The organism is Acidovorax sp. GW823-FHT01C06, from assembly GCF_058798375.1.
On the sequence record NZ_JBXAKN010000010.1, the window covers coordinates 54018 to 166595 of the forward strand.

General features: G+C 65.1%; 102 protein-coding genes and 2 pseudogenes (2 of these 104 running past the window's edge). 69 read left to right on the plus strand and 35 right to left on the minus strand.

What is annotated here, in order from left to right:
- From AC1RCS_RS19280 to AC1RCS_RS19290, 3 genes are all read left to right on the plus strand, one after another.
- Window positions 1–594, plus strand: partial view of an MFS transporter gene (locus tag AC1RCS_RS19280; protein ID WP_218340707.1) — the end only. It extends 690 nt beyond the left edge of the window; 594 of the gene's 1284 nt are visible here — the last part of the coding sequence; its start codon lies beyond the left edge, outside the window; it ends in the stop codon at window positions 592–594.
- A gap of 138 nt (window positions 595–732) precedes the next feature.
- On the plus strand, window positions 733–2319 hold the full coding sequence (locus tag AC1RCS_RS19285; RefSeq protein WP_492245606.1) for a DUF1800 domain-containing protein: 1587 nt from the start codon (window positions 733–735) through the stop codon (window positions 2317–2319).
- Window positions 2320–2329: 10 nt separating this feature from the next.
- Window positions 2330–3541 carry a DUF1501 domain-containing protein gene (locus tag AC1RCS_RS19290; protein WP_492245605.1) on the plus strand — a complete coding sequence of 404 codons (1212 nt, stop codon included), beginning with the start codon at window positions 2330–2332 and terminating at the stop codon, window positions 3539–3541.
- A gap of 191 nt (window positions 3542–3732) precedes the next feature.
- On the opposite strand, the gene AC1RCS_RS19295 is transcribed toward AC1RCS_RS19290, so the two are convergent.
- The gene (locus AC1RCS_RS19295; RefSeq protein ID WP_218293980.1) at window positions 3733–4650 is read right to left on the minus strand and encodes a DHH family phosphoesterase; all 918 of its coding nucleotides are present in this window, start codon (window positions 4648–4650) and stop codon (window positions 3733–3735) included.
- A gap of 156 nt (window positions 4651–4806) precedes the next feature.
- Here AC1RCS_RS19295 and AC1RCS_RS19300 point away from each other — a divergent pair, with 156 nt between their 5' ends.
- On the plus strand, window positions 4807–5274 hold the full coding sequence (locus tag AC1RCS_RS19300; RefSeq protein ID WP_218340705.1) for a tellurite resistance TerB family protein: 468 nt from the start codon (window positions 4807–4809) through the stop codon (window positions 5272–5274).
- A gap of 109 nt (window positions 5275–5383) precedes the next feature.
- Here the strand turns inward: AC1RCS_RS19300 and AC1RCS_RS19305 are convergent, their stop codons facing one another.
- Window positions 5384–5719: an ankyrin repeat domain-containing protein gene (locus AC1RCS_RS19305; RefSeq protein ID WP_218340704.1), complete on the minus strand. Its 336-nt coding sequence runs from the start codon at window positions 5717–5719 to the stop codon at window positions 5384–5386.
- A gap of 109 nt (window positions 5720–5828) precedes the next feature.
- On the opposite strand from AC1RCS_RS19305, the gene AC1RCS_RS19310 reads away from it, so the two are divergent.
- On the plus strand, window positions 5829–6611 hold the full coding sequence (locus tag AC1RCS_RS19310) for a pseudouridine synthase (protein WP_492245604.1): 783 nt from the start codon (window positions 5829–5831) through the stop codon (window positions 6609–6611).
- Between the two features lie 36 nt (window positions 6612–6647).
- Here the strand turns inward: AC1RCS_RS19310 and AC1RCS_RS19315 are convergent, their stop codons facing one another.
- Window positions 6648–7238 carry an NAD(P)H-dependent oxidoreductase gene (locus tag AC1RCS_RS19315; RefSeq protein ID WP_218293976.1) on the minus strand — a complete coding sequence of 197 codons (591 nt, stop codon included), beginning with the start codon at window positions 7236–7238 and terminating at the stop codon, window positions 6648–6650.
- A gap of 463 nt (window positions 7239–7701) precedes the next feature.
- On the opposite strand from AC1RCS_RS19315, the gene AC1RCS_RS19320 reads away from it, so the two are divergent.
- The 4 genes from AC1RCS_RS19320 (at window position 7702) to AC1RCS_RS19335 (ending at window position 10365) form a co-directional block, all read left to right on the plus strand.
- The gene (locus AC1RCS_RS19320) at window positions 7702–8214 is read left to right on the plus strand and encodes an MgtC/SapB family protein (RefSeq protein ID WP_218293975.1); all 513 of its coding nucleotides are present in this window, start codon (window positions 7702–7704) and stop codon (window positions 8212–8214) included.
- A 199-nt stretch (window positions 8215–8413) separates the two neighbouring features.
- Window positions 8414–9331, plus strand: coding sequence for a DMT family transporter (locus tag AC1RCS_RS19325; protein WP_218340702.1), 918 nt, complete (start codon window positions 8414–8416; stop codon window positions 9329–9331).
- A gap of 142 nt (window positions 9332–9473) precedes the next feature.
- The gene (locus AC1RCS_RS19330) at window positions 9474–9701 is read left to right on the plus strand and encodes a hypothetical protein (RefSeq protein ID WP_218293973.1); all 228 of its coding nucleotides are present in this window, start codon (window positions 9474–9476) and stop codon (window positions 9699–9701) included.
- Window positions 9702–9825: 124 nt separating this feature from the next.
- A complete protein-coding gene (locus tag AC1RCS_RS19335; protein ID WP_218293972.1) occupies window positions 9826–10365 on the plus strand; it encodes a DUF924 family protein in 540 nt (179 codons plus the stop codon).
- A gap of 33 nt (window positions 10366–10398) precedes the next feature.
- On the opposite strand, the gene AC1RCS_RS19340 is transcribed toward AC1RCS_RS19335, so the two are convergent.
- Window positions 10399–11340, minus strand: coding sequence for a M14 family metallopeptidase (locus tag AC1RCS_RS19340; protein ID WP_218293971.1), 942 nt, complete (start codon window positions 11338–11340; stop codon window positions 10399–10401).
- A 99-nt stretch (window positions 11341–11439) separates the two neighbouring features.
- On the opposite strand from AC1RCS_RS19340, the gene AC1RCS_RS19345 reads away from it, so the two are divergent.
- On the plus strand, window positions 11440–14580 hold the full coding sequence (locus AC1RCS_RS19345) for a WD40 repeat domain-containing protein (protein WP_492260952.1): 3141 nt from the start codon (window positions 11440–11442) through the stop codon (window positions 14578–14580).
- Window positions 14581–14617: 37 nt separating this feature from the next.
- Window positions 14618–14863, plus strand: a complete 246-nt coding sequence (locus AC1RCS_RS19350) for a hypothetical protein (protein WP_218340698.1) — start codon at window positions 14618–14620, stop codon at window positions 14861–14863.
- A 48-nt stretch (window positions 14864–14911) separates the two neighbouring features.
- Here AC1RCS_RS19350 and AC1RCS_RS19355 read toward each other — a convergent pair whose 3' ends face one another.
- From AC1RCS_RS19355 to soxR, 3 genes are all read right to left on the minus strand, one after another.
- The gene (locus tag AC1RCS_RS19355; protein ID WP_218293969.1) at window positions 14912–15472 is read right to left on the minus strand and encodes a GNAT family N-acetyltransferase; all 561 of its coding nucleotides are present in this window, start codon (window positions 15470–15472) and stop codon (window positions 14912–14914) included.
- A 305-nt stretch (window positions 15473–15777) separates the two neighbouring features.
- Complete coding sequence (locus AC1RCS_RS19360) at window positions 15778–16140, minus strand: VOC family protein (RefSeq protein WP_218293968.1); 363 nt, start codon at window positions 16138–16140, stop codon at window positions 15778–15780.
- A 223-nt stretch (window positions 16141–16363) separates the two neighbouring features.
- A complete protein-coding gene (soxR, locus tag AC1RCS_RS19365; protein ID WP_370627834.1) occupies window positions 16364–16825 on the minus strand; it encodes a redox-sensitive transcriptional activator SoxR in 462 nt (153 codons plus the stop codon).
- Between the two features lie 217 nt (window positions 16826–17042).
- Between soxR and AC1RCS_RS19370 the strand changes: the two genes are divergently transcribed.
- Together AC1RCS_RS19370 and AC1RCS_RS19375 are read left to right on the plus strand one after the other, a co-directional pair.
- The gene (locus tag AC1RCS_RS19370; RefSeq protein ID WP_218293967.1) at window positions 17043–17492 is read left to right on the plus strand and encodes a RidA family protein; all 450 of its coding nucleotides are present in this window, start codon (window positions 17043–17045) and stop codon (window positions 17490–17492) included.
- Window positions 17493–17578: 86 nt separating this feature from the next.
- Window positions 17579–17722 (plus strand): hypothetical protein, encoded by a 144-nt coding sequence (locus AC1RCS_RS19375; protein WP_218293966.1) that lies wholly within the window; start codon window positions 17579–17581, stop codon window positions 17720–17722.
- A 103-nt stretch (window positions 17723–17825) separates the two neighbouring features.
- Here the strand turns inward: AC1RCS_RS19375 and AC1RCS_RS19380 are convergent, their stop codons facing one another.
- Window positions 17826–20123: a putative bifunctional diguanylate cyclase/phosphodiesterase gene (locus tag AC1RCS_RS19380; RefSeq protein WP_492245602.1), complete on the minus strand. Its 2298-nt coding sequence runs from the start codon at window positions 20121–20123 to the stop codon at window positions 17826–17828.
- 122 nt (window positions 20124–20245) lie between these two features.
- On the minus strand, window positions 20246–21214 hold the full coding sequence (gene ylqF, locus AC1RCS_RS19385; RefSeq protein ID WP_492245601.1) for a ribosome biogenesis GTPase YlqF: 969 nt from the start codon (window positions 21212–21214) through the stop codon (window positions 20246–20248).
- 104 nt (window positions 21215–21318) lie between these two features.
- On the opposite strand from ylqF, the gene AC1RCS_RS19390 reads away from it, so the two are divergent.
- Both AC1RCS_RS19390 and AC1RCS_RS19395 read left to right on the plus strand, forming a co-directional pair.
- Entirely contained in the window at window positions 21319–21570 is a 252-nt protein-coding gene (locus tag AC1RCS_RS19390) for a hypothetical protein (protein ID WP_218340694.1), read from the plus strand.
- Window positions 21567–21797, plus strand: coding sequence for an oxidoreductase-like domain-containing protein (locus AC1RCS_RS19395; protein ID WP_370628433.1), 231 nt, complete (start codon window positions 21567–21569; stop codon window positions 21795–21797). The genes AC1RCS_RS19390 and AC1RCS_RS19395 overlap by 4 nt, the downstream gene beginning before the upstream one ends.
- A 189-nt stretch (window positions 21798–21986) precedes the next feature.
- On the opposite strand, the gene gshA is transcribed toward AC1RCS_RS19395, so the two are convergent.
- The 3 genes from gshA to AC1RCS_RS19410 all read right to left on the minus strand — a co-directional run bounded on the left by gshA (window position 21987) and on the right by AC1RCS_RS19410 (window position 25696).
- Entirely contained in the window at window positions 21987–23516 is a 1530-nt protein-coding gene (gene gshA / locus AC1RCS_RS19400) for a glutamate--cysteine ligase (RefSeq protein ID WP_492245600.1), read from the minus strand.
- A 71-nt stretch (window positions 23517–23587) separates the two neighbouring features.
- The gene (locus AC1RCS_RS19405) at window positions 23588–24496 is read right to left on the minus strand and encodes an SDR family NAD(P)-dependent oxidoreductase (protein WP_218293962.1); all 909 of its coding nucleotides are present in this window, start codon (window positions 24494–24496) and stop codon (window positions 23588–23590) included.
- Between the two features lie 291 nt (window positions 24497–24787).
- The gene (locus AC1RCS_RS19410; protein WP_492245599.1) at window positions 24788–25696 is read right to left on the minus strand and encodes an aminotransferase class IV; all 909 of its coding nucleotides are present in this window, start codon (window positions 25694–25696) and stop codon (window positions 24788–24790) included.
- 120 nt (window positions 25697–25816) lie between these two features.
- Here AC1RCS_RS19410 and AC1RCS_RS19415 point away from each other — a divergent pair, with 120 nt between their 5' ends.
- From AC1RCS_RS19415 to tolA, 11 genes are all read left to right on the plus strand, one after another.
- Entirely contained in the window at window positions 25817–26098 is a 282-nt protein-coding gene (locus tag AC1RCS_RS19415; protein ID WP_492245598.1) for a DUF427 domain-containing protein, read from the plus strand.
- Window positions 26099–26644: 546 nt separating this feature from the next.
- Complete coding sequence (locus AC1RCS_RS19420) at window positions 26645–27310, plus strand: DUF938 domain-containing protein (RefSeq protein ID WP_492245597.1); 666 nt, start codon at window positions 26645–26647, stop codon at window positions 27308–27310.
- Window positions 27307–27606, plus strand: coding sequence for a 2Fe-2S iron-sulfur cluster-binding protein (locus AC1RCS_RS19425; protein WP_218293958.1), 300 nt, complete (start codon window positions 27307–27309; stop codon window positions 27604–27606). Before AC1RCS_RS19420 ends, AC1RCS_RS19425 begins: the two co-directional genes overlap by 4 nt.
- Window positions 27607–27919: 313 nt before the next feature.
- The gene (gene ribBA / locus AC1RCS_RS19430; RefSeq protein WP_218293957.1) at window positions 27920–29041 is read left to right on the plus strand and encodes a bifunctional 3,4-dihydroxy-2-butanone-4-phosphate synthase/GTP cyclohydrolase II; all 1122 of its coding nucleotides are present in this window, start codon (window positions 27920–27922) and stop codon (window positions 29039–29041) included.
- A 5-nt stretch (window positions 29042–29046) separates the two neighbouring features.
- Window positions 29047–29511 carry a 6,7-dimethyl-8-ribityllumazine synthase gene (ribH, locus tag AC1RCS_RS19435; RefSeq protein WP_218340687.1) on the plus strand — a complete coding sequence of 155 codons (465 nt, stop codon included), beginning with the start codon at window positions 29047–29049 and terminating at the stop codon, window positions 29509–29511.
- Window positions 29508–30086: a transcription antitermination factor NusB gene (gene nusB / locus AC1RCS_RS19440; RefSeq protein ID WP_218293955.1), complete on the plus strand. Its 579-nt coding sequence runs from the start codon at window positions 29508–29510 to the stop codon at window positions 30084–30086. The genes ribH and nusB overlap by 4 nt, the downstream gene beginning before the upstream one ends.
- Window positions 30087–30188: 102 nt before the next feature.
- Window positions 30189–31373: a pyridoxal phosphate-dependent aminotransferase gene (locus tag AC1RCS_RS19445; protein ID WP_492245596.1), complete on the plus strand. Its 1185-nt coding sequence runs from the start codon at window positions 30189–30191 to the stop codon at window positions 31371–31373.
- Between the two features lie 4 nt (window positions 31374–31377).
- The gene (gene ybgC / locus AC1RCS_RS19450; protein ID WP_218340685.1) at window positions 31378–31797 is read left to right on the plus strand and encodes a tol-pal system-associated acyl-CoA thioesterase; all 420 of its coding nucleotides are present in this window, start codon (window positions 31378–31380) and stop codon (window positions 31795–31797) included.
- Entirely contained in the window at window positions 31794–32507 is a 714-nt protein-coding gene (tolQ, locus tag AC1RCS_RS19455) for a protein TolQ (RefSeq protein WP_218293952.1), read from the plus strand. Before ybgC ends, tolQ begins: the two co-directional genes overlap by 4 nt.
- Before the next feature lie 18 nt (window positions 32508–32525).
- Complete coding sequence (locus AC1RCS_RS19460) at window positions 32526–32954, plus strand: ExbD/TolR family protein (protein ID WP_056170151.1); 429 nt, start codon at window positions 32526–32528, stop codon at window positions 32952–32954.
- Window positions 32955–32985: 31 nt separating this feature from the next.
- Complete coding sequence (gene tolA, locus AC1RCS_RS19465) at window positions 32986–33951, plus strand: cell envelope integrity protein TolA (protein ID WP_492245595.1); 966 nt, start codon at window positions 32986–32988, stop codon at window positions 33949–33951.
- A 117-nt stretch (window positions 33952–34068) separates the two neighbouring features.
- Here tolA and AC1RCS_RS19470 read toward each other — a convergent pair whose 3' ends face one another.
- Window positions 34069–35409, minus strand: coding sequence for an MFS transporter (locus tag AC1RCS_RS19470; protein ID WP_218340683.1), 1341 nt, complete (start codon window positions 35407–35409; stop codon window positions 34069–34071).
- A 312-nt stretch (window positions 35410–35721) separates the two neighbouring features.
- On the opposite strand from AC1RCS_RS19470, the gene cyoA reads away from it, so the two are divergent.
- Genes cyoA through AC1RCS_RS19505 form a run of 7 tightly spaced genes read left to right on the plus strand, consistent with a single transcriptional unit; the run spans window position 35722 to window position 42593 of the window.
- Window positions 35722–36783, plus strand: coding sequence for a ubiquinol oxidase subunit II (gene cyoA, locus AC1RCS_RS19475; protein WP_369641930.1), 1062 nt, complete (start codon window positions 35722–35724; stop codon window positions 36781–36783).
- A gap of 58 nt (window positions 36784–36841) precedes the next feature.
- Window positions 36842–38848 carry a cytochrome o ubiquinol oxidase subunit I gene (gene cyoB / locus AC1RCS_RS19480; protein WP_492245594.1) on the plus strand — a complete coding sequence of 669 codons (2007 nt, stop codon included), beginning with the start codon at window positions 36842–36844 and terminating at the stop codon, window positions 38846–38848.
- Window positions 38841–39485, plus strand: coding sequence for a cytochrome o ubiquinol oxidase subunit III (gene cyoC / locus AC1RCS_RS19485; protein ID WP_218293947.1), 645 nt, complete (start codon window positions 38841–38843; stop codon window positions 39483–39485). Before cyoB ends, cyoC begins: the two co-directional genes overlap by 8 nt.
- 2 nt (window positions 39486–39487) lie before the next feature.
- Entirely contained in the window at window positions 39488–39907 is a 420-nt protein-coding gene (gene cyoD, locus AC1RCS_RS19490) for a cytochrome o ubiquinol oxidase subunit IV (protein WP_218293946.1), read from the plus strand.
- A 4-nt stretch (window positions 39908–39911) separates the two neighbouring features.
- Entirely contained in the window at window positions 39912–40727 is an 816-nt protein-coding gene (locus AC1RCS_RS19495; protein WP_492245593.1) for an SURF1 family protein, read from the plus strand.
- Complete coding sequence (locus AC1RCS_RS19500) at window positions 40708–42033, plus strand: ATP-binding protein (protein WP_369641928.1); 1326 nt, start codon at window positions 40708–40710, stop codon at window positions 42031–42033. Before AC1RCS_RS19495 ends, AC1RCS_RS19500 begins: the two co-directional genes overlap by 20 nt.
- Before the next feature lie 8 nt (window positions 42034–42041).
- Window positions 42042–42593 (plus strand): response regulator transcription factor, encoded by a 552-nt coding sequence (locus tag AC1RCS_RS19505; RefSeq protein ID WP_218293943.1) that lies wholly within the window; start codon window positions 42042–42044, stop codon window positions 42591–42593.
- Between the two features lie 27 nt (window positions 42594–42620).
- On the opposite strand, the gene AC1RCS_RS19510 is transcribed toward AC1RCS_RS19505, so the two are convergent.
- Window positions 42621–43415, minus strand: a complete 795-nt coding sequence (locus AC1RCS_RS19510) for a sulfite exporter TauE/SafE family protein (RefSeq protein ID WP_492245592.1) — start codon at window positions 43413–43415, stop codon at window positions 42621–42623.
- A 194-nt stretch (window positions 43416–43609) separates the two neighbouring features.
- On the opposite strand from AC1RCS_RS19510, the gene AC1RCS_RS19515 reads away from it, so the two are divergent.
- Window positions 43610–44500, plus strand: a complete 891-nt coding sequence (locus AC1RCS_RS19515; RefSeq protein WP_492245591.1) for a LysR family transcriptional regulator — start codon at window positions 43610–43612, stop codon at window positions 44498–44500.
- A gap of 125 nt (window positions 44501–44625) precedes the next feature.
- Here AC1RCS_RS19515 and AC1RCS_RS19520 read toward each other — a convergent pair whose 3' ends face one another.
- From AC1RCS_RS19520 to AC1RCS_RS19540, 5 genes are all read right to left on the minus strand, one after another.
- Window positions 44626–47217 (minus strand): ankyrin repeat domain-containing protein, encoded by a 2592-nt coding sequence (locus AC1RCS_RS19520; RefSeq protein ID WP_492245590.1) that lies wholly within the window; start codon window positions 47215–47217, stop codon window positions 44626–44628.
- A 191-nt stretch (window positions 47218–47408) separates the two neighbouring features.
- Window positions 47409–49994, minus strand: coding sequence for a bifunctional aconitate hydratase 2/2-methylisocitrate dehydratase (acnB, locus tag AC1RCS_RS19525; protein ID WP_492245589.1), 2586 nt, complete (start codon window positions 49992–49994; stop codon window positions 47409–47411).
- Between the two features lie 125 nt (window positions 49995–50119).
- The gene (locus AC1RCS_RS19530) at window positions 50120–50734 is read right to left on the minus strand and encodes a hypothetical protein (RefSeq protein ID WP_218293938.1); all 615 of its coding nucleotides are present in this window, start codon (window positions 50732–50734) and stop codon (window positions 50120–50122) included.
- A gap of 32 nt (window positions 50735–50766) precedes the next feature.
- Complete coding sequence (locus AC1RCS_RS19535; protein ID WP_492245588.1) at window positions 50767–51834, minus strand: HpcH/HpaI aldolase/citrate lyase family protein; 1068 nt, start codon at window positions 51832–51834, stop codon at window positions 50767–50769.
- Window positions 51835–51847: 13 nt separating this feature from the next.
- Window positions 51848–52834, minus strand: coding sequence for a malate dehydrogenase (locus AC1RCS_RS19540; protein ID WP_218293937.1), 987 nt, complete (start codon window positions 52832–52834; stop codon window positions 51848–51850).
- Window positions 52835–53048: 214 nt separating this feature from the next.
- Between AC1RCS_RS19540 and AC1RCS_RS19545 the strand changes: the two genes are divergently transcribed.
- The 9 genes from AC1RCS_RS19545 (at window position 53049) to AC1RCS_RS19585 (ending at window position 60191) form a co-directional block, all read left to right on the plus strand.
- The gene (locus tag AC1RCS_RS19545; RefSeq protein WP_218293936.1) at window positions 53049–53837 is read left to right on the plus strand and encodes a GntR family transcriptional regulator; all 789 of its coding nucleotides are present in this window, start codon (window positions 53049–53051) and stop codon (window positions 53835–53837) included.
- Window positions 53838–53971: 134 nt separating this feature from the next.
- Complete coding sequence (gene sdhC / locus AC1RCS_RS19550; RefSeq protein ID WP_218293935.1) at window positions 53972–54406, plus strand: succinate dehydrogenase, cytochrome b556 subunit; 435 nt, start codon at window positions 53972–53974, stop codon at window positions 54404–54406.
- Window positions 54407–54471: 65 nt separating this feature from the next.
- A complete protein-coding gene (gene sdhD, locus AC1RCS_RS19555; RefSeq protein ID WP_124515511.1) occupies window positions 54472–54837 on the plus strand; it encodes a succinate dehydrogenase, hydrophobic membrane anchor protein in 366 nt (121 codons plus the stop codon).
- Window positions 54838–54862: 25 nt separating this feature from the next.
- Window positions 54863–56671, plus strand: coding sequence for a succinate dehydrogenase flavoprotein subunit (gene sdhA / locus AC1RCS_RS19560; RefSeq protein WP_218293934.1), 1809 nt, complete (start codon window positions 54863–54865; stop codon window positions 56669–56671).
- Between the two features lie 25 nt (window positions 56672–56696).
- Complete coding sequence (locus AC1RCS_RS19565) at window positions 56697–57401, plus strand: succinate dehydrogenase iron-sulfur subunit (RefSeq protein ID WP_218293933.1); 705 nt, start codon at window positions 56697–56699, stop codon at window positions 57399–57401.
- Window positions 57402–57431: 30 nt separating this feature from the next.
- On the plus strand, window positions 57432–57761 hold the full coding sequence (locus AC1RCS_RS19570) for an FAD assembly factor SdhE (RefSeq protein WP_218293932.1): 330 nt from the start codon (window positions 57432–57434) through the stop codon (window positions 57759–57761).
- Between the two features lie 63 nt (window positions 57762–57824).
- Window positions 57825–59135, plus strand: coding sequence for a citrate synthase (locus AC1RCS_RS19575; protein WP_218293931.1), 1311 nt, complete (start codon window positions 57825–57827; stop codon window positions 59133–59135).
- Between the two features lie 251 nt (window positions 59136–59386).
- Window positions 59387–59848, plus strand: coding sequence for a MerR family transcriptional regulator (locus tag AC1RCS_RS19580; RefSeq protein ID WP_492245587.1), 462 nt, complete (start codon window positions 59387–59389; stop codon window positions 59846–59848).
- Complete coding sequence (locus tag AC1RCS_RS19585; protein WP_492245586.1) at window positions 59790–60191, plus strand: carboxymuconolactone decarboxylase family protein; 402 nt, start codon at window positions 59790–59792, stop codon at window positions 60189–60191. Before AC1RCS_RS19580 ends, AC1RCS_RS19585 begins: the two co-directional genes overlap by 59 nt.
- A 56-nt stretch (window positions 60192–60247) precedes the next feature.
- Here AC1RCS_RS19585 and AC1RCS_RS19590 read toward each other — a convergent pair whose 3' ends face one another.
- On the minus strand, window positions 60248–61258 hold the full coding sequence (locus AC1RCS_RS19590; protein WP_218293928.1) for a GlxA family transcriptional regulator: 1011 nt from the start codon (window positions 61256–61258) through the stop codon (window positions 60248–60250).
- 217 nt (window positions 61259–61475) lie between these two features.
- Between AC1RCS_RS19590 and AC1RCS_RS19595 the strand changes: the two genes are divergently transcribed.
- The 3 genes from AC1RCS_RS19595 (at window position 61476) to AC1RCS_RS19605 (ending at window position 65355) form a co-directional block, all read left to right on the plus strand.
- Entirely contained in the window at window positions 61476–62597 is a 1122-nt protein-coding gene (locus AC1RCS_RS19595) for an S-(hydroxymethyl)glutathione dehydrogenase/class III alcohol dehydrogenase (protein WP_492245585.1), read from the plus strand.
- A 90-nt stretch (window positions 62598–62687) separates the two neighbouring features.
- A complete protein-coding gene (fghA, locus tag AC1RCS_RS19600; RefSeq protein ID WP_369641922.1) occupies window positions 62688–63554 on the plus strand; it encodes an S-formylglutathione hydrolase in 867 nt (288 codons plus the stop codon).
- A 34-nt stretch (window positions 63555–63588) separates the two neighbouring features.
- Complete coding sequence (locus AC1RCS_RS19605) at window positions 63589–65355, plus strand: phosphoethanolamine transferase (protein WP_492245584.1); 1767 nt, start codon at window positions 63589–63591, stop codon at window positions 65353–65355.
- A 72-nt stretch (window positions 65356–65427) separates the two neighbouring features.
- Here the strand turns inward: AC1RCS_RS19605 and AC1RCS_RS19610 are convergent.
- Window positions 65428–66273 (minus strand): annotated as a pseudogene (locus AC1RCS_RS19610) (radical SAM protein); the annotation flags it as partial.
- A gap of 760 nt (window positions 66274–67033) precedes the next feature.
- Here AC1RCS_RS19610 and AC1RCS_RS19615 point away from each other — a divergent pair.
- From AC1RCS_RS19615 to AC1RCS_RS19640, 6 genes are all read left to right on the plus strand, one after another.
- Window positions 67034–68311, plus strand: coding sequence for a tyrosine-type recombinase/integrase (locus AC1RCS_RS19615; RefSeq protein WP_492245583.1), 1278 nt, complete (start codon window positions 67034–67036; stop codon window positions 68309–68311).
- Window positions 68308–70299, plus strand: coding sequence for a hypothetical protein (locus AC1RCS_RS19620; protein WP_492245582.1), 1992 nt, complete (start codon window positions 68308–68310; stop codon window positions 70297–70299). Before AC1RCS_RS19615 ends, AC1RCS_RS19620 begins: the two co-directional genes overlap by 4 nt.
- A gap of 5 nt (window positions 70300–70304) precedes the next feature.
- Complete coding sequence (locus AC1RCS_RS19625) at window positions 70305–72188, plus strand: hypothetical protein (RefSeq protein ID WP_492245581.1); 1884 nt, start codon at window positions 70305–70307, stop codon at window positions 72186–72188.
- Between the two features lie 3 nt (window positions 72189–72191).
- Window positions 72192–72626: a hypothetical protein gene (locus AC1RCS_RS19630; protein WP_492245580.1), complete on the plus strand. Its 435-nt coding sequence runs from the start codon at window positions 72192–72194 to the stop codon at window positions 72624–72626.
- A gap of 563 nt (window positions 72627–73189) precedes the next feature.
- Window positions 73190–74977 carry a hypothetical protein gene (locus tag AC1RCS_RS19635; protein ID WP_492245579.1) on the plus strand — a complete coding sequence of 596 codons (1788 nt, stop codon included), beginning with the start codon at window positions 73190–73192 and terminating at the stop codon, window positions 74975–74977.
- Window positions 74961–78578 carry an AAA family ATPase gene (locus tag AC1RCS_RS19640; protein WP_492245578.1) on the plus strand — a complete coding sequence of 1206 codons (3618 nt, stop codon included), beginning with the start codon at window positions 74961–74963 and terminating at the stop codon, window positions 78576–78578. Before AC1RCS_RS19635 ends, AC1RCS_RS19640 begins: the two co-directional genes overlap by 17 nt.
- Window positions 78579–78903: 325 nt before the next feature.
- Here the strand turns inward: AC1RCS_RS19640 and AC1RCS_RS19645 are convergent, their stop codons facing one another.
- Window positions 78904–79485 carry an HAD domain-containing protein gene (locus AC1RCS_RS19645; protein ID WP_492245577.1) on the minus strand — a complete coding sequence of 194 codons (582 nt, stop codon included), beginning with the start codon at window positions 79483–79485 and terminating at the stop codon, window positions 78904–78906.
- Between the two features lie 15 nt (window positions 79486–79500).
- Window positions 79501–80061, minus strand: coding sequence for a hypothetical protein (locus tag AC1RCS_RS19650; protein ID WP_492245576.1), 561 nt, complete (start codon window positions 80059–80061; stop codon window positions 79501–79503).
- Window positions 80062–80097: 36 nt separating this feature from the next.
- Between AC1RCS_RS19650 and AC1RCS_RS19655 the strand changes: the two genes are divergently transcribed.
- The 9 genes from AC1RCS_RS19655 to AC1RCS_RS19695 all read left to right on the plus strand — a co-directional run bounded on the left by AC1RCS_RS19655 (window position 80098) and on the right by AC1RCS_RS19695 (window position 92250).
- A complete protein-coding gene (locus AC1RCS_RS19655) occupies window positions 80098–80412 on the plus strand; it encodes a helix-turn-helix domain-containing protein (protein WP_372588199.1) in 315 nt (104 codons plus the stop codon).
- Window positions 80413–80750: 338 nt separating this feature from the next.
- Window positions 80751–81926 carry an ABC-three component system protein gene (locus AC1RCS_RS19660; protein ID WP_492245575.1) on the plus strand — a complete coding sequence of 392 codons (1176 nt, stop codon included), beginning with the start codon at window positions 80751–80753 and terminating at the stop codon, window positions 81924–81926.
- Window positions 81923–82432 carry a three component ABC system middle component gene (locus AC1RCS_RS19665; protein ID WP_492245574.1) on the plus strand — a complete coding sequence of 170 codons (510 nt, stop codon included), beginning with the start codon at window positions 81923–81925 and terminating at the stop codon, window positions 82430–82432. The genes AC1RCS_RS19660 and AC1RCS_RS19665 overlap by 4 nt, the downstream gene beginning before the upstream one ends.
- On the plus strand, window positions 82432–84399 hold the full coding sequence (locus AC1RCS_RS19670) for a DUF3732 domain-containing protein (protein WP_492245573.1): 1968 nt from the start codon (window positions 82432–82434) through the stop codon (window positions 84397–84399). Before AC1RCS_RS19665 ends, AC1RCS_RS19670 begins: the two co-directional genes overlap by 1 nt.
- Before the next feature lie 253 nt (window positions 84400–84652).
- The gene (locus tag AC1RCS_RS19675; protein ID WP_492245572.1) at window positions 84653–86110 is read left to right on the plus strand and encodes an AAA family ATPase; all 1458 of its coding nucleotides are present in this window, start codon (window positions 84653–84655) and stop codon (window positions 86108–86110) included.
- Window positions 86111–86121: 11 nt separating this feature from the next.
- Window positions 86122–86970 carry an HNH endonuclease gene (locus tag AC1RCS_RS19680; protein ID WP_492245571.1) on the plus strand — a complete coding sequence of 283 codons (849 nt, stop codon included), beginning with the start codon at window positions 86122–86124 and terminating at the stop codon, window positions 86968–86970.
- Window positions 86971–87211: 241 nt separating this feature from the next.
- Window positions 87212–88231, plus strand: a complete 1020-nt coding sequence (locus AC1RCS_RS19685) for a restriction endonuclease (protein ID WP_492245570.1) — start codon at window positions 87212–87214, stop codon at window positions 88229–88231.
- A gap of 606 nt (window positions 88232–88837) precedes the next feature.
- Window positions 88838–90676, plus strand: coding sequence for a hypothetical protein (locus AC1RCS_RS19690; protein WP_492245569.1), 1839 nt, complete (start codon window positions 88838–88840; stop codon window positions 90674–90676).
- Window positions 90673–92250 (plus strand): argonaute/piwi family protein, encoded by a 1578-nt coding sequence (locus AC1RCS_RS19695; protein ID WP_492245568.1) that lies wholly within the window; start codon window positions 90673–90675, stop codon window positions 92248–92250. Before AC1RCS_RS19690 ends, AC1RCS_RS19695 begins: the two co-directional genes overlap by 4 nt.
- 111 nt (window positions 92251–92361) lie before the next feature.
- Here AC1RCS_RS19695 and AC1RCS_RS19700 read toward each other — a convergent pair whose 3' ends face one another.
- The 3 genes and pseudogenes from AC1RCS_RS19700 to AC1RCS_RS19710 all read right to left on the minus strand — a co-directional run bounded on the left by AC1RCS_RS19700 (window position 92362) and on the right by AC1RCS_RS19710 (window position 94398).
- Entirely contained in the window at window positions 92362–92943 is a 582-nt protein-coding gene (locus AC1RCS_RS19700) for an alpha-ketoglutarate-dependent dioxygenase AlkB (protein ID WP_492245567.1), read from the minus strand.
- Between the two features lie 161 nt (window positions 92944–93104).
- Window positions 93105–93440 (minus strand): annotated as a pseudogene (locus tag AC1RCS_RS19705) (PA0069 family radical SAM protein); the annotation flags it as partial.
- Window positions 93441–93498: 58 nt separating this feature from the next.
- The gene (locus AC1RCS_RS19710; protein WP_218340667.1) at window positions 93499–94398 is read right to left on the minus strand and encodes a LysR family transcriptional regulator; all 900 of its coding nucleotides are present in this window, start codon (window positions 94396–94398) and stop codon (window positions 93499–93501) included.
- Window positions 94399–94490: 92 nt separating this feature from the next.
- On the opposite strand from AC1RCS_RS19710, the gene mdlC reads away from it, so the two are divergent.
- The 4 genes from mdlC (at window position 94491) to AC1RCS_RS19730 (ending at window position 98220) form a co-directional block, all read left to right on the plus strand.
- Window positions 94491–96113 carry a benzoylformate decarboxylase gene (gene mdlC / locus AC1RCS_RS19715; protein WP_492245566.1) on the plus strand — a complete coding sequence of 541 codons (1623 nt, stop codon included), beginning with the start codon at window positions 94491–94493 and terminating at the stop codon, window positions 96111–96113.
- A 95-nt stretch (window positions 96114–96208) separates the two neighbouring features.
- On the plus strand, window positions 96209–97210 hold the full coding sequence (locus AC1RCS_RS19720) for a Bug family tripartite tricarboxylate transporter substrate binding protein (RefSeq protein ID WP_218293921.1): 1002 nt from the start codon (window positions 96209–96211) through the stop codon (window positions 97208–97210).
- 142 nt (window positions 97211–97352) lie between these two features.
- Window positions 97353–97766 (plus strand): nucleoside diphosphate kinase regulator, encoded by a 414-nt coding sequence (gene rnk, locus AC1RCS_RS19725; RefSeq protein ID WP_218293920.1) that lies wholly within the window; start codon window positions 97353–97355, stop codon window positions 97764–97766.
- 73 nt (window positions 97767–97839) lie between these two features.
- Window positions 97840–98220, plus strand: a complete 381-nt coding sequence (locus AC1RCS_RS19730; protein ID WP_492245565.1) for a hypothetical protein — start codon at window positions 97840–97842, stop codon at window positions 98218–98220.
- A gap of 65 nt (window positions 98221–98285) precedes the next feature.
- On the opposite strand, the gene AC1RCS_RS19735 is transcribed toward AC1RCS_RS19730, so the two are convergent.
- Entirely contained in the window at window positions 98286–99404 is a 1119-nt protein-coding gene (locus AC1RCS_RS19735) for an acyltransferase family protein (RefSeq protein WP_492245564.1), read from the minus strand.
- Window positions 99405–99592: 188 nt separating this feature from the next.
- Between AC1RCS_RS19735 and AC1RCS_RS19740 the strand changes: the two genes are divergently transcribed.
- From AC1RCS_RS19740 to AC1RCS_RS19750, 3 genes are read left to right on the plus strand one after another with little or no spacing between them, the layout of a single operon-like run.
- Window positions 99593–100186 (plus strand): GbsR/MarR family transcriptional regulator, encoded by a 594-nt coding sequence (locus AC1RCS_RS19740; protein WP_218293917.1) that lies wholly within the window; start codon window positions 99593–99595, stop codon window positions 100184–100186.
- 4 nt (window positions 100187–100190) lie between these two features.
- Entirely contained in the window at window positions 100191–101558 is a 1368-nt protein-coding gene (locus AC1RCS_RS19745) for a cytochrome ubiquinol oxidase subunit I (protein ID WP_492245563.1), read from the plus strand.
- A 16-nt stretch (window positions 101559–101574) separates the two neighbouring features.
- Window positions 101575–102576: a cytochrome d ubiquinol oxidase subunit II gene (locus tag AC1RCS_RS19750; protein WP_370628452.1), complete on the plus strand. Its 1002-nt coding sequence runs from the start codon at window positions 101575–101577 to the stop codon at window positions 102574–102576.
- 94 nt (window positions 102577–102670) lie between these two features.
- Here the strand turns inward: AC1RCS_RS19750 and AC1RCS_RS19755 are convergent, their stop codons facing one another.
- The 8 genes from AC1RCS_RS19755 to AC1RCS_RS19790 form a co-directional block, all read right to left on the minus strand.
- Window positions 102671–103807: an ABC transporter substrate-binding protein gene (locus tag AC1RCS_RS19755; protein WP_218293914.1), complete on the minus strand. Its 1137-nt coding sequence runs from the start codon at window positions 103805–103807 to the stop codon at window positions 102671–102673.
- A gap of 210 nt (window positions 103808–104017) precedes the next feature.
- Entirely contained in the window at window positions 104018–104971 is a 954-nt protein-coding gene (locus tag AC1RCS_RS19760) for an NAD(P)H-dependent flavin oxidoreductase (RefSeq protein WP_218340662.1), read from the minus strand.
- A 137-nt stretch (window positions 104972–105108) separates the two neighbouring features.
- Window positions 105109–106899, minus strand: a complete 1791-nt coding sequence (locus AC1RCS_RS19765; RefSeq protein WP_492245562.1) for an acyl-CoA dehydrogenase — start codon at window positions 106897–106899, stop codon at window positions 105109–105111.
- A gap of 70 nt (window positions 106900–106969) precedes the next feature.
- A complete protein-coding gene (locus AC1RCS_RS19770; RefSeq protein WP_492245561.1) occupies window positions 106970–107902 on the minus strand; it encodes an electron transfer flavoprotein subunit alpha/FixB family protein in 933 nt (310 codons plus the stop codon).
- Window positions 107903–108652 (minus strand): electron transfer flavoprotein subunit beta/FixA family protein, encoded by a 750-nt coding sequence (locus AC1RCS_RS19775; protein ID WP_492245560.1) that lies wholly within the window; start codon window positions 108650–108652, stop codon window positions 107903–107905. It abuts the gene before it with no gap.
- Window positions 108653–108873: 221 nt separating this feature from the next.
- Entirely contained in the window at window positions 108874–110202 is a 1329-nt protein-coding gene (locus AC1RCS_RS19780) for a mechanosensitive ion channel family protein (RefSeq protein ID WP_218293909.1), read from the minus strand.
- Between the two features lie 11 nt (window positions 110203–110213).
- A complete protein-coding gene (locus tag AC1RCS_RS19785) occupies window positions 110214–111005 on the minus strand; it encodes an enoyl-CoA hydratase (RefSeq protein ID WP_492245559.1) in 792 nt (263 codons plus the stop codon).
- 140 nt (window positions 111006–111145) lie between these two features.
- The gene (locus AC1RCS_RS19790; protein ID WP_255591329.1) at window positions 111146–112051 is read right to left on the minus strand and encodes a histone deacetylase family protein; all 906 of its coding nucleotides are present in this window, start codon (window positions 112049–112051) and stop codon (window positions 111146–111148) included.
- A 108-nt stretch (window positions 112052–112159) separates the two neighbouring features.
- Between AC1RCS_RS19790 and AC1RCS_RS19795 the strand changes: the two genes are divergently transcribed.
- Window positions 112160–112578, plus strand: partial view of an AAA family ATPase gene (locus AC1RCS_RS19795; protein ID WP_218294447.1) — the beginning only. 502 nt of this gene lie beyond the right edge of the window; only the first 419 of its 921 coding nucleotides appear in the window; its start codon is at window positions 112160–112162; the stop codon falls past the right edge of the window.

The window sequence follows — 112578 nt, forward strand, 5'->3', positions numbered from 1 at the left end:
CTGGGCACCATTTCGCTGGACCTGTTCGCGGTGCTGCTGGGCGGCGTGGTGGCCCTGCTGCCCATCTATGCACAAGAGGTGCTGCACGTGGGCCCCGCGGGCCTGGGGGCGCTGCGCAGCGCCATGGCCGGGGGCGAGGTCGGCGCGGGGCTGTACCTGAGCATGCGCCCCTTCAACCGCCATGTGGGACGCACCATGTTCATCGCCGTGGCGGTGTTTGGCGCGGCCAACCTGGTGTTCGCGCTCTCCAGCTGGTTCTGGCTGTCGTTCGCGGCGCTGATGGTGGCCGGCGCGGCCGACATGGTGAGCGTGTACATCCGCGGCGCGCTGGTGCAGTTCTCCACGCCCGACACCATGCGCGGGCGGGTGAACGCGGTGAACATGCTGTTCATCGGCTCGTCCAACGAACTGGGCGAGTTCCGCGCCGGCACCAGCGCGTCGTGGCTGGGCGTGGTGCCGGCGGCCGTGGTGGGCGGCCTGTGCACGCTGGGCGTGGTGGGCGGCTGGATGCTGGCGTTCAAGACGCTGCGCACGGTGGACCGCTTCGAGGAAGCCGCGCAGGCCACCGGCGCTGCGCCCGCGGGCGCGCGGTAGCAGGCGGGCGGAAACCAATCGACACATCCTCCGGGCCGTTTGTGTCGCGCAGGTAAAACCCGCCGCACAGGCTTGCGCGGCGGTGCGGGGCGGCGCACCATGCGCCCACTTGCACCTGGCCTGCCGCCCAACCTCTTCATGACCTCGCCACCACGCCCCGCCCCCTTGCGCCGCCGCACCGTGCTCGCGGGCTTGCTGGGCGCGGCGGCCGGGACGCTCCCCGGCATGGCTTGCGCGACGGGGATGGAGGCATGGAGCACCGCCGACGAGCCCACCCTGGCCCGCCTGCTGGACCGCGTCACCTGGGGCTGCACCGCCCAGGGCGCGCAGGCGCTGGCCCCCCAGGGCGCGCAGGCCTGTCTGGCCGCCCAGCTACGCCCCCCGCCCGCCGCGCTGCCGCGCGAAGCCCAGGCCCGCATCGACGCGATGACCATCTCCCGCGTGCCCGCCGAGGCGCTGGCCCTGGAAATGGACGCACGCCACCGCGCCGCCAAGGCCCTGCCCACCGAAGACGCGCGCAAGGCCGCGCTCAAGGCCTGGCAGCAGGACATGCGCGCCCTGCAGCAGGAGGCGGCCGAGCGTTTCGTGCTGCGCGCGCTGTACACGCCCGCGCAGCTGCGCGAGAAGATGACCTGGTTCTGGATGAACCACTTCAACGTGTTCGCGGGCAAGGGCAGCCTGCGCGCGCTGGTGGGCGACTACGAGGAGCGTGCCGTGCGCCCCCATGCGCTGGGCCGCTTTCGCGACCTGCTGGGCGCCACCGCGCGCCACCCGGCCATGCTGCGCTACCTGGACAACGCGCAGAACGCAGCCGGCCGCATCAACGAAAACTATGCGCGCGAGCTGATGGAGCTGCACACGCTGGGCGTGGACGGCGGCTACAGCCAGCAGGACGTGCAGGAGCTGGCGCGCGTGCTGACCGGCGTGGGCGTATCGCTGCGCCCGCCCGGCGAAGAGCCGCCGCGCATGAAGCCCGCACTGCGCCGCCATTACGTGCGCCAGGGGCTGTTTGAGTTCAACCCCCAGCGCCACGACTGGGAGCCCAAGACGCTGCTGGGCCAGCCCTTGCGCGCCGAAGGCCTGGCCGAGGTGGACGAAGCGCTGGACCGCCTGGCCCGCGCTCCCGCGACCGCGCGCTTCGTCACGCGCAAGATCGCGCTCTTTCTGGTGGGCGACAACCCGCCGCCCGCGCTTTTGCAGACGCTGGCCCGCACCTTCGAACGCACCGATGGCGACATCGCCGCCGTGCTGGAAGCACTCTTCAACGCCCCCGGATTTCGCGCATCGCTGGGCCAGCGTTTCCGCGACCCGGTGCACTACGTGCTGGCCGCCCTGCGCCTGGCGCATGGCGACGCCGTGCTGCCCGGCGCGGAGCCCGCGCTCGCCTGGCTGCAGCGCCTGGCCGAGCCCCTGTACGGCCGCGCCACGCCCGACGGCTACCCGCTTGATGCGGCCGCGTGGTCGGGCTCCGGGCAGATGTCCACGCGTTTCGAGATCGCCCGGGCCATCGGCGCCGGGGCCGCCACGGCCCCCGCCCCGCGCGAGGACGGGATGGCCGGGCCAGCGGCACCGCAGCGCACACCACCGCCGCTGGCGCAAAGCGCCTACGTGCGCGCCCTGCAGCCCGCCTGGTCCACCGCCACGCGCAACGCGCTGGCCCAGGCGGCGTCGCCGCGCGAATGGAACCTGCTGTTCCTCGCATCACCCGAATTCATGCATGGATGAGGAGAACACCATGCAACGCAGACACCTTCTTCAGGCCCTGGGCGCCAGCGCGCTCGGCGTCGCCAGTGCAAGCGTTCTGGCCGCCCCGCGCGCTCAGGACGTGCGGTTTCTGCTCGTGTTCCTGCGCGGCGGCTACGACTGCGCCAGCCTGCTCGTGCCCACGGCCAGCAGCTACTACTACGAGACGCGGCCGAACATCGCCATCGCCCGCCCCGGACAGGACGGCGGCGCGCTGGCGCTCTCGCCCGACTGGGGACTGCACCCCGCGCTCGCGGATTCCATTCTGCCGCTGTACCAGAAAAGCCAGCTGGCCTTCGTGCCCTTCGCGGGCACCGACGACCTCTCGCGCAGCCACTTCGACACCCAGGACAGCATGGAACTGGGCCAGCCCGTGGACGGGCGGCGCGACTACCGCTCGGGCTTTCTGAACCGGCTGGTGGCCGAACTCGCCGCTCCGGCGGCCGGCGCAGCAGCCACGCCGCAGCCCATGGCCTTCACCAGCACCCTGCCCCTGGTGCTGCGCGGCGCGGTGGACGTGCCCAACACCCTGCTGAGCGCGGTCGCGGGCCGCAGCGGCGTGGACGCGCGGCAGGCCCAGCTCATCGAATCCATGTACCGGGGCACCCCGCTGGCCACGCCCGTGGCCGAGGGTTTTGCCACGCGCGAGGAAGTGGCCCGCACCATGCAGGGCGAGATGGAGGCCGCCAGCCGCAACGCGCTCAGCACCAAGGGCTTCGAGGGCACGGCCCGGCGCATGGCGCGGCTGATGCAGACGCGCTACCAGCTGGGTTTTGTGGACGTAGGCGGCTGGGACACCCATGTGGCCCAGGGCGCGGCCACGGGCGCACTGGCCAACCGCTTCGAGGAGCTGGGCCGGGGCCTGGCCGGCTTTGCCGACGAAATGGGCCCCGCATGGAAATCCACCGTGGTCGTGGTGGTGAGCGAGTTCGGCCGCACCTTCCGAGAAAACGGCAACCGGGGCACGGACCACGGCCACGGCACCGTGTTCTGGGTGCTGGGCGGTGGCGTGAATGGCGGGCGCATCGCGGGCGAGCAGCAGGCCCTGAGCGCCGCCACGCTGTTCCAGAACCGCGACTACCCGGTGCTCAACGACTACCGCAGCGTGCTAGGCGGGCTGTTCGCGCGGATGTACGGGCTGAACGCCGCCGCCGTGGCACGGGTGTTTCCGGGGGCAAAGGCGGCCGACTTGCGGCTGGCGTAGCCTCGGGGGTCAATGGCACTGGCCCGACGATGCCCCAGAGCTGCGCAGGGCGTTTGCACACGCCCGCCCTGGGCCGGGAGAGATCCGTGCAAGGGCCGCCCCGCCGCACTGGCTGCGTTTCCCTTCCCGCATCGCGGAGCATTCGAGAGAAGGGGGAAGGCGCGAAGCGACCCAGGGGCGTGGCCCCGGCCTCAGGCGTTGAAGGTGCCCGTCAGCAGCTCGGGCAGGCGCTCCACCTTCATCTTGAAACCGCAGGCCTGCGCATGGCCGCCCCCGCCCATGCTCTCGGCCAGCGCGATGCAGTCGAAATTGCGCTGCGCGCGCAGCCCTGCCTTCACGCCCTTGGCGCCCGCGCTCCACATCAGCGCGAAGGTCCCCGTCTTCGCCGACAGCATGTCGCCCACCAGGCTGTGGAACATGCCGGGGGCGTTCACCATCAGGCCCTCGATGCCGTTGAAGACCAGCGGCTGCGCGCCCTCGGCGATGTCGGCCGCGAGCTTGCGGTACTTTTCATCCATGGCCGCGCCCCGCGCCATGAACAGCGTGAGCTCTTGCGGCGTGAAGGATGCGATCTCGCGCCAGCGCTCGAAGGTCTGCGCCTCCATGTCGAGCGCCGACAGGAAGCCCGCGCTCTCGGCGAACTCCCACTTCCAGATGTCGCGGTCTTCCACGTACTGCAGCAGCGCCGGGACGGGTTCGTGCGGGTGGAAGAACTCCCACGCCAGGCGCGCGCCCGACTTGCCCATGTCGAAATGCACCACGCCGCAGCGGCAGGCAAAGCCCGTGAGCTTCTCGGCCGCGCTCTTGTGGTGGTCCAGCATCACCAGCTTGGCCGCGCGCTCGTCGATGGCGCGCAGCACCTCGGCCGAGAAGGAGAAATCAAGGATGTAGACCGCGCGGCCCGCGACGGGCGGCAGGTCGTCCACGGTGTTGACATCGCCATGGTCCAGCCCCACGTACTCGGCGCTGTCGCCGTAGTAGAGCCAGGCGGCCAGCGCGGCGCCAAAGCCGTCGGGGCAATAGCGCCCGTGGTACAGGACCAGGGGCGAGGGATCATTCTTGGCGGGGGCAACCAGCAGTTGCAGGGGGAGTATGGTTTTCTTCGTCATGGCCCCCAATTGTCGCCGGGGTGGTGGCGGGGGGCGAGCACTGTATCGCCACGGCGGCCGTCCGCCCGGCCGCACCAGGGCGGGGGAACCAAGACCGCCCGTGCGACCTCCATCCATCCATGCCTGCATGCCGCGGCCCCATCGAAAGCACCCTCCATGTTCCAGACACTCAAAGACCTGCTCGACAGCCTGATGCAACCCCCGGCAACCCCTTCCGCCCAGGAGCAGGCCCACGCCGTGCAACTGGCCGCTGCCGTGCTGCTGGTGGAGGTGGTGCGGTTCGACGCGGCCATGGATGCGGCCGAACGCACGGCCATGGTCACCGCCCTGCGCGGCAAGTTCGCGCTGGCCGACGATGAACTGGATCGCCTGCTGGAGCTGGCCGTCGACACCTCCCGCAGCGCCTACGACTACCAACGCTTCACGGGCAGCCTGAACGATCACTTCACACAGCCGCAGAAGGTGCAGCTGGTCGAGGCCATGTGGCAGGTGGCGTACGCCGACGCGCGCCTGGACGAGAACGAGATGCACACCATCAGCAAGGTGGCCGGCCTGCTGCATGTCACGCACGGCGAATACATCGCCGCCAAGATGCGGGCCAAGGAGTCTGCACGCCTTGCCTGAAGACCTTGGAAGGCCGCCAGCGGCGGGCCGACAGTCCTGGCATCCGGACGCGGCCGCCGCACGCGGATCGGCGGGCCCCTTCGCCGCCGCCGGCGGCTGACCGGCGCCGCTAGATGGGCAGCCAGCGCCACCAGAACGGCTTGCGCTCTTCCTTGCCGCCCCGGGCCCGCAGCAGCGGCACGAACTCGGTGCGCCCGTGGCGGCGCGCGGCCTCCAGCGGCGTCATGTCGTCGAAGTCGGACCTCAGCCCGGCGTCGGCGCCGTGGGCCAGCAGGTAGCGCGTGATCTCGGCATGCCCGTGGATCAGGCTGGCCACCAGGGGCGTGCACAGGATCTCGGGGTGCTGGTAGTTGGGGTTCACGCCCGCACCGATGTGGTAGCGCACCAGCGCCAGATCGCCGGCCACGGCGGCGGCGTACATGTCCTTCCAGTCTCCAGCCGACATACCACTGCATCCTTTGCATGAACGGGATCGGCGCAGTGTAGAGCGCGCGGCGTGCTGCACAATGCGCGCCTTCCCTACCCGGCCCGCGGCACAGGCCACTTTTCTTTCCATGCACCCTCCCCTGCACATCCTCTGGCGCGACGAGCACCTGGTGGCCGTCTACAAGCCGGCCGGCTGGCTGGTGCACCGCACGGGGCTCGATGCCGGCGAAACGCGCTTCGTGATGCAGGTGCTGCGCGACCAGCTGGGCCAGCATGTGTTCCCCGTGCACCGGCTCGACAAGGGCACCTGCGGCGTGCTGTTGATGGCGCTGCACAGCGATGCGGCGCGCGCGCTGTCGCAGGCTTTCGAGCAGCAGGCCACGCACAAGCGCTACCTGGCCATGGTGCGCGGCTGGGCGCCCGAGGCCGTCGCGGTGGACCACGCGCTCCGGCCCGACGACGCGCCGGCCGATACGGCCGTGCAGGAGGCGCACACGCGCTTTCGGCGCCTGGCGCGGCTCACGCTGCCCGAGGCCAGCGACCCCCGCTTCGCCGCCACGCGCGCCTCGCTGGTCGAGGCCGTGCCCACGACGGGCCGGCGCCACCAGATCCGCCGCCACCTCAAGCACCTGGCCCATCCGATCATCGGCGACGCCACGCACGGCAAGGGCCCGCTCAACCGCTGGTGGGCCGAGCGGCTGGGCCAGCAGCGGCTGTGGCTGCACGCCTGGCAGCTCACGGTGCCGCACCCGGCAACGGGCCTGGCCATGACGTTCGAAAGCGGGCTGCCATGGCCCGTGGCCCCGCAGGGCGGCGCGGGCCCCGCGCCGGGTACCGGGGACGGCGCGCAGGCCACGGGCCCCACGGCAGACTGGCAGCGCCTGCTGGCGCGGTTGCCGTGGCAGGACTGAGGGCCCCGCCTACCCCGCCTACCCCGCCTACCCCGCCTACCCCGCCTTGGCGCCGAGCGCCTGCATGCGCGCCGTCCACTTGGCCACGCCGTCCTCGCCCAACTGCTCCACGCTGCCCACCAGCGTTTCATGCACCGGCGCAATGCCCACGAAACCCAGGATGTTGCGCTCCAGCGACTTCACGCTGTGCGCGCGGAAATACCAGCGGTAGACCATCGCGGGCATGCCCATGGTCACCACCACCCGCGCGCTGCGGCCCGTGAGCCCCTTGCGGCCGAACGGGTTGCTGCCCTCGGTGGTGAACGCGAAGCCGGGCCGCGCCACCTGCTCCAGAAAACCCTTGAGCAGGGCCGGCATGTCGCCCAGCCACAGCGGAAAGAACAGCACGATGTGCCGGGCCCAGCTGATGTCGTCCTGGGCGGGCCTGAGCCTGGCGGGCAGCAGGCCCAGTTCCCACTCATGCTGGCTGCGCAGCAGCGCGAAGTCAATGGCGGCCACGTCGATCTGCCGCACCTCGTGGCCAGCGCCAGTGGCCCCCCGGGCATAGGCCTGCGCCAAGGCATGACACAGGTGCGGCGCGCTCGCGTCGGGATGTCCCTGGATCAGAACAATGCGCTGCGGGGTCATGGCGAACTCCTCACTGGGCCGCGCCTGCCCCGTGGCGGCGGCCCGGGCAAACGGTGGCGTGGGGGGCCCGGAGCAAATCGTGACACGCGCCACCCTTGCGTGCAAGCGGCCCGTGGCACAGGGACGGCGCCGGTTCCGGGCGGGGGTCCAAGGTCCGTTCATCGCCACGCCATTCACTACTATTTTCATAGCTATTGGCGCTTTTCCATCAAGCGCTTCATGGCACTTTCATCCTCATTTCAGTGGCTTCCACCATGGCGTGGCCAGGCGTCGCGTCGGCACCGTCCTACCCCCGGGCCCGCCCGCCGCTGGTAGGCACGGCCTGGCGCGGGCGGCACAGTCGTGAACCAGCACCATCGCTGCCGCACCACCTGCCTGCCCACCATGCCAACACTCCGCACCTCCAGCCACCGCCGCGCGGCGGCAAGCGCCCGTCCCGCCACCGGCCACCGGGGCACGCCCCATGGCTGACCTCTGGCAGGAGATCGCCGCCGCCGTGGCGTCCGAGTTTTCGGACGTCTCCGACGCCGCGCAGGCCACGCGCATCGTCGTGCGGCTGACGGTGGCCGCGGTGCTGGGCGGGCTGCTTGGATGGGAGCGCGAGCACGCGGGCAAGGCGGCCGGCGTGCGCACCCACATGCTGGTGGCCATGGGCGCCGCGCTCTTCGTGCTGGTCGCGCAGCAGGCCGGCATCGCGCCCGCGGACAACAGCCGGGTGCTGCAGGGCATCATCGCGGGCGTGGGCTTCCTGGGCGCGGGCACCATCCTCAAGGGCGACGCCGAAAACCAGGTCAGGGGCCTGACCACCGCCGCCGGCATCTGGCTCACGGCCGCCATCGGGGTCGCGGCGGGCCTGGGGCGGGAGACCACGGCCGTGCTCAGCACGCTGCTGGCGCTGCTGGTGCTGTGGGCCGTGCCGCTGGTGCACGACCGCATGGCGCGCGCCAGCACCCGGCCGCAGCACAAGCCGGACTGAGCGGGCGCAGCCCGGGCCAGCCATTTCCGGCACCGCGCGTGCGCTACACTTTTTGGCCCTCAGCCACCTGGGCCCGCGGCGCCACCAGCATGCCGTCGGCATCGCACATGCACACCCCACCCGCGCAGCCTTTTCCCCCGCCCTGCCGCAGCCCGGCGCCCGCACCTCGCGCGCGCCGCTCCCACCTGGCGGCCCGCCCATGACGCAGGCCGGCACCCCCCGCGCGCCCACGGCGGCGCACACGGCGGCCACGGGCAACCTGCGCGGCATCGTCGCCATGGTGGCGGCCGTAGGCTTTTTCTCCCTGATGGACGCACTGCTCAAGACCCTGTCGGCCAGCTACCCGGCCATGCAGGTGGCGGCGCTGCGCGGCTGGGCGGCGCTGCCGCTGGTGGCGCTGTATGTGCTGTGGCGCGGCGAGGCGGGCCGCCTGCTCCAGGTGCGCTGGCCCCTGCACCTGCTGCGCGGCGTGCTCAACGTGACCATGCTGGGCCTGTTCACCTATGCGCTCAAGGAACTGGGCCTGGCCGAGGCCTACACGCTGTTTTTCATCGCACCGCTGCTGATCACGGCGCTGTCGACCGTGGTGCTGCGCGAGAAGGTGCGCGCCGCGCACTGGGTGGCGATCGCGCTGGGCATGGTGGGCGTCGTCGTGGCCCTGCGGCCGAGCCAGGAGGCCTTCTTCACTCTGGGCGCGCTGGCCGTGCTGGGGGCGGCGTGCGGGTACGCCGTGTCGGCCATCACGGGCCGCGTGCTCAGCCGCACGGACTCCAGCGCCAGCCTGGTGTTCTGGACCACGGCCTTCCTGGCGCTGGGCGCGGGGGCGCTGGCCTGGCCCCGCTGGGTGGGTGTGGCGCAAGCGCACTGGCCGCTGGTGGCGGGCCTGGCGGTCACGGGCTTCCTGGGCCAGCTGGCGATCACCGAGGCGTTCCGGCACGGGCAGGCATCGGTGGTGGCGCCGTTTGAATACACGGCGCTGGCCTGGGGCATGGGCCTGGACTGGGTGCTGTGGCAAACCGTGCCGGGCTATTCCACGCTGCTGGGCGGCGCCATCATCATCGGCAGCGGGCTGTACCTGGTGCGGCAGGAACGCACGCAGGCCGTGCTGCCGCCCTGACACCGGGCACGAGGGGTCCGGGATGGGTGGATCTGGGCCATGGCCCGCGCCGATGCACGGCATGGTCTTACAGCGCGGCGGCGCGCTTGGCGGTCCAATGAAGCGACCAGTATTGCGGCGGCACCCCGCCAAAGGAGATCGCATGACACAGCACGCCACCATCGCAGGCCACGTTACCTACACCCCGGGTGACGGCGCACCGCTCACCATACCCAAGGGCCCCGTGGAAATCGAGCCCGCCAAGGACAGCACCACCCTGAGCTGGACGGCCGACAATGACGCCGTGGGTTCGGCCGCCATTCCCCGCGACCAGTTCAACCAGTACGTGCGGGATGGCAAGATCCGCCTGGACAAGGAAACAGGCAAGTAACCAAGCCATCGACTGCAAGGCACCCTCCCTGCCAGGCCTGCGGCGAACATGCGCGCATTGCATCCATAGCATCCCAGGCACCACGCTCCGGCGCCTGCTGCCCATTTCATCCAGAGAACGCCCCATGCAAGCCGAAGACGTCCTTCATTTCTGGTTCGAAGAACTCACGCCCGCGCAACACTTCGCCCAGGAAGATGCACTGGACGCCACCATCCGCGAACGCTTCGGCGCCACCTGGGAGGCCGCCCGCCTTTGCGAGCTGTGGACGTGGCGCAGCACGGCGCGCGGGCGCCTGGCGGAAATCCTGGTGCTCGATCAGTTTTCCCGCAACATCCACCGCGGCTCGCCCCTGGCGTTCGCACAGGACGCGCAGGCGCTGGCGCTCGCCCAGGAACTGGTGGCCGGCCGGCATGACCGGGACCTGCCCACCGCCCAGCGCGCCTTTGCGTACATGCCCTACATGCACAGCGAGTCGAGCACCATCCACGCGCAGGCGATGGCGCTGTTCGACCAGCCCGGCCTGGAAGACAACCTGCGGTTCGAGCTGCGCCACCGCGACATCATCGCGCGCTTTGGCCGGTATCCGCACCGCAACGCCGTGCTGGGGCGCGGCTCCACCGCGCAGGAAACCGCTTTTCTCGCGCAGCCCGGCTCATCGTTCTGAGCCGGCGGGGGCGCCCGAAAACCCTCAGGCCCCTCAGACCGCGAGAGGCCGCGTGAGGTACACCGCCTCGCGGCCCACGATAGGTTCGCGCGTGGGCATCAGCACCGTGCAGTCATCACAGAGCGCGCGGATCTCGTGCGGACCATCGGTGGCGATGAGTTCGTCCTTCGCGAACACCTCGAACCCCTGCACCGGCCGTGTGAACCGGAAACCGGGCGTACGCACCATGCAGGTCTCCAGCAGCTCGTAACGGCGCTGGGGACCGGGCACGGGCCGTCCCGCAGCTGCCTCGATCAGGCCGAAGTGCGCCAGGAAATCCAGTGCCACCGCCGTCGCCATGTCGGCCGCCGACTGCAGGAAATGCTGGCCGCACTCCACCACCAGCGCCACCCCCTGGCTGTCGGCCAGCCCATGGCGGCCGTGCTGGATGAGCGGCGTCCCCGACCCCAGCCCGCTGGGCATGACCAGGTGCACGGGCGGGCGTCCCAGGGCCAGCGCCACGTCCGCGTTGCGCGGGTAGGCCGGGTACACCCAGAAGGGCTCCACGTCCTGGCTGGTCGAATGGATGTCGAGGATGTGGTCCGCCGCGGCCACCACGGGGCGCAGGGCGCGCGCGCGCAGCAGCTCGGGGCTCTCGTCCGTGCCGTCGAGCTCGCCGGCCGACCAGATGCGGTTGAGGTTGTGCACGAGCTGGCGGCTTTCGAAGGGGCGCGCCTGGTCGAACGACTCGTACGCCGCCACGTTCGCGAAGCTGATGGTCAGGGTGCCGATGCGCGGGCGCACGCCCGTGTCCAGCAGGTGCGTGGCGGCGACCATGCCGCAAATCTCGTTGCCGTGCGTGAGCGCATTGATGAGCACATGGGGGCCGGGCTGGCCAGATTCGAAACGGTGCACGTAGTCGATGCCCACGTTGCCCTGGCGGTAGGCGGACAGGTCGCGCGGCAGCACTTCGAAGGCGGGGGGATTCTGTGTCATGGCGGTCCATTGATAAGACAACACATGATTGTCCGCGCAAAGCAGGAACCGTGCAGGGCGCGGTGTACGATGCCCGCCGGACGCCCCCCTCCCGCACCGATGCACATGCCCCCCGCCCGACTCTGTACGCTGGCCGATGTGGCCGACCGTCTGCCCGCCGACAGCTGGATCGCCGGGCGCCTGGCGCGGGACCCGGCCGCCCTGGCCGCCGAAACCGTGCTCTGCATCGCGGGCGACGTACAGCTGACCGCGCTGCACCTGGATGCGCCCCTGGCCAGCGGCAGCCCTCTGCGGACGCTGCTGCAGGGTGGCGGCGCGCACCCGGCCCATCCCGCCCTCGCGGGCCAGCCCTTTCTGGTCCTGATCGAGGGGTGCCTGCGGATCGACGGCGCGCTCACCTGCGACGGCACCGGGGGCGCCGCCCACCTGGCCGTGCTGGGCGATGCGAGCCTGCGCAACGCCGTGGTGGGTGGCCAGCGGCTGCATGTGCAGGGCGCGCTGCGGGTGGCCGACCTGCTCTGGGGCGACGGCCGCCATGGCGGCCTCACCGTGCGGGGCGGCCTGCAGGCCCGGGTGGCGCTGTTCACGGATGCCTATCCCGTGGACATCACCGGGCCCGAGCAGGTGGAGTTCCTCATGGACGAGGTGCGCGGCATACCGCACCGGGCGGAGTTCTCCAGCGAGATCGCGGGCATCGTGTTCCCGCCCGTGTTCCATGACGGCACGGACGATGGCGAGAACGGCATCGGCTGCATGCTCGACCGGCCCCGCGTGGTGGCCGCCGTGCGCGCGGGCGAAAGCGCCACGCGCGGCAGCGACGACATCCATGCCGCCCTGCCCCTGGAGGCGGGCCTGTTCGCCGATGAAGCGGTCAGCGTGCGCAACATCCTGGCCGCCACACACACGCCGGTGATCGGCCCCAAGGAGCACACGGCCACGGGATGGTTCCAGCAGACCGATTTTTCGCTGTGCCAGCGGCATGTGGACGCGGAGGGCGACCAGCGCGATGACAACGTGTTCATCACCGTGTGGAAGACCTGGGACTTCTACCTGTCGGTGTCGCAGGTGCCCGAGCGCCAGGGGCTGCTGGCACGCCTGGCCGCCGCCGTCCTGGGCCGCAAGGTGCCGACCACCGCGCAGCCCACGCTGGTGTACCGCGCCTACCGCGAAGGCGAGCCCGGCGAGTGGCTGCCCCTGGCCCCCGACACCGCCCCCGAGGCCTGGCGGGCCTGCACGCAGGCCTGGCGTGGCGTGCTGGACTACCTGCGCAAGGCCGTGGGCCAGCACCGCGCCCGCTACCCGCTGCACCAGCGCCTGGTGGCCGCGCTGACCGCAGAACGCATCGAGGACTTCACCAGCCTGCCCGTGTTCACCGAGCGCTACAACGACTGGTGGGACAGCGACCGCAACGGCCGGTGGGAAGGCAACGTGTGGGTGGGCGCGCGCCAGCCCTGCATGCACGGCGGCGAGCCCTGGGGCCGCGCCTTCAAGCTCAGCTGGGAAAACGGCGAAGACGCCCCCGGCGACGAAGAAGACAACGCCCACAGCGCCTACCAGATCAATGTGGAGCCCGCGCTGGACGGGCCCGCCGTGGTGGAGTTCACCTACGCACAGCGCCAGAGCGATGCCCGCGCCCCCTTGCCCCGCGGCGCGGCCGACCACATCGCGCGGCTGCTGCGCTTCGCGGGCGGGGTGGAGACCCGTGTGCGCGCGCGCCACGAACAGGAACAGGCCCGCCAGGCCGAGGCCCAGCGCATCGCGGCGGCCGTGCACCTGCTGGCCGCGCCGCCGCTGGCGCCTGATGCCCCCGATGCGGCGGTCTTCCCCGCCGAGCTGATGGCCCTGTCCGGCCAGTGGCAGGCCGACGGACAAGGCTATGTGGCCGCCATCCGCGCCCACCAGCGCGCCCTGGATGCGGCCGAGGCGCAGACAGGCCACGGCGGCAACCCGGCAGACGGCGACCGTGACGGCGAAGGCGAAGGCGATACCGAGGAAGACAGCCACCTGCCCTCCGACCCGCGCAAGGCGGCTGCCGCCACGGTGCTGCAACTGGCCCGCGTGGTCCACACCCACGCCGACGAGGACCTGGCCGACCGCTTTCGCGAGCGTTTTGCGTTTGCCCCCGATGCTTTTGTGCGGCGCGCCGCCGATGCGGGCAGCTTCATCGGCCCGGTGTTCGCGCTGGAGGACGGCCGCGTGCTGGCGCGCATCGGCGCGCCCTACGACGATGCCGCCCATTGGGTGGAACTGCAGGGCGTGAGGCGCACCCCCTTGCCCGCGCTGCACGGCCTGGGCCGCTCGCCCAACCGGCGCTGCTTTGCCCGGAGCGACGGCCAGCACATCACCACCCACGACGGATTCGACGGCCCGGTGATCGCCCGGTTTGCACTGCCCCAGGGCAACGAAGGGCTGCCGCCCCAGGTGCCGGTGTCGGCAGGCCCGCCGGGCCAGCGCTGCGACGAGCTGGTCCCCTTCAACGACGGCCAGCGCGTGCTGCTGCGCAACCCCACGGGCATCTACCTGCTGGCCAGCCAGGGCAGTCAGGGGAGCCCCGGCGTACAGCGCCTGCACCCCCAGACCTTCGACGAGGATGGCCCCTACACCTGGCCCAAGAACCAGCAGGAAGAATGGGTAGATGGCACAGAGGTCACGGTGCTGGCGCTCGACATGCTGCACATGGCCCTGTCGCCGGACGAGCGCCACATCGCGGTGGGCGACCAGGACAGCCAGCACATCCTGCTCGATGCACGGGGCAACGTGGTGGCCGAATACGAAACGCTGTCGTCCTACCCGCACCACGCCACCTTCTCGCACGATGGCACGCGCCTGTTCGCCAACTCGTGCCACCTGTACGGGGGCAGCACCCGCTCGGTCCCCCTCGGAGGGCCGCCGAAAGGGGCTGCGGGCGACGAAGACGCCCCGCCACTGGACGAACGCTGCCGCGTGTACGCCTCGGCCACCCTGCCCGGCATCGTGGTGCTGGGCGATGCCGACGGCTACCTGCACGCCCTCGGGGACGACGGCCGCCCGCTGTGGCGCCACCACATCGGCAGCACCATCAGCGCCATGGAGGCGTCGCCCGACGGCAGCACGCTGTGGGCGGCCAGCTACGGCGGCTATCTGGTGCAACTGGAGCGCCTGGAGACAGGCATGGACCCCTACTCCATCGGCACCTCGCCGTATGCGGAGACGCGGCGGTGGATATTCTGGCGTGGCGAGGCGGCGCCGTTATGCTGGTAGCCGATGTGGCAATAGCATGCGAGGCGCCGGGGGCACCATGATGAATGCGTTTGGCTTTCTGCTTGGGTACCTGGCTGCAACGCTGCTGCTGGCCGTTCTGGTCGTCGCGGGCCTTCTTGCCGCCGCGGCGGTGCTTCCGCGCGGCCATGCGGTCGCCGATCAATTGCGAGAGTTCGCCAGCCGAGTTCCTGGTCTTGCTGTCCGCAGCGTCCTGCTGCTCGACGGACTCCTCTTTGTGGCCGGGGTGGTGCTTCTCGCCGTCCTGACCTTCGTCCATTCTTGACCCCATCCTGGGACGACAGGGTGCTCAACCTCGGAGTTGACCGGCCTGTCAGGCCGCACCGCCGCTCCTCCAATCCCGCTTCAGAAGCGAGTGCAGCATCAGGTCATGATGGGACCCCGCCCAATACCCAACCTCTCTGAGGCGCCCTTCCTCCACAAAGCCAAGCCTTCCGAGCACGGCCAAGGAGGCTCGATTGTCGGGATGCACCTGTGCTTCTACACGGTTCAACTCCATCTCTCCGAATCCCCAAGCGAGAACCGAAGCCAATGCCTCTTTCATGTAGCCGCGTCCCTGGTGCAGCGGAGAGATTTCATAGCCCACCACGCACATTCGCCAGTTTCGGTTCCAGCGGAACAGGCCGCAAGTTCCAATCAGGCCGGGGACGCTTCTTAGCTGTATGCCCCAGCGGGTGCCGGACGCAGGTTCCTCACGCCATTTCGCAAACGTCTGGATCAGACTTCTCGCCCCGTCGATGTCTGTCAAGGGATCCGATCCAAACCACTTCATGTGCTGGGCGTCGCCATGAATGCTCAAAAGATCTTCAGCATCAGTGTCAACGATCTCCCGCAAAAGGAGATTCTGAGTCTCGAGCTCCGGGAAGTTGCTCATAGTGCGGTCTAACGTGATGTATCCCGCAAAACTTGCGGGATAGACTGCACCTTGCGGAATATTCTGGACACTGATTCCTCCTGGAAGTGGCTTGCAGATGGGGCTTGCGGTCAGTGCGCTGTTCAAAAGCACACATATCAAATTTCCGACAAGCCCGGCAGGCATCACCTCGGCAAACTATAGCTTGCCAGTAGGCAGGCGCCGGACACCTGGACAACGCGGTTTGGGCCGCAAGCCAGCGGGCAGTGAATCAACGCCAGCTTTGGGGTGGTTTCGTCCAGCGGCGGCCTCGGGCCCCAACTCGGTCAGTCGCGAAACTTGCGGCTTGAAACGCTGACCGAGTTCCCGTCTGGATCTTTTGTGTTGGCGAATGCGTAGCCGTTTGCTTGATGGATGGCCCCGAAGACAACGCCCGTTGCCTTGGCGGCCGCGACGAACTTTTGCACATCAGTCACCGCAAATGACATCTTGATGGCGGCGGAGCCAAGCCTAAGACTTTTGGCGGCCTGATGGATCAGTATCTCGGCGCCGCCGGCAATCGGGCGAAGTTCGATAAGTCCCTCACTGATTTCGCCACTTGTCTCGTAGCCAAAGTTCTCACTGTAAAACCGGGCGCTGCGATGCATGTCCTTCGCATAGATGATTACGGTGCTAAGTGCGATGGTCATGGAGATCAGATGCCTTGTGGAGTGCGCGGGAGTGTATCGAGCGTCCGCTCCTGGCCCCATTCTGCCCTCGCACCCCATCCGCCTGCAGCAATCACTGCATGACAGCCCCTTTTCCACCAACCTGCGGCAGCCACTGCCTTCGCGGCTTGTTGCTGACCACGGGCACAAGCGACGCCACCCGCTCACCACGCGCCGGCAGGCGCAGCAAATCACGCACCTGCGCTCAAAAATGCGGCCCGGGCCCTTCCTGCGCCAGCGTGTCGTGCGCATTGCGCAGCGGGCAGACCTTGAGCGACAGGCAGCCACAGCCAATGCAGCCGTCGAGCTGGTCGCGCAATGCCGTCAGCGTGCGGATGCGCTCGTCCAGGTCGTCGCGCCAGCGGGCCGACAGGCGGCGCCAGTCCGCCACCGTGGGAGTGCGTCCGGCGGGCAGGGCCTGCAAGGCATCGGCGATGGCGGCCAGGGGCACGCCCATGCGCTGCGCCACCTTGATCACCGCCACGCGGCGCAGCACGGAGCGCGGGTAGCGCCGCTGGTTGCCCGCATTGCGCACGCTGGCGATGAGCCCGCGCGACTCGTAGAAATGCAGCGCGGAGACGGCCAGGCCGCTGCGGCTGGCGACCTCGCCCACCGACAGCTCGGACTGTTCGTTCACCGGCACGTCGGGAACGGGGGCGCCCTGCACACCGGGGGCGAGGGGGACGATGGGGACGACGCGCTTGCCTGGCTTCACAACAACTCCTGCAGGGTTTTTCTCCACGGCATTTGACCTCAATTTAACTTGAGGTTTGATACTAGCCCATGAAACCGGAGAAGCCGCCGAGCCCACGGCGGCCGCCCTGGTTTCCCTGGCCATTCCACCTTTGGCTTCACTTCACCACCCACCTCTGGACTCCTGCACCATGCGCCCTGATTCCGCGACGACCCTGCGCCCCGCCACGGCCGCCTCCAAGCTCCGCTTCCTCAACCCGCCCGGCCTGTACGACCCGCGCGCCAACGGTTACACCCACGTGGTGGTGGCGCCTGCCCAGGCGCGCACCGTCTACGTGGCGGGCCAGGGCGGCGAAAACGCGGCGGGACAGCTTTCCGCCGACTTTGGCGAGCAGTTGCGGCAGGCGTTCACCAACCTGCGCATGGCACTGGTCGGGGCAGGAGCCAGCGTGCACGATGTGGCCAAGCTCACCGTGCTGGTCGTGGACCACACCGAACAGCGGCTGGCCCTGTTCAGCCAGGCGGTGCGCAGTCTGTGGCCCGACGGGGCGGCACCGGCCTGCACCCTGATCCCCGTGCCCCGGCTGGCGCTTGACGGCATGCTCATAGAAATCGAGGCCACGGCCGCCATGCCTGCATGAGCACCGCGAAGGTGGCCGCGAACGCACCCCGTTTGTGACGTACCATGCCGGCACGGTCCCATTCCGAGACCCTTACAGGAGGCCCCATGGCAAAAGGCGAACAACGCAGCAACAAGATGGCGAAGAAACCCAAGAAGGACACTTCGCTGCCCAAGGAAAGCGGCGGTTCTGACCGCCCCATGCCACCGGTGACCTCCGTCATTCCGCGTGGCAAGGAAAAGAACAAGTAACGCGGTGGCGCGCACGCGCCCACCACCTTCTTGCTATCACATCAATAGCTGCCAGCGCTTTGCCATCAAGCGCTGGCAGCTATTTTCATTTGAACCTTGCGTATCAGTTCTGGGTGGTCGGGGCGTCGGCCCGCGCCGTGCGGGCCAGCCAGTCGGTATCGGGCTCGGGGCGGCCGAACAGGTAGCCCTGGTACACGATGTCGGGCGCGCGCTGGCTCAGGAACTCGGCCTGGTCGCGGGTCTCCACGCCCTCGGCCACCACGCGCAGGCCGAAGTGGCGGGCCACCGCCAGGATGCCCTCCACCAGCACGCCATCGTCGGCATTGGTGGGCGCGTCGCGCACGAAGGAGCGGTCGATCTTGATCTCCTGGATGGGCAGGCGCTTGAGGTAGGCCAGCGACGAGTAGCCCGTGCCGAAGTCGTCCAGCGACATGTCCACCCCCAGCGCCGCGAGCTGCCCCATCTTGGCCACGGCGTCATCGAAGTCATCGATCACCAGGCCCTCGGTCACCTCCAGCGTCAACAGCCGCGGGTCGGCGCCCGTGGCCGCCAGCACCGCGCGCAGCTGCGGCACGAAACCCGCCTGCCGGAACTGCCGCGCGCTCAGGTTGACCGACAGCCGCAGGCGGCGCTCCTGGAACACCGGCCCCGCCAGCAGCGCGCAGGCGTGCGTGAGCACCCAGTTGCCCAGGCTCACGATGAGGTCCGATTCCTCGGCCACGGGGATGAAGACGCCTGGCGGCACCAGGCCGTCGCGCGGATGCTGCCAGCGCACCAGCACCTCGGCGCCGGTGAGCTGGCCCTGCACGTCCACCTGCGACTGCAGGTACAGGCGCAGCTCGTCCGCCCCGATGGCCTGGCGCAGCTCGCGCTCCACGCGAAAGCGCTGCTCGGCCGCCTCGCCCATGCCCTGCTCGAAGAAGGCCGCGCGCCCGCCGCCCGCCTGCTTGGCGCGGTGCAGCGCGGTGCCCGCGCGGCGCAGGGCGTCGTGCGCGACGTCGTTGGCGCTCTGCGGGTAGAGCGTGATGCCCACGCTGGCGCCCAGTTGCGCCTCCTCGGCATCGTTGTCCTGCAGGCGCAGCGGCCGCAGCAGCGCCGACTGCAGTTTTTCCGCGAAGGCCAGCGCATGCCGGCCCGCGAGCGAGGCGTCCGCGCCCAGGCCATGCAGCACCACGGCAAATTCATCGCCCGCCACGCGCACGAGCAGGCCCTGGGGGGGCAGGATCTCGGACAGGCGCAGCGCCACCGCGCACAGCAGGCGGTCGCCCATCTCGCTGCCGCGCGCATCGTTGAAGGTGGTGAAACGGTCCAGGTCGAGCAGCAGCAGCGCATGCTGGGTGCTGGGCGCCCGGCCCGGGCGCCCCTGCAGCGCGGACAGCCGCTCCACCAGCGTGAAGCGGTTGGGCAGGCTGGTGAGGCTGTCGAAGTGCGCCAGGCGGTGGATCTCCTGCGCCGCGTGCTTGCGCTCGGTGACATCCTGCTTGAGCTCCACGTAGTGGCTGATGTGCCCGTCGGGCTGGCGGATCGGCGCCACCACCACGGCCTCGGCGATCTCGGCACCGTCCTTGCGGCGGTTGAGCTGCTCGCCCGCCCAGTTCTCGCCGCGCGCCAGCGTGTCGCGCAGCCCCTGGCGCTGGGCGGGCGCCATGCCGTTGCTGGACACCAGCGCGGAGGGCTGGCCCAGCACTTCGCCGCGCGCATACCCGGTGCGCGCGAGGAAGGCGGCGTTGACGTATTCGACGCGCCCCTGCAGGTCGGTGATGACAATGCTCTCGGGGCTTTGCTCCACCGCGCGCTGCAGCTTGCGCAGCTCGGCATCGATGGTGGCCAGGTTCACGGCGGTGCGCTGTGCCTCCTGCACGCGGCGCAGATAGCTGCGGCGCGACAGCAGGGTGGCCGCCGCCGTGACCGCCAGGATTCCGCTCAGGTAGGCGACATAGGCCAGCCGGTTGCCGTAGCGCGCCGCGGGCAGCCAGCCCTGCAGGTCGGCCCAGACGAAGAACAGGAACAGCACGCCCGTGGCACCGGTCAGCACCAGGGTGGGCCGCGCGCCGAGGATCCAGCCGGCGAACACGATCAGCACGGGAAAGTTGAGCAGGTTGGGGCCCCGCAGGCCCCCGTTGGTCGCCGCCACGATGGCGACCACGCCCCAGACGCCCCAGATCAGCACCAGTGCCGCCTGGTGCCAGCGCCGCAGGCGCCCCAGCAGCACCGCCACGCCCCCCATCGCGCCCGCGCCCAGGTTGAGCAGCACGTGGGTCCACGACAGGGGCCGGTCCAGCAGCAGCAGGGCGGCGATGACGGTGCCCGTGACCATGACCGTCCAGGAGCCAGCCCGCACCAATTGCTCGGTGGTGGCATCGTCTCGTTCGGAAGGCGAGGAAGGGACAGCAGCGGGCATTGGTTTCAGGCGGTAACAGCCAGGCTGGCATGGTAACGCGATACCCCGCGGCCACCGAGCCTGCCGTGCGCGCCCACCGCCCGGGATGCCCTGGCCGGCGCCCGCGGCCCCGGGCGCGGGGCCTACTCGGCGTCGCCGGACGCCGGTTCGCGCACGCCCGAACCCTTGCCCTTGGCCTTGGCGCGCGCGTCCTTGCGGGCCTGGCGCCTGGCGTCCTCGGCCAGCCCGGCGGCCCGCCAGGCCTCGAACTCCTGCGGGGTTTCCAGCGTGATGCGGCCCAGGATCGCGGTGCGGAAATCGGTCATCACGATCTCGGCCGTCTTTTGCAGGTTCACGCGGCCGCCGCCCAGCATGGCGCCGCGCTTGCGGCCGATGGCCTCGAGCAGTTCGTCGTCCTGCATCGTGGCCATGGCGCCGGCTGGCAGGCCCAGCTTGTAGCGTGCCTCCAGCAGCGGGGCGTAGTGCTGCTGCAGGCGGCGCAGCAGCTCCAGCGCCACCAGTTCCTCGTCGTAGGCATTGCGGCCTACCGCGCCGCTGGCGGCCAGGTTGTAGCCGCTTTCGGGCACGATGATGCGCGGCCACAGCATGCCGGGCGTGTCCCACAGGTAGAAGTCGTCGGCCAGCGTGATGCGCTGCTCCAGCTTGGTGATGCCGGCCTCGTCGCCGGTCTTGGCCTGGCGCTTGTTGGAGAGGGTGTTGATCAGCGTGGACTTGCCCACGTTGGGCACGCCGCAGATGAGCACGCGCATGGGCTTGGCCATGCCGCCCCGGTTGGGCGACAGCAGGTGGCAGGCGTCGATGAGCTTGCGCGTGGGGGCCGGGTCGGACGCATCGAGCGGCAAGGCGCGCGTGTCGCTCTGGGCGTTGTACCAGTCCACCCACAAGGCCGTGCGTGCCGGGTCGGCCACGTCCTGCTTGTTGAGCACCTTGAGCGTGGGCTTGTGGCCCGTGATCTCGGCCAGCAGCGGGTTGGCGCTGGAGCCGGGCAGGCGCGCGTCCAGCACCTCGATCACCACGTCAATGTCCTTGATGCGTTCGGTGATGGCTTTGCGGGTCAGGTGCATGTGACCGGGGAACCACTGGATGGCCATGCGGGGGTACTTTCTTCTGTATTTGAATCAATCCAAGGGTGGCAAGGATAATCGCGGTCTCATCTTTTCATGATCTGGCGCGTTTTTGCGCCGCCCTGCCCACCATGCCGCTGCCCACTCCGTCGCCCTCCAAGCCCACCGCCAGCAAGGCCGACAAGGAAGTGCTGTTCAAGGGCGTGACCTGCGCCCTGATCGGCCTGGTCATCCTGCTGGCGCCCCATGTGGCGCGCTCCACCAGCGTGCGCGATCTCATGAGCCAGGCGGCCCTGGTGGGCTGGTTCGCGCTGGTGCTGGGCATCGCGTTCGTGGCGCAGTACGGCATGCGGCGCGCCCGGGCCGGGCGCCGCCCACGATGACATCGAACACCGCCACCATCCCGGCCCGCGCTGTGGACGGTGCCTCCGCGCAGCGGATGTTCCAGTGGCTGCAGCAGCGCGCCACGGACGCGGGCATCACCCTGCGCAACCCGCCTCCCGAGCCCACCACCTGCTGCGGGCGCGGCTGCAATGGCTGCGTGTGGGAGGGGTTTCTGGACGCCGCCGAGTACTGGCGGCAAGAGGCGCTGCTGCGGCTGGAGGGCTGAATTTCAAGCCAAATTGGCCTCTAGCGCTTGATGAATAAACGCTGGAAGCTATCAAATTCAGAGTACCGAACAACTCTGCCTTCTAGCAGACGTCGCCTAAAACTGGCGCTGCCCAAGGCCAGTGCCACCGTGGAACTGGCTCTGCCAGGCCACCGGTGGCGTCCCCCTTGGGGGAAGCGGCTCAGCCGCTCAGGGGGTCAATTCCTTCACCGACATGTACTGCTCGCGCCAGGCCTCGAACGGCAGCGTGTCCGCCGCCTCGATGGCCTTCTGCGCCGCGATCGACTCGTCGGCCATGGCCAGGTAGCGCGCCTGCTGCTCGGCCGTCCAGGGCAGGCCCAGCAAGGCGTCGCGCGCGGCGATGGACTGCTGGCGGGCAAAGGCTTCGAAGCTGTGGTGGTGCTCCTGCACGATGCTGTCGAGCACGCGGGCCGATGGCGTGCGCCCGGGAGCGGACATCAGCGCTCGGGCGTCGCGCAGCGCGGCGCTGTAATCCTGGGTGCCGTGGGTGGCGTCCAGCGCGGCGGCCAGGGGCTCGCACGCGGCCAGCACCTCGGCGCCCCATTCGATCAGGGGCATGCTCTGGCCGTTGCGCGAGAGCCGCAAGCCGGGCTCGCGGCCCCGCTCGGCCGTGAGGTGCTGGTTCTGCTTGAGTTCGGCGATCTCTTCGGGGGTGTCGGGCGGGCTGTCGGACAGCAGGCAGTGCAGCAAGAACACGTCCAGGAGCCGCATGGTGGGCGCCGTGATGCCCACGGGCACGAACGGGTCCAGGTCCATCAGGCGCACCTCGACGTATTCGACACCGCGTTCACGCAGCGCGTGCAGCGGGCGCTCGCCGGTGCGCACGGTGCGCTTGGGGCGGATGGTGCCGTAGAACTCGTTCTCGATCTGCAGCAGGCTGGTGCCCAGCTGGTTGTAGTCGCCACCCGGGTTGCGCACGCCCACGGTTTCGTAGGCCGGGTACGGCTTGGTGAGTGCTTCGTGCAGCGAGTTGGCGTAGCCCGTGAGGCCGTTGTAGCTCACGGCCAGCGTGGCCTGCGCGTCGCTCTGGTAACCCAGGCGCCCCATGCGCAGCGAGGTGGCGTGCGGCAGGTACAGCGCGCTGCCGCCCTCCATCTGCTGCAGGCGGTGTTCGCGCCCTTCCACGAAACACGGGCACAGCGCGGGCGAGGCGCCGAACAGGTACAGCAGCACGAAGGCATGGCGGCGGAAGTTGCGGATCAGCGAGAAATACTGCTCGCTGTCCACGCCCGGCAGCGACCAGTTGTAGTGGATGCCCGAGATGGTCTGCATGCGCCGGCCATAGCGGTGGCCCAGGCCCATGCGGTACACGCTCTTGGCGCGCCCGATGTTGGAGCCGCCGTAGCGCCCGATGGGAATGGTCTCGTCGGTGGGCAGGCCACAGGGCATGCTGGACGCCCACAGCAGCTCGCCGCCGCTGTTCTTCAGGGTGTGGTGCACGAACTGGTGCACCTCGGTCAGCTCATCCAGGCACTGCTGGACGCCCTTGTGGGCGCCGGTGATGAGTTCGAGCTGGGACTCGCTGTAGTCGGTGGTGATCAGGGGGTGCGTGAGGGCCGAGCCCAGCGCCAGCGGGTGCGGCGTGAGGGCCAGGCCATCGTGGGGCAGCACCCGCAGCCCCTCCTTTTCAATGCCGCGGCGAATCCCTCCCAGGGCCTGCGCCGGGTAGGCGGCCAGTCTCTCGTGCAATTTGCTCATATGTTTATACCGATCCGTCTTCTGTCGGCCCGGAACTTAGCACGGAGCAGGATTGCGCGTATGGACCTGGCTTAAACCCTCGCCGCCATGGCCTTGCTCACTTCATTGGTTCCCTGCGCCGCGCCACTTTGTGGTACTTGTTCGCCCGCGCGCCCCGTCGCTTCGGCCAGGCGGGCCGCCAGCTGCTCGGGAACGTCGGCGCCCAGCCCCAAGTGGATGCCCTGCGTGAGCGTGATGTGCGCGGCCTCGAACGTGCCCGCGCCCGCGCACAGGATGGTGCGCGTGGGCGCACTCTCGTGCGCCAGCACCAGCATGGCGGGCACCACGGCCTCGGGCTTCAGGGCGTCCAGCACCTCCTGGGGCATCAGGCCCTCGGTCATGCGCGTGGCGGCGGTAGGGGCCAGGGCGTTCACGTGGATGTGGTATTTGGCCCCCTCGATGGACAGGGTCTGCATCAGCCCCACCTGCGCCAGCTTGGCCGCGCCGTAGTTGGCCTGGCCGAAGTTGCCGTACAGGCCCGTGGACGACGTGGTCATCACGATGCGGCCGTACTGCTGGGCCACCATGTGCGGCCACACGGCCTTGCAGCAGTGGGCGGCGCCCATCAGGTGCACGTCCACCACCAGGCGGAAGTCGTCCATCTCCATCTTGGAAAACGACTTGTCGCGCAGGATGCCGGCGTTGTTCACCAGGATGTCCACCCGGCCCCAGGCGTCGATGGCCTGCTGCACCATGGCCTGCACGGCCGCGTAGTCGGTGACCGAGGCGCCGTTGGCGATCGCCTCGCCGCCGGCCGCGATGATCTCGTCGACCACGGCCTGCGCCGCGCCCACCGAACCACCCTTGCCGTCCACCGCGCCGCCCAGGTCATTGACCAGCACCTTGGCGCCCCGCGCCGCCAGGGCCAGTGCATGCTGGCGGCCCAGGCCGCCGCCCGCCCCCGTCACGATGGCCACGCGGCCCTTGAATTCGATGTCCATGCAAGGTTCTCCTGTTGTGTCTGTGAAAAAGTTGGCTGGCGCACGCGCGCCGCGCGTGGCACTGTAAGCCACGCGGCACGCGAGCATGGTTGCGCAGGCGACTCGGGGCCAGGGGCCCATGGCGCCCGCGCGCCACGCATGCCGCAGGCACGGCCCGGGCCGGCAGACGCCGCACCAGGGCCCGCGGGCGCCCCGGCGGCCTTGGCGTGCGTGCGCTGGCAGCGCCTCTCTTGCCGTGCACAGCGCGGGAAAAAAGGGGGAAGCAACGGCGCCGCTCAGGGGGTCGCCGCTTCATGCATAGCGCACGGGCTGGCTGTAGCGTGGATCGCGGTGCCAGTCCCAGTAGGTCCGCACCAGCTGGCGCACCACCGGCCCCACGGCGCCATCGCCCACCGGCCGCCCGTCCACCCGGGTGACAGGCAGCACGCCCCCGCCCGAGGTGGACAGGAACACCTCGTGCGCACCGCGCAGTTCGGCGGCCGGCAAGGCCCGCGCCTGCAGCGGCAGGCCCAGCGACGCCGCCATCTCGAGGACCGTGCGGCGCGTGATGCCTTCGAGCATGCCCTGGGCGGGCGTGGCGATGGAGCCCTGCGCATCCACGCAGAACACGTTGAAGCCAGGGCCTTCGACCACATGGCCTGCTCCGTCGGTGAGCACGACGGTGTCGCCCCCGGCGTCCAGCGCCCCCAGGAGCCCCATGGTGAGGTCGTTCCAGTGGTAGTTCTTGACGCGCGGGTCCACGCTGCTGGCGGGGATGCGCTGCACGTCGCTCACGATGAGGTTCAGGCCCCGCTCGCGCTGCGCCTCGTTGGCGATCCACACATAGGGCACGGCGAACGCGTAGAACTGGTTCACGGCCTGGCGCGGGTCGCGCGAACCCCAGGGCGGCTGGCCGCGCGTGACGATCATCTCCACATACGCATCGCGCAGGCCCGACAGGCGCACGCACTGCTCCAGCACCGCCGCGATCTCGGCGGGCGAGCGTCCCGGGTCGAGCCGCAGGCGCGCACAGCTGGCCAGGAACCGCTCCAGGTGCGCGTCGAGCCGGAAGAATGCGCCGTCCCAGACGGTGACCACGTCGTAGGTGGCGTCGGAGCGCAGAAACCCCCAGTCGGTCAGCGGAATTGCCGCGTCGCCAATGGGAACGTACTGGCCGCGCACGCAGGCGGCCCCCTGGGAATAATCGGGTAAGGTGCTCATGCCCGCATTCTGGCCAGCGCGGGCCGCCCCGCAAGGCCCGCGGGGCCATTGCTCGCACATTCATCGCGGTCACCGCTTGTCCGTCAAGCGCTGCGCGGCATTCAATTGAAAGGAATTACCATGAAAGCAGTCTGGAACGGCGTGGTCGTCGCCGAGAGCGACGACACCGTGGTGGTCGAAGGCAACCACTACTTTCCCGAAAGCGCGCTCAAGCGCGAGTTCTTCACCTTCAGCAACCACAAGACCACCTGCCACTGGAAGGGCCAGGCCAGCTACCTGTCGCTGCTGGTCAACGGCGAGATGAACACCGACGCCGCCTGGTTCTATGCCGATCCCAAGCCCGAGGCCGAAGAAATCCGGGGCCGCGTGGCGTTCTGGAAGGGCGTGAAGGTCACCGCCTGACCAGGAGGCCAGGGTTATCCCTGCCAGCGCTGGACAATCGTGTGGATAAGTTTTGGCAAGTCCTGTATGGCAGCGCCAAGTGCTTGATTCATAAGGCCAAGGCCTGCGACGCCTCTTTTTTAGGCAATCGATCCCGCGCTGGCTCCGGTTATCCCAGCCCGCATTGGACAATCATGTGGATAAGTTTGGAGAAGTCTTGTATGACATCCTTAAGTGGTTGATTTATAAGGAATATCCTTGCATTGCCCAAAAATGCGGCAACCAAGCCCAGGGATTCCGCGCACCGCGCCCAGCCCCTTGCCACCCCCCGGTCCGCCCCGGTTATCCCTGCCCGCACTGGACAATCATGTGGATAACCCTGGACAAGCCTTGTATGGCGGGGGTAAGTGCCTGATTTACAAGGAATATCCTTGCACCGCTTAAAAAACAGGCACTGCCCCGCCACGCGCCGGCTGCGATACAGTTCCCATCGGCGCCCCCTGTATAGCTACATTTTTAATAGCAACCAGCGCCCGCCAGTCCAGCGCGCATGAGCAAAATCATCCCATGTCCCACCCTCCGCTCCCGCACAGTCCCGCCGCCGAACGCAACCAGGGCCCCATCCTGGTGGTGCTGCAGTCCCTGCTGGCGCCGGAAGGCGCGGCACTGGAGATCGCCAGCGGCACGGGCCAGCACGCGGCGCACTTTGCCGCCGCCCTGCCCGGCTGGAGCTGGCAGCCCACCGACCTGCAGGGAACGCACTTCGGCGCCATCGCCGGCTGGGCCGCGCACACGGGCGCGCGCAACGTGCGCACACCCGTGGCGCTCGACGTGCTCCAGCCCGCCTGGCCCGCCGATGGCCCGGCGTTCAGCCAGCCGTTCGACCTGATCTACTGCGCCAACATGCTGCACATCGCGCCCTGGGCGTGCTGCGCGGGCCTGATGCGCGGGGCGGCCCGCCACCTGGCGCCAGGCGGCCTGCTGGCCACCTACGGCCCGTACCTGGAAGACGGCGTGCCCACCGCCGCGGGCAACCTGGCGTTTGACGCCAGCCTGCGCGCCCAGGATGCCACCTGGGGCATCCGCCGCATCGACGACGTGGCCGCCGTGGCGGCCGGGGCCGGGCTGCGGCTGGCGGCCCGCCATGCGATGCCCGCCAACAACCTCCTGCTGGTGTGGACACGCGCCACCCCCGCCCCCGACGCCCACCCCGACACCACACACCACCCATGAGCACCCCACCCAACACCGCGCCCTTCTTCATCGCCACGGTAGAGCCCGGCGGCCAGCAATGCGACGCCTGGCCCGAGCAGCCGCTGCTGCTGTCGCTGGAACAGGGCGGCATCGACTGGCCCAGCTCCTGCCGCAACGGCACCTGCCGCACCTGCATGGGCCAGCTGGCCGAGGGCACCGTGCGCTACGCCATCGAATGGCCGGGCCTCACGGCCGAAGAAAAAGACGAAGGCTGCGTGCTGCCCTGCGTGGCCTATCCCACATCGGACGTGGTGCTGCAGGGCAGCATGGTCTGAAGCCCCTCGCAGCCGCGCCGCACCGCCCGACGGCAGGGCGGCGCCGGCAAGGGGCGCCCCCGTCTGGGGAGCCTGCCCAACCCACGGGGAACTGATTTGCATCAGCCCCGGGGCGCCCCACCGGGCACGGCGCGGCCCGGTGCACTAAAATCCCATCCTGCTGGGGCAATATGCCCCTTTGACGAGCGGCAGCGCCGCATCGCATGTTCTTTGGGCGGTTTCTTGGGGGTGCGCACAGCGTGGCGGCCTCCGGCCACGGGGACCTGCGCTGCGGCACCACCGCCAGCGGTCCCCTCAGAAAGCCCAGCCTTCCATGAACTCCCCCCTCACTCCCGTGCCGATCTCGCCCGTCGAGGACATCGTGGCCGAGATGCGCGCCGGCCGCATCGTCATCCTCGTGGATGAAGAAGACCGCGAAAACGAAGGCGACCTCGTCCTGGCCGCCGACCATGTGACGGCCGAGGCCATCAACTTCATGGCCCGCTTCGGCCGGGGCCTGATCTGCCTCACGCTCTCGCGCGAACGCTGCGAACGCCTGCGCCTGCCGCCCATGGTGGCCAGCAACGGCACCAAGATGGGCACGGCCTTCACCGTGTCGATCGAGGCGGCCGAGGGCGTGACCACCGGCATCTCGGCCGCCGACCGCGCCCGCACCGTGCAGGCCGCCGTGGCCCCCAACGCCGTGGCCGCCGACCTGGTGCAGCCCGGCCACATCTTCCCGCTGCAGGCCGTCGAAGGCGGCGTGCTCATGCGCGCGGGCCACACCGAGGCCGGCTGCGACCTGGCCGTGATGGCCGGCTGCAGCCCCGCCGCCGTGATCTGCGAGATCATGAAGGACGACGGCACCATGGCCCGCCTGCCCGACCTGCAGCTCTTCGCGGCCGAGCACGGCCTGAAGATCGGCACCATAGCCGACCTGATCGAGCACCGCAGCCGCACCGAATCGCTGGTCGAGAAGGTGGGCACGCGCGTGCTGCAGACCGCCTTTGGCGCCTTCACCGCCCACGCCTTCCGCGACAAGCCCAGCCAGGCCGTGCACCTGGCACTCGTCAAGGGACAGTGGGGCGCCGACGACGTGGTGCCCGTGCGCGTGCACGAACCGCTGTCGGTGCTGGACGCACTGGAAGTCAACCGCTCCATGCACTCGTGGAGCCTGGACACCAGCCTGCAATACCTGTCCGAACAGGGCAAGGGCGTGGCGGTGCTGCTCAACTGCGGCGAGACCGCTGGCCAGCTGCTCTCGCAGTTCGAGGGCACGGCCCGCGCGGCGCAGGCCCCCGAGCGCGGCCGCATGGACCTGCGCACCTACGGCGTGGGCGCGCAGATCCTGCGTGAATGCGGCGTGCACAAGATGGCGCTCATGGGCCAGCCACGCCGCATGCCCAGCATGATGGGCTACGGCCTCGAAATCACCGGCTTCATTCCGAAAGAGTAAAAAACATGTTTGGCGCAGAAAAAGGAACAGCGGACAAGCTGGACGGCAAGAAGCTGCACATCGGCATCGTGCAGGCCCGCTTCAACGAAAGCATCACCAACACCCTGGCCGCGGCCTGCCGTGCCGAGCTTCTGAACCTGGGCGTGCAGGAAAAGAACATCCGGCACGTGCTCGTGCCCGGCGCCCTCGAGGTGCCCGTGGCCCTGCAGGCCATGGCCGAAAGCGATGAGTACGACGCGCTGATCGCCCTGGGCTGCATCATCCGCGGGGAGACCTATCACTTCGAACTGGTGGCCAACGAATCCGGCGCGGGCGTCACGCGCCTGTCGCTGGACTACCAGATCCCGATTGCCAACGCCATCATCACCACCGAGAACCTCGATCAGGCGGTGGCCCGCCAGACCGAAAAGGGCACCGATGCAGCCCGCGTGGCGGTGGAAATGGCCAACCTGCTGGACGACCTGTCATGAGCGAAAACACCCCCACGCCCTCCTCGGCGCGCCCTCCCAAGCAGGGCCGCACCGGGCTCAAGTCCACGGGCACGCGCAAGGCCGCATCCAAGTCCAACCGCAGCCGCGCGCGCGAGTTCGCGCTGCAGGCGCTCTACCAGCACCTGGTGGGCGGCAACGACGCCCACGCCATCGACGCGTTCACGCGCGACCTGGCCGGTTTTCACAAGGCGGACTCGGTGCACTACGACGCCCTGCTGCACGGCTGCATCGCCACCGCCGCCGACATGGACCTGCTCATCACCCCGCTGCTGGACCGCAAGATGGCCGAAATCTCGCCCATCGAGCACGCCACGATGTGGATCGGCGTGTACGAGTTCCAGCACTGCCTGGACGTGCCCTGGCGCGTGGTGCTCAACGAGTGCATCGAACTGGCCAAGGAATTTGGCGGAACCGACGGCCACAAGTATGTGAATGCCGTGCTCAACGGCCTGGCCCCCCAGCTGCGCGCGCTGGAAGTGGCGGCGGACAAGGCTGGCGGCGCGGCGGCCGCCCCCACCGCCCCCCCATCCGGGGCATCCGCTGACGGCGCCTGAGCTCCCGGGCGCGCCGGGCCGCCACGGAGCGGCGGCGGGCGCGCCCCCATTCCCCCTTCCATTTCAAACGACACCCGGCCAGCACGGGCAGGACGCCTTTCCATGAAGTTTTCCACGCGCGCCGAGCGCATCGAACCGTTCTATGTAATGGAGGTGGCCAAGGCCGCGCAGGCCCTGGCACGCGAAGTGGCGGGCACGCGCGAGCCGATGATCTTCCTGAACATCGGCGAGCCGGACTTCACAGCGCCGCCGCTGGTGCAGGAGGCCGCGATGCGCGCCGTGCACGGCGGCGCGACCCAGTACACCAACGCCCTCGGCCTGGATGCGCTGCGCGAACGCATCAGCGGCTGGTACCAGGGCCGCTTTGGCGTGAACGTGCCCGCGCGCCGCATCGTGGTGACGGCCGGCGCCTCGGCCGCGCTGCAGCTGGCGTGCCTGGCGCTCATCGAATCGGGCGACGAGATCCTGATGCCCGATCCCAGCTACCCGTGCAACCGCCACTTCGTGAGCGCGGCCGAGGGCAAGGCCGTGCTCGTGCCCACCACGGCCGCCGAGCGCTACCAGCTCAGCGCCGACAAGGTGCGCGCCGCCTGGGGCGAAAAAACCCGGGGTGTCCTGCTCGCATCGCCATCGAATCCCACGGGCACCTCCATCGCCCCCGGCGAGCTGCGCCGCATCCACGACGTGGTGCGCGCGCACGATGGCATCACCCTGATCGACGAGATCTACCTGGGCCTGTCGTACGAGGAAGAGTTTGGCCACACGGCCCTGGCCATCGACGACAACATCATCAGCATCAACAGCTTCAGCAAGTACTTCAACATGACGGGCTGGCGCCTGGGCTGGATGGTGGTCCCCGAGGCCATGGTGCCCGTGGTCGAGCGCCTCGCGCAGAACCTGTTCATCTGCGCGAGCACCGTGTCGCAGCATGCCGCGCTGGCGTGCTTCGAGCCCGAGAGCATCGCCGAGTACGAACGCCGCCGCGCCGAGTTCAAGGCCCGGCGCGACTTCTTCATCCCCGCGCTGCAATCGCTGGGCCTTTCCGTGCCCGTGATGCCCGACGGCGCCTTCTACGCCTGGGCCGACTGCACGCAGGCCGCACAGCGCCTGGGCGTGAACGGCAGCTGGGACTTCGCGTTTGAGCTGATGCGCCGCGCCCACATCGCGGTGACGCCGGGGCGTGACTTCGGCACGGCAGAGCCCGAGCGCTTCATCCGCTTCTCCACCGCGAACTCCATGGCCCAGCTGCAGGAATCGGTGGAACGGCTGCGCAGGCTCCTCGGGTGACACCATGGGCTTTGAGTTCCCCATCCGCGTCTACTGGGAGGACACCGATGCCGGCGGCATCGTGTTCTATGCCAACTACCTCAAGTTCTTCGAGCGCGCCCGGACCGAATGGCTGCGCTCGCTGGGCGTGGGCCAGCAGCGATTGCGGGAACAAACCGGCGGCATGTTTGTCGTAACCGATGCGCAGCTGCGCTACCACCGGCCCGCCCGGCTGGACGATGAACTGATTGTTACCGCCGCCCTGCAGGCCCCAGGCCGCGCATCGTTGACAATAGTGCAGCAGGCGCTCCTGAAACCAGAGCAGATGACCGAACAGCCTCCCCTGTTGCTGACCGAAGGCACCATCCGCATCGGATGGGTCGATGCCGCGACGATGCGCCCTGCAAGAATACCGAGCACCCTCCTGGAACAACTCTCACCATGAACTCCCAAAACATGTCCATCATCTCCCTGGTGCTGCACGCCAGCTGGGTGGTGCAACTCGTGATGCTGCTGCTCCTGGGCGTGTCGGTCGCCAGCTGGGCGGCCATCTTCCGCAAGCTGTTTTCCTTGAAGCGCGTGAAGACGCTCAACGACGACTTCGAACGCGAGTTCTGGTCGGGCACCAGCCTCAACGACCTGTACGCCAGTGCCGCGCAGAACGCCAAGCAGGCCGGCCCCATGGAACGCATCTTCGCCAGCGGCATGCGCGAGTACCAGAAGCTGCGCGAGCGCCGCATCGTGGACCCCGGCACCCTGCTCGACGGCGCACGTCGCGCCATGCGCGCGAGCTTCCAGCGCGAGATGGACGTCGTCGAATCGAGCCTGTCCTTCCTGGCATCGGTCGGCTCGGTGTCGCCCTACGTGGGCCTGTTCGGCACGGTGTGGGGCATCATGCATGCGTTCACCGGCTTCGCCGGCATGGAGCAGGTCACGCTGGCCACCGTGGCGCCGGGCATCGCCGAAGCCCTGGTGGCCACCGCCATCGGCCTGTTCGCCGCCATCCCGGCCGTGATCGCCTACAACCGCTTCGCGCGCGACATCGACCGCGTGGCCACGCACCAGGAGACCTTCATCGAGGAGTTCTCCAACATCCTGCAGCGCAACCTGGGCGCGCACCCGGCGGCCCCCGCCCCATCGGCCTCCGGCCACTAACCGCAGGAGCGCCACACCATGCCCGCCATGGCATCCCGCGGCCGAGGCCGCCGCACCATCAACGAGATCAACATGGTCCCGTTCATCGACGTGATGCTGGTGCTGCTCATCATCTTCATGGTGACGGCCCCCATGCTCACGCCCGGCGTGGTCGACGTGCCCAGCGTGGGCAAGGGCAAGAACATGCCCAAGGTGGTGGCCCAGGTCATCGTCAACAAGGACGGCTCGCTCCAGTTCAAGACGCCCGAGGCCACGCGCAGCCTGAGCCAGCGCGAGATCGGCGATGCCGCCAGCCGCTGGCAGAAGGCCCAGGGCGCGGACAGCGCGAGCGCGGTGGTCATCAGCGCCGACAAGGGTGTGCAGTACGAAAACGTGGTGAAGGCGATGGACGCCCTGCAGAAGGCGGGCGTGCAACGGGTGGGCCTGTCCGTCAAGCAGGGCGGCTGAACCGAAACCGCGCTCCGCACTCTCACCGCCCATGCACGCCCACACCGACCGCGACCAGTTTGCCCCGCCCCGCCCGCCGGCACGCCTGCGCGCCATCACGCTGGCGGTGCTGGTGCACGCGGTGCTGATCGGCGCGCTGACCTGGGGCGTGAACTGGAAGAGCAGCGCCGACCAGCCCGCGGTGGAGGCCGAGCTCTGGGCCGCCGTGCCCCAGCAGGCCGCGCCCCGTGCCGTGGAGCCCCCACCACCGCCGCCCGCTCCCCCCGAAGTCCGCACCCCCACGCCGCCGCCACCACCGCCACCGCCCCGCGCGGTGGAACCGACGGACACGCGCGAGGCCGACATCGCCATCGAGCGTGAAAAGAAGCGCCTGGAACAGGAAAAAAAGGCCCGCGAACAGCAGCAGGAGCGTGAAAAGCGCGAACGTGAACGCAAGGAAGACGAGCGCCGCGACCGCCTGGAGCAGGAGAAGAAGGAACGCCTGCAAAAGGAAAAGGAAAAAGAGCAGCGTGAAAAGCAGCTGGCCGAGCAGAAGAAGGCCGAGCAGGACAAGCAAAAGAAGCTGGCCGAAGACAAGCGCAAGGCGGAAGAAGCCACCAAGCGCAGGACAGAGGCCGAGGAAAAGCAGCTGGCCAAGCAGCGCGAGGACAACCTGCGGCGCATGCAGGGCCTGGCGGGCGCCACCGGCAGCGAAAATGCCACCGGCACCGCGCAGCGCAGCGCCGGCCCCTCGGGCAGCTACGGCGGCAAGGTGGCGGCCAAGGTCAAGCCCAACATCGTGTACCCCGATGCGATCTCGGGCAACCCGCGCGCGGAGGTGGAGGTGCGCCTGTCGCCCGATGGCACCATCGTCGGCAAGCGCCTCGTGCAGTCCAGCGGCAACAAGGCCTGGGACGAAGCCGTGCTGCGCGCGCTGGACAAGACCGAGACCCTGCCCCGCGACGTGGATGGACGCGTGCCGCCTTCCCTGACCATCGGTTTCAGGCCGCAGGACTGAGCCCCCAAAACAAAGCGCCCGGTACTTCCGGGCGCTTTTTCTTTTGCTTTTTGACCTCCAGCGCTTGATGGGCAAGCGCCAGAAGCTATCTATTCGATAGCAAAATACCCGCCATTGCTACCGGTCGCGCCGCTCCATGCGGCGGTTCAGATTGAGGGCACCCAATGTGCAGGCCACGCCGGACAGCAAATACACCGTCACCGCCAGCAGCCCGAATCGGGAGGACAGGTACAGGGCCACGAGGGGCGCGAAGGCGGCGCCAATGATCCAGGCCAGGTCGGCCGACAAGGCGGCGCCCGTGTAGCGGTACTGGGGCGAGAAATTGGCGGTCACCGTGCCAGAAGCCTGGCCGTACGACAGGCCCAGCAGCACGAAGCCCAGCAGCAGGAACATGGTGCTGCCCACCTCGCCGGAGTTGAGCAACACCGGCGCCATGAAGCTGAACACGCCAATCATCACCGCCATGCCGCCCAGCAGCTTGCGGCGGCCCAGGTGGTCCGACAGCCAGCCCGACACCATGATGGCCCCCGCCGCCAGGAAGGCGCCCACGATCTGCACCCCCAGAATCTGCGTGACGGGTTGTTCCGAGTACAGCGTGATCCACGACAGCGGGAACACCGTGACCAGATGGAACAGCGCAAAACTCGCCAGCGCGGCGAAAGCACCCAAAAGCACATTGCTGCCTTCGTCGCGCACCACGCGGCTCACGGGCACGGGCTGCAGTTCGCGCTCCTGCAGCAGTTCGGCGTACGACTGGCCCACCACCAGGCGCAGGCGGGCGAACAAGGCCACCACGTTCACCGCGAACGCCACGAAGAACGGATAGCGCCAGCCCCAGGCCAGGAATTCCTCGACGGTGAGGCTGCTGTACAGATAGGCAAACAGGCCCGCGGCCAAGACAAACCCCAGCGGCGCGCCCAGCTGCCCGATCATGGCGTACCAGCCCCGGCGGTGCCGGGGGGCGGACATCGCCAGCAGCGACGGCAGGCCGTCCCACGAGCCGCCGAGCGCCAGCCCCTGGCCGATGCGCAGGATCAGCAGCGCCACGATGGCGGTCATGCCCACGTCCTTGTAACCCGGCAGGAAGGCCATGGCCACCGTGCACACCCCCAGCAGGAACAGCGCGATGGTCAGCTTCGTGCCCCGGCCCCAGCGCCGCTGGATGGCCATGGAAATGGCTGTGCCCACGGGCCGCACCACGAACGCCACGGCCAGCAGCGCAAAGGCGGCGAGCGTGCCATCCAGGCGCGACATGAAGGGAAACAGGAACGACGGGAACACCAGCACGCAGGCGATCCCGAAAACGAAGAAGTCGAAATACTCGGACGACCGCCCGATGATCACGCCCACGGCGATTTCGCTGGGAGTGACATCTTCATGCGTGTCCGCCCGGGAGAGAGAGGCTGGGCTTTCTTCGAAGCCGGCCGCGGGGTAGGTGGCAGAGGCGGGGCTGCTCATGAACAGGACTCCTTGTCGTTGTCGGAAAAAACCAGGACGGCTGGGCTCGTCCGCCTGATTTTCAGGGATCGCGCTGCCCGCAAAGGCACCGGGCACCTAGGTTTTACCCGCAAGCCTGCCCCGGGACAAGTATGCCTGGGCCAGGGCGCCTTGCAGGACAACGCCGGCTCTGCCCCCATGCCCCGGATGGGAGCAACAACCTTTGACCCTGGACAAAATGTCCAATGGACAAAAAAGCTAGCGCTATTACATTCTGCGGTACCCCGACATCCGCGTTTACCCTCGAATCAACGCCTTGGTAGCGCCTTTCACATGTTCAAACTTCCTCACTTTCGCGGGCCTGCCTGGCTCGCCGCCGCTACTGCCCTGGGCGGCCTGGCCGGCTGCAGCAAGGCGGTGGTCCTCAACCCGGCGGGCGACATCGCTGCCCAGCAGGGCCACATGGTCATCCAGGCCACCTTGCTGATGCTCATCATCATCGTGCCGGTGATCGCCCTCACCCTGTGGTTTGCCTGGAAGTACCGCCAGAACAACACCGCCAACACCGAGGAAGACTACGACCCCGACTGGCACCATTCCACCACCCTGGAGCTGGTGATCTGGACGGTGCCGCTCATGATCATCATCGCCCTGGGCGCGCTGACCTGGATCGGCACGCACAAGCTCGACCCCTACCGTCCGCTGGACCGCATCTCGGCCACCAAGCCCCTGGACACGCAATCCACCCCCATGGAAGTGCAGGTGGTGGCCATGGACTGGAAGTGGCTGTTCCTGTATCCCGAGCTGGGCATCGCCACGGTCAATGAACTGGCGGCGCCGGTGGACCGGCCCATTCTCCTGAAGCTCACGGCCACGTCCACCATGAACGCGTTCTACGTGCCCGACCTCGCCGGGATGATCTACGCGATGCCCGGCATGCAGACCGAGCTGAACGCCGTGATCAACCAGCCCGGCGTGTTCCACGGCATGGCGTCGCACTACAGCGGCTCGGGCTTTTCGGGCATGACCTTCAAGTTCCACGGCCTGGTCCAGGGCGACTTCGAGCAGTGGGTCGCCAGGGCCCGGTCCGAGGGCAAGCCCCTGACCCGCCAGGCCTACATGGCCCTGGCCAAGCCCAGCGAACGCGACCCCGTGCAGCGCTTTGCCAGCGTGGAAGAAGGCCTGTACGACAAGGTGCTCAACCGCTGCGTCGAGGACGGCAAGATGTGCATGCACCACATGATGGCCATCGACGAGAACGGTGGCGATGCCTACGTGCGCGCCATGGGCCTGAACCTGCCCCAGGACGTGTGCACCTCGCAGAACGCCGCCCAGGTGGTGGCCGCCCTCGAGTCGCGCCACGCCATTTCCACCCGCAGCACCGCCGCCCAATGACTTGCTCCAGCCCCGCCCTGCCGGCCGCCGGCGCCCACGCCCAAGAAGACTGACCGCCATGTCCTCCTCACCTGTTACCGCACCCCACTGGGCCCTGGGCCGCATCACCTGGGATTCCATACCGATGGCGCACGAGCCCATCGTGCTCTGGACCTTTGTCGCCACCGTGCTGGGTGGGCTGGCCGTGATGGCCGCCATCACCAAGTTCCGCCTGTGGGGCACCCTGTGGCGCGACTGGATCTGCAGCATCGACCACAAGAAGATCGGGATCATGTACATGATCCTGGGCGTGGTGATGCTGCTGCGCGGCTTTGCCGACGCCGTGATGATGCGCCTGCAGCAGGCCATGGCCTTTGGCGACAACATGGGCTACCTGCCGCCGCACCACTACGACCAGATCTTCACCGCCCACGGCGTGATCATGATCTTCTTCGTGGCCATGCCGCTGGTCACGGGCCTGATGAACTACCTCGTGCCGCTGCAGATCGGCGCACGCGACGTGTCGTTCCCGTTCCTCAACAACTTCAGCTTCTGGATGACCACGGCCGGCGCCGTGCTGGTGATGGTGTCGCTGTTCCTGGGCGAGTTCTCCACCTCCGGCTGGCTGGCCCTGTCCAACCTCGGCGCGCAGGACCCCGGCGTGGGGCTGGACTACTACATCTGGGCGCTGCAGATCGCGGGGGTGGGCACCACGCTCTCGGGCATCAACCTGATCGTCACCATCATCAAGATGCGCGCGCCGGGGATGAACCTGATGAGGATGCCCGTCTTCACCTGGACGGCCCTGTGCACCAACGCGCTGATCGTGGCCTCGTTCCCGGTGCTCACGGCCGCGCTCGTGCTGATGTCGCTGGACCGCTATGCCGGCACCAACTTCTTCACGAACGACCTGGGCGGCAACGCCATGCTGTACGTGAACCTGATCTGGATCTGGGGCCACCCCGAGGTGTACATCCTGATCCTGCCGTGCTTCGGCATCTTCTCCGAAGTGGTGGCCACGTTCTGCAGGAAGCGCCTGTTCGGCTACACCTCCATGGTGTATGCCACGGTGGTGATCACCATCCTGTCGTACCTGGTGTGGCTGCACCACTTCTTCACCATGGGCTCGGGCGCGAGCGTGAACACCTTCTTTGGCATCACGACGATGATCATCTCGATCCCCACGGGCGCGAAGATCTTCAACTGGCTGTTCACCATGTACAAGGGCCGCATCCGCTTCGAGCTGCCCATGATGTGGACCGTGGCCTTCATGGTGACGTTCGCCATCGGCGGCATGACCGGCGTGCTGCTGGCCGTGCCACCGGCCGACTTCGTGCTGCACAACAGCCTGTTCCTGATCGCCCACTTCCACAACGTGATCATCGGGGGCGTGCTGTTCGGCCTGTTCGCGGGCATCAACTACTGGTACCCCAAGGCCTTCGGCTACAAGCTGGACCGCACCTGGGGCGTGCGCTCCTTCTGGCTGTGGGTGGTGGGCTTCTGGGTGGCGTTCGGCCCGCTGTACGTGCTGGGCCTGATGGGTGTCACGCGCCGAGCCAACCATTTCGAAGACCCGTCCCTGCAGATCTGGTTCGTGATCGCAGCCGTCGGCGCGGCCATGATCGCGGCCGGCATTGCCTGCTTCCTGATCCAGATCGTGGTGAGCTACCTGAAGCGCGAAGAGCTGCGCGACCACACGGGCGACCCGTGGGACGCGCGCACGCTGGAATGGGCCACGTCCTCGCCCCCGCCCGACTACAACTTCGCATTCACGCCCGTGGTGCACGAGATCGACGCGTGGTGGGACATGAAGAAGCATGGCTACCGGCGTCCCCTCGCCGGTTTCCAGCCCATCCACATGCCTGCCAATACCGGATCGGGCGCCGTGATCTCGGCCCTGTCCCTGGTGCTGGGCTTCGCATTGATCTGGCACATGTGGCTGCTCGCGGGCGTGTCGTTCGCGGCCGTGGTCCTGGCGGCCATCATCCACACGTTCAACTACCAGCGCGACTTCCACATCCCGGCCTCCACCGTGGCCAAGACGGAAAACCACCGCACCCAACAACTGCGTGCCAGCCATGTCTGATATCCGATACACCCCCGGCGCGGCAGGCGCCGCCAGCGCGGCGCTCGCGCCGCGCGACTACCACCTGGCGCACGAGCCCCATCCCGAGAACGGCACGGCCCTGGGCTTCTGGCTCTACCTGATGAGCGACTGCCTCATCTTCGCCGCCCTGTTCGCCACCTACGGCGTGCTCGGCCGCAGCTACGCGGCCGGCCCCACCGGCGCGCAGCTGTTCGACCTGACGCTGGTGGCCATCAACACGGCCTTCCTGCTGCTGTCGTCCATCACCTTCGGCTTCGCCATGCTGCGCAAGCAGCTGGGCGACGCCAAGGGCACGCTGCTGTGGCTGGCCGTGACGGGTTTCTTCGGCCTGTGCTTCCTGGGCCTCGAACTCTATGAGTTCGCCCACCTGATCCACCAGGGCGCCACGCCCCAGCGCAGCGCCTTCCTGTCGGCCTTCTTCACACTGGTGGGCACCCACGGCCTGCACGTGACCTTCGGCCTCGTATGGCTGGTGGTGCTGATGGTGCAGATCGGCAAGCATGGCCTGATCCATGAAAACAAGCGCCGCCTGATGTGCCTGTCGATGTTTTGGCACTTTCTGGACGTGGTCTGGATCGGCGTCTTCACCTTTGTGTACCTGATGGGGGTGCTGTAACCATGAGCGCGCAACACACACACGCACACGATGCCCACGGCCACGGCGATCACCCCCATGAGGTGGGGCCGCACAGCAGCCTGCGCGACTACACGATCGGCTTCGTGCTGTCGGTCGTTCTCACGGCCATCCCCTTCTGGCTGGTCATGGCCAAGGTGATCGCCGACCGCAACACCGCCGTGCTGGTGCTGGGCGCCTTCGCCGTGGTGCAGATCCTGGTGCACATGGTGTATTTCCTGCACATGAACGGCAAGGTCGAGGGAGGATGGACCCTCTTGTCCACCATCTTCACCGTGGTATTCGTGGCCATCGCCATCAGCGGCACGCTGTGGGTCATGTTCCACATGAATGCCAACATGATGCCCGCGCACCCCACTCCCACGCCGCCGGCGCACGAAGCGCCGGGGCATTCGACGCCCTGACACCTTGACGCCAGAGCCCTCCCCCGCGCACGCGCCCTTCGCCCCGCGGCGGCTCCGCCAGGCGGCCCTCGTGCTCGTGGGCATCGCCCTGTTCTCGGCATTTGCCGCCCTGGGCACGTGGCAGGTCCAGCGCCGCGCGTGGAAGCTCGCGCTCATCGAGCGCGTGGAGCACCGGGTACATGCGGCTCCCGTGGCGGCGCCACCGGCCAGCCAGTGGCCCCGGGTCAACGCGGCAGACCACGAATACCTTGCCGTCACCCTGCAGGGCCGATGGCTGGCAGACAAGACGGTCCTCACCCAGGCGGTGACGGAGCTGGGCGCGGGCTTCTGGGTCATGGCCCCGCTGCAGCTGGACAACGGCACGCAGGTGCTCGTGAACCGCGGTTTTGTACCGCAGGCGCAGCGCAACCAGTGGCTCACGGGAGCGGCGCAGCCACCCCGGCCCGTGGCCACCGTGGAAGGACTGCTGAGGATCTCGGAGCCTGGCGGCGGTTTTCTGCGGACCAATGATCCAGCGCGGCAACGCTGGCACTCGCGCGACGTGGCCGCCATCAGCCAGGCACTGGGGCTGTCCCGCGCCGCGCCCTTCTTCGTGGATGCGGGCCTGCCCGCCGCTGGCGGCGCGCCTTCCGTGCAGACCTGGCCCCGCCCGGGCATGACGGTGATCCGTTTTTCCAACAGCCATCTGGTGTACGCGGCGACCTGGTACGGGCTCGCGCTCATGGTTGCGGGCGCCGGCTGGTATGTGGCACGCTATGAACGCCGCCGGCATGGCCCTTCCCGCCGCCCCACGACCACCGATGAACCCCCTTCGCCCTGACGCCGCCACCGCCCTGCCGCAGCGCAATGCCCGCTCGGCCGATGCCGCGGCGGGCATCAAGAACCTCCAGCAGCTGATCCAGCTGCGCTGGATCGCCGTGGTCGGACAGGTGTTCACCATCGAGATGGCGCACTACAGCCTGGGTCTGGTGCTGCCGCAGCGCGAAATGCTGCTGGTGGTGGGATGCCTTGCGCTTTTCAACGTGGCCAGCCTGCTGCGCCTGCGCATGGGCCCCGTGGTGGTGCGCAACGTGGAGCTTTTCCTGGCGCTGCTGATCGACGTCGCCGTGCTCACGGTACAGCTCTACCTGAGCGGCGGCACCAGCAACCCGTTCGTGTTTCTGTACCTGCTGCAGATCACGCTGGGGGCCGTGCTGCTGCGTGGCGCCTACATCTGGTCCATCGTGATCACCACGCTGCTGTGCTTCGGCTTGCTGGCCGTCTACCACCTGCCCCTGGAGCTGCCGCAGGACCTGCACCAGGGCCTGTCCAGCCTGTACGTGATCGGGCTGCTGGTCTGCTTCGCGCTCAATGCCACCCTGGTGGTCGTCTTCATCACGCGCATCAGCCTGAACCTGCGCGAGCGCGATGCGCGCCTGGCGGCCGCGCGCCGGCGCCGCGTGGAAGAGGAACACATCGTGCGCATGGGGCTGCTGGCCTCGGGCGCCGCGCACGAGCTGGGCACCCCGCTGTCCACCCTGGCCGTGATCCTGGGCGACTGGCGACGCGATGAGCGCCTGGCGGCCCATGAACCGCTGCAGGAAGACATCGGCGAGATGCAGGCCCAGGTGCAGCGCTGCAAGAGCATCGTGAGCGGCATCCTGCTCTCGGCCGGGGAGACCCGCGGGGAAGCGTCGGTGCAGACCACCGTGCGCACCTTCGTCGATGCCCTGGCAGAGGAATGGCGCAGCACGCGGTCGATGCCGCGGTTCGTGTACGACAACGACTTCGGCGCCGACACGCTCATGGTGTCGGACACCACGCTCCAGCAGATGGTTTTCAATGTGCTCGACAATGCGCGCGACGCCTCGCCGGCATGGGTGCGCCTGGCCATCACGCGCAGCGCCGATGCGCTGCGCATCACCGTCACCGACGCAGGGCCCGGTTTTGCGCCGGGCATGCTGGCAAGGCTGGGAACCCCCTACCAGTCCACCAAGGAGCGCCCCGGGGGCGGGCTGGGCCTGTACCTCGTGCTCAACGTGGCACGCACGCTGGGCGGCAGCGTCACGGCGCACAACCGCCCCGAAGGGGGTGCCGAAGTCACCATAGAGCTGCCGCTGGCAGCGATCGCCTTGCCTGGAGCCTGACGCGCATCATGGATACCGACACAGAAAAAGAAGAACGCCTGTTGCTGATCGTGGAAGACGACGAGGCCTTTGCCCGCACGCTGGCGCGCTCGTTCGAGCGGCGCGGCTACCGCGTGCTGCAGGCCACGGGCCTTCCCGAGGTCGAAACCCTGCTCGCACAGCACACGCCCGGCTATGCGGTGGTGGACCTCAAGCTCAAGGGCGAAGCCTCGGGCCTGGTCTGCGTGCAGAAGCTGCATGCGGCCAGCGAGGCCATGCTCATCGTGGTGCTCACAGGCTTTGCCAGCATCGCCACGGCGGTGGAGGCCGTGAAGCTGGGCGCATGCCACTACCTCGCCAAGCCGTCCAATACCGACGACATCGAGGCCGCCTTCGGGCTCAAGGCGGGCAACACCGACGTGGAGCTGACGAACCGGTCCAGCTCCATCAAGACCCTGGAATGGGAGCGCATCAACGAAGTGCTGGCCGAAACCGGCTTCAATCTCTCGGAAGCGGCAAGGCGCCTGGGCATGCACCGCCGCACCCTCACCCGCAAGCTGGAGAAAAAGCAGGTCCGGTAACGGGCGGGGAGGCGAGGAAACAGCGCCCTAGCGCGACGCAAAACCATGCCATGCCAGCACGTCCACCACCATGGCCACGCCCAGGGCCAGCAGGCCCAGCATGAGGCTGCGCCGAAACCACACGGGTGACATCCGGGCCCGCAGCCGCTGCCCACACGCCATGCCCGCCAGCGCAGGCAGCAGCATCACGACCGACAGTCCCACGGTCGCCATGGAATAGCTCGCGTTGAATGCCAGGCCGACGGCCAGCGCGAGTGTGGAAACCGTGAAACTCAGCCCCATGGCCTGCACCAGCGCATCGCGCTGCAGGCCCAGCGCCTGCAGATAGGGCACGGCGGGCACCACGAAAACACCCGTGGCGGCGGCGATGGCACCGGTCGCGAACCCCACCAGGGGCCCCTGCCAGCCCTGGGCCGGCAGGGGCAGCACGCGCCGCGTCCCCGTCAAGCCCCAGGCGCCGTACAGCGCGAGGGCCAGCCCCAGCGCCAAGCGCGACCCAGGGCCCGCGGGCGCCCCCAGCCACCAGGCGCACAGCCAGGTGCCCAGGCAGATTCCGAATTGCATGCCGCCCAGGCGCCGCACCAGCGGCCACACGGCGGGCCAGGGGCGCATCTGCCAGACATTGGTGACCAGCGAAGGCACCACCAGCAACGCCGCTGCCTGGGCCGGCGGCACCAGCATGGCCAAGAGGGCCATCGCCACCGTGGGCAGGCCCAGCCCCACCACGCCCTTGACCGTGCCGGCCAGCCAGAAAATGGCGGCCGCCCCCGCCAGCCAGCCCGGCGCAATGCCGTGGCCCCACAGCTCGGCAACCCCGTTCATGAGCGCCCCGCCCCGGGGGGCGGCTGATTCATCACAAGTTCCATCGGTATCCCCTGGTCCGAAACCCACCCGCCGCATGTCCAGCAACGCAGTGCCAAAGGCCATTGTTTCGGATGGCCCCGCCCCTGGAAATGCGGAAGCCGCGTAGCCCGCCTCAGGCGCGGCCGAAGCCTGCCATGTGGTACGTTTGCCCCATGCGCTTTGACCTCACCGACCTGCGTCTCTTCGTGCACGTGCACGAAGCAGGCACCATCACGGGGGGCGCAGAACGCAGCCACATGGCGCTGGCCTCGGCCAGCGAGCGCATACGCGGCATGGAAGACGCGCTGGGCGTGCCCCTGCTGCTGCGCGAACAACGCGGCGTGCGGCCCACGCCCGCGGGCCACACGCTGCTGCACCACGCGCGGCTGGTGCTGCAGCAGATGGAGCTGCTGCGCGGCGACCTGGGCGAATATGGCGCGGGCCTGGCGGGCCATGTGCGCGTGCTGTGCAACAGCTCGGCGCTGAGCGAGTACCTGCCGCGGGCCATGGCAGGCTTTCTGGCGCGGCACCCGCGCATTTCGGTGGACGTGGAGGAGCGCTCCAGCCAGGAGGTGGCCGATGCGGTGCGCGCCGGGCTGTGCGACATGGGCCTGGTGTCCGACGCGGTGGACCTCGAAGGCCTGTCCACGCGGGTGCTGCGGCCCGACCCGCTGGTGCTGGTGGTGCCTCAGGGGCACGCACTGGCCGCGCAACGCAGCGTGGCGCTGGCCGACGTCGCGCACCTGGACTTCGTTGGCCTGGCCGAGGGCAGCGCGCTGCAGGCCCTGGTGGTGCGCCAGGCACAGCGCCAGGGGCGGCGGCTGCGCTACCGCGTGCGGCTGCGCCAGTTCGAGGCGGTGTGCCAGCTCGTGGGGCTGGGCGTGGGCGTGGGCATCATTCCCCGCGCGGCAGCCGCACGCCACAGCCGGGCGCAGCACGTGAAGGCCGTGCGCCTGACCGATGCCTGGGCGGACCGGCAACTGGTGCTGTGCCTGCGCGAGCTCGACGAATTGCCGCAGCATGCGCAGCAGCTGGTGCAGCATTTGCTGCCGGCGCTGGGCTGAAAAGCCTTGGAGCGGCGGCCGACGAAACCCTTCTCGCGCCGCTGCTGCGCCCTGCCGTGCGCCTCGCACCGCCCGCAGTGCGGCGCCCTGGCCGGAACCGCTTCACGGAGCGCGGCCAGCCGCGCCTAGCGCACACGCCCCATCAGCCACCGCTCGGCCTCGGCCTGTTGCTTGAAGCGTGCCCAGTCCAGCGCGGTCTTGCCGTGGGCGTCCGTGCGCGCAAGGTCGATGCCACGGTCGGCGAACCATTGCAGCGCCTCCACGCGGCCCCGGCCTGCGGCCAGCATCGCGGGGGTCTCGCCCCGGCTGGCGGGCGCGGGTTCGTCGAGCGGCTGGCCTTGCGCATCCAGCCATTCGAGGCATGGGATGCAGCCGCCCTGCGCGGCCATGTGCACGGGCCCCCAGTCCCAGCGGTTGCGGGCCGAGAGGCTGGCACCTGCCTGCACCAGGCGCCGTGCCGCCGCCAGATGGCCGCCGTAGAAGGCACGCAGCAGGGCTGTGTCGCCCCGCTCGCTGTCCTTGCGCGTCTGGCGCAGGTCGGGCTGGGCACCCGCGCCCAGCAGCGCCTCGATGTGCTCGAGCTGGCCACGGTGGGCCGCCAGCATGAGCACCGAGGAACCATTGGGCGCGAGAAGGTCGGGATTCGCCCCGGCGGACAGCGCGTCCCGCAGCGCAGGGGCGTCGCCGGCATTCTGTGCATCGAGCAAGCGACCCTCCGCGAGGGAATACGGCACGGCCGGCGCGGTTGCAGCCGAAGCGGAAGCCTCGGCCCCCACAACGCGGCCCACGGTGCGACCAGCCTGGGGCCCCACGATCCACCAGCCCAGCAGGGCCAGCACCAGCAGTGCCCCCCAGGCCGGGCGGGAATGCTGCGCCCGCGCGGGCCGCTGCATGCCGGCGGCGAAACGGCCCCGCCGGTGCGCCCACGCCTGGCCCAGCGATTGCCCCAGGACCGTGGCCGCCGCCTCGCCTGCCAGGCCCGGGGTCAGGCGCACCAGCGCACCGCCCGCACCGCGCGCGTACACCGCGTGGTAGCGGTGCTCGCTGCCGCCGCTGCCCGTGGAGTGCAGCAGCTTGTGCACCAGGGTGCGGCTGGCAGCGCCCGACACCGTGTCGGCGCGCGACCAGAGCCAGGAGTGGCGGCGCGCGGTGATGCCGCCGTCCTGCACGGTCAGGGTCCAGTGGCGAGTGGCCGCATGCAGGGCAAAGGCGGCCAAGGCCATCCACGCGCCGGCGGCAAAGAACCCACGGGGCAGCATCAGCCCCTGCGGGCCCAGCCGGCCGTGGATGGCCGACTCCAGCATCAGGGCGGCCAGCACCAGGCCCGCGGCCCAGCGCCAGCCGCCCTGGGCGAATTCGTAGCGCCAGGCCTGCGGGGTTTCCCGCAGCGTGACCGAAGCGGGCAGAGGCCGGGAGCCTTCTTCTTCCTCTTCCTGCTCGCCCAGGGGCACGATGGGAACCTCCTGCTGCCAGGCGGCACGCCGGTCAAAACGATCCGGCAGTTCGTCCCCACCGAAGGTGCGGGGTGCGGCCTGCACGGGAAGGTCGTAAGTCAGCTCGACGGCGCCGTCCGGGTTGTGCAGCAGTTCCACGCGCCAGTCCACGCGCTCTCCCGAGCGCTGGCTGCCGTGCGGGGGCGCATCGGGCGGTACCTCGAAGCGTGCCACCAGCCGCAACCCGCCATCGGACGTGTGCTGCATGCGCGCGGCTTCGGTGAACGACTCCACGCACCGCTCGGGCGAACCGGAGCTCGACTCGTCCACCCGGTACTGGGCCAGGCGCAGTTGCAGGCTGTGCCCCTGCTGGTAGGCGGCGGCGCGCCCGGGGAGCAGCAGGGTCACTTCGAGCGGATGCCCTGCACGCGGTGCTGACGGCAGCAGGACAAGGGCCGCGCCCGCATAGCGCCAGGCCATGTGGGTCTGTCGCACCGCAAGGGCCAGCAGGGCCATTCCGACCAGCACGAACAGGCCGATGAAGGCCTTGGCGAACCAGGGCGACTGCGGGTCGGTCCACAACATGCCGGCCATGGGAAAGGAAATGCCACACCAGAAAAAGGTGAAGAACCAGACGGCGCCCAGCGGGCTGCCGGCAGAGCCCTTGGGCAAGGGGATGGCAGAAACCTCGGCCTGCGGCCCCGGGCGGCCACCGCCTTGCCCCTGCGGCTCCCTGGACGTGCCCAGTCCTGGCAGGGTGGCCAGGAAGACCCAGGCCGCGCCCAGCCCCACCGCAGTGAACACCAGGGCAAAGGGCAGGCGGAACATCAGCAGGGCCCAGCGGATGGAGGGGTCGATGAGGCAACGCGAGGGTTCGCGCGGGTCGACCATGATGGTGATGCGCGCGCCGCGGGCCTGGGCGCCTTGCAGCTGCGCGTGCCAGCGCTGGTGCCAGTCGCCGATGTTGTCGGCCGTCTCCGTGGGGTCGAGCCCGACGCGGGAGCCTTCGTATGGCCGCCCCGCGAATTCATAGCGGTAGCGGGCCCGCACCTGCCAGGTGGTGCCGTCGCCGTCGCTGTGGCGCGCGAGGTCGGCCGCGAGCACCTGGGCCTGCACGGGCTGCCAGCCGCGCACCGCCCACGCTGCCCGCAGGGTCAGGGCCAGCGGCTTGAGCCCGACGAAGTAACCACCCAGGCCAAAGCCCAGGGCGAAGGCGGCGCTGAGCAGCAGCACCGCCAGGCGCGCGCCGAACGTGCCGGCCTTGCCGGTTGTCCCTCTTGCCATGGATGTACCTCCATTTCTTTTGTTGTTGTTATGCGGCAAGCATGCGACTCCATCGTGACATTTGCATGACAAAAAATGTCTGGACCATGGCCACGGCGTGGCAAGCGCGTGGCGCGGCGCACCCGCAACGCCATGAAAAAAGCGGCCCGCAGGCCGCTTTTTGCAGTGGATCACTCCCCGGAGGGAAACAATCAGGCGGCCACGCCGTCTGCCACTTCCTTGAACTCGGCGATCTTGTCGAAGTTCAGGTATTGGTAGATCTTGTCGCCGTTCTGGTTGATGACACCGATGTCGGCCAGGTACTCTTCCTTGGAAGGAATGCGGCCCAGCTTGGAGCAGATGGCCGAGAGTTCGGCCGAGCCCAGGTAGACGTTGGTGTTCTTGCCCAGGCGGTTGGGGAAGTTGCGGGTGCTGGTGGACATCACGGTGGCGCCTTCCTTCACCTGGGCCTGGTTGCCCATGCACAGCGAGCAGCCAGGCATTTCCATGCGGGCGCCGGCCGCGCCGAACACGCCGTAGTGGCCTTCTTCGGTGAGCTGGTGCGCGTCCATCTTCGTGGGCGGTGCCATCCACAGCTTGACGGGGATGTCCTTCTTGCCTTCGAGCAGCTTGGAGGCCGCGCGGAAGTGGCCGATGTTGGTCATGCACGAGCCGATGAACACTTCGTCGATCGCGGCGCCGGCCACGTCCGACAGCGTCTTGGCGTCGTCGGGGTCGTTGGGGCAGCAGACGATGGGTTCGGTGATCTCGGCCAGGTCGATCTCGATCACGGCGGCGTAGTCGGCGTTGTCATCGGGTTCGAGCAACTGGGGATTGGCCAGCCAGGCTTCCATGGCCTTGATGCGGCGGCCGATGGTGCGTGCGTCGGCATAGCCCTGGGCGATCATGTTCTTGAGCAGCACAATGTTCGAGTTGATGTACTCGATCACGGGTTCCTTGTTCAGGCGCACCGTGCAGCCGGCGGCCGAGCGCTCGGCCGATGCGTCGGACAGCTCGAACGCCTGCTCGACCTTCATGTCCGGCAGACCTTCGATTTCCAGGATGCGGCCCGAGAAGATGTTCTTCTTGCCCTGCTTGGCCACGGTCAGCAGGCCGGCCTTGATGGCGTACAGGGGGATCGCATGCACCAGGTCGCGCAGCGTGACGCCGGGCTGCATCTTGCCCTTGAAGCGCACCAGCACCGATTCAGGCATATCGAGGGGCATCACGCCCGTGGCGGCAGCGAACGCCACCAGGCCAGAGCCGGCGGGGAAGCTGATGCCGATGGGGAAGCGCGTGTGCGAGTCGCCGCCGGTGCCCACGGTGTCGGGCAGCAGCATGCGGTTGAGCCAGCTGTGGATGATGCCGTCGCCGGGCTTGAGCGAGATGCCGCCGCGCGTGCTGATGAAGTCGGGCAGCTCGTGGTGCATCTTCACGTCCACGGGCTTGGGGTAAGCGGCCGTGTGGCAGAAGGACTGCATCACCAGGTCGGAGCTGAAGCCCAGGCAGGCCAGGTCCTTCAGTTCGTCGCGGGTCATGGGGCCGGTGGTGTCCTGCGAGCCGACCGAGGTCATGCGCGGTTCGCAGTACGTGCCGGGCACCACGCCCAGGCCTTCGGGCAGGCCGCAGGCGCGGCCGACCATCTTCTGCGCCAGCGTGAAGCCCTTGCCGGTGGCGGCAGGCACCTGGGGCAGGCGGAACAGGGTGGAAGGCGCCAGGCCCAGGGCCTCGCGGGCCTTGGCCGTGAGGCCGCGGCCGATGATCAACGGAATGCGGCCACCGGCGCGCACTTCGTCGAACAGCACTTCGCTCTTGACGGTGAACTCGGCGATGACCTGGCCGTCCTTCAATGCCTTGCCGGCATAGGGCAGCAGCTCGATCTCGTCGCCCATGTTCATCTGGCTCACATCGAGCTCGATGGGCAGTGCGCCAGCATCTTCCATGGTGTTGTAGAAGATGGGAGCGATCTTGCTGCCCAGGCACACGCCGCCGAAGCGCTTGTTGGGCACGAACGGGATGTCTTCGCCCGTGAACCACAGCACGCTGTTGGTGGCCGACTTGCGGCTGGAGCCGGTGCCGACCACGTCGCCCACGTAGGCCACCAGGTTGCCACGGGCGCGCAGGTCTTCGATGAACTTGATGGGGCCGCGCTTGCCGTCTTCTTCTGGCGTGATGCCGTCGCGCTTGTTCTTGAGCATGGCCAGGGCATGCAGCGGAATGTCGGGGCGGCTCCAGGCGTCGGGCGCGGGCGACAGGTCGTCGGTGTTGGTTTCGCCGGTGACCTTGAGCACGGTGAGCTTGATGCTCTGGGGCACTTCGGGGCGGCTGGTGAACCACTCGGCGTCGGCCCAGCTTTGCAGCACGGACTTGGCGAAGGCGTTGCCCTTGTCGGCCTTTTCCTTCACGTCATGGAACTGGTCGAACATCAAGAGCGTCTTCTTGAGCGCTTCGGCGGCGACGGAGGCCACGGCCGCGTCGTCCAGCAGGTCGATCAGGGGGGTGAGGTTGTAGCCGCCCAGCATGGTGCCCAGGAGCTGCGTGGCGCGCTCGCGGCCGATCAGCGTGCACACCTCGTTACCGTGGGCCACGGCGGCCAGGTAGCTGGCCTTGACCTTGGCGGCGTCGTCCACACCGGCAGGCACGCGGTGCGTGATCAGGTCCACCAGCGTGGCTTCTTCGCCAGCGGGCGGGTTCTTGAGCAGCTCGATCAGCTCGCCGGTCTGCTTGGCGGTCAGCGGCAAGGGCGGGATGCCCAGCGCGGCGCGTTCGGCCACATGGTCACGGTAGGCTTTCAACATCATTTTTCTCCGGTTGCGTTCTAAAGTGGGGCGGCGCGCGGTGCAGGCGGCTCCCATGGCCGCCACGCCTGCACGCGCAATCGTGTTCGTCGTTCGTTCTTTGCAAAGGCCTGCCAGGCCCGCGCTTATTTCAGGGGTTCCAGCACGCTCACGGGCGGGTTCTTCTTGATGGCCTCGGCCACCACCAGCTGCTGCGGGCTCATGCACTCATCGGCCAGGCGCTGGCCGAGCTTCTGGTTCATGAGCATGGACTTGTTGGCGATCTGCAGCCAGACCGCGCCGCCCTTCTGGTCTTCCAGGCGCACCGTGCCGGTGGTCGTGGCCACGGGCGACATGAAGTACTTGAAGCCCTTGCCTTCCACATGGAAGTGCCCTGGCGTGGCCGGGTCGGCCGTCACCGTGACGAATGCGCCCAGCTCGCAGGGAATGCGGCCCACGTGCACGCGGTCGGCGATGGCCAGCTCCTCGGGGGAAAGGGCCGCCTCTGCGGCGATGATGCCGGTGGCCACCTGGTTGGTGGCGCTCTTGAGCTGCGTGCGGCTGCTGGTCGCCTCGCTCTTGGCCACGGTGGCCTTCTTGGCGGGGGCCTTGTCCGCCGTCTTGGCGGTTTTCGCTTCGGACTTGGCGGCCGGCTTCGCGGCGGCCTTGGTCCCGGGCTTGGCCTCGGGCTTGGCCGGCGTTTGCGCCATCACGAAGGCTGGGGCCAGCAGCATGAGGGCGGAGGCGATGAAGGATTTCATGGAAGGTCCTGCGGGGAAGCAGTCAGGAATGTTCACGACGGAACGGAGGCCGGGGCGTCAAACCAATGGCGCACGGCGGGAGGAAGCGCACGCCCGGTGCGGTGGGCGCGCTCAAGGACTTGCCAGTAAAAACGGTAGCTGGCACGGTCATGCAAGGTATCGTCAAAACTGATTGGAGCCCAGTCGGAATCTGCGGCAGTAGCTATTATTTTTGCAGCAATTTCGATGTCATCCTGCTGCGGCGCAAATGCCTGCAGGATGGGACGTATCTGCGCCGGGTGGATGCTCCACATCCGGGTGTAGCCCAGCTCCCGCGCCGCCCGGCTGGCTGCGCCCTGCATGGCCGTGGTATCGGTGAATTCGGTCACCACGCAGTGCGACGGCACCTTGCCGTGCGCGTGGCAGGCCGCGGCAATCTCCAGCTTGGCGCGCACGACAAGCGGGTGCGAGAACTGCCCCGAGGAGGTCATGCCTGCCGCGGGGATCGCCCCTCCATGGGCGGACACAAAGTCCATGAGCCCGAAGCTCAGACTCTGCACGCGCGGGTGGGCGGCAATCTCGAAGGCGCGATGGACCGCGGCGGGCGACTCGATCAGGACATGGATGGGCACCTGGGCAGCGGATGCCTGCTCCAGCGCCCGTTCCACCCGCAGGACATCGTCCACGGACTCCACCTTGGGCACCATGATGTGGCAGAGCCTGTGGCCCGCCGTGCCCGCAATCGTGGCGACATCGTTGGCGAATGCCGGGTGGTCCACCGCATGAACCCGGGCCGCCACGCGCGCCCCGTCCGCAGCGCCCAGGGCGAGGCTGGCGACCAGGCGGGCATGTTCGGCCTCCAGGCCGATCGGAGCGCCGTCCTCGCAATCGAGGGTCACGTCGAAGACGCAGGTGCCGAACTCCCGGGCCAGGTCGGCCTGCAGTTGCAGGCTCTTGCGCATGCGCGCTTCCACGCCGCTGTAGTGGTCGCAGACCGGCAGGAAGCCGGTCTGCGCCTGGGCGCCCAGCAACACATCGCGCGGATGGGGCAGCGCAGCGCCCTGCCCCTGCGCGGGGACGGAGGCGGCCCGAAGGCCCGATGCCTGTGGCGTCGGCTGCATGGTGGGCCCTGGTTTACAGCAGGTGCTTCACGCCGTCCTGCTCGCCTTGCAGTTCGGCCAGGGTCTTGTCGATGCGTTCTTGCGAGAAGGCGTCGATCTCCAGGCCTTCAACGATCTTGTACTCGCCATTTTCGCAGGTGACGGGGAAGCCGAACATGGTGTCCTTGGGGATGCCGTACTGGCCGTCCGAGGGGATGCCCATGGTGACCCACTTGCCGTTGGTGCCCAGGGCCCAGTCGCGCATGTGGTCGATGGCGGCGTTGGCGGCCGAGGCAGCCGACGACAGGCCGCGCGCTTCGATGATGGCGGCGCCGCGCTTGCCCACGGTGGGCAGGAAGGTGTTGGCGTTCCATTCCTGGTCGTTGATCATCTTGGCGACGCTTTCGCCGTTGATGGTGGCGAAACGGTAGTCGGCGTACATCGTGGGCGAGTGGTTGCCCCAGACGGTCAGCTTCTCGATGTCGGCCACGGCCTTGCCCGTCTTGGCGGCGATCTGGCTGGCGGCGCGGTTGTGGTCCAGGCGCAGCATGGCGGTGAAGTTCTTGCGCGGCAGGTCAGGTGCCGATTTCATGGCGATGTAGGCGTTGGTGTTGGCGGGGTTGCCGACGACCAGCACCTTCACGTTGCGCGAGGCCACGGCGTTCAAGGCCTTGCCCTGGGCCGTGAAGATGGCGCCGTTGACGGCCAGCAGCTCGGCACGCTCCATGCCGGGGCCGCGAGGGCGCGAACCCACCAGCAGGGCGTAGTCGGCGTCCTTGAAGGCGGTCATGGGGTCGCTGTGGGCGGTCATTTCCACCAGCAGCGGGAATGCGCAGTCGTCCAGTTCCATCATCACGCCCTTGAGCGCCTTCTGGGGACCTTCGACAGGGACTTCGAGCAATTGCAGGATGACCGGCTGGTCCTTGCCCAGCATTTCGCCGGAGGCGATACGGAACAGCAGTGCGTAACCGATTTGACCAGCGGCACCGGTGACGGCTACGCGAACAGGCTTCTTGCTCATGGTGAAAACTCCAGGGAAGTGAGGAAAACAGGTGTGTGTGCAACGCAAGCACCAGCGCCTGTTACCAGCAGCCCGTGCCCCGCAAAACAGCCTTGGAGTGTACCGCCGATTGGGCACCCCGGTCAATTTGTCTTATGTCTTATATAAGATATGATTGAAGGCTGGAACAAGCTCGCACACCCCCCGTGCGCAGCGCGCCATTTTTCTGATCGCCATGTCCTCGCTTCCGCTCAACGCCGACACCCCTGCACAGCCTTCGGCGGGCGCAGGCTCTGCCACGCCCGCGTTCAGCCCCCTGTACCAGCAGATCAAGGGTCTCATCCTGCAAAGCCTTCAGCAGGGTGAATGGAAGCCCGGCGAGTCCATCCCGAGCGAGATGGACCTGGCCGCGCGCTTTCGGGTCAGCCAGGGCACGGTGCGCAAGGCCATCGACGAGCTGGCGGCCGAAAACCTCGTGATGCGCCGCCAGGGCAAGGGCACTTTCGTGGCCACCCATGCCGAGCAGCATGTGCAATACCGCTTCCTCAAGCTCATGCCCGACACGGGCGATGCCCGCGTGGAAGGCCGCGCCCAGCGCCAGGTGGTGGACTGCCGGCGCGTGCGCGCCAGCGCGGACGTGGCGCGGGCGCTGGCCCTGCGCAGCGCCGACCCGGTGATCCAGGCCCGCCGGATCCTGTCGTTTGCGGGCGTCCCCACCATCCTGGAGGACATCTGGCTGCCGGGCCAGGCTTTCAAAGGGCTGACGACTGACCAGCTCGCCAGCTACCAGGGGCCCACCTACGCGATGTTCGAGCTCGACTTTGGCGTGCGCATGGTGCGCGCCGAGGAGAAAATACGCGCCGTGCTGCCCGACGCCGACCAGGCGGCCATGCTGCAGATCCCGCAGGCCACGCCGCTGCTGAGCGTGGAGCGCATCGCCTACACCTACAACGACGTTCCCATGGAGTTACGGCGGGGCCTCTACCTCACCGACACCCACCACTACCGTAACGAACTGAGCTGACACCACCCTGGCACCTGAGCGGAAACGTCGAACATTCCACCTGCGACAAACCCATGCTTGTTGCGTTGCAATAGAATTTTGCGTTCTTTGCATCTTCAAATTACAAAGCAGTTACATCCACGAAAGCACACAACATGACAGAACTCGCCAAGAAACGGCCTGAATTCCGCAACATCAATGCCTTCAAGGACCTGACCACCTACCGCATGACGCCTGCAGCGTGGGTTTCGATCCTGCACCGCGGCAGCGGGCTGATCATGTTCCTGCTGCTGCCTTTCATCATCTGGATGTTCGACACCTCGGTGTCGTCCGAAATCTCGTTCGCCAAATTCACTTCGGCGTTCAGCATCGGCATCGGCTTCGTGCCCGGCTGGTTCATCAAGCTGGTGGCGCTGGCGCTGATCTGGTCGTACCTGCACCACTTCACCGCCGGCCTGCGCCACCTGTGGATGGATGTGAGCCACAGCGCGGTGAACAAGGAATTCGGCAAGACCTCGGCCCTGACCGTGCTCGCGATCAGCATCGCCCTGGCCCTGGTGCTGGGCGCCAAGCTCTTCGGCCTGTACTGATCGATCAACCCATGAAACGGTGGCTGCTGCCAGGCAGTGCCCGCCGAAAACGATAGGAAATCTCCATGTCCGTCAATTACGGTTCCAAGCGCGTCGTCGTCGGCGCCCACTATGGCCTGCGCGACTGGCTCAGCCAGCGCGTCACGGCGGTCCTGATGGCCCTGTTCACCCTGGCCCTGCTGGCCCAGGTCATCTTCTCCAAGGGCCCCATCGGCTACGACAAGTGGGCCGGCATCTTCTCGGCCCAGTGGATGAAGGTGCTGACCTTCTCCGTGATCATTGCGCTGGCCTGGCACGCCTGGATCGGCCTGCGTGAAGTCCTGATGGACTACATCAAGCCCGTGGGCCTGCGCCTGGCGCTGCAGGTGTTCAGCATCGTCTGGCTGGTCGGCTGTGCTGGCTGGGGTATCCAGGTTCTGTGGCGTCTCTGAATCCCCCGACTGAAGGCAAAAAATAATGAGCTACACCAACGCTAACATCACCAAGCGCAAGTTCGACGTCGTCATCGTCGGCGCAGGCGGCTCCGGCATGCGTGCCGCGCTTGAACTCTCCCGCGCAGGCCTGAACGTGGCCTCGCTGTCCAAGGTGTTCCCCACCCGTTCGCACACCGTGGCGGCACAGGGCGGCGTGAGCGCCTCGCTGGGCAACATGTCCGAGGACAACTGGCACTACCACTTCTACGACACCATCAAGGGCTCCGACTGGCTGGGCGACCAGGACGCCATCGAGTTCATGTGCCGCGAAGCCCCCAAGGTGGTGTACGAGCTGGAACACTTCGGCATGCCATTCGACCGCAACCCCGACGGCACGATCTACCAGCGCCCCTTCGGCGGCCACACGGCCAACTACGGTGAAAAGCCCGTGCAGCGCGCCTGCGCCGCCGCTGACCGCACCGGCCACGCCATGCTGCACACGCTGTACCAGCAGAACGTGAAGGCCAAGACCAATTTCTTCGTCGAATGGATGGCCCTGGACCTGATCCGCGACGCCGACGGCGACGTGGTGGGCGTGACCGCCCTGGAAATGGAAACCGGCGACCTGTACATCCTGGAAGCCAAGACCGTGCTGCTGGCCACCGGCGGTGCGGGCCGCATCTTCGCAGCCTCGACCAATGCCTTCATCAACACCGGTGACGGCCTGGGCATGGCGGCACGCGCCGGCATCGCGCTGCAGGACATGGAGTTCTGGCAGTTCCACCCCACCGGCGTGGCCGGCGCCGGCGTGCTGCTGACCGAAGGCTGCCGCGGCGAAGGCGCCATCCTGCTCAACAGCAATGGCGAACGCTTCATGGAGCGCTACGCGCCCACCCTGAAGGACCTGGCCCCGCGCGACTTCGTGTCCCGCTCGATGGACCAGGAAATCAAGGAAGGCCGTGGCTGCGGTCCCAACAAGGACTACGTGCTGCTCAAGCTCGACCACCTGGGCGCGGACACCATCCACAAGCGCCTGCCATCGGTGTACGAGATCGGCGTCAACTTCGCCAACGTGGACATCACCAAGGAGCCGATCCCCGTGGTGCCCACCATCCACTACCAGATGGGTGGCGTGCCCACCAACATCAACGGCCAGGTGGTGCGCCAGGCCAATGGCATCCACAACGAAGTGGTCAATGGCCTATACGCCGTGGGCGAATGCGCCTGCGTGTCGGTGCACGGCGCCAACCGCCTGGGCACCAACTCGCTGCTGGACCTGCTGGTGTTCGGCAAGGCCGCCGGCCGCCACATCGTCGAGTTCAACAACAAGAACAAGGAACACAAGCCCCTGCCCAAGGATGCGGCCGACCGCACGCTGGAGCGCCTGAACCAGCTCGACCAATCGAACGAAGGCATCTACGCGCAGAACCTGGCGGGCGACATCCGCGCCACCATGCAGCAGCATGCCGGCGTGTTCCGCACCCAGGTCAGCATGGACGAAGGCGTCAAGAAGATCGCCGAGATCCGCAGCCGCGTCGGCAGCGTGACCCTGAAGGACAAGTCCAAGGTGTTCAACACCGCGCGCATCGAAGCGCTGGAAGTGGACAACCTGATCGAAGTGGCGCAGGCCACGATGGTCTCGGCAGCGGCCCGCAAGGAATGCCGTGGCGCCCACACCGTGTACGACTACGAGCACCCTGCCGACCACGCAGAGTTCCCGCTGGGCCGCAACGACAAGGAGTGGATGAAACACACCCTGTGGTACAGCGAAGGCAGCCGCCTCGACTACAAGCCGGTCAACCTCAAGCCCCTGACGGTGGACAGCGTGCCCCCCAAGGTCCGTACGTTCTAAACAGTAGCCCCACGAGAGAAGAAACATGCAAAAGCGCACATTCCAAATCTACCGCTACGACCCGGACAAGGACGCCAAGCCCTACATGCAGACCATCGAGATCGAACTCGACGGCCACGAACGCATGCTGCTGGACGCACTGGTCAAGCTCAAGGAACAGGATCCCTCCCTGTCGTTCCGCCGCTCGTGCCGCGAAGGCGTCTGCGGCTCGGATGCCATGAATATCAACGGCAAGAACGGCCTGGCCTGCCTGACCAACATGAACACGCTCAAGGGCACCATCGTCCTGAAGCCTTTGGCGGGCCTGCCCGTGATCCGCGACCTGATCGTGGACATGACGCAGTTCTTCAAGCAGTACAACTCGATCAAGCCCTACCTGATCAACGAAGAACTGGCCCCCGACCGCGAGCGCCTGCAGTCGCCTGAAGAGCGCGAAGAGCTCAACGGCCTGTACGAGTGCATCCTGTGCGCCAGCTGCTCCACGAGCTGCCCCAGCTTCTGGTGGAACCCCGACAAGTTCGTGGGACCCGCCGGCCTGCTGCAGGCCTACCGCTTCATCGCCGACAGCCGCGACGACGCGACCGGCGAGCGCCTGGACAACCTGGAAGACCCGTACCGCCTGTTCCGCTGCCACACCATCATGAATTGCGTGGACGTGTGCCCCAAGGGCCTGAACCCCACGAAGGCCATCGGCAAGATCAAGGAACTGATGGTGCGCCGCGCCATCTGACCTGGCAACGCCCCTCCCAGACGCCAGTCCATGGAAATCCTGTCCACTCCATCCATCGCGCCAGCAGCGGGCTCGCCGCTGCTGGACGAGCGCGAATTGAGCAAGCTGCACTGGCGCTGCCGGCGCGGCCTGCTTGAAAACGACTTGTTCATCGAACAGTTCTTTGCCCGCTACGAGCCCACGCTCACCCAGCGCAATGCGCAGGGCCTGCGCGCGCTCATGGACCTGGCGGACAACGACCTGCTGGACCTGCTGCTGCGGCGGCGCGAGCCGCAGGGCGAACAAGACACAGAAGAAGCGCGCGAAGTGCTCGGCATGCTGAGACAAAGCGGTGGCGCGACGACGGCTTTCCACGCCTGACGCGGCCAAGGTGCATGCCCCAAGACCGGATCATTATCGGCAACCTACCCAAGGAAAGTAACAATGAAGCTAGCTGACAACAAAGCCACCCTGTCCTTCAGCAACGGCAGCCCCAGCGTGGACCTGCCGGTCTACCAGGGCAGCATCGGCCCGGATGTCATCGACATCCGCAAGCTGTATGCGCAGACGGGCATGTTCACCTATGACCCGGGCTTCCTGTCGACGGCAGCGACCCAGTCGGCCATCACGTACATCGATGGCGACAAGGGCGAACTGCTGTACCGCGGCTACCCCATTGAGCAGTTGGCCCAGAACTGCGACTTCCTGGAAACCTGCCACCTGCTGCTGTACGGTGACCTGCCCAACGAAGCGCAGAAGACCGACTTCACCAGCCGCGTGACCAACCACACCATGGTCAACGAGCAGATGCAGTTCTTCCTGCGTGGCTTCCGCCGCGACGCGCACCCCATGGCGGTGCTGACCGGCCTGGTGGGCGCCCTGTCGGCCTTCTACCACGACAGCACGGACATCAACAATCCGCAGCACCGTGAGATCGCCGCCATCCGACTGATCGCCAAGATGCCCACGCTGGTGGCCATGGCCTACAAGTACGGCATGGGGCAGCCCTACATGTACCCGCAGAACAACCTCTCCTACGCAGGCAACTTCCTGCGCATGATGTTCGGCACGCCCTGCGAAGAGTACAAGGTCAACCCCGTGCTGGAACGCGCGCTGGACCGCATCTTCATCCTGCACGCAGACCACGAGCAGAACGCCTCGACCTCGACCGTGCGCCTGTGCGGCTCGTCGGGCACCAACCCGTTCGCGGCCATCGCCGCCGGCGTGGCATGCCTCTGGGGCCCCGCCCACGGCGGCGCCAACGAAGCCGCGCTGAACATGCTGTACGACATCCAGGCCCAGGGCGGCGTGGAAAAGATCGGCGAGTTCATCAAGCAGGTCAAGGACAAGAACTCCGGCGTCAAGCTCATGGGTTTTGGCCACCGCGTGTACAAGAACTACGACCCGCGCGCCAAGCTCATGCAAGAGACTTGCAATGAAGTGCTGGCCGAGCTGGGCCTGGAAAAAGACCCGCTGTTCAAGCTGGCCAAGGAACTGGAAAAGATCGCCCTGGAAGACGACTACTTCGTGCAGCGCAAGCTCTACCCGAACGTGGACTTCTACTCCGGCATCGTGCAGCGCGCGATCGGCATCCCCGTGAACCTGTTCACCGGCATCTTCGCGCTGGCCCGCACCGTGGGCTGGATCGCCCAGCTCAACGAAATGATCGGCGACCCCGAGTACAAGATCGGCCGCCCCCGCCAGCTGTTCACCGGCTCCGAACGCCGCGACGTACCGCCCCTGTCCAAGCGCTGATCGGCCGTGCGCCAGCCGTCCACGGCTGGCTGGCTGGCGGCGCGGCGCCCCCTGGGGCGCCAGTCCGCGACAACCCCCAAGCCCGCCATTGGCGGGCTTTTTCTTTGCCTGTGCGCAAGCGCCGGGGCCGCCCCTCCCGGCCCAGGCCCCAGGCCCTGCGCCCCGCCGCATGGCGCGCGGGCCCCTCCTGCGCACCTCGGCGCAAGATGCCCCTTGACTTGGAGTGCACTCGAACTTTTAGGATCGCTTTCATGGAATCCCACCTCACCATCAACGATGTCGCACGGCGCACGGGTTTGACGGCGCACACCCTGCGCTACTACGAGCGCGCGGGGCTGATCGCACCAGTGGCCCGCGCGGCGGGCGGCCAGCGCCGCTATGCGGCAGCGGACATGGAGTGGATAGGGTTCCTGCTGCGCCTGCGCGAGACCCGCATGCCCATCGGGCAGATGCAGGCCTTCGCCAGGCTTCGCGGCGAAGGGGATGCCACGGTGCCGCAACGGCGCGCGATGCTGCAAGCGCACCTGAACGACGTGCAGGCCGCCATCGCGGCGATGCAGCAGTCGGCCCAGGTGCTGCAGGCCAAGATCGCGCACTACCGGGCGGTCGAGGTTTCCCTGGACACCGCATCCGCCCCTGATGAAAGTACCCTCCATGCACCACCGCACACGCTACGAACAAGGGCTGGCCAAACTCCGCGAAATCGACGGTGAGGCTGGCGAACAGGTCATCGACAGCCTCGCCGGCATCGCACCGGACTTTGCCCGCTACCTGATCGAGTTTCCCTTCGGCGACATCTATTCACGCCCCGGCCTGGACCTCAGAAGCCGCGAGATCGCCGTCGTCGCGGCGCTCACCGCCATGGGCAACGCCGCGCCGCAGCTCAAGGTGCACCTGCAGGCGGCGCTGAACGTGGGCGTCACGCGCGAGGAAATCGCCGAGGTCATCATGCAGATGGCGGTGTACGCCGGCTTTCCCGCGGCGCTCAACGGGCTGGCCGCCGCGCGCGAGGTTTTCGCGGCACCGCCGCACAGCACGGCGCAGGCTGCTGCATAAGCGTGGGCCACGCCGGATGCGGGCGTGCTACGGCCGGGCTGCCCGTCCGGCGGCCACTAGCCGCCCGCCCTGCTGAACCGCTCCCGGTACGCCAGCGGCGTGATCCCCAGATGGCGCACGAACAGATGCCGCAAGGCCTGCTCCGAACCCATGCCCATGCGCGCGGCCACGGTCTTGAGCGGCAACCCGGCCTGCGACTCGAGCAGGCGCCGCGCTCCTTCCAGCCGCGCGGACTCCACGAAGGCCGAGGGGGTCTGCCCCGTCTCCTGCGTGAACACGCGCCGGAAATGCCGCTCGCTCATCGCCGCGCGTGCCGCCAGGGCCGCCAGCGGCATGGGCTCCGCAAGATGCTCCAGCACCCAGTTCTGCACCGCCTGGATGTCGCGGTGGCCCGTGCCCTGGCTGGCCAGCTGCACGCTGAACTGCGACTGCCCGCCGGGGCGCTTGAGGTACATGACGAGGTCGCGCGCCACCTCCAGCGCCAGGGCGTGGCCAAAATCCTCTTCCACCAGCGCCAGGGCCAGGTCGATGCCCGCGGTGACGCCGGCCGAAGTCCACAGGGGGCCGTCGCGCACGTAGATGGCGTCCGGGTCCACCTCGATGGCCGGATAGCGCTGGCGCAGCAGGGCCGCCACGCTCCAGTGCGTCGCGGCGCGCCGGCCGTCGAGCAGGCCGGCGGCGGCCAGGAAGAAGCTGCCCGAGCACAGGGCGATCATGCGGTCCACGCGCGGGGCCACGCTTGCCGCCCAGGCCACGAGTTCGGGAGAGGCCGCCAGCACCTGCTCGATATTGCGCGACCCCACGAGGATCACGGTGCAACCCGCGCCGCCCTGCTCCAGTTCGGCCAGGGTGTGGGTGGCGTTCAGCGCCATCAAGGTGTCCGATGGCACCGCGCCCGCCTGCGCGGCCACCACGCGCACCGCGTAGCCGTCGGGCCGGCCATGCTGGCGCAGGTGCACGTTGGCATAGTCGAACACGGACATGGGGCCCACGGCCTCCAGCGCCTTGAAGCCGGGGTAGACCACGAGATCGACGCGGTGCGGGCTGTTGGCGTGGTGGTGGTCCATGGGGGTCGGTCGGCAGAGCGGAAATGAAAGGCGCCCGACTATACGGGAGGCAATGTCCGGCTGCCGCCCATGCCGTCGGATCCGGCCATAACCCCAGGATCTGCGGCCACGGGCTCCACCAGGCCCTGCACATGGCCTACAGTCATGCGGTCCCCCTGCGCGCTGCCGGCCAAAGAGCCTCGCCGCCGCCCTTCCCCGACCAACCCGTTGACCCACCATGACCCTCAAATCCAAAGCCGCCGTGGCCTTCAAGGCCGGAGAACCCCTGCAGATCGTCGAGATCGACGTCGCCCCGCCCAAAAAGGGCGAAGTGCTCATCCGCATCACCGACACCGGCGTGTGCCACACCGACGCCTTCACCCTGAGCGGTGACGACCCCGAGGGCCTGTTCCCCGTGGTCCTGGGCCACGAAGGCGCGGGCATCGTGGTGGAGGTGGGCGAAGGCGTGACCAGCGTGAAGCCCGGCGACCACGTGATCCCGCTGTACACGGCGGAATGCGGCGAATGCCTGTTCTGCAAGAGCGGCAAGACCAACCTGTGCGTGGCCGTGCGCGCCACGCAGGGCAAGGGCGTGATGCCCGACGGCACAACCCGCTTCAGCTACAACGGCCAGCCCATCTACCACTACATGGGCTGCAGCACCTTCAGCGAGTACACGGTGGTGGCCGAGGTCTCGCTCGCCAAGATCCACCCCGACGCCAACCCCGAGCAGGTCTGCCTGCTGGGCTGCGGCGTGACCACCGGCCTGGGCGCGGTGAAGAACACGGCCAAGGTGCAGGAAGGCGAGACGGTGGCGGTGTTCGGCCTGGGCGGCATTGGACTGGCGGTGATCCAGGGCGCCAAGCTGGCCAAGGCCGGGCGCATCATCGCCATCGACACCAACCCCTCCAAGTTCGACCTGGCCCGCACCTTCGGCGCCACCGACTGCATCAACCCCAAGGACTTCGACAAGCCGATCCAGCAGGTCATCGTCGAGATGACCACCTGGGGCGTGGACCATTCGTTCGAGTGCATCGGCAACGTGAACGTGATGCGCGCGGCGCTCGAATGCGCGCACCGCGGCTGGGGCCAGAGCGTCATCATCGGCGTGGCGGGCGCGGGGCAGGAGATCTCCACCCGCCCCTTCCAGCTCGTCACCGGCCGCAAGTGGCTGGGCACGGCGTTTGGCGGCGTCAAGGGCCGCAGCGAGCTGCCCGGCATGGTGGAAGACGCGATGGCCGGCAAGATCCAGCTGGCGCCCTTCGTGACGCACACCATGGGCCTCAAGGACATCAACGAAGCCTTCGACCTGATGCACGAGGGCAAGTCCATCCGCTCCGTGGTCAAGTATGCCGCCTGAGCCTGCCCCGCAGGCGATCAATCAAGGTAAAAACAGCCCCTAGCGCTTATCCTTCATGCGCTGCAAGCTATCAATTTTGAAGCAATCCACATGACCACCTCCCTGGACCTGCTCGGCAGCCACGCCTGCTTTGGCGGCGAGCAGCGCTTCTACCAGCACGCCTCTGCCGAGATCGGCCTGCCGATGAAGTTCTCGGTCTTCCTGCCGCCGCAGGCGCGGCAGCGCCCTGTGCCCGCCATGCTGTACCTGGCGGGGCTGACCTGCACGGAAGAAACCTTCATGGTCAAGGCCGGTGCCCAGCGCCTGGCGGCCGAGCTGGGCCTGGCGCTGGTCGCGCCCGACACCAGCCCGCGCGGTGCCAACGTGCCGGGCGAGGCCGAGAGCTGGGACTTCGGCGTGGGCGCGGGCTTCTACCTGGACGCCACGGCCGCGCCCTGGGCGCGCCACTGGCGCATGGAAAGCTACCTGATGAAGGAACTGCTGCCGCAGGTGGCGGCGCAACTGCCCATCGATGGCGAGCGCCTGGGCATCTGCGGCCACTCCATGGGCGGCCACGGCGCGCTCACCCTGGCGCTGCGCCACCCGGGGCGGTTCAAGAGCCTTTCGGCCTTTGCGCCGATCTGCGCGCCCACGCAGTGCCCCTGGGGCGAGAAGGCCTTCACGGGCTACCTGGGGCCAGACCGCACGGGCTGGATCGAGCACGACGCCACGGTGCTGATGCAGCACCAGCCGGTGGCGCCCTACCCGGCCGGCATATTGATCGACCAGGGCCTGGCCGACAAGTTCTTGCCCACGCAGTTGCACCCGCATCTGTTCGAGGAGGCGTGCCAGGCCATCGGCCAGCCGCTCACCCTGCGGCGCCACGAAGGCTACGACCACGGCTACTACTTCATCCAGAGCTTCATGGCCGACCACCTGAGGCACCACGCCAGGACCCTGCAGGCCCCCGGACGTTAATGCGGCCTTAAGTCTCGGGCGCCACAGTGCGCCCATGCCTTTGATCCTGCAGCGCCTGCTGCTTTCCCATGCAGCCACGGGCGCCGGGCCCCGGTCTCCAGCTCCAGCTTCCTCCGCACCCGCACCGCGCCACCTGCACCCCGCGTGGGTGGTGGTGCTCATCAGCGCCTGGCTGGCCACGGCCTGCAACGTGCCGCTGTGGCGCGAGGTGGCCGAGCTGCCCGGCCACGGCAGCGCGCGCGGCTGGGCCTTTGCCGTGGCGTTCGTGGTCATCGTGGCCGCCGGCAACGCGGCCCTGCTGAGCCTCCTGGCCTGGCGGGGCACGCTCAAGCCCGCGGCAGCGGTGCTGGTGGTGATGGCAGCCTTCGGGGCCTACTTCATGCTCGCCTACGGCATCGCCATCGATGCCAGCATGCTCGTGAACGTGCTGCAGACCGATGCCCACGAGGCGGGCGACCTGCTCGGCTGGCGCATGGCGGGCACCGTGCTGGCGCTGGCGGTACCGCCGCTGGCGTGGCTCTACCGCACTCCGGTGCAGCGCCTGGGCGGCCTGCGGCACGCGGCCCACAACGGCGCGCTCTTGCTCGGAGCCATCGCGGTCATCGTGGTGTGCCTGCTGATGGTGTTCCAGGACTTCGCATCCACCATGCGCAACCACACCAAGCTGCGCTATCTCATCAACCCGCTCAACAGCGTGTACGCGCTGGGCAACATCGCCACCAGGCCCTTGCGCATCGACACCAGCAAACTGCTGCCGCTGGGGCGCGATGCCAGGCTGGGCGCAAGCTATGCGGGGCAGAAACAACCGCCCCTGCTGGTGCTGGTGCTGGGCGAAACCGGCCGCAGCGGCAACTTCGGGCTCAACGGCTATGGCCGTGGCACCACGCCGCTTCTTTCGGCCCGCACCGACCTCGTGAGCGCCCGCAACGCGTGGTCCTGCGGCACCAGCACCGCCGCGTCGGTGCCCTGCATGTTCTCGCACCTGGGGCGCACCGGCTACGAGGCGCGCGCGGCCAATTTCGAGAGCCTCGTCGATGTGCTGCACCACGCCGGGCTGGCCGTGCTCTGGGTGGACAACCAGTCGGGCTGCAAGGGGGTGTGCGACCGCCTGGGCGACACCAACACGTCGGCACTGCAGGACCCCGCGCTGTGCCCCACCCGGGGCGAATGCCTGGACCGCATCATGCTCAAGGACCTGGACGCCCGCATTGCCGCGCTGCCCGCCGAGCAGCGCCAGCGCGGGACCGTGGTGGTCCTGCACCAGATCGGCAGCCATGGGCCCGCCTACTCCAAGCGCTCGTCATCCGAGCACAAGAAATTCCTGCCCGAATGCACCTCCACGGCGCTGCAGGAATGCGAACGCCAGCAGGTGGTGAACGCCTACGACAACAGCATCGTGGAAACCGACTTTTTCCTCGACTCAGTGCTCAAATGGCTTTCCACGCGCTCCGAACAAGCGCAGACAGCTATGATTTATGTAGCAGACCATGGTGAATCACTGGGCGAGAACAACCTCTACCTGCACGGCCTGCCCTACGCCATCGCGCCCGACGTGCAAAAGCACGTGCCCTGGATCACCTGGCTCTCGCCCGCCATGCAATCGCGCACGGGTGCGGCCACGGGCTGCCTGCAGCAGGACCTGGCCGAACGGCGCATCACGCACGACAACTACTTTCACTCCGTGCTCGGCCTCCTGGACGTGACGACGGGGGCCTACAACCCGGACCTGGACATGCTCACCGCCTGTCGCCACCAGGCACAGGCGATGGCCGCGCCCCCCGGCGGCAGCCGCAGGCTGTGACGGCGAGCAAGCCGGACTTGTGCGTTCCGGCCAGCTCCGGCCACTTCCACTTCCCTCGCAGCCCGGCCTGGCTCAGAACAGGCTGCCCTGCCCGCGCGCAAGCCCCGGCCTGAACTGCGACAGGTCCAGCTCCAGCCGCTCCCGGTTGAGCCCCAGCCGCCGGCACGCCCCCGCGAACCGCTGGCGCAGCATGTCCGCCCACAGGCCACTGCCCTTCATGCGGGTGGCGAAGCTGCTGTCGTAGCTCTTGCCCGCGCTGCGCTGGGCCGCATCGAGGTTGTGCAAATCCTGCACCCGCGCCATCACGCGCGCCGCGCGCTGCGGGTAGTGCACCTGCAGCCATTCGCGGAACACCGCATCCAGCTCCCACGGCAGGCGCAGCACGGTATAGAACGCGCTCCTGGCCCCCGCATCGCGCGCGGCCTCCAGCACCTGCTCCATGTCTTCGGTGATGAAGGGGATCTGCGGGGCCACGCTCACGCCCACCGGAATGCCGGCCTCGGCCAGCGTGCGCAGCGTGCGAAGGCGCCGGTGGGGGGCGGCGGCGCGCGGCTCCATGCGGCGCGCCAGCAGCGGGTCGAGCGTGGTGATCGTCAGGTACACCGCCGTCAGTTGCTGCGCTGCCAGCGGCGCGAGCAGATCGAGATCGCGCTCCACCCCGCTCGACTTGGTGATGAGCGAGAACGGGTGCCGTGCATCGCGCATCACCTCGATGAGGCCGCGCGTGAGCCTGAGTTCGCGCTCCACGGGCTGGTAGCAGTCGGTGGCCGAACCGATGTTGAGCAGGCGCGGCACATAACGCGGCTGCGCCAGTTCGCGGCGCAGCACCTCGGCGATGTTGTGCTTGGCCACGATCTGGGTCTCGAAGTCGAGCCCGGGCGAAAAATTGAGATAGCTGTGCGTGGGCCGGGCGTAGCAGTCGTAACTTATGGCCCTACTCAGGTACCTCTCTTGAGTTTTTAGAGATGGACTACCTACGTTCGCAACGCATGTGCAAGTCAACTCATTTAGGCTGCGAATTTGGATACTGCCCCTGTCTCTCGCAGGTTCCAGTCTCTGGGCAGCTGAGACGTCATTGCCCGAACCGAAGCAACGCTCACAACTGTAATCAGCATCTCATCGCATGCATCGCCTGCAGACCTAAGCCCTAGACCTCGCGGCAGGGGAACAACACTCCGGGCGAGATGCCTGCCTTATGAGTTACCGGCGACACGGACACGCTTGGTTTGAATGCAGAGCACCAGTTGCACCGCCGCTAAAGCTTCGCGACTAGACCTACGTTTGCGGTAGGTTTAGTCATATACACAACAGTTCCACCCTCTCGCAAGAGACCACAGGTCCTATCTGAAAAAAATAATTTCACCGCCAGAGCGGCCAACATAGATATATCTAATTCGGCTGCATTTTCTATCCATTTTGATAGATTGACCTATCTAATTCGATAGATGAGACGGACTCAGATGCGCGTAATCTATTCAACGGGATAGGTGCCGAGATGAAAACAATGAGCCAAGATGAGTGATTTAAGAGATTTCGCCCGATCCGCGACGACAAATAGGCCAGCCGTTCAGGGGGATGGGCCAACTTCACTACTTGACCCAAGAAAACATGTATTCGATAGTTCTCTGGAGATGTGGCTGCAGCCTCGTTGCACACGTCAACATATGAATGAATATCGATGTCTCAACTTCTCTTCCCCAGACCCGTCACTCAGGACGTTCTGAACTTAGTTTGCGACGCGATCCCCAAAGTCCCCCCGAACAGGGTCGACTCCTTGCTTGCAAGAGTCGACATCACGACCCCGTTTATCGTCGACTCCGCCGGGCTGCCACGGGCATTCGAGAACAACTACCTGCGCAAACGGCGTATGGGGAAGCTAGAAGATTTCTCGCTAAAACGCCTCAGCCAGAATTCGATAGCAGCCTTTGGCTACGACCTAACCTACTTCCTCAACACCTACCGGGAAGCACCGCCCAGTGTCCTAGCAGAACAGGCCGCGTCCGCCGACCTCCTAGGAGGATATGTGGATCATCTCCAAGACAAAGATACCGAGTTAGCGGCATCGACAATCGAGCGGAGAGCCCTAGTTGCCAGAGAGTTTCTTATAGACCTATGCGCACAAACCAATAAACCAAGGAATGCACTCAGCGCCATCACTCATGTATATGAAAAGAATTATATTGGCGACGCAGAGAGACCTATTAAGTATTTCCAGACAAGCCATCTGCCTGGGACTAGGCGCCGGCAACCTTCTTTAATCTCCATCCTCCCTACCAAACATCTAATCACCTTCATTAATTCATTTCTGGACCCAGTTCACAAACTTATTGCGAAGTTGATCTATTCAACAGGCCTCCGACGTTCAGAAGTCGCAAGCCTAACCGTTAAAGATGTCGCTCTTTTATCCCCTATTTATCCAGGCGGACCAGCAACAATCACGATTATCGGCAAGGGAGATAAAGAGCGAAAAATTGAGGTTGAGGCACCGACAGTTGCGATGCTAAGAAATTATCTTTCCTCAAGAGCACGGAGAGACAGGCTTAAAAAAGCCGCCAAAGAATTGATCGCCGCCCCAGCAGCAACCCCCCTCTTCCTTACACAAGGCGGATTGCCAATGTCCGGAGATGCCATCGGTGATGCATTTCTGAGGGCCAGTGAACGATGCGGCATTAAGCGAACGCCTCACGAGCTTCGCCATGAGTTCGCCGTCAACTATCTCCTAACCTCGTATCGGAATCTGCAGCAGAGCATCAGCAAAGACTCTCTGGATAAATGGCTTGTCCGATTAATGATAGATAAAACAAGCTTGGCCGTTGAGAAGTTAGCACGTCTTCTAGGTCACTCATCGTCCGAAACCACAAAAAGTACCTACCTTGCAACTTTGATAAGCAGTGATCCTTCTATTCGCGAAGACTGGAGTCAACACCTAGACGAAATTGAGCGGGGTCTCGCATGACTCAGGGACCGAAGACAAGAAAGTCTTTTGATATTTCAGGCGCAACGGCTCATCCTCCCCCTCCAACAGAAGCGCCGCTGCTGTCTTGGATCGTCGAGAGCGGCCCCGAAGAACAGCACTACCGTGTTGACTTAAACGCCCTACTCCCCCAAGAACGCAATGATGTGCAAATAGTCTCGCTAATACATCGTAAGCGAGCACCGTCCATCCGCCACCTGGCGCGGCCCATCAGGAACCACTGGCACATGATTCTTAGCGCCATGGCGCCGTCAATCCGGAAGTGGACCAAAGATAGAGCATCCCGATCTACGTTTGAGGAGCTGACAAAACTGAAGTGGCTCTTCCACTTTCTTGATGACCAGGCAAGCCTAGATTCAGAATTTATTGGTGGCGGGTCCCTGGAGGCTCTATCAGAAGAGCAAGGAGTGAAATTTGCAGAATGGCTTCGCCATCAGAAGTCATTGAAGAGCATCCGTATGGGCGCCATCTACAGCTCCGTCGCGCGGTTTATCAAGGACGCCATGAGAACGAGTGTGTGGCGACCATCACCCTTCAGCATTCAAAAAGCGACCATCGACAGAGAGGAGTACAGCGAAAGACAGTACCTTGCGCTGGTACGCATGAGCAAGAAGGTTATTGCACAGTTCAAAAAAGACAGAGCCAAAGTGAAGCAAATTTTCCGCAGCGTCCAGCGCGACGATCCGACGGCTCGGAAGAGACCATTTGACGTGGGCAACAAGTTTCGCAAAAGCTATCAGATTCGAGATGCCATCCTCGCTGCAAGGATCGCGCTGAGCCGTAGTGAATCACCTTCTCGTCCGGGACTTTTCCCTTTCACCGAGACATTCCTGGCCCCGACCGTAGACCTTGTGGCGGCAGAAATTCTGCTTGTCATAGCCCGCTGCGGTGCGAATGAACAGCCAATTCTAGACCTGCCCCCCGGCCAAGGCCTAATGGCTGGCAAATGGCTGCGCCCAAATCCGTTTGGGGTGGACTACAGAATTGTCATGGGACTAAAGAATCGAAATGGGATGAGAAAAAATGACCCCAAGCCCATTCCAATGCCATTTAGAGCGAAGCCAGAGTTCTACCCTGTCAAAGTAGTCCGTTACCAAGAGCTCCTTGGGGCATGGTGTCGCCGCGTTATTCAGAACTCCAATCCACAACCCACCCTGAAGACTCCATCCGGGATAGCCGCGATAGCTTCATCAAAGAGTATGTGGATATATTGGAACGAGGGAAAATGGCAGCATCTTAATGGCCAAAATGTTCAAGGAATAATTAATCGCTTAATAGCCAAAGAGTCCCAATCGACCCCCGACTTGTTAGACAAAGACGGGAAGCCGATAAGCTATAACGCGAAACTTCTTCGGGACGCCTATCTTAGGTACGTAGCATACAAAAGTGCCATGGACATAGAGATCGCGCAGGGCGAACTAGGCCATAGTGAAGAGTCACGCACAATATATGATTACCTCAGAAGGAAATGGGTAAAAACCTATGCACACGATGGACTGCGGCAGTATCAGTCCGCATCGCATGCAATCCTTGACTCTGACGAAGCAGTTTTGCAGCCGGCGATGATCCGAAAGATGCAAACACCCGAATCCCGAGAAGCTCTTTCACACAACCACTCAAAGCTGGTAAAGGTCCGCTCCGGGTTCTGCTGTGAAGACCCGACGGCACCGCCAAAAGGCATCTACCGTCAAAAACATTCCGGAGACGTATGCCCAGCAGTACGCTGCTATGACTGCGATATGGCCAGAAGCTTTCGCTCAGGCCTTCCCGAGATGGGCAAAAGCATACTCGACCTGCGCAGTCGGAGAGACAAGTCGAGCGCACACCTTTGGGACGGCTCTGCAGCGGATCGAGAGCTCAGGAACCTTGAGGATGTATTTGCAAGATATTCCGCGGAAGATCAGACAAGAGCAATGCGTGAGGCGGAGACCCTCGACGTGCCTCTTCTGTTTTATAGGCCGGCAAGATGACCCAAATGAACCCACTTCTAATGGGCCTGCAACCCAGGAGCGACAGCGAGAAGCGAGATGCTGCCATTGTAAGCTGGCACCTTATCGACAACGTACCGACGGTAATAAGCCGGGTCGCTGACATGGTATGGGAAGGAGCGCCAATCGGCGCAATGGCCGCCATGCCGACTAAAGCCAGGCAAATCGACTTCAAAAAAATGCCTGCGCCTTTAGTCCCACTATGCAAGGACATTCTCTATGCCTTCCTACGCCACCCCATCAATATCGCGTCCACACCGAGCTTTGCCTCACTCATAAAGCGTGGACAAGCAGTTGCCGCTTTCGCATCCATGATTCAGGAGAAAGGGTTATCGCTAGAGACGCTAACCACCAGCGAAACGAGAGCATTCCTGTTAGATAGAGCGAGAAAGGCAAAGCATATTGAGACACTGGTGAGTATCGTGGCGACTCTACGAGGAGCAGCCATACACCATGGTCAAGGGCTCATTGCTTACAGCGTTCAGTATCCGTTTCCAATTCACAAAGGCGCTCAAGCGGCTGCCAAAGCACTCTGGCACGAAGCCCATGCGCGAGATTTTGATGGCCGAGGAGAGATTCCATACAGTGATGAGGACCTGACCTTAATCGTGCGTAACGCTCACTTCTATGTCGAGGAACTTGGGCCGCATGTACGTAACGCGATTGATGAATGTCTAACAATTGCTGATCGCTTTCCGAATATTCGTGAAAGCAAGAGTGCGGACGCCCATTGTTATAGAGCTCAGAAAAAATACATCAAGGATTATTGTTGGCCTCATTCTGAAGCAGGTTTATTCGACTGGCCCCCCACTACTTTTAAATCGCTGATGGGCCACGCCAGACTGTGCAGTGCGGCATCTACAATCACGGTCAGCTTCGCCACGGGCTCTCGCCGAAGTGAGATTAACTCCATCAGTGACGGCTGCATAAGCAACAAGGATGGAGAGGCATTCTTAGCCTTGACACACTATAAGGGAAGAGATGAATCCGACGGCGAACCAGTCGCTCTTCCTGTAGATGATAAGGTAATCTGCGCAATAGAGCTTCAAAGTTCGCTGAAGAAGCAGATTAGACGCTACATCCATGCAGACTTAGAAGGGACGCATGCTTTCACCGATAAGCTGTTCGTGCAAACTAAGTATCAAGTCCATGGAGATACCGAAGAGGCGAGCTATACGATAGAAGGGGCCGCGCTGTCTGCCAATGCGCATAACCATGTTTTAGCAAAATTCTCGGCCTGCATACTGCCTGACCTCAGCGAAAACATCTCTTTTACACGTTTGCGAAAGTCAGTAGCCAGGCTCATTACGCTATCGATGGAAGGAGCGACTGTCATTTTGCAGAGCATCTTTGGGCACGCGGCATATAGAACCACTCTAGGCTATATGTTCGCGTCCCCAATGATTCAAGATGAACTTCTGACAGCCTACCCCGAGCTCACGGTGAAGAATCTGAAGACTCTCTTCGCGGAGCGCGACTCGTTGATGGGAGGGGGTGCACCAGCGCTCCGTGCCGCCATTAAGACCGAATCAGACATTGACATGACTGAGAATGAGTTTGTTGAACTCGGCCTCGACATGATGTCTATGGGCCAAATGCTTCTCAGCGTGTTAGGCCAGGGGATGTACTGTTTGAAGCCACTGGTTGCACGTGGCCCCTGCAACTCAGATTCCGGATTACCTCTACCCAACCTAGGAAACTGTAGTGGCTCGTGTAGCCACCACCTGCTCCTTGGCTCAGAGCGGCCAAAGCTAATCCGTCAGGCTCAATGGCTTAAGGCGAAAAGCCAAGACCCTCTTTTGAGTGAACCTATGAAAAAGTTCTATCAAAAGAATTTTGATGAGGTTCAATATGTGATCGAGAAGACCTAGCTAATGAAATCAACATCAAAGCAAAAGGCCGGAGCCACTAAGAAAGAGACATATAGAGCTTCGATCCTTAACGCCTTCGAACAACTCGCAGCTGACCGCTCGCGCAAGAGTCTATCCGTCGAAGAAGTATGCAAACAGGCAGGCTTGACAAGCTCGCCATTATACAAACCTCATCATGACGCCCTGCGCGCTGAACTTGAGCTCAAGATAAAAGGTTGGAATCTTTCACGTAGAAAGAAGAAAAGGCGAGCGGCCACCGAATCCCAACAAGACGTCCTAATTAGCAACCTAAAAGCCGAGAACAGCCTACTTAAGATACAGCTTCGAAATACACAAGATGCACTGAACATGTTGGGCCAAATGCTCGAGACCGCCATAGGAAACGGTGGCTCTAACACAGTTGTACCCCTACGCGCGAAGATTCCTAAAGCTCAGTAGTGCAGACTTCGGGGGCAATGTTCAGCATGAATGGCAGCGTCCCTGCCATATGCTCAGTGCGTATTCTGATGAACTGTCCGTCTGTGTCGGTTGCGGCTGACCAAGCTGCTGGCAATGACCGACTGAGTTCGGCCAGGAGTCGCCCTTTCAGCGTCGTGCCGCAAACGACAGGTAGAGGCTGGAAGCTCCTGCCCAACTCAACGCGCCTGCATGTCCGCTCAGGGTCAGCCTGCAGTCCTATCGCCCGATAGAACTGGCCCTAAAGACGGTGGACTTTGTAGCTGACCTAGCGATATAAGCGACGGACGCGCCGACTGCCGACAGGTTGAAGTTGTCGACAGTGAGTATGTGACAGCCGCTTCGAACATAGCGCCGTGGCAGGGCTGCCAGCCAGCCGAGTAAAGGTGCCTGCCGACTGTGGTGCTCACTGCTAGCCACGAGAGCGTCGGGCCCTTGCCTTCGCTGGGCCAGCCGATTTGCAAGGTTACAGCGGCGCCTCGTGTTAGCCGACGCCTATTACAAAACGTGCCAGAATTGTAAGAAAAAATGAGCAGGAGAGAGGAATGGTTCCAGTCCGCGAAGTAGACCTTGGGCAGTTCGGGGTACAACTTCCCCTCTACGGCGTCGGCATGGTCGTCGCACAGCCCTACGTCGAGTTAACGGGGAATGAGCCGTTCACGTGGCTGCCGGCTCAGCGAGCACGTGCGCTCGAGTGTGTGGACACGACGCTCGCTGTTTCCCTCAGCAAAGCCCATCGCGCCGAAAAGACGCACTTCACCGTTTTTCCGGAACTGTCGATACCGGGAATCGAAGGCGTCGCGCGCATCCGAGCCGCGATGCAGCAGGACGACTGGCCGGCAGGGACTATCGTCATTGGCGGAGTCGAAGGTCTGACGAAGGACCAGTACGCTGCATTGCTGGCACAGCCCAATACGAACCATGATGCAGAGGTAAACGGGCCTAACTCCGTTCCCGTTGGTCAGTGGGTCAACAGCAGCATGACCTGGGTTAAAGCCGTAGATGGCCAGGTTCACTGCTGGGTCCAACCGAAGTTGGTTCCAGCCTGGGTTGAGCTCAACCGCGACGACCAAGCGATGTTCCGAGGGCGCTCAATCTATGTTTTCAAGGGCACCTATGCGGGTACGAACCTGCCGTTCCGCTTCGCGACCCTTCTTTGCTTCGACTGGATTGGCACCACCGAAGCCCAGCGTGTATGGGCATGGCTACTCCAGGGCATCAATGACACCGCAGCAGCCATTCAAGCGACCTATCCCCTGACGTGGTTGTTCGTGGCCCAATTCAATCCCCAGCCGTCCCACGGTTCCTTCATGGGGGAGATTCCAAACTTTTACGATGGAACGACCTTCCTCAATGTTTCCCGTGACGACACGTGCCTTGTGATGGCAAATGTCGCGGGAGCGAAGGCCCCGGGCAAGACATCAGAGTACGGGTGCTCCGCCGTCATCAACACCTCGAAGTTCTCAAAGCCGGCCTGCATGCCCACATACAACAATGGCGGTGGGAGCTATCGAGGAGGCCATACCCTTGACAACTTCCGCGATGCAGTCTTCCGCGAGCGCGGCGCCTGCGTACACTCCTTCCTCGTCGTCAACCCGCGCTCGCTGGTGACAGGCAACGCAGGAAAAGACATCGCCGTCCACGAGGCAACGGTCCACTCTTTCGGACCGCCGGCAGACCCTCGAGCCCCTGCTGCAGCTGTGCAGGCAGTCGTCAAGTGGATGAACGATGACTTGGATGACCCCGGCAAATCCTTGGCGGTCCGCTACGCACAGGCCAGCCTAGCAAACATCTGTTCGACCGCTCACAACCAAGTTGTGTCTTCTCTTCGACCAATGCCTGCGTCGGCACTCACGGACTTGGTCGTGGCGTCGGCTGCAGGCATGCAGCCATCTAGCCCGGATACCTGGACTGACAAAGAGTCGTCGGCGGTCGAGCATGTAATCCACACGTTCTCAATTCTTGGGGCAGCCAAGTACGTCTGCCAGTTTCACGGTCAAGGCTCGCAAGCTTCCGTCACCAAGGGTGACCGTACCTTCGAGGCGATTGCGATACGCGGCGAGACCCACGAGGCGTGCGCAGGTCATATCAAGGAGCGTGCCACACAGCGCCGCGGAACGCTCGTCGTGGTTTCGAGGGACGCTGACAACCTTGCCTGGGACCCGGTTCTGGGAAGCATCTTGAACAAGGGGAAAGCGGAGTCCGAGAGCTATAAGTTCACCGACCCGGGCAGCGCGGTCATCCAGGTTGGCTACCGCACTTTCATCGAAGCATATCTGTCCGCCGCAGAAGGCACAGAGCTAGAAAAGGCACTCCATGACGCTATCGGCTGAGCTCATTGCCTTACCGGCCGCTTTAAAAGCGGCATTAGGCGATGCGATAAACAACGCGGACCTGAGCGAAGTGCAACTCGTCATAGACCGCCCTCCACTCGTCTTGATGCAGCGTGCGCACGCTCTCGAGGCGTTTGCGTTTGGCGGTGAAGCTGACTACACGCTGCTGTACACGGCGTTCAAGAAGCATTTCATGGCGCAAGGCGCGTCCTGGGCAACAAAGGACGTGTCCTTTATCTACTGCGTGCCAAGTGGAATGCCGGCAACTGAAGAGTTCTGCTCGAAGATTGAAGTCGACGTCTACTTCTGCCGCAAGTTCGTTGTCCAGCTGCATCCAGACATCGCTGGCAGCCTGACTCGTCTGCCCTTCCTCCCCCTGGAGCGCATTCAGGGCGCGTCCATCCGCCCACCTTCGGCACAGGCGTTGCTGCGCAGCCGGAATGTAAAAGCTGAGATAGCAAGTCGTTTGGTAGTGCCCGGCACGGGGGCACAGACTCTCTTTCAGGCGTGCCTAGATGAGAAACACGGTCCGCCCTCGGTGCTGACCACCGGTTCGGTCGATGCCGTTCAGGCAGTCCAGGAAGAGCCGCGGAGCCAGTCCGTTCTTCGCTCTATAACAATCCAGAACTTCCGCGCTTACCGAGCCCCGAAAGAGTTCCCTCTGGGCTCTGCAGTCACCGTGCTCTACGGTCCGAACGGTTTCGGCAAGACCTCATTTTTTGATGCTGTCGACTTCGTGGTGACTGGGGGCGTGCATCGTTTTCCCAAAGGTGTACCAGCGTTCACAAAAGCCGCAAAAAACCTAGACTGCGGCGACGAACCTACGACCGTCTCGCTAACCTTTGAGCGCGATGGGAAGACGCACAAGATTGTTCGCGACCTTGCGGAGCCGAACAAGGCCACGCTTGACGGTCAGCCCAAGGAGCGCAAAGACATTCTGGCCCTACTGACGGGCGGCGAGCTCTCTGCCAACGACCGCGTCGAAAACTTGGTCAACCTTTTTCGCGCCACTCACCTGTTCAGTCAAGATAGGCAAGTGTTGACGGAAGAAATTGCCGAGACTTGTCAGCTACCAGCGGACATCGTCTCCCGGATGCTTGCGTTCGATGACTACGTTATAGGTCTGAATAAGTCCAAGGAAGTTCTGGACCTTGCGAAAAAACATGTGGATGCCGCCGAAATGCAGCTTCGGGGTGCCCGGGAGAAAGCTGCCGCCGACCAAGCCGAATTGGACAGGCTCCAAGGTCTTCAGAGTGCTGGTGGTTCTTCGGAGACTCTTGACGCTCGCGCGCGAGCTCTGGAGCAGGACATCGAGGACGCAGGGTTCAGCCTGGCTGAGATGGGGGCGGGGCGGGACATGCGCAGTCTTCGCGCGTTTCTTCAAGGCAAGCGCGCAGAGGCAGCGTCCGGCAAGCCAACATTGGAAAAATGCCTAGAGTCATTGGCAGAACTGAGAAGCGTACAAGCTGAGCTGGCGACGCAGTCCGCGCCGCTTTCAGACTATGTCGCAGCTTTGTCCGCTGCCGAGGCCGCCTTTAGAGAACATGAGTTTCAGAGTCAGGACTCAGAGAGCAGCCTTGCGCGCTTGCGGGCTACGGAGGCAGAAGAAAAGGCGACCCGTGATGCCGCCGCTTGGACAGTCGAAGCTCATCCTCAGTTTGTGCGCCTATCGGCCGAGTTAGCTGCTTTGAAAGAGAAGTTAGATGAAGCGGCGCTCGCGCGCCAGACGCATCGCACGCTTCAGTCTGACGCAGCAGCCTTCGTGGCTGGTGCGAGCAACTCATTAATTCAGGTCGATGCCCATTATCGCTCGGCTGCTGAACGCGTTGCCAAGGTCCAGACGGTGCGGGATCAAGTCGAACGCGGCCAAACGCTTCCGACGCTGGCAACAGAAGCCCAGGAAACCGAAGATCGCTTAGCTGTCGTCACCCTTGAACTGAACGAGAAACTGGGCAGAGTGCGGCAAGCTGTCGCCGACCAGAACCTTGTTGTTGAGAGAGCCCGGCGTGAATTTTCCGCCGCACGTAAGAACGCTTCAGAAATTCAGGAGCAGGTAGCGTCGCTTCGGTCGCACGTGTCCGATGGAACTTGTCTGTTTTGTGGGCATGACCACGGCACGCAGGAAGAGTTGTTGCGTGCTATCGAACGTCGTCTCGGCCAGAACGAGGCGCTCCTTCAGGTTTCAGAGCAATGGACGCAAGAGTCGACCAAACTGGAAAGGCTCGAGGAATCGCAACGGCGCATTGAGGAGGATCTGCAGCAGATTGACCGCGAGAAGACGCACGCCGCCAGCGTGCGCGCGGCTCTACTGCGCGAGCGGGCTGCCTTCGATGCGGCCCTAGCGACGGTTGGATTGAATTTTTCAGATGATTTATCTGCTCAGCTTGACGTATTGCTGGCTCAAGCGAACGGCGCCCGTGAACAGGTCAGCGCTCAGCTAGAGGTCGCCCGGCAAGCGAAGAAGGACGCAGAAGACAGGGTCCAGACTCGTGCAGACGCTGAGCGTTCGGCAGCTGCATTGGTGGATGCCCTCTCAGGACATCTTGCCGCGAGCCAGCAGAATTTGGATGCGCTGGTCAGCGACCAACGTCGAGGAGCCTTCGATATGGCTGCTGACCTTCCATTGCTCGAACAGGCCCTCACGGAAGCAGGTCGTCGCCAGGCCGATGCCGCCGCGGCCGTCCAGGCGGCGACCAACCTTTTGGATGCTAGACGCGCGGAACTCGCCGCATCTCACGCGCGGCTGCAGGCTGCTAGAACTGCCTATCAAAGTGCTGCGCGCCACATCGGTGCGCTAGAGGGCCGCGTTCAAGCGTTGACTGCGTCGCTGACCGCCGCTGGGTTCTCGGCTGAGGTAACTACCGAGGAAATACTGGCTGTGATTGCATCGACCGGGGCAAGACAGGGCGCAGCGGAAGTGCTGGCGACCAGAGTGGCCGAATTGGAAATCGCACTCGATGCTGCGGCTACGTCTGCTGCCTTTGCCAGCATCAGCAATCGGTTGCTTGAACACAAGAACATGGCTGAAGAGAACGAAGCGAAGATTGCGAAGATTGCTCCGTGGGTGAAGTATTTCGAGGGTATCAACAAGCTTCTCGGCACGCAGCAGGCTGCGGCCACAGAGCATTTCACGCAGGAGTATGGCCCTCGAACAGCGGTTATCCAGCGGAGGCTCCGGCCGGTCTACGGCTTCGGCGACATTGAGGTTGCAAGCAAGGGGTCGTCCATTGCGGTGCAGGTGAAAAAGAACGACGAGAGCCTTCGACCGACTGACTATTTCAGCCAGTCGCAAGTTCAGACTCTTGTGCTCGGGCTGTTCCTTACGGCCTGTAGCTCGCAGACTTGGTCGGGCTTCTCCTCCGTCATGATGGACGACCCGGTGACGCACTTCGACGACCTCAACACCTACGCCCTTCTGGACCTAATCTCAGGCTTGCAGAATTCACCGGAAGGCAGCAAACAGTTCGTGATTTCCACCTGCGACGAAAAGCTGCTTCAACTGGCTCGCCAAAAGTTTCGGCATCTTGGCGATGCAGCGAAGTTTTACAGTTTTTCAGCCATTGGCTCGCACGGTCCCAAGGTCGCGGAGATTCCTGGCTGAATACGCAACGTTCACATCAATGGTGCTGATCTCAATCACACTTGTGCGAGTGCTGGACGCCAATAAGTGATATCCCACACTTGTTGACAACAAAGGTATGACTGTCTGCTATGCCCAGACAGAAGTAGGGCTTAATCGGTGTCCGCTTCCGGACCGTTAGCTAACGTTCATATCGATCACGTCGAAGGATAGCTACCGCTGCAATGCCGACATGGTTCTACGAAGCTTGGATGACCGCAATGGGTCGCATGCTGCAACCGGACAGATAAAGCATGGCGAGTAGCCCCGCGCGGGATGGAGGTCAACGGCGGCCACTCCCCGCTGCTCAACAAGCATGAGCCCCTCGCAACTGTTCGGTCAAGGCTGCCAGCTTCTCGTCTAGCTTACGACGGACGGCCTCGCACGATATTCCTTGCTGGCCATCGCATGCAATAAGGTTCTCCTGGGCATCAGGCGGCCATCCGTCTGTATCGTCATCAAGGGCAATCCAAGCCCTTGGCATACGACGCTCGACATCCGTAACGATCTGCTCACCCCGAGTCATTGATTTGAACGCCGAGATGGCCCAAGGATCGGCGCCGTGGACGCGCTTGTGGAAGGTCCCCCCAACAAAGCGTTGACGCAGTCCCTCCGGAAACCACTTGAGAGTTTTACCGTAGCCTGGTTTGATGCACCATGAACTGCTCAACACAAGCGCCACGCTCGGAAACGGCTTAAGCGCCACCTCTAAATATTCAACCCACTCAAACAAAATGCGCCCGGGCGCTTCTCTTGGAGACATGAAGATACCGCGCCGGTGATGCCACATCACGGCTTCATGGTGCAACACTCCATCAATATCGAGGTAAAGCGCAATGTCGGGTGGAGTACGGCCACGATGGCATCTCGGCGTCGAGTTGAGACTCATGTCAAGGCAGCTGCACTAGCGAGCTGAAGGCTGGCAATGATGTTGCTCGGTTAGATGAACGATCAGCGCTCTCAGAACGGCCTCAAGGTAGTTCGAACCAGACGCAACCGTTGAACCAATCTCACATATAGCGCGCCCTCCGCTAACCCGCAGGGTCGCGCCTAACTGCTGCGCCATGTCAAGAGGCACTTCCGCATCGATCCGGTTGAACGACCCAAGCCTTGCGGAATGTTGCGTCCCAAAAATCACAATGCTGTTCTCATCCTCGGCATACAAGGCAAAGGGCCCGTGCTCTGTCCCGATCACTTCAAATCCTGCAGCCCTGGCGAACAGGTACTCGAGTTGCACTCCTGTGAGCGCGGCCTGCTGCAGGGGCATCGCCCTATTGACGTTTGCATATACAGACATAAGAAAATTGCTCCTTCGCCTAGCACAGGAATGCAGGTGTTTGGGGGCTTGCAAACCTACTGCCAACGGGTCGCAGAAGCCATCGAGCAGGGCTAAACCCCAAGAATGCATATTATAAAGTGCATTTTTTGATATGCCACCAATAGATGGTTTATTCGATATGGCCATCCAGATGAGACTGTCACCATTTCATGATTGCTTGAGATGGATGCTGTTGAGGTTTGGAAGGTTGGGCTTGGACTTGTCGTACGAGGCCGCCGCCAACAGCGGGCGTTGTCCCAAGAAGCATTCGCGCACGATGTGGGACTCACCCGCAACGCAATTCAGAAGCTGGAGCGCGGGGGCACCAACCTTAGTTTCGAGAGCCTGCTGAAGGTAGCAACTGCCCTTGAGGTTGGCCCAGCCGACCTTCTGAGGGAGGTTGAAATGTTGGTGTCTGACCAATCGTTGTTCGAGAAGGCCCTCTTGGAGTTGGAGGACCAACGCAAGAAGGGCAGGCCACTCAAAGTTGGTCTCTAGCCATTGCACCGCTCCTGACGCGAAGTGCCTGCAACCCCAAAATGGGTGTCGGCGTTTGAAATCGCCACTCGCGCGGCAACCATTAAGCGTACGGGAGCCACGGGACCAAGAACTTCAGGTCGCGTGATGCGACCAATAACGTTCTCCCCTCAATCTTCCAATCTTGACCCGTTGAATTCATCAACTAATGGGATGGCCGACTAATACGCTATCCTCGCAACTAAATGTAATGGCGCCACCTTGTTCGATAGCTGGTAGCGTCAATCAAGGGGGGGCAACATGACGTTTGGGATTCGTACTGCAGGCTCGCCGCCGCGGTCATTTGTCAGGCCGGTCTTATGAGCGCGGTGTCAGCCGTGCTGGTGAAGCATGCAGCAGCCGGCCCTTATCTTGGGTTCTCGTTGCAGCAGGTCAGATTCTGCTACTACCTCCTGAGTAGTCCGAGCGACGCAAGCGTATCGCTCGAGTACCTGGATGATGTTGCTGTCCACTATGCTGACGACACGTTGCTGCTGGAGCAATGCAAGAGTGCTCTGTCGCACAACCCAATTTCCGATTGGTCAAATGACCTCTGGAAAACAGTCGAGAATTGGCTGACCATGGTGGAGACACAGAGCGTAAATGGGGCGAAAGCCTTTTTCCAGCTCTACGTAACACCTCCCAAGGCCGGCAAGCTGAGCGCGGCGATGCACGCAGCGAAAGACGCGAAGGACGTTGATGCGCTTGTCAAACAGGTAAGAGACAAGCTGAAAAAGCGGGCCAACCCTCCTGAATGCATAGCGCACGTTCAGAGGTTTCTTGATACGACCGATGCACTTCGATTAACCATCGTTGGGAAGACTTCGATTATTGCCACCGATGTGGACCCCTTGGAGCCACTTCGTGAGCGGCTTAGGCCCACGGTCCCAGAAGAGTCGCTCGACGTGATATGCACCTCCGCAATTGGTCAGGCGAAGGAAGCGGCCGACAAGTGCATTCGCAGAAAGGTTCCTGCTTTACTAAGTGTCGCGGAGTTCCGAAAGAATTTCCACGCCTTCGTCAGGCAGAACAACATGGCCGGCTACCTGCCGGCCTTCACTTCCGCTCCGTCCACAGATGTCGCCAAGGCGTTATTGGCAGGCCGTCCAGTATTCCAGCGACAACTACAGTTGATTGAGGCGACCGAAGCACAGCAGCTTCGCGCGGCAAGTGACCTCCTGCGCACGTCCGGCGAAAAAGTGAAATGGGCAGATCAAGGTCTCGTCTTCGACAGCACATTCAAGGACTGGGAAGACTCGTTGCTGCGCAAGCATGACGCGGCGCAGACAGAGGTTCAATACACACACTCCAAGGAAGCTCAGGCCGTTCAAGGTCGGATCATCTACAGTCGCTGCGCAGCGATGGATGTGCCTCTTGACAGTCGTGCTGTGCCTGGATTTTTCACCCATGGCGCCTTCAACGACTTGGCTGACAGTCGAAGGCTGGGCTGGCACCCCGATCACGAGACTCTTCTGAATGAGGAGGACAAGAAGTGACGGACGGCGCTCATGTAGTGCGCCTTGGAGAGGCTGCAATAGTTCAGAACGAGGCGCTGGGCGCTTATGCCATCTGGCGGTTCTGTCTCGGATTCCAGGAGCGTGATGGGCAGGCTGTGACCTTACCTCTTACGTTCTTGCTCTTGCCGCTAGTCTTTCACGCACCAACCCTGTCCACTGTGCTGGGCACGCAAAAGGCCTCAGGCTTGCATCTCTTCGCAGGCAAGCTCGGCGAGCATCGCGAGGATTTGCTGGCCGTTCATGGCCGTGCCTTAGGGCTCCGCCAACTGACACTGTCGTCGCTCATGGTAGCCGAGCAATCGCAGCTGATTCGCATAGAACCGAGTGCCGCAACCGTCCGGGCATTCAGCGCTCATCACGAACTGCAGGCTCCGACGCTCCCTGAGCGAATCCGACGAATTGCACCGGCTTGCGAAAAGATCGGGTACTGGTTTGCCGGCCTGTCTGACCAACAGGTCGCCCATACACTGAAGATAGGGTTCTGATGCACTTCCAACTGTTGAAAGTCATTTTGTGGCCGCGGGCAGGCGGTGAGCCTAGGATCGTCGAGTTTGAGCCGAACATGGTGAACGTCATCAGCGGCGCCTCAAAAACGGGGAAATCTTCTGTCATCCCCATCATTGATTACTGCCTCGGCTCTGAAAAGTGTGCGATCCCGGTGGGCGTTATTCGGGAGGCATGTTCTTGGTTTGGCGTATTGGTTGACACGCTTGAGGGGCAGAAGCTGCTCGCCCGTCGGGAGCCAGGAGGGCTGAAAGCTTCCCACGAGATGCTGCTCTTGGAAGGCCCCGTCGTTGAGGTCCCTTCCACCATCCCGGAAAAGAACCAGAACGTCGCTTATGTGAAGGCTGTACTGGACAGGCTCTCGGGTCTGTCGAATCTGCAGTTCGAGCCAGGAACAGATGAGAGGTTTAAGTCGCGCGTGAGCTTCCGCGATTTAATGGCCTTCTTGTTTCAGCCACAGAACATAGTGGCCAACCCAGACGTTCTCTTTTTCAAGGCAGACACGACTGAGCATCGAGAGAAGCTGAAAACCATCTTCCCTTACGTGCTGGGCGCGGTTAGTCCGGAGTTGCTTCAGGCAAGGCATGACCTTGACCGGCTGTCACGCCTCCTCCGACGCAAGGAGGGCGAATTGAAGGCCCGTCGGGAAACAGGTGCGGCGTGGGAGCGAGAGGGATTCGCATGGGCTCGTCTCGCGATTGAGTATGGGCTTCTGCCGGCCCACACCGAGGTACCCGACGACTGGCCGTCGACCGTCGACCTGCTGCGTAAGGCGCTTAGCAGCGACACACGGTCCGCAACGCCTACGTTGGCGGCGATGGATGTCATCATGCGCAGACTCACTGAGCTGCGCGCAGTCGAGTCGAAGCTGACGATGGAACTCAACCAGTCGCGTCAACGACTTCATGAGCTACGGCGTCTCGACGAAAGCAGTGACGAGTACCGTGATGGTCTTCGCATTCAGCGTGACCGCTTGGGCTTGTCAGCTTGGATTCGAGACCTTGCGTCGGAGCACCCTGCTGCGGTTTTTGAGCCGAGTGAGGCAGGCCGTGCGCGCGTTGACCAACTGTGCCAAGCACTTGAAGGTATTGAATTGCGTCTGCGGTCGTACCCAGGAGTTGCAGAGTCGCTTGGGAAAGAGACGCAGCGTCAGCGTCAGGCTGTTGATACCGTGCTTAGCGGCCTGTCCGCAGTACGGACGGAGATTCGCAGCCTTGAGGGGCAGTCCGATGAAGCACGGAGAGTCACCACCCGAGGCGAGGAAGTTTCCCGGTTCCTGGGTCGACTGCAGGAAGCACTTAGGCTGTACGAAGCTGCCGACACGTCCTCGGAGTTAAACCAAGAAGTTTTGATGCTGCGGGAAGAGGTCAATAGGCTCGCCAAACTTGTGTCAGAGCATGAGATTGGGCGAAAGCTGGAGAACGCACTCAATACCATTCAGGACATCTCTGGAAGGTTGATTCCACAACTTGACGGTGAGTGGCCTGATGCGCCCATTCGACTTGTCATCCAAGACCTCACCGTAAGAGTTATCCGAGAAACGCGAGACGACTTCCTTTGGGAGATTGGCAGCGGGGCAAATTGGCTTGCCTATCACGTTGCCCTTAGTCTGGCCCTTCAGGGGTACTTCTTGCGATTGCCTCAGCACCCGGTTCCCGCACTCCTGATCTACGACCAGCCGAGCCAGGTCTACTTTCCTGCTCGTCGCGCTAGATCGGAATCAGAGGAGGAGCTCGACCCGCCTTGGGAGAATGAAGACGTCGTTGCGGTCAGAAAGGTCTTCGCACTGTTCGACCACATCATCATGAAGACTAGTGGGCGTCTCCAAATCATTGTCCTCGACCACGCGAACGAAGAAGTGTGGGGAGGGCTAAAGAACGTTCATCTCGTCGAAGAATGGCGTGGCAAGGGCCTAGTGCCCGATTCGTGGGTCAAGGCAACCCAGTAGCTTTTTTCTTACGTTGCAAGTGCTAATGTCTGTTGTTGACGCCACCAGTTGCACAGAGCAATGGCGGTTAATCTGACCGCCTGTGCCGGTCGTCGCTGACCAGTCATGTAGTGCCCATTCTTTCGCTCGACCCAGGCTCCACATGTTCACAGTCATTGACTCTGTCGGAAGTATCCCGTCCGGAACTCGATCTCACGTCTACCTGATCGTGGACTACTGGGACGACTGGTTCAAGTTCCGGACCATGTACACCATGTTCATCTACGACGACAACGGTTCACGGCACCGTATTGGATCAGTGAAGATTGGTTATGCCGGGCTTCTACCAGCGCAGGCGGCTCAAGGGCTTCCGCAAGGAACACGCGTGCCGCCATTGCCAACTACGTTTAGTGAACTCGACCCTACCCTCTTCTTCTCGCTTGGACAGGACGAGGACTACTACTCGGTACTACGCAGCCTTCCCGCACACATCTGCGAATACGTCCTTGTGAAACTATGCGACTGTGCATACAACCTAACCATCTTCGACTTCCATTCCCACCAGATGGTCATGCAGGAATCCCTGCTTCGGTCAGTCAGGGAGGGCAACGTGAGAAATCGTCTGCACAGGCTTGCACATGGAAACGCTGAGCTCACGCGATTCCAGTTTTGCTACACGCTGCCGGCACCGCCATTAGAAGCGGGTGTACCTGTGCCGCCAGCGCCGCCAACCCTGACGTTCCACGTTGAACCCAATTCGCATCCACCTACGAACGTACACGTACTGGTGGGCCGTAACGGTGCCGGAAAGACGCGGTGTATTCAGACATTAATCAACGCTGTACTAGATCGGCCTAGCGAATCTTCGCCGCCCGGCATCCTTGAACGCCTGGGTGCCAACCACGATGAGTGGGATTTCGCGGGATTGATTTCGGTGTCGTTCAGCGCCTTCGACGAATTCGAGGCGCCTCCGAACGCTGCGAACCTGAAGCTCCGCGCCGGCTTCGTCGGCCTGAGAGGAAGCGAGATGGTTGACGGCCAACTCCGGGATGCTCTTAAAACGAAGGATGACCTAGCACAGGACTTCGTCAACAGCTTTACATTGTGCCGGGAAGAACCTCGGAGAACGCGATGGCTCAATGCCGTCCGCACGCTCTCCGCAGATCCACTCTTCGCGGAAGTTGAGGTCGAGCGTTTTCTTCAAATTGAAGGAAACGCATGGCAGGGAACCGTGGCACATGCTTTCAAAAAGCTCAGCTCGGGGCATTCAATTGTCCTGCTGACTACCACCCGTTTGGTGGAACTCGTCGATGAAAGGACCCTCGTCGTACTTGACGAGCCGGAAGGACATTTGCACCCGCCGCTGCTTGCCGCATTTGTACGAGCTGTCTCTGACCTCCTCGTATCTAGAAACGGCGTGGCCCTGATTTCTACGCACTCGCCAGTTGTACTTCAAGAGGTCCCTATGAGCTGCGTCTGGATGCTTCGTCGCACCCGGACAGTCGCTGCAGTTGAGCGCCCTAGCATGGAGACATTTGGCGAAAGCGCTGGCGTCCTGACACGGGAGGTCTTCGGGCTCGAAGTTTCGAACTCTGGATTTCATCAAATGGTGGCATCTGTGGCCAAAGAGCCGGGCCGACGATTTGAAGAGCTTGAGGCTCGATTTGCTGGCCAGCTTGGCTCAGAGGCAAAGGTTCTAGCCCGAAGCCTCATTGCGCAACGGCCCAATTGAAGAGGCGGGTCATGAAGCGCTTGCCACTCCCCGCTTTTGAGGTAAAGGATGCCGTTGAGCAATGTGCGGCTGGAATCACAATTCCTGAGCGCTCCCAAGCACTGCTTGCTGCGCTACCCAACTTTCAAGCCGCAGAGGCAACTTATAAAGCATTGGCGCCTAACGGTCAGCTGTTCCAGATTCCAACTCATGACCAAGTTACGCCACTGCTCTCGAGTAGCCTCATGGGAACCATCTATAAGTCCCACTTCGCTCGGGTAGGGTCGCCGTCTCGAGCGCTCTATGAGGCGATACGGTTGTCGCCCCCTTATGGTCTTTGTCCGATGTGCGGGCAGAGAACTGTCGCGAGCGTCGATCACTACCTGCCACAGTCGCTGCATCCAATCTTCAATCTGACCCCTGCGAACCTCGTTCCAGCGTGTTCGGATTGCAACAAGAGCAAACTGGCGAAGTTGGCTCGGAACGCCGAAGAGCAGACTCTTCATCCGTACTTCGATGACCTAGGCAATGAGCGCTGGCTCGTTGTCGACGTCCGAGAAACACAACCTCCATCTATCGCCTATCGCGTGCAACCATCTGCTAACTGGTCGCCAACTTTGGCAGCACGGGTACAGCATCACTTTGATGTGATGGGGCTGGCTGAGCTCTACGCCGCTCAGGCTGCCAGCGAACTCGCGGATATTTCTTTCAGTCTAGGCGAGCTATCGAAATTCGGGGGGGCCGTTGCGGTGCGCACGCATCTGCACGGTGAATACGCAAGCCGGCATGCGCGAGACCCGAATTCATGGAAGACCGCGCTCTATGAAGGATTGTGCGTCTCGAATTGGTTCTGCAATGATGGTCACCTCTTGGTGAGGTGAGGCGGCGGCCGAAGTAAAAATATAGAGTGAAATCAGCTCTTCACAACTCAAGACAGCAATTGCTGCATATCGGAAGTCGGTTGAATGCGCCAGTTCAGCACATGCAAAATAGCAGCTCGGCTTCAGATGCTGATTAACCGCTGTCGCCAAAAGGAAGCTTTAGGGATGACTCCAGCCCAGGCGCTGTATTTGACAGTAGAGTTCCCACACATGGGCGTCGGACCACAGAGGACCATGCGTGATGAACGTGAGGCTTAAAGACTTACTTGTGCCGCCCGAGGGCGCTGATCCGACCTGGTTTCAGCGTCGCGGCCGCAGCTTCGAGCGAGTGCTCAAACAGATGTTCGAGCGCGAGGACATGGCCCCTCGCGCCAGCATGCGCCCCAGCGGTGAAGAAATCGATGGGTCCTTTGCTATGGACAACCGCTTCTTTTTGCTAGAGGCCAAATGGCACAAGCCGCCCATCGCGGCCTCCGCCCTCTACGCCTTCAAGGGAAAGGTCGATGGCAAACTTGTCGGCACCATCGGTGTTTTCTTCTCGATGTCCGACTACAGCGCTGAGGCCGTAGACGCGCTGCTTTACGGCAAGGAACTCAACCTGATCCTTTTTGGTAGCCAGGACCTATTGCTGATTGAAGGCAAGCAAATCTCCATGCGCGAGGCAATTCGGGCGAAGCTGCGTTATGCCGCCGAGTACGGCCAACCTTTCTATGACCTGTCTTCTCATCTCACAGAGCAGGCGCGGCTTGGCGAAGAGGCCTTAATTCCGAAGCCGCAGCGGGAATGGACCATCATCGTTGAAGGCGTGGATGATGTCCGGACTATCCAGGAATTGCTGGCACGCTTCGTGGTCCCGGCCAAAGTCACGGTGTTTCCCGCCGGGGGGCAACTCTCCGTGGCGCCGCTGGCCGAGCATCTGCGAAGCACTGGTAATCCGCATGTGGCAGCCATAGTCACACCGATTCCGGACGCGGATGCGCAGCAGAAACAAATGCAGGAGCTTCAGCGCAGCGGTGCTAACCTCGTAGTCCTGCAACACTCGTTGGAAGACTGGCTGGGCAACTATGTCGGTGTGGACTACTACAACGCGACGATGATGCTTTCGAGCAGTCACGGAAAGATGGCACGTCGGTATGCCCGCAGTGCTGACCTCCACCAATTGCTCACTGGCACTCCGTCCTTTGCCGCGCTGCTGGAACAACTGGAGGCGCGCCCGGAAGAGCCAAGCGAGCGGACACACTATGTTACCGGAGCGCTATAGGTAGTGCATTGACCACCACAGCAACGCTACATATAGTCTCACCCACTGTTGATTCATCCAGCAGCATGCTTAGCAAGTAAAGGAGTTTCGTATGGGTTCCAATACAAAGCAGACGTCCTCTGGCGTAGCGAGCCTCGCTGGCAAAACGCTTCAGAGTGGATCGGCAAGCGGGCTTCAGCGCTCATTGGCCGGGTCGGCCCTACGGCAGTCCGGGTCCAGTGCCCAGACGGGCGCAAAGCTTGAGGGCCGTGCATCGGCCGCACTCGATAACTCGCGTTCCTCAGCGACGACAAAGACGCTGGCCGGGTCGGTCGTGTCTCAGTCGAACCGCGGTCGTTAACCCATGAGGTGGATGTTGCGGGCGCCGCGCTGTGAAGCGCCGCGCCCGTGTTTGTTTAGGGTCTGCGTGAAAGCGAGTGCCGCCCTGGCCCTTTGTAGTTCTCATCGTTACGGCACTCGTGGTAACCGAAACGCAAGTCGACTCGAAGACCCCCAGTGTCAGCCATATGCCCCGGAGTCCTCACCTGAATGGCGGCTTGAGCACACTACCCTAAGGTAGAAGCTAGTTTTTCTCCAGTCTGTCTTGCCGCACCGTATGCTCAACAAATGTCTGCTGACCGTCTCACTTATTGTCTTGAGCGCGTCTCGTCATACCGAGACTTCGAACGCCTGTGCACCGCGCTCCTCGCAGGTACCGATTACCCAGGAATAGACCCCCTTGGGGGCACCGGAGATGGTGGGCGCGACGCCATCATTCGCGCGGACAGGACCGGACGGAAGATCGTGTTCGCATACACGGTACGTGGGGACTGGAAGGCCAAGCTAAAGCACGACTGTTCACGAGTTCGGGAGCTTCAACACAACCCCCATGTCTTCGTATTCGTATGCACACAGGATCTGAATGCATCCGAGAAGGACGCCGCGTTCAACATGGTGGAGCAAGAGTTCGGGTGGACGTTGGACTTGTTCGACCTTGAGCGACTTCGATCCCTTCTTGCGTCGCCACAGAGGCATCTGGTCGCACAGCACTCAAGCATCTTTGCACCACCGTTCTTCCCACAGTCCGGCGGGGAGTCCCTTGCCGAGAGTCGCGACACCCTCGTCATCGACCACATGGATACTGACCACGCGTTAGCCACGTGGCTTTCGCGGCGACTGACGCTCGCTGGTTTTCGGACCTGGTGCCGCGGTACGGCGCCGCTGGCTGGGGAGAACCCTGATGACAGCGTCCGAAAGTTGATTGAGCTCCGAGCGAAGCAATACTTGCCTATTGCGTCTTCAGCGAGCGTCGCGGATGAACTATTCCTTGAACGCTGCAGCTTGGCTGCATCGAAGGACTCCCTGGTACTCCCGTGCCAAGCATCGGTAGGAGCACACTCACGCCTGCCTTCTAGATTGAGAGGCGTTCTGCCCGCGGACTTCTCATCGTCGTGGAACGATGGCCTTCAGCAAGTCCTGCAGCGTATGGCCACGCTAGGCATCCAACCGGATTTCGAGAGTGAGCAAGGCAAGAGTATTGCCCTGGGTGACTACATGCCGACGAGCGTCACCCTCGCAACGCCTGAACCAGTATTTGCAAACGTGTTCACGTTGCAGCTACCGGAGACGATGCTCATCTATGACCTCAATGTGGCAATGAGTTCGGCTGAACGCGATGCACTGCGAAAGAAGTGGGCGTTCGTCGAAACCAACCCCTACCGCCTACTAGCATTCACACCCCCACCGCCCGACTCAATCCAGACATTCAAGCAGTACCGCACGCCGGAGTTCGTTTGGACCGATTCACCTGAACGGGACGGTAAGAAGACCGAGGACGTTGCGAAGGAGCTTGTTCGCCGCAGCCTCTCGGTAGTTTGCGGAATGAAAGGCCTTGAGTATTGCGACGACCGCGATCTCTACTACTTTCCGAAGCGGGAGCAGCTCGAATGGAATCAGAGAATCCGCCACGTAGACGGCCGAAACACTCGGGTTGCGTTGACCGGTACACGAACGCTAGGCTGGGGAGACCGCGCATCGCCCTTTAACTACCACCTCGCGCCTCTGTTTCAGCCTCACCACGATCTGGATGGAACATGGAGCGTCGTTGTGCGCATTTACGTGCGCCCGACTAACTTGGACGGGAAGGTATACGAGCTAAAGGCCATCGGCAGGCGCCGGAAGGCTGTCACCAAGAGCTGGTGGAACAAGGATTGGCTCTCTCGTCTTTTGGGCGTTGTTCAGGCCCTGGAGACAAGCGTTGGTGAAGTGCGCTATGGCGAGGGCAAGCGTTCGGTGGTTATGAGTAGCGAGCCGCTGCGATGGGAGTGCCCCGTCAGCCTGGATGTTATGGCGCTTTCCGGCATGGTCGACCTCGGCGAAGAAATCGCCGAGTTCAAGTCCCGGGATGGAGAGGAAGGCGACTTTGCGGAATCCAGCGATCCACAATCAGAAAAGCAACCCGCATGAGCAGCAAATTCCATTTCTTCGGTGAGCCTCTCCTGGAATTTGGCCATCAGCAGACAGCGGAAGACCCCCACGATGGCCTCGCATTGTTTGGCCCAGCCGAGACGCGCAGTCAGATGCCCGACAACATCGTCATTGGGACCGATAGAGGGATCGCTGCGTGGAATGCCTGGTGTGAAGCCCTTAACTCCTCCGCTGCTTGTGTCGATCCAGCAAGACATCGGGCATGGCCGCCCTACCCCGGTTTTGACGTTGCTTTTGGGGTCAAGTGGCCGAAGCCAGTTCGCAGCTACTCGGTAGATGGGCAAATGCTCTCGGAAGCTTCGCGCAAGGCAGATAAGCACGACAGAGCTTTCGCCGTATCACGGCTTTACCTTGAGCAAGTCGACAAGGTCAAGAAACTCGACGCCCGTCCTGCGCTTGCAATATGCGTGGTGCCCGATGAGGTCTACGAGAACTGCCGACCGAACTCTTCCGTCGCTTTCAGCAAGCAGAGCGACATCAAGCGTAGCGCCGATGAGGTGGCGTTCCTCCGCCAAGCGATCCTAGACAGGGACTCAGGTCAGCAGTCCATGTTCGACATGGATGAGCCGGAAGTTACTGCAGTGCTGGATTCGATGGACTCCTATGTGGAGTCACGAGGCTACTCTCCAGACTTCCGCAGGCAGCTCAAGGGCCGACTGATGGCCCACGACCTCCCGGTGCAGATCATCAAGGAGTCGACCCTCCATATCACCGCACAGGTTCGCGATGGCGAAAAGGGAACCAACCCTCTCTCCGACCGGCTCTGGAACTTCTCAACGGCCATTTATTACAAGTGCGGAGCCAAGCCTTGGAAGACGCCTTGGGCTCGTGATGGCGTTTGCTATGTCGGCTTGGCCTACAAGCTGGCTGAGAACAAGCGCACGGCGTGTTGTGCTGCGCAGATGTTCCTCGACAGCGGCGACGGCGTGGTGTTCGTTGGTGAATTCGGCCCGTGGTTTTCACCGAAGTCCAATGAGTTCCACTTGCCCCCTGAGAAGGCGGAGGCACTGCTGCGTGGAACTATTGAAACCTACAGACAGCAGGACGGCAGGCCGCTCAAGGAAATTTTCCTGCACACGCACTCCGGCATCACCCTTGAGGAATACAAAGGCTTCCTCCGGGCTGTTCCAGAGGGTGTGAAGCTCATCTCAATCCGCGTGAAGCAGGACCGCGGTGGACAACGCCTGTATCGGTACGACGAACATCCTGATGTGGCTAAGCGTGGTCAGCATCCTGTCCAGCGCGGCGTGTTCTGGCAAAAGACACCTCGTCATGGTTTGCTCTACACCAACGGGTTCAAGCCGCGCATCGCGACCTATGACGGCTTTGAAGTGCCTGTGCCTCTTTCCGTGACCATTCAGTTTGGTGATGGAGACATCGTGCAGGTTGCGAAGGACATCTTGGGATTGACCAAGCTGAACTACAACTCGTGCCAGTTGGGCGAGGGCCGGCCGATCACGATCAAGTATTCGGATCGAGTGGGTGAAATCTTGCTTGCAAATCCCGGCCTGACGCAGGACCAGTGGCGCCACAACTTCAAATACTACGCATAGCTCAGTCTAGCCAACTAGGCGCGGTGGGGAGCGCCCATGGAAGATAGCCCGTCCCCGCCGCGCACAAAATGGGGAAAGCGGCACTTGCCGGATGGTTCGATGCAAATTCAGTCAGCGGCGGCAATCCCGGAATGTTATCGACCAGCGAAGCTCGACCGTTGGCTCAACGCTGTGTTGCCACTTCCAACGGGCATCGCCGGCCATCAGGTAGATTGACCGTGGTGCCACCTGCAGGTTTCGGACCTGCCCGACCAACTCTGGAGCGTAGGGATACGGGCGGAAGCGCAGGGTGGCGTCGCCGCCAAGTGACACGCCGATGATGCGCTCGCAGTCGGGGACATCCCGATGCCATCCCAAGGGCGTGCCGGGCGAATACTCAGCGACCAGTGCATGCACCAGACGGTCTGACGATGTCCGCGCCCAATCGGCCACTCGCTGCTTCAGCCCAGTAAGGCGTTCGTCCAATGGCCGAGCCGGAAGCAGCTTGTTGGCATCGAAGTCGTAGCTACCGCCGAAGCTCACCACGCGACGCCTTGCGAAGTATTCTTTGTAGCGCGCAGCATGCAGTGGCAGAGACTGAATGACATCGATAAGCGCGGCTTCCTCCTGCCGCGTCAGGAATTCGGATTCGTACGCGAGGCCAGGGATCAACGTCACCAACGCATCGTCATCGAACAGTCCGGATTGGCTCATAGGAAGCTCCTCACCTGAGGTTACGGCTCTCGGTCGACAACCGCCCTGGGAGGTGGCTAAGGTCCACCAGCTTCTCAGCGATGAGTTGCGCACCTCGCCCTGGCGCTGCCAACCTGTTCAACCCAAGAGATGTCAAAGGCTAGAGTTCAGAACCCCGCTATAAACACGCAGCCGTGCTCGCACCCCCGGTAGGGATTGACGGACAGCTCGAAAAAAATGTCGGGGGAGTCGTTGGCGCAGATGGCGCTGCGGGCCGTCTCCAGGTGCACCGTGGTGGCGGGGGCGGGCCCGCCGCCGCCGCCATCATCGTCCCCATCCGCCCCTCCCGCGCCCTGCGGGCCGTGGTTCCAGCCATCATCCACCACCTCGCGCACATCGCGGCTGAACCGGTGCGGCATGGCCGTGGCGGCCCCCCGGCCCCGGATGGCCTGCAGGGGGACGCGCACTTCCGCCGGTGCGTCGGGCAGGTCGGAGTCGGTGGCAGGGTTTGGCTTCATGGCTGTATGAATATACAGTTATTTGAAGCGAGGCGCACTGCCCTCCCCCCACCACACCCTACTCGCGGAAGAGCCTTTCGATCACCCCCCGCAGCCACTGGTTGCCCGGATCGCTCTCGAACCGGCGGCTCCAGTGCAGCGACACCGTGAAATCCCGCAGCGGCAAGGGCGGCTCGATGAGGGTGTAGCCCCCATCGGCCGCGAAGGTGCGCGCGATGTTGCGCGGCATCACCACCGCGAGGTCCGTGGCCCGCACGATGGCGGGCAGCACCATGAAGTGCTCGGTGGTCAGGCGCAGGCGGTCTTCGAGCTGCAGCATCTCCAGGATCCGCAGCGTGTCCGAATGCGTGCGCACGGCCACGAACTCCAGCTGCCGCAGGTCCTTGAGCAGGCCGGCCCCGGCGCGCCTTCGCGCGGCAAAGGGGTGGCCGGCGCGCAGGAGCACCACGTAGCGGTCCTGGATGAGCTCCACGCGCTGCGTGTCCTTCACCGTCGGCAGGAAACCAAAGGCGAAGTCGATGCGCCCGCTGTCCAGCCGCTGCGCGATCTCGCTGCGCGGCACGGGCAGCGTCTCCAGCCGCACGCCGGGTGCCTCGCGCCGCAGCGCCACCATCAGGTCCGGCAGAAAGCGGCCTTCGCCGATGTCGCTCATGTGGATGCGGAACACCTTGCGTGAATTCGCCGGGTCGAACAGCGCGGACTCGTTGAGCGCCTCCTCCAGCAGTCCGAGCGCGCCGCGCACCGCATCGGCCAGCCGGTCGGCTTTGGGCGTGGGCTCCACGCCGCCGCCCGCGCGCACGAACAGCGGGTCCTTGATCAGCAGGCGCAGCCGCGTCAGCGCCTGGCTGGCGGCGGGCTGGGTGAGGTCCAGCAGCTCGGCGGCCCGGCTCACGTTGCGCGTGCGATAGACCGCGTCGAACAGCCGCAGCAGATTGAGGTCGATGTCCTTGATATGCATTGGATGAATACCGCTTAGTCGTTTCATTGTATTGATGGATGACGCAGGCCCGCCGAAGATCAGGGCCTTCCTCTTCAGCACCGCCACGCCCCATGCTCCAGGCTCTCCCCAAGAACACGGCCCCTGCCGCGCCCACCCCCTCCAGCCGCCCCACGGTGCGCGAGGTGGTGCTCGACCTGCTGCGCGGCTTCGAGATCAACACCATCTTCGGCAACCCCGGCTCCACGGAGCTGCCGCTGTTCCTCGACTTCCCCAGCGACTTCCGCTACATCCTGGGCCTGCAGGAATCCGTGGTGGTGGGCATGGCCGATGGCTATGCGCAGGCGAGCCACAACGCCGCCTTCGTGAACCTGCATTCGGCGGCCGGCGTGGGCCATGCGATGGGCAACATTTTCACGGCGCACAAGAACCGCACGCCCATGGTCATCACGGCCGGGCAGCAGGCGCGGTCCATCCTGCCGTTCGACCCGTTCCTGTTTTCGAGCCAGGCCACCGAGCTGCCCAAGCCCTATGTGAAATGGAGCATCGAGCCCGCCCGCGCCGAGGACGTGCCGCTGGCCATCGCGCGCGCCTACTACATCGCCATGCAGCAGCCGCGCGGGCCGGTGCTGGTGTCCATCCCCGCGGACGACTGGGACAAGCCCTGCGAGCCGCTGCAGGCCCGCACCGTGAGCACCGAGACGCGCCCCGAGCCCCGCGTGCTGCAGGCCATCGGCGACGCACTGGACGCCTCGCGGCGCCCCGTGTTCGTGGTGGGCGCCGCCGTGGACCGCGACCGCGCCTGGGACGACGTGCTGGCCCTGGCCGAGCGGCACAGCGCCGCCGTATGGATCGCCCCCATGTCCGGCCGCTGCGGCTTTCCGCAGGACCACCGCCTGTTCGCGGGCGTGCTGCCGGCCATGCGCGAGAAGATCGTGTCGCTGCTCGGCGGCCATGACTTGGTCTTTGCGCTCGGCGCCGCCGCGTTCACCTACCACGTCGAAGGCTTCGGGCCGCACGTGCCCCCCGGCGCGCATCTGGTGCAGCTGATCGACGACCCCGGCACGGCCGCCTGGACGCCCGAGGGCACCTCGGCCGTGGGCAGCGTGCGCCTGGGCGTGCAGGATCTGCTCGCACGCCCCGCGCCCGCCGGGCGCGACCTTCCCCCCGCGCGCGCCGCACGGCCGCGCGCGGAGCCCTCCGCCCTGATGAGCGTGCCCTATGTGATGCAGACGCTGGCCGAGGTGCGCGAAGCGGCCTCCATCGTGGTGGAGGAAGCCCCCAGCTCCCGCGCGGCCATGCACGCCTACCTGCCCATCCTGCAGAGCGAGACCTTCTACACCATGTGCAGCGGCGGCCTGGGCTACGGCCTGCCCGCCGCCGTGGGCGTGGCGCTGGCCAGGCCCGACCGCAAGGTCATCGGCCTCATCGGCGATGGTTCGGCGATGTACTCCATCCAGGCGCTGTGGAGCGCCGCGCAGCTCGAGCTACCCATCACGTTCATCATCCTCAAGAACCGCCGGTACGCGGCGCTGCAGGAGTTCGCGCCCACCTTCGGCTTCCACGAGGGTGACAAGCTGGAGGGCACCGACCTGCCGGACCTGGACTTCCTGGCGCTGGCCCGGGGCCAGGGCTGCGATGCCGTGCGCGTGAGCGACGCCAGCGAGCTGCCGGACGTGCTGCGCACGGCGCTGGCCCATCCGCGCGCCATCCTGGTGGAGGTGGACGTGGCCTGACACGACCGCCACGGCGAGCCCCGCCATCCCTTGGTTTCACCCCGCAAAAGAAGCACACAAGACCCGGCACGCCCGGGCCACACCTGGAGACAAGCATGCATTCATTTCCCCCTCGCACCACGCGCCGCCTGCTGGGCGCGCTAGCCCTGGCCGGCGCCGCGTCCAGCCTGCTGCTGCTGCCCGCCGCGGCACGCGCAGACACCTGGCCCGGCAAACCCATCAAGGTGGTGGTCAATTTCCCGGCGGGCGGCGCGGCGGACCAGATCGCCCGCGCGGTCACGGTGCCGCTGCAGGCCGCGCTCGGGCAGCCCGTGGTGGTGGAGAACCGGGGCGGCGCCGGCGGCAACATCGGCGGCGAAGCCGTGGCCAAGTCGCCGGCGGACGGCTACACCCTGCTCATGAGCTCGGGCGGCATGGTGTCGGTCAACCCGCACCTGTACCCCAAGATGCCGTTCGACCCCGCCAAGGACCTGGTCCCGGTGGCCGCCGCGGCGCGGGTGCTGGTGTTCCTGGAGGTCCGGCCCACGCTGCCGGTCAACAACATCCAGGAGTTCCTGAAGTACCTCAAGGCCAACCCCGGCAAGCTGACCTTCGGCACGCCGGGCAACGGCAGCTCGCCGCACCTGGCGGCCGAGATGCTCAAGGCCCAGGCCAACGTGTTCGCGGTGCATGTGCCCTATCGCGGCGCGGCCCCCGCCATGCAGGACCTGCTGGGCGGGCAGGTGGACTTCATGTTCGACCCCGGCATCGGCCTGCAGCACGTGAAGGCGGGAAAGCTCAAGCTGCTGGCGGTGGGCAGCTCCAGGCGTTCGCCGCTGTTCCCGGACGTGCCCACGCTCGAAGAGGTGGGCCTCAAGGGCTTCGATGCCGACACCTGGTTCGGCTTCTACGCCCCGGCTGGCACGCCGCCCGAGGTGGTCAGCCGCCTGAACCGCGAGATCAACAAGGTGCTGGCCACGCCGGCCGTGAAGGAGCGCATCGCGGCACTCGGAGGCGTTCCCGCACCGATGTCCCCGGCCGACTTCAACGCCCGTGCATCCATCGACAGCACACGGTTTGGAGCGCTGATCAAGGCGCGCAACATCCAGGGGGATTGACCCCCCGGGCCGCCCGGCGCCGTCCCCACCGGGGGAAGCGGGCGGGCCGCCGTGGGGCCGCCCCGAATGACCGTGCGCGGCAGTGCGAGATTGGCGATGGTCTACAGTCCCGCGCTTTGCAACACACCACCGAGGTACCGCCATGGCGCGCAAGCCCCAGATCATCCTGTCGTCCCTGGACGTTGACCGCATCGAGGCCCTTCTGGCAGCCATTCCGGCCAGCGTCTTTCCGGGCAAGGCCGAACTGCAGGCGGAGCTGGACCGCGCCGACGTGGTGGCCCCGGAAGAAATCCCGCCGCACGTGGTCACGATGAACTCCACCGTGCAGTTCTCGATCCTGGAGACGGGAAAGGAGTTCTGCCTGACGCTCGTCTACCCCCGCGACATGGACGGCAGCGCGGACCGGATCTCGATTTTCGCGCCCGTGGGCAGCGCCCTGCTGGGCCTGTCCGTGGGCGACGAACTCGCCTGGCCCGGCCCGGGCGGCAAGTCGATGACGGTGCGGGTGAAGGACCTTCTGTACCAGCCCGAAAGCGCGGGCGAACTCCACCGCTGACCGCGCGACGAAACGTCGCCTGGCGGCACCACGCTTGGTGCCACCGCCACATGCAGTGACAATGGCATCCGCCATGACCAGCCCGCCTCCACCCCCCGACAACCCGCTCATCGAAACGTTCGACCCGGACTCGACCGTCGCCTTTCAAAGGCGGATGGAGCGCGCGCCGGAATGGTTCTGCTCGTTCCTGGCCGGCAACAGCCGCGAGAAGAGCCGCCTCAAGCGCGAGATGGCCACGATGAAGGGCTCGGTGGTGTGGCTGGTGCAGCAGCGCCGCCAGGGCAACTGGACCGCCGACGAACGCACGCACCTGCGCGATGTGATGCGGTCGGCGTCTTCCGTCAGCCCCTACCTTTTCATCTGGGTGATTCCTGGATCGATGCTGATCCTGCCCTTCATGGCCTGGTTCATCGACCGCCAGCGCAAGCGCCGGGAACGCAAGCTGCGAGGCTGATTGCGCCAGGTGCCGCCGCGCGGCACCTCAGGGGTTTGCTGCGGCCCCCAGAACCTGTTCCTGCCTCATGCCCAGTTGCTGGATACCGCCACCAGCATGCCCGCCCCCACCAGCCCCATCTGCCAGCGCAAGGCCGTGGTCCAGGAGGGCACGTGGCGCTCCACGCGCAGATACAGCTGCCGCCCCGCCGCCAGCGACAGCACGAACGCCAGCAGCATGCCCAGCGCGTTGGGCACCGGCGATGCGGGCCACAGGTGGCTGACCACCGCGTTCACGAGCAGGCACACCGCGAAGTGCACCAGGAACACCGAGTACGACATCTGCCCGAGCTGCACCAGCGGCCCCACCCCGCGCCATGACCGCACGCCTTCCGAGCGCAGGGCGGCCACCAGGCACAGCGCCGTCGCCAGGGCCACCAGGATGCGGCCACGGTGGTCAATGGCCAGCGCAACGCCCCCGAGCAGCACCATCGCGGCGAGCCAGCCCCACGCCTGGCGCGCCCGCACGGCCCAGTAGGCCAGCATGCCCAGCCCGTACGCGCCGAAGAAATACACGGCCCACATGTCCAGCTCGGGCATGCGGTTGAACACCCACAGCGACAGGGCCACGCCCGCCACGATCGCGCCCTGCGCCAGCCGCGCCGCATGCCGCCGGGCCCAGGCGCCAGGCAACGCGCGCGCTCCAGCCCATGCCAGCACGCTCACCGCGAACAGCTGAAAGTCAATGGCCACGTACCAGACGCCCGCGGAAAGCGCGCTCTCGCCGACGATGTCCTGCAGCAGCAGCGCGTTGGCCAGCAGCTGCGCCAGGGTGGGCTCGTCCGGCACGGAAGCGTGCTCCATCCACGGCCGCACCAGCGCGGCCACCACCACCGTCAGCAGCAGCGCCACGGCATAGGGCACCACCAGCCGCACGAAGCGCTTGGCGATCGCGTGGCCTACGTGGTCGAAGCGCGGCACGCCCTGCGGCGCCAGGCTGGCGGCGGCCAGGTAGCCGCCGATCACCAGGAACACCTGCACCGCCATGCGGCCGTAGTCGTACAGCCAGGCGATGAGCCCCGGGGCCAGAGGCTGCGCGATGTCCGACATGGGCCCGTAGAAGGCCAGGTGGTGCCAGACGATAGCGATGCATGCCAGGCCTTTGGCCATGTCGATGACGGGCGTGCGGGAAAGGGAAGAGGACATGCTGCGGCAGGTAGTGGGCAAGCCGTGCGCCTACAGGAACACAGCCCAAAACCCTCTATTGTCGCCGTCCTTCGGATTCGATGCTGGTCGCCCAGGTGTCTTGCCGGATAACCTAGCCCTTGAGTCCGCAATTTCCTGAATTTTCAGTATTTACTGAAAATTCAGGAAATGAGGCACAATCGATGTCCATGACCTACATCAATCATCTGCCACCCCTGAACCGCCAGTTCGTCGCCCACTTTGGCGAGATGGGCAGCCGGTGGGGGATCAACCGCACCGTGGGCCAGATGTATGCGCTCATCTTCCTGTCACCGCGCCCGCTCAACGCGGACGAGATCGCCGAGACGCTGGAGTTCTCGCGCTCCAACGTGAGCATGGGCCTCAAGGAGCTGCAGGCCTGGCGCCTGGTCAAGCTGAGCCACCAGCCCGGCGACCGGCGCGAGTACTTCGAGGCGCCCAAGGACGTGTGGGAGATTTTTCGCGTGCTGGCCGAGGAGCGCCGCCGCCGCGAGATCGAGCCCACGCTGTCGATGCTGCGCATGGCGCTGCTCGAGGAGCCCGGATCGGACGAAGAGCGCCATGCCCAGGAGCGCATGCGCGACATGCACGAACTGATCGACCGGCTCATGACCTGGTTCGACGACGTGCAGCGCCTCGCGCCCGAGACGGCGATGCAGCTCATGGGCATGGGCACCGCCGTCACCCGCGTGCTCGAATTCAAGGACCGGCTGACCGGCAAGGGCGGCCCCGCCAAGGGCAAGAGCAACCACCAGGAAGCCTGAAACCATGGACACCTTCATGCTGTCGCGGATCCAGTTCGCCGCCAACATCAGCTTTCACATCCTGTTTCCCAGCATCACCATCGCGCTGTGCTGGTTCCTGGTGTTCTTCCGCTTGCGCCACTCGGCCACGCGCGGCACACCGGCCGCGCCGGGCTGGGAGCAGGCCTACTATTTCTGGACCAAGGTGTTCGCGCTGACCTTTGCCATGGGCGTGGTCTCGGGCATCACGATGAGCTTTCAGTTCGGCACCAACTGGCCGGGCTACATGGAGCACGTGGGCAACATCGCCGGGCCCCTGCTGGGCTACGAGGTGCTCACGGCCTTTTTCCTGGAGGCCACCTTCCTGGGCATCATGCTGTTCGGCCGGGGCCGCGTGTCCGAGCGCATGCACCTCGTCGCGACACTCATGGTGGCGTTTGGCACCACGCTGTCGGCGTTCTGGATCCTGAGCCTGAATTCCTGGATGCAGACCCCCGTGGGCTACGAAATCATCGACGGCAAGTTCCACGCAGTGGACTGGCTGGCGATCGTCTTCAACCCCTCCTTCCCCTACCGGCTGGGCCACAAGCTGCTGGCATCGGCCCTGACCGCGGGCTTTCTCATCGCCGGGGTGAGCGCCTGGCAGCTCGTCAAGGGCACGGCCACCGAAGGCACCCGCAAGGCCCTGCGCACCGCCGTCGCCGCCGTCGCCATGGCGATCCCGCTGCAGATCCTCATGGGCGACATGCACGGCCTGAACACGCTGGAGCACCAGCCCGCGAAGATCGCGGCGATCGAAGGCATCTGGCACACCGAGCGGGGCGCGCCCCTCACGCTATTCGGGCTGCCCAACGAAAAGGAAGGCCGCACCGACTACGCCCTCCAGATCCCCAAGGCGGCGAGCCTGATCCTGGCGCACGACATCGATGCCGAGCTCAAGGGCCTGAACGAGTTTGCTGGCGCCCATCCCCCCGTGGCGCCGGTGTTCTGGGCGTTCCGCGTGATGGTCGGCGTGGGCATGCTGATGCTCGCGGTCGCCTGGGCGGGTGCTGTCGTGCTGTACCGCCGCCGCAGGCACGACCTGGCCACCCTGCCCCGGCCCATGCTGTACGCGCTGGTGGGCATGACGTTCTCCGGCTGGGTGGCCACCCTGGCCGGCTGGTACGTGACCGAGATCGGCCGCCAGCCCTACCTGGTCTATGGCCTGTTCAAGACCGCCGACGCCGTGGCGGCGCATCCTCCGGCGATGGTGGCCTCCACCCTGGCCGCCTACCTCACCGTGTACGTGCTGCTGCTCGCGGCCTACATCGGGGTGATCAAGTACATGGCGGAGCACTCGGCCATGCCGGTTCCCGCCGTGGCGCCGCCCGCCGCGCCACCCCATCCGCTGTAAGGAGGACACCATGGAAATGACCCTGGCCCACACCCTGCCCCTGGCGTTCATGGCCATCATGGGCCTGGCGCTGCTCGCCTACGTGATCCTGGACGGCTATGACCTCGGGGTGGGCATCCTGCTGCCCTTCGCGAGCGATGCGGAAAAGGACGTCATGGTGTCGAGCATCGGCCCGTTCTGGGACGCCAATGAAACCTGGCTGGTGCTGGGGGTGGGCGTGCTGCTGATCTGCTTTCCGATGGCCCACGGCGTGGTGCTGTCCGCCCTGTACCTGCCCGTGGCCGTGATGCTGGTGGGCCTGATCCTGCGGGGGGTGGCGTTCGACTTCCGCGTGAAGGCCCGCGATTCGCACAAGACGGCCTGGAACCGCCTGTTTGCCGCGGGCTCGCTGGTCACCACCCTGGCCCAGGGCTGGATGCTGGGCGCCTATGTCACCGGCTTCCAGAACGACACCTGGGGCCTGCTGTTTTCCACGGGCATCGCCATCACCCTGCCCGCGGCCTACGCCATGCTCGGCGCCGGCTGGCTTCTCATGAAAACCGACGGCGCATTGCAGCGCAAGGCTGCCCGCTGGGGCCAGGGGGCCCTGTGGCCCATGGGGTTTGCGCTCATGGGCATCTCGCTGGCCACGCCGCTGGTCAGCCACACGGTGTTCGCCAAGTGGTTCGTGCTGCCCGAACTGTTCGCCCTGCTGCCGATACCGCTGGCCTGCGTGGCCGCCTTCTTCGCCATCCGCCACGTGCTGGCCACGCCCCGCGTGGTCGAGGCGGGCTATGGCTGGATCGTGTTCGCGGCCACGGTGCTGATCTTCGTGCTGGCCTTCTTCGGGCTGGCCTACAGCATCTATCCGTACATCGTGATCGACCGCCTCACGGTGTGGCAAGCCGCCAGCGCACCAGAGTCCCTCGCGGTGATCGGCATCGGGGTGGCCATCACGCTGCCAGCCATCATCGTCTACACGGTCTTCATGTACCGGGTGTTCTGGGGCAAGGCGCGGGAGCTGACCTACGGGCTGTGACACGCGCCCAGGCCCGCTGCCAGGGCGCCGTGGCCCGCCCGCAGCACGGGCGGCTTCCCCCTGGAGGCGGGCGCGCTGCGCCCCAGATATGGGATCAATACCGCAAGCTGCCCTCGGCATCCACGATGGCCAGCTCCACATAGGTGGAGCCGTTGTGGCTCCTGGGCGAATACTTGACGTTGAAGCGCCCGAACGAGATATCGCCCGCATCCTCCATGGTCTTGATGAAGGACTCCGTGCTCAGGTTGCGCCCGGTGCGGCGCAGGCCCTCCACCAGCAGCCGGGCGTGCACGAAGCCCTCGAACTGCGAGGCCGACGGCTGGGCGCTTGGTGACTTGGCGCGCAGAAGGGCCAGGTACTCGGCCACCACGGGCACCGTGGTGCTGCGCAGCGAGGGCATGATCTGCGCCAGGATGATGCCGCGCGCCTTGTCCTTGAGCTCGCGGTGGATCACGTCCATGCTGGCCACGGAAAACCCGTAGTACGCGGGCCGCGCCGCCGTGGACTGCACCGCCTTGATGTAGCTGGTGAACGTGGTGCCCGCCGTCGCCACGATGACGGCCTGGGGCTGTGCCTTGTCGGTGGCCTGCGCGGCGGCCGCGAAGTCGGGCTGCTTGGGGTCGACCTTGATCTCGGCGACGAAGGCGAGCTTTTCCTCCTCGGAGGCTTTCTTGAGCTCGGCCAGCAGCGTCTTGCCCAGGCCGTCGTCCTGGTAGAACACCGCCACGCGGCTGATGCCCTGGTGGCGCAGCTGCGAGACGATCTTGCCGGCCTCGCTGGCGTAGCCGGCCCGCACGTGAAAGACATAGGGATTCAAGGTTTCCCGAAACGCCGAGGCCCCCGTGACCGGCCCGAACAGCAGCGTGCGGTGTTCCTTGACCAGGGGCAGGATGGCCGCCGTCTGCGCCGTGCCCGTGCTGTTGTAGATCATGAAGACCTTGTCGTTCTCCAGCAGCTGGCGCGTGTTCTCCACGGCTTTCTGGGTGTCGAAGCCGTCGTCCAGCGTGGTGTAGCGGATCATGCGGCCGTGCACGCCACCCTGCGCGTTCACGGCGTCGAACATCAGCCGCGACCCTTCCCCATACTGCGCGGTCTGAGCGCCGAGCGGCCCGGAGAGCACGGCGGACGCGCCCAGGCGGATCTCGTCGCCGGTCACGCCCTCATTGCGGGCGTGCGCCCCCTGGCTGGCACAGAGGGCCAGCATCAGCCCCAGCAAACATGAACGAAGCATGGCACCTTCCCCGCGACGATGACGGACGGCGCCACACGACGCGGCACCCATCTGGTTATTAATCATCATCATTGTCCACGGCATGCGCTGCCGTCCATTGAGGGTTTGCCCTGTCGCGACCAGCCCACACCCGCCCCACGGGGCTGCACAAACGGCTGCGCCCGCAGCGCATGGCACGCTGCGGGCGCACAAGGCAGGCCTCGCCGGGGATCAGAGCTTCAGGCGCGCCCGGGCAGCCTCATACTCCGCGCGCAGCCGGGCCACCAGCTCGGCGGTGCTGGTCACCGCATTGATCGCGCCAATGCCCTGGCCGCAGCCCCAGATGTCCTTCCAGGCCTTCTTCGCGTCGCCGCCGAAGTTCATCTTGCTCGGGTCCGATTCGGGCAGGTTGTCGGGGTCCATGCCCGCCGCGCGGATCGACGGCGCCAGGTAGTTGCCGTGCACGCCGGTGAACAGGTTGCTGTAGACGATGTCGTCCGAGCTGCCTTCCACGATGGCCATCTTGTAGTCATCGCTGGCGCGGGCCTCGTGCGTGGCGATGAAGGCCGAGCCGATGTAGCCGAAGTCCGCACCCATGGCCTGCGCCGCCAGCACCGCGTCGCCGCTGGCGATGGAGCCGCTGAGCGCGATGGGGCCGTCGAACCACTGGCGGATCTCCTGGATCAGCGCGAACGGGCTCTTCACGCCCGCGTGGCCGCCGGCACCGGCGGCCACGGCGATCAGGCCGTCGGCGCCCTTCTCGATGGCCTTGTGGGCGAACTTGTTGTTGATGATGTCGTGCAGCACCACGCCGCCCCAGGCGTGCACGGCCTGGTTCACGTCCTCGCGCGCGCCCAGGCTGGTGATGATGATCGGCACCTTGTACTTGGCGCAGACCTGCATGTCGTGCTCCAGCCGGTCATTGCTCTTGTGCACGATCTGGTTGATGGCAAAGGGCGCGGCGGGCTTGTCCGGATTCGCCTTGTTGTAGGCGGCCAGCGTCTCGGTGATCTCGGCCAGCCATTCATCAAGCAACTCTGCCGGGCGGGCATTGAGCGCGGGCATGGAGCCCACCACACCCGCCTTGCACTGCTCGATCACGAGCTTGGGGTTGCTGATGATGAACAGCGGCGAGCCGATGACGGGGAGCGACAGGTTTTGCAACACGGGAGGCAGTTTGGACATGGCGACAACTTCCTGAACAGGTTTTTGGATGAAATAGGGCTCTAGCGCTTATTCATCAAGCGCTAGCAGCTATCATTTTTATATCAATGAGCTGCCCGCTCTGCGGGCAGTCAGTCTCCTCACAACACGCTCAACCTTCAAAAGGCGTCCAGCGCCAGTTCGGTCACGCTGGCGGCGCCGTCCACGATGCTGTCGCGCAGCCCCGGTGCCTTCACCAGGATGTGCTCGGCATAGAACTGGGCCGTGGTGATTTTTGCGCGCATGAAGGCTTCGTCCTGTCCCTTGTGCAACAGGTCCTGCGCCACCAGCAGGCTGCGCGCCAGCTGCCAGCCCGCCACCACGTTGCCTGCCAGCATCAGGTAGGGCACGCTGCCCGCGAACACGGCGTTGGGCTGGGCCTTGGTGCCACCCGCCACGAAGTCGATCACGTCGAGCAGCGCCTTGCGCGCGGCCGTCAGGCGCCTGGCCACGGCCAGTGCAGCCGGGGTGCCGCTGGCCAGCAGCTCGCCTTCGGTGGTCTCGATCTGCGCGGCGATGCCCTTGGCCACCTGGCCCCCATCGCGTGCCGTCTTGCGGCCCACGAGGTCATTCGCCTGGATGGCGGTGGTGCCTTCGTAGATGGTCAGGATCTTGGCGTCGCGGTAGTACTGCGCCGCGCCGGTTTCTTCGATGAAACCCATGCCGCCATGCACTTGCACGCCCAGGCTGGTCACCTCCAGGCTGGTCTCGGTGCTGTAGCCCTTGACCAGCGGCACCATGAATTCGTAGAACGCCTGGTTCTGCTTGCGCGTCTCGGCATCGGGGTGGTGGTGAGCGGCATCGAACGCAGCAGCGGCCACGGTGGCCATGGCGCGGCAGCCCTCCACGGTGGCGCGCATGGTCATGAGCATGCGCTTGACGTCAGGGTGGTGAATGATGGCGGCGCTGGCGTTGATGCTGCCGTCCACGGGGCGGCTTTGCACGCGGTCCTTGGCGTACTGAACGGCCTTCTGGTAGGCGCGCTCGGAGATCGCGATGCCCTGCATGCCCACGGCGTAGCGGGCTGCGTTCATCATGATGAACATGTATTCGAGGCCCCGGTTTTCCTGGCCCACCAGGTAGCCCACCGCACCGCCGTGGTCGCCGAACTGCAGCACCGCTGTGGGCGATGCCTTGATGCCCAGCTTGTGCTCGATGCTCACGCAGTGCGCGTCGTTGCGCGCGCCCAGGGTGCCGTCCTGGTTGACCATGAACTTGGGCACCACGAACAGGCTGATGCCCTTCACGCCATCGGGCGCGCCCGCCACCCGTGCCAGCACTAGGTGCACGATGTTCTCGGCCATGTCATGTTCACCATAGGTGATGAAGATCTTGGTGCCGAAGATCTTGTAGGTGCCGTCGGGCTGGGGTTCGGCGCGTGTGCGCACAAGGGCCAGGTCCGAGCCCGCCTGGGGTTCGGTCAGGTTCATGGTGCCAGTCCATTCGCCCGTCACCAGCTTTTCAAGGTAGGTGGCCTTGAGCTCGTCACTGCCGGCCGTGAGCAGCGCCTCGATGGCCCCGTCGGTGAGCAGCGGGCACAGCGCGAAGCTCATGTTGGCGCTGTTGGTCATCTCGATGCAGGCCGCGCCGATGGTCTTGGGCAGGCCCTGGCCACCAAAGTCGGCCGGATGCTGCAACCCCTGCCAGCCGCCTTCGCCGTACTGGCGGAAGGCTTCCTTGAAGCCGGGGGTGGTGGTGACGACACCGTCTTTCCAGCTCGACGGGTTCTTGTCGCCTTCGAAATTGAGCGGAGACAGCACCCCTTCGTTGAACTTGGCGCACTCTTCCAGCACGGCGGCGGCCGTGTCCAGGCCTGCGTCTTCAAAGCCGGGGATCTGCGCGATCTGTTCAATGTTGGCCAGGTGCTCGATGGCGAACAGCATGTCCTTGAGGGGGGCGGTGTAGCTCATGGGTGTCTCCGGGGAATTTCGTCAAAAAAAAGGCATCGCGAGCGATGCCTTTGTGTGCACGGTGGCGTTCTTACAGGGCCTTGACCAGCTCTGGCACGGCCGTGAACAGGTCGGCTTCCAGGCCGTAGTCGGCCACGCTGAAGATCGGTGCTTCGGGGTCCTTGTTGATCGCCACGATCACCTTGGAGTCCTTCATGCCCGCCAAATGCTGGATCGCTCCCGAGATGCCGGCGGCGATGTACAGCTGGGGCGCCACGATCTTGCCGGTCTGGCCCACTTGCCAGTCGTTGGGCGCGTAGCCCGCGTCCACCGCGGCGCGGCTGGCGCCCAGGGCGGCACCCAGCTTGTCGGCCAGCGGGGTCATCACTTCGTCGAACTTTTCCTTGCTGCCCAGCGCCCGGCCACCAGAGACGATGATCTTGGCGGCGGTCAGTTCGGGGCGGTCGCTCTTGGCGATTTCACTGCCCACGAAGGTGCTCTTGCCGGTATCAGCGGTAGCAGCAGCGGTTTCGACGGCGGCAGAGCCACCGGTGGCGGCTGCGGCGTCAAAGCCGGTGGTGCGCACGGTGATGATCTTCACGCTGTCGGCGCTTTGCACGGTGGCGATGGCGTTGCCCGCGTAGATGGGGCGCTCGAAGGTGTCGGCGGCGACCACCTTGGTGATGTCGCTGATCTGGGCCACGTCGAGCTTGGCGGCCACGCGGGGCGCCACGTTCTTGCCGCTGGCGGTGGCGGGGAACAGGATGTGGCTGTAGTTCGAGGCGATGGCCAGGACTTGCGCGGCGACGTTTTCTGCCAGGCCGTGTTCCAGGCCGGGCGCGTCAGCATGGATGACCTTGGCGACGCCAGCGATCTGGCCCGCGACGGCTGCGGCAGCACCGGCGTTGTGGCCGGCGACCAGCACGTGCACGTCGCCACCACAGGCCACGGCGGCGGTCACGGTGTTCAGGGTGGCGCCCTTGATGGACGCGTTGTCGTGTTCAGCAATAACGAGTACCGACATTTAGATCACCTTCGCTTCGTTCTTGAGTTTCTCGACCAGGGCGGCCACGTCGGCCACCTTGATGCCAGCGCCACGCTTGGCGGGCTCGGTGACCTTCAGGGTCTTCAGGCGCGGAGCCACGTCCACGCCGAGGTCTTCGGGCTTGACGGTATCGAGCTGCTTCTTCTTGGCCTTCATGATGTTGGGCAAGGTGACGTAGCGGGGCTCGTTCAGGCGCAGGTCGGTCGTGATGACCGCTGGAAGGGTCAAGGCCAGGGTTTCCAGGCCGCCGTCCACTTCACGCGTCACGCTGACCTTGTCGGCCGACAGCTCGACCTTGCTGGCGAAGGTCGCCTGGGGCAGGTCGGCCAGGGCCGCCAGCATCTGGCCGGTCTGGTTGGCGTCGTCGTCGATGGCCTGCTTGCCCAGGATGATGAGGGAGGGCTGCTCCTTGTCCACCAGGGCCTTCAGGAGCTTGGCCACGGCCAGAGGCTGCAGTTCGACGTCGGTTTCCACCAGGATGGCGCGGTCGGCGCCAATGGCCATGGCAGTGCGCAGGGTTTCCTGGCACTGGGCCACGCCACACGAGACAGCGATGACTTCGGTCACCAGGCCTTTTTCTTTCAGGCGCACGGCCTCTTCGACGGCGATTTCGTCAAAGGGGTTCATGCTCATCTTCACGTTGGCGATGTCCACACCCGTGTTGTCCGACTTCACGCGGACCTTCACGTTGTAGTCCACCACGCGCTTGACAGGGACCAAGACCTTCATTGCTGCGGCTCCTAGATAGAGTTGGTTGAATTGACGTTTACGTAAACTAGAACATTCTATGCCGCACTGCAACGAAAGCGCTACGGGGCCGGAACACAGACCTCACGATTCCAAAAAAAAGAACGATCGTGCTTTTTGTCGATTATAGGCGAGTGCACCGGGCGCCTGTCTAGAGTCTGCTGTCGCATGCGGCACCCCCGTTCGCGGCCCCCGGGGCCCGGTCACCGCGCGGTGGCAGCCCCAGGCGCCGCTGGCGCGCCGGGTGACAGAGCCGCCGCCAGCCCCCCTTCGACCTGCACGTGCATGACCCGCTGGGGGTAGGGAATCTCGATCTGGTGGGCGCGCAAGGCGCTCAGGATGGCGCGGTTGATCTCCGAGCGCAGGCCCAGTGAGCCGTTCTCGGGGTCGGCGATCCAGAAGCCGACCGTGAACTCCAGCCCGTCGGCCCCAAACGCCGAGAGGGCCACGCTGGGGGCGGGATCGCGCAGCACCCGGCTGCTGGCCAGCGCGGCGTCCGCGAGAAGCCGGGTCACCAGGTCCACATCGCTTTCGTAGGCCACGCTCACCACGGTCGACAGCCACACGCGGGGGTCGGCCAATGACAGGTTTTCCACCCGCTGGGTGATCAGCATTTCATTGGGCACGATGGACTCGCGCCCCGTGGACGAACGCACCACGGTGTAGCGCGCATTGATGTTGGTGATGCGGCCTTCGAAATTGTCGACGCGCACGTTGTCGCCGATGCGCATGCTGCGCTCGGCCAGGATGACGAACCCGCTCACGTAGTTGGACGCCAGCTTCTGCAGGCCAAAGCCGATGCCCACGCCCACGGCACCACCCAGCACCGACAGCGCCGTCAGGTCGATGCCCACGGCCGACAGCGCCATGATGAGCCCGACGAAGATCAACAGCGCCCGCACGGCATTGCTCACCGCCTTGCGCAGCGACAGTTCCGCCCCCGTGGCCGAGCGCAGAAGGCGCGACTCGATGGCGGCGGAGATCCACAGCGCGATGAGCAGCACCGCACCGGCGGTCAGCGCGCCTTCGATGATGGTGCGCACCGACAGCGTCGCGCCCCCTACCTTCCAGTGGATCTGGTCCAGCTCCTCCAGCACCAGCGGCAGCAGCCCCGTGACCCAGAGCACCATGCCCAGCCAGGCCAGCCAGGAGATGGAGCGTTCGATGGGCCGCACCCAGGCAGCGTCCGGGTATGCCACCTGCAGCACCTTCACGCCAATGCGGATCACCACCAGCGCCACCAGCACCGGGATCGCCAGCTTGAAGGCGGCCAGCGCCACCCAGTGGTGCAGCAGCGTGCGCGCCACATAGGCCAGGCTCAGCAGCACCAGCGGAAACAGCGCGCCATCCACGATGCGGGTGCCAAACAGAATGGAGCGTGGATCGCCCCGGTGCAGGCCCCGCTGCAGCAGCGAGACCAGGCCCCAGGCCAGGGCGACGCACCCTGCCAAGGCCGCCAGCTCCACCAGCACCGTCGGGCTGAGGAAGGACTGCACCCACAGGCCCACATCGTCGAGCATCGGCTTGTCCATCGTGGCGATCCTCAGCGCTTCCAGCGGGGCTGGCGTTTTTCCGCAAAGGCGCGCGCGCCCTCCTGCGCGGCCTCGTCCATCATGTTGGTGGCCATGGCCTGGCCCGCCAGCTGGTAGGCGGCATCCATGCCCAGCTCGCGCTGCTGGTACACCAGCGCCTTGCCCATGGCCACGGCCACGCGGGGCTTTTGCAGGATGGACTGCACCAGCATCTCGACCTCGGCGTCCAGCGCATCGGCGGGCACCACGCGGTTCACCAGGCCCTGTGCCAGCGCGGTGGGGGCATCGATGAAATCGCCGGTGAGCAACATTTCCATCGCCCGCTTGGCGGGCACATTGCGCACCAGCGGCACGCTGGGCGTCGCGCAGAACAGGCCGTAGTGGATGCCGCTGGTGGCAAAACTCGCGCTGTCGGCCGCCACCGCCAGATCGCACTGCGCCACCAGCTGGCAGCCCGCCGCCGTCGCCATGCCCTGCACCCTGGCGATCACGGGTACTGGCAGCTTGTGGATGGTGAGCATCATGCGGCTGCATTGCGCAAACAGCTTTTGGTAGTACGCCAGCTCCGGGTTCGCCGCCATGTCCTTGAGGTTGTGCCCGGCACAGAAGGCCTTGCCCGCTGCGGCCAGCACCACCACGCGCACAGATTCGTCGCGGTGCGCTTCGTCCAGCGCCTGTTGCAGGGCTGTCAGCATTTCAGAGCCCAACGCATTGAAGCGTGCAGGGTCGTTCAAAGTGAGGGTGATCACACCGCGCGTATCACGGGTGATCAGCAGCAGCTCGTCAGAATTTGGAATCGTCATGTTGTTTCTCCTGTGCACAGCAATGCGAGGGGCGTTTGAAACAGGCGCGCATGAGGCCAGTGCCACCGTGGAACTGGCTTCGCCAGGCCACGGGTGGCGTCCCCCTCAGGGGGAAGACGCCGCAGGCGGCTCAGGGGGAGTCAAAGATCAGCCAGGACCCGCAAATGCGCCTCCACGCTGCGCGCCAGCGGCCCCATCACATAGCCGCCCTCCAGGCACGACACGATGCGGCCCTGGGAATAGCGCCGCGCCACGTCCTTGACCCGCTGGGTGATCCAGGCGTAGTCCTGCTCGGTCAGGCCCAGCTGGCCCATGTCGTCCTCGCGGTGGCCGTCGAAGCCGGCGGAGACGAAGATCATCTCGGGCTTGAAGGCCTCCAGGCGCGGCATCCACATCATCTCGATGATCTCGCGGATGTCCATGCCACGGGTGTACGCAGGCACGGGCACGTTGACCATGTTGGGGGCCGGGTCCTGGTCGCCGCTGTACGGGTAGAACGGGTGCTGGAAGATGCTGACCATCAGCGCGCGCGGGTCGCCCGCCAGGATGTCCTCGGTGCCATTGCCATGGTGCACATCGAAGTCCACCACCGCCACGCGCTGCAGGTTGTAGCGCTGCAGCGCATATTTGGCGGCCACCGCCACGTTGTTGAAGAAGCAAAAACCCATGGCCTTGTCGCGGCACGCATGGTGCCCGGGCGGACGCACGGAGCAGAACGCGTTCTCGACCTCGCCGGCCATCACCGCATCGGTGGCGGCCAGCGCGGCACCCGCGGCGCGCAGCGACGCCTTCCAGGTGTGGGCGTTGATGGAGGTGTCGGTGTCGATCTGCGCGTAGCTCGGGCCGCCCGCCATCAGCTCTTCGTTGAGCCGGTCGGACAGGCCCCGCAGCGCCGCGATGTGCATGCGGCCATGCGCCAGCTCGATGTCGGCCAGCGAGGCCTCGGGGGCCTCGTAGCGCTCCAGCGCATCGCCCACCCCGGTGACCAGCAAGCGGTCTTCGATGGCATCGAGCCTTTCGGGGCATTCTGGGTGGCCCGGGCCCATCTCGTGCTTCCAACAATCCCGATGGGTGAAATAGCCCGTCTTGCTCACAGTCAATCCCCGTGTCTCGTATTTTTTTGGATAGTTTTCGGATAACGTCGCGCCATGACAATGAATGCACAGCACAAGATCAAATCGCTTCTGGATCAGCTTAACACGGTGATCGTGGGCAAGCAGGCCCAGGTACAGGACTGCGTGGCCTGCCTGCTGGCCGGCGGGCACCTGCTCATCGAGGATGTTCCGGGGGTGGGCAAGACCACCCTGGCCCATGCGCTGTCGCGCACTTTCGGCCTGCAGTTCTCGCGCGTGCAGTTCACGGCCGACCTGATGCCCAGCGATCTGACGGGCGTCTCGGTCTACGAGCGCGGCAAGGAAGCCTTCGTGTTCCACCCCGGCCCGGTGTTCGCCCAGGTGCTGCTGGCCGACGAAATCAACCGCGCCAGCCCCAAGACGCAAAGCGCGCTGCTCGAAGCCATGGAGGAAAAGCAGGTGTCGGTAGAGGGCGAGACGCGCGCCCTGCCCCACCCCTT

What these genes read in the sequence shown, in the direction of transcription:
- ylqF (WP_492245601.1), bottom strand. Translation starts at nt 21,214, where the DNA reads ATGGCCATCCAGTGGTTCCCCGGTCACATGCACCTGACCCGCAAAGCC.
- AC1RCS_RS19345 (WP_492260952.1), top strand. Translation starts at nt 11,440, where the DNA reads ATGCACATGCCCCCCGCCCGACTCTGTACGCTGGCCGATGTGGCCGAC.
- ybgC (WP_218340685.1), top strand. Translation starts at nt 31,378, where the DNA reads ATGGGCTTTGAGTTCCCCATCCGCGTCTACTGGGAGGACACCGATGCC.
- AC1RCS_RS19425 (WP_218293958.1), top strand. Translation starts at nt 27,307, where the DNA reads ATGAGCACCCCACCCAACACCGCGCCCTTCTTCATCGCCACGGTAGAG.
- rnk (WP_218293920.1), top strand. Translation starts at nt 97,353, where the DNA reads ATGGCGCGCAAGCCCCAGATCATCCTGTCGTCCCTGGACGTTGACCGC.
- AC1RCS_RS19660 (WP_492245575.1), top strand. Translation starts at nt 80,751, where the DNA reads ATGAGCGCGGTGTCAGCCGTGCTGGTGAAGCATGCAGCAGCCGGCCCT.
- AC1RCS_RS19395 (WP_370628433.1), top strand. Translation starts at nt 21,567, where the DNA reads ATGACATCGAACACCGCCACCATCCCGGCCCGCGCTGTGGACGGTGCC.
- AC1RCS_RS19680 (WP_492245571.1), top strand. Translation starts at nt 86,122, where the DNA reads ATGAAGCGCTTGCCACTCCCCGCTTTTGAGGTAAAGGATGCCGTTGAG.
- AC1RCS_RS19650 (WP_492245576.1), bottom strand. Translation starts at nt 80,061, where the DNA reads ATGGCCATATCGAATAAACCATCTATTGGTGGCATATCAAAAAATGCA.
- AC1RCS_RS19360 (WP_218293968.1), bottom strand. Translation starts at nt 16,140, where the DNA reads ATGACCATCGCACTTAGCACCGTAATCATCTATGCGAAGGACATGCAT.
- AC1RCS_RS19330 (WP_218293973.1), top strand. Translation starts at nt 9,474, where the DNA reads ATGACACAGCACGCCACCATCGCAGGCCACGTTACCTACACCCCGGGT.
- AC1RCS_RS19590 (WP_218293928.1), bottom strand. Translation starts at nt 61,258, where the DNA reads ATGGACCACCACCACGCCAACAGCCCGCACCGCGTCGATCTCGTGGTC.
- ribH (WP_218340687.1), top strand. Translation starts at nt 29,047, where the DNA reads ATGTTTGGCGCAGAAAAAGGAACAGCGGACAAGCTGGACGGCAAGAAG.
- AC1RCS_RS19420 (WP_492245597.1), top strand. Translation starts at nt 26,645, where the DNA reads ATGTCCCACCCTCCGCTCCCGCACAGTCCCGCCGCCGAACGCAACCAG.
- AC1RCS_RS19745 (WP_492245563.1), top strand. Translation starts at nt 100,191, where the DNA reads ATGGACACCTTCATGCTGTCGCGGATCCAGTTCGCCGCCAACATCAGC.
- AC1RCS_RS19625 (WP_492245581.1), top strand. Translation starts at nt 70,305, where the DNA reads ATGAACCCACTTCTAATGGGCCTGCAACCCAGGAGCGACAGCGAGAAG.
- mdlC (WP_492245566.1), top strand. Translation starts at nt 94,491, where the DNA reads ATGCTCCAGGCTCTCCCCAAGAACACGGCCCCTGCCGCGCCCACCCCC.
- AC1RCS_RS19445 (WP_492245596.1), top strand. Translation starts at nt 30,189, where the DNA reads ATGAAGTTTTCCACGCGCGCCGAGCGCATCGAACCGTTCTATGTAATG.
- AC1RCS_RS19620 (WP_492245582.1), top strand. Translation starts at nt 68,308, where the DNA reads ATGACTCAGGGACCGAAGACAAGAAAGTCTTTTGATATTTCAGGCGCA.
- AC1RCS_RS19350 (WP_218340698.1), top strand. Translation starts at nt 14,618, where the DNA reads ATGATGAATGCGTTTGGCTTTCTGCTTGGGTACCTGGCTGCAACGCTG.
- AC1RCS_RS19335 (WP_218293972.1), top strand. Translation starts at nt 9,826, where the DNA reads ATGCAAGCCGAAGACGTCCTTCATTTCTGGTTCGAAGAACTCACGCCC.
- AC1RCS_RS19460 (WP_056170151.1), top strand. Translation starts at nt 32,526, where the DNA reads ATGCCCGCCATGGCATCCCGCGGCCGAGGCCGCCGCACCATCAACGAG.
- AC1RCS_RS19575 (WP_218293931.1), top strand. Translation starts at nt 57,825, where the DNA reads ATGAAGCTAGCTGACAACAAAGCCACCCTGTCCTTCAGCAACGGCAGC.
- AC1RCS_RS19685 (WP_492245570.1), top strand. Translation starts at nt 87,212, where the DNA reads ATGAACGTGAGGCTTAAAGACTTACTTGTGCCGCCCGAGGGCGCTGAT.
- AC1RCS_RS19540 (WP_218293937.1), bottom strand. Translation starts at nt 52,834, where the DNA reads ATGAGCAAGAAGCCTGTTCGCGTAGCCGTCACCGGTGCCGCTGGTCAA.
- AC1RCS_RS19790 (WP_255591329.1), bottom strand. Translation starts at nt 112,051, where the DNA reads ATGGGCCCGGGCCACCCAGAATGCCCCGAAAGGCTCGATGCCATCGAA.
- AC1RCS_RS19670 (WP_492245573.1), top strand. Translation starts at nt 82,432, where the DNA reads ATGCACTTCCAACTGTTGAAAGTCATTTTGTGGCCGCGGGCAGGCGGT.
- AC1RCS_RS19630 (WP_492245580.1), top strand. Translation starts at nt 72,192, where the DNA reads ATGAAATCAACATCAAAGCAAAAGGCCGGAGCCACTAAGAAAGAGACA.
- AC1RCS_RS19760 (WP_218340662.1), bottom strand. Translation starts at nt 104,971, where the DNA reads ATGTCCAAACTGCCTCCCGTGTTGCAAAACCTGTCGCTCCCCGTCATC.
- AC1RCS_RS19580 (WP_492245587.1), top strand. Translation starts at nt 59,387, where the DNA reads ATGGAATCCCACCTCACCATCAACGATGTCGCACGGCGCACGGGTTTG.
- AC1RCS_RS19520 (WP_492245590.1), bottom strand. Translation starts at nt 47,217, where the DNA reads ATGGCAAGAGGGACAACCGGCAAGGCCGGCACGTTCGGCGCGCGCCTG.
- AC1RCS_RS19375 (WP_218293966.1), top strand. Translation starts at nt 17,579, where the DNA reads ATGGCAAAAGGCGAACAACGCAGCAACAAGATGGCGAAGAAACCCAAG.
- AC1RCS_RS19510 (WP_492245592.1), bottom strand. Translation starts at nt 43,415, where the DNA reads ATGAACGGGGTTGCCGAGCTGTGGGGCCACGGCATTGCGCCGGGCTGG.
- AC1RCS_RS19325 (WP_218340702.1), top strand. Translation starts at nt 8,414, where the DNA reads ATGACGCAGGCCGGCACCCCCCGCGCGCCCACGGCGGCGCACACGGCG.
- AC1RCS_RS19675 (WP_492245572.1), top strand. Translation starts at nt 84,653, where the DNA reads ATGTTCATCTACGACGACAACGGTTCACGGCACCGTATTGGATCAGTG.
- AC1RCS_RS19730 (WP_492245565.1), top strand. Translation starts at nt 97,840, where the DNA reads ATGACCAGCCCGCCTCCACCCCCCGACAACCCGCTCATCGAAACGTTC.
- AC1RCS_RS19470 (WP_218340683.1), bottom strand. Translation starts at nt 35,409, where the DNA reads ATGAGCAGCCCCGCCTCTGCCACCTACCCCGCGGCCGGCTTCGAAGAA.
- AC1RCS_RS19320 (WP_218293975.1), top strand. Translation starts at nt 7,702, where the DNA reads ATGGCTGACCTCTGGCAGGAGATCGCCGCCGCCGTGGCGTCCGAGTTT.
- AC1RCS_RS19500 (WP_369641928.1), top strand. Translation starts at nt 40,708, where the DNA reads ATGAACCCCCTTCGCCCTGACGCCGCCACCGCCCTGCCGCAGCGCAAT.
- AC1RCS_RS19615 (WP_492245583.1), top strand. Translation starts at nt 67,034, where the DNA reads ATGTCTCAACTTCTCTTCCCCAGACCCGTCACTCAGGACGTTCTGAAC.
- tolQ (WP_218293952.1), top strand. Translation starts at nt 31,794, where the DNA reads ATGAACTCCCAAAACATGTCCATCATCTCCCTGGTGCTGCACGCCAGC.
- AC1RCS_RS19605 (WP_492245584.1), top strand. Translation starts at nt 63,589, where the DNA reads ATGCCTTTGATCCTGCAGCGCCTGCTGCTTTCCCATGCAGCCACGGGC.
- AC1RCS_RS19695 (WP_492245568.1), top strand. Translation starts at nt 90,673, where the DNA reads ATGAGCAGCAAATTCCATTTCTTCGGTGAGCCTCTCCTGGAATTTGGC.
- sdhC (WP_218293935.1), top strand. Translation starts at nt 53,972, where the DNA reads ATGACAGAACTCGCCAAGAAACGGCCTGAATTCCGCAACATCAATGCC.
- AC1RCS_RS19295 (WP_218293980.1), bottom strand. Translation starts at nt 4,650, where the DNA reads ATGACGAAGAAAACCATACTCCCCCTGCAACTGCTGGTTGCCCCCGCC.
- cyoC (WP_218293947.1), top strand. Translation starts at nt 38,841, where the DNA reads ATGTCTGATATCCGATACACCCCCGGCGCGGCAGGCGCCGCCAGCGCG.
- AC1RCS_RS19515 (WP_492245591.1), top strand. Translation starts at nt 43,610, where the DNA reads ATGCGCTTTGACCTCACCGACCTGCGTCTCTTCGTGCACGTGCACGAA.
- AC1RCS_RS19415 (WP_492245598.1), top strand. Translation starts at nt 25,817, where the DNA reads ATGAAAGCAGTCTGGAACGGCGTGGTCGTCGCCGAGAGCGACGACACC.
- AC1RCS_RS19780 (WP_218293909.1), bottom strand. Translation starts at nt 110,202, where the DNA reads ATGGACAAGCCGATGCTCGACGATGTGGGCCTGTGGGTGCAGTCCTTC.
- AC1RCS_RS19380 (WP_492245602.1), bottom strand. Translation starts at nt 20,123, where the DNA reads ATGCCCGCTGCTGTCCCTTCCTCGCCTTCCGAACGAGACGATGCCACC.
- gshA (WP_492245600.1), bottom strand. Translation starts at nt 23,516, where the DNA reads ATGAGCAAATTGCACGAGAGACTGGCCGCCTACCCGGCGCAGGCCCTG.
- AC1RCS_RS19290 (WP_492245605.1), top strand. Translation starts at nt 2,330, where the DNA reads ATGCAACGCAGACACCTTCTTCAGGCCCTGGGCGCCAGCGCGCTCGGC.
- AC1RCS_RS19405 (WP_218293962.1), bottom strand. Translation starts at nt 24,496, where the DNA reads ATGGACATCGAATTCAAGGGCCGCGTGGCCATCGTGACGGGGGCGGGC.
- AC1RCS_RS19735 (WP_492245564.1), bottom strand. Translation starts at nt 99,404, where the DNA reads ATGTCCTCTTCCCTTTCCCGCACGCCCGTCATCGACATGGCCAAAGGC.
- AC1RCS_RS19390 (WP_218340694.1), top strand. Translation starts at nt 21,319, where the DNA reads ATGCCGCTGCCCACTCCGTCGCCCTCCAAGCCCACCGCCAGCAAGGCC.
- AC1RCS_RS19645 (WP_492245577.1), bottom strand. Translation starts at nt 79,485, where the DNA reads ATGAGTCTCAACTCGACGCCGAGATGCCATCGTGGCCGTACTCCACCC.
- AC1RCS_RS19535 (WP_492245588.1), bottom strand. Translation starts at nt 51,834, where the DNA reads ATGCAGCCGACGCCACAGGCATCGGGCCTTCGGGCCGCCTCCGTCCCC.
- AC1RCS_RS19765 (WP_492245562.1), bottom strand. Translation starts at nt 106,899, where the DNA reads ATGAGCTACACCGCCCCCCTCAAGGACATGCTGTTCGCCATCGAGCAC.
- AC1RCS_RS19545 (WP_218293936.1), top strand. Translation starts at nt 53,049, where the DNA reads ATGTCCTCGCTTCCGCTCAACGCCGACACCCCTGCACAGCCTTCGGCG.
- cyoA (WP_369641930.1), top strand. Translation starts at nt 35,722, where the DNA reads ATGTTCAAACTTCCTCACTTTCGCGGGCCTGCCTGGCTCGCCGCCGCT.
- AC1RCS_RS19690 (WP_492245569.1), top strand. Translation starts at nt 88,838, where the DNA reads ATGTCTGCTGACCGTCTCACTTATTGTCTTGAGCGCGTCTCGTCATAC.
- AC1RCS_RS19785 (WP_492245559.1), bottom strand. Translation starts at nt 111,005, where the DNA reads ATGACGATTCCAAATTCTGACGAGCTGCTGCTGATCACCCGTGATACG.
- ribBA (WP_218293957.1), top strand. Translation starts at nt 27,920, where the DNA reads ATGAACTCCCCCCTCACTCCCGTGCCGATCTCGCCCGTCGAGGACATC.
- AC1RCS_RS19635 (WP_492245579.1), top strand. Translation starts at nt 73,190, where the DNA reads ATGGTTCCAGTCCGCGAAGTAGACCTTGGGCAGTTCGGGGTACAACTT.
- AC1RCS_RS19570 (WP_218293932.1), top strand. Translation starts at nt 57,432, where the DNA reads ATGGAAATCCTGTCCACTCCATCCATCGCGCCAGCAGCGGGCTCGCCG.
- AC1RCS_RS19720 (WP_218293921.1), top strand. Translation starts at nt 96,209, where the DNA reads ATGCATTCATTTCCCCCTCGCACCACGCGCCGCCTGCTGGGCGCGCTA.
- AC1RCS_RS19700 (WP_492245567.1), bottom strand. Translation starts at nt 92,943, where the DNA reads ATGAGCCAATCCGGACTGTTCGATGACGATGCGTTGGTGACGTTGATC.
- tolA (WP_492245595.1), top strand. Translation starts at nt 32,986, where the DNA reads ATGCACGCCCACACCGACCGCGACCAGTTTGCCCCGCCCCGCCCGCCG.
- AC1RCS_RS19740 (WP_218293917.1), top strand. Translation starts at nt 99,593, where the DNA reads ATGACCTACATCAATCATCTGCCACCCCTGAACCGCCAGTTCGTCGCC.
- AC1RCS_RS19770 (WP_492245561.1), bottom strand. Translation starts at nt 107,902, where the DNA reads ATGTCGGTACTCGTTATTGCTGAACACGACAACGCGTCCATCAAGGGC.
- AC1RCS_RS19530 (WP_218293938.1), bottom strand. Translation starts at nt 50,734, where the DNA reads ATGAAATCCTTCATCGCCTCCGCCCTCATGCTGCTGGCCCCAGCCTTC.
- acnB (WP_492245589.1), bottom strand. Translation starts at nt 49,994, where the DNA reads ATGTTGAAAGCCTACCGTGACCATGTGGCCGAACGCGCCGCGCTGGGC.
- AC1RCS_RS19300 (WP_218340705.1), top strand. Translation starts at nt 4,807, where the DNA reads ATGTTCCAGACACTCAAAGACCTGCTCGACAGCCTGATGCAACCCCCG.
- AC1RCS_RS19640 (WP_492245578.1), top strand. Translation starts at nt 74,961, where the DNA reads ATGACGCTATCGGCTGAGCTCATTGCCTTACCGGCCGCTTTAAAAGCG.
- AC1RCS_RS19355 (WP_218293969.1), bottom strand. Translation starts at nt 15,472, where the DNA reads ATGAGCAACTTCCCGGAGCTCGAGACTCAGAATCTCCTTTTGCGGGAG.
- AC1RCS_RS19505 (WP_218293943.1), top strand. Translation starts at nt 42,042, where the DNA reads ATGGATACCGACACAGAAAAAGAAGAACGCCTGTTGCTGATCGTGGAA.
- cyoD (WP_218293946.1), top strand. Translation starts at nt 39,488, where the DNA reads ATGAGCGCGCAACACACACACGCACACGATGCCCACGGCCACGGCGAT.
- AC1RCS_RS19285 (WP_492245606.1), top strand. Translation starts at nt 733, where the DNA reads ATGACCTCGCCACCACGCCCCGCCCCCTTGCGCCGCCGCACCGTGCTC.
- AC1RCS_RS19595 (WP_492245585.1), top strand. Translation starts at nt 61,476, where the DNA reads ATGACCCTCAAATCCAAAGCCGCCGTGGCCTTCAAGGCCGGAGAACCC.
- sdhA (WP_218293934.1), top strand. Translation starts at nt 54,863, where the DNA reads ATGAGCTACACCAACGCTAACATCACCAAGCGCAAGTTCGACGTCGTC.
- AC1RCS_RS19585 (WP_492245586.1), top strand. Translation starts at nt 59,790, where the DNA reads ATGCACCACCGCACACGCTACGAACAAGGGCTGGCCAAACTCCGCGAA.
- AC1RCS_RS19775 (WP_492245560.1), bottom strand. Translation starts at nt 108,652, where the DNA reads ATGAAGGTCTTGGTCCCTGTCAAGCGCGTGGTGGACTACAACGTGAAG.
- AC1RCS_RS19410 (WP_492245599.1), bottom strand. Translation starts at nt 25,696, where the DNA reads ATGAGCACCTTACCCGATTATTCCCAGGGGGCCGCCTGCGTGCGCGGC.
- AC1RCS_RS19655 (WP_372588199.1), top strand. Translation starts at nt 80,098, where the DNA reads ATGGATGCTGTTGAGGTTTGGAAGGTTGGGCTTGGACTTGTCGTACGA.
- AC1RCS_RS19305 (WP_218340704.1), bottom strand. Translation starts at nt 5,719, where the DNA reads ATGTCGGCTGGAGACTGGAAGGACATGTACGCCGCCGCCGTGGCCGGC.
- AC1RCS_RS19750 (WP_370628452.1), top strand. Translation starts at nt 101,575, where the DNA reads ATGACCCTGGCCCACACCCTGCCCCTGGCGTTCATGGCCATCATGGGC.
- cyoB (WP_492245594.1), top strand. Translation starts at nt 36,842, where the DNA reads ATGTCCTCCTCACCTGTTACCGCACCCCACTGGGCCCTGGGCCGCATC.
- fghA (WP_369641922.1), top strand. Translation starts at nt 62,688, where the DNA reads ATGACCACCTCCCTGGACCTGCTCGGCAGCCACGCCTGCTTTGGCGGC.
- AC1RCS_RS19710 (WP_218340667.1), bottom strand. Translation starts at nt 94,398, where the DNA reads ATGCATATCAAGGACATCGACCTCAATCTGCTGCGGCTGTTCGACGCG.
- sdhD (WP_124515511.1), top strand. Translation starts at nt 54,472, where the DNA reads ATGTCCGTCAATTACGGTTCCAAGCGCGTCGTCGTCGGCGCCCACTAT.
- AC1RCS_RS19565 (WP_218293933.1), top strand. Translation starts at nt 56,697, where the DNA reads ATGCAAAAGCGCACATTCCAAATCTACCGCTACGACCCGGACAAGGAC.
- AC1RCS_RS19370 (WP_218293967.1), top strand. Translation starts at nt 17,043, where the DNA reads ATGCGCCCTGATTCCGCGACGACCCTGCGCCCCGCCACGGCCGCCTCC.
- AC1RCS_RS19340 (WP_218293971.1), bottom strand. Translation starts at nt 11,340, where the DNA reads ATGACACAGAATCCCCCCGCCTTCGAAGTGCTGCCGCGCGACCTGTCC.
- AC1RCS_RS19755 (WP_218293914.1), bottom strand. Translation starts at nt 103,807, where the DNA reads ATGCTTCGTTCATGTTTGCTGGGGCTGATGCTGGCCCTCTGTGCCAGC.
- AC1RCS_RS19310 (WP_492245604.1), top strand. Translation starts at nt 5,829, where the DNA reads ATGCACCCTCCCCTGCACATCCTCTGGCGCGACGAGCACCTGGTGGCC.
- AC1RCS_RS19315 (WP_218293976.1), bottom strand. Translation starts at nt 7,238, where the DNA reads ATGACCCCGCAGCGCATTGTTCTGATCCAGGGACATCCCGACGCGAGC.
- nusB (WP_218293955.1), top strand. Translation starts at nt 29,508, where the DNA reads ATGAGCGAAAACACCCCCACGCCCTCCTCGGCGCGCCCTCCCAAGCAG.